Origin of the sequence: Streptomyces sp. CA-142005 (genome assembly GCF_050942335.1) — a bacterium.
In the GTDB taxonomy this organism is placed as follows: Bacteria; Actinomycetota; Actinomycetes; order Streptomycetales; family Streptomycetaceae; genus Streptomyces.
In genome coordinates, this window is sequence record NZ_CP192078.1 from 4,006,235 (window position 1) to 4,120,035 (window position 113,801).

The following is a 113,801-nucleotide window of genomic DNA, read 5'->3' on the forward strand; positions in this document are numbered from 1 at the left end:
TGCGGTCGTACTCCTCCTTGATGCGGGAGAGCAGGAACACGCCGTAGTCCATGGAGAGCCCGAAGGCCACGCAGAACATCAGCACGGGCAGGGTGGTCTCGATGGATCCGGAGCTGGTGAAGCCGAGCGCGCCGGAGAGGTGGCCGTCCTGGAAGACCCAGACCACGGCACCGAACATCGCGGTCAGGCTGAGGGCGTTGAGCACCACGGCCTGCACGGGTATCAGCACGCTTCCGGTGAGCAGGAAGACCAGGAGGAGCGTGACGACGGCGATGAACGCGGCGGCCCAGGGCAGGCGCTGGGCTATCGCGTGCTTGGTGTCGACGAGGACGGCGGCCGTGCCGGTCACCTTGGTGTCGAACGGCGTGTGCAGTGCGCGAATGTCGCCGACCAGGCGCTGGGCCGGGTCGTCGACGGCCTCGCCCTTCGGCTGCACGGTGAAGTAGGCGGCATCGCCCTCGATCAGCGGGCCGTCGACGCGGGCCACCTCGGGCAGGGCGGCCACCTGCTGCTTGTAGGAGGCGTACTGGGCGGCGCCGGCCCTGCCCTCGGCGAGGACCTCCAGACCGCCGCCGGGGCTGCCCGGGAAGCCCTCGCGAATGTGCTCCTGCACCACATGGGACTCGGCGGTCGAGGGCAGCTGGCGGTCGTCGGCGGTGCCGAACTTCACCCCGAGGAAGGGCAGTCCGAGGGTGACCAGGAGGACGGTGGTGCCCAGCGCGAAGAGCGGAGCCCTGCGCATCACCAGGCCGGCGGCTCGGGCCCAGGTGGTCCCGGTCGTTCCGGTGGCGGCCTCGGCGCGCTTCGGGTCGCGGCGTCGGCGGAACAGACGCCGTAGGTCCAGGGAGTTGACCCGGTGGCCGAGCAGGACCAGTGCGGCCGGGAGCAGGATCAGGGCGGCGGCCGCGGCGAGCAGGACCACGGCGATGCCCGCGTAGGCGAAGGACCGCAGGAAGTACTGCGGGAAGACCATCATGGCGGCCAGGGACACCGCCACCGTGAGGGCGGAGAACAGGACCGTGCGGCCGGCGGTGCGCAGGGTCGTGCCGACCGCCGTCGACGGGGTGGCGCCCGTGGACAGTTCCTCGCGGAAGCGGCGGACGATGAACAGGGCGTAGTCGATGGCCAGGCCGAGGCCGAGGGCCGTGGTGAGGTTGAGCGCGAAGACGGAGACGTCGGTGAAGGCCGTCAGACCGCGCAGGACGGCGTTGGTGCCGAGGATGGCGACGATGCCGATGCCGAGCGGCAGCAGCGCGGCGATGGCGCTGCCGAAGACCATCACCAGCAGCACCAGCGTGATCGGCAGGGCGATCATCTCGGCACGCGCCAGGTCCTCCTTGATGATCGTCTGCATCTCGTGCCGGACCGCGACGATACCGCCGAGCTTCACCTGGACCGGGCCGTGCGCGCCCCTGAAGTGCGGGGCGATGCGGTCGAGCGTCCTGCCCATCGCATTGTCGTCGCCGGTGATGCGGGCGGCGATCAGCGCCTCGTGGCCGTCCTTGGCGCGCAGGGCCGGTGATCCGCTCTGCCAGTAGGAGCCGACGCCGGTCACACCCTTCTCATCCGCCAGCCGGCCGGCCAGATCGCGGGCCTCGGCGGCGACCTGCGGATCGTCGACCGAGGCGCGGCCCGAGTCGACCAGGAGCAGCAGGTTCGGCTGGGAGTCGGGGAACTCGCGCTCCAGGGCCTTGGTGGCGTACGTCGACTCGGCGGCCGGGTCCTCCCAGCCGCCGCTGCCGAGCCGGTCCGCCACGCCGCTGCCCGCCAGCACGGCCAGGGCGGTGAGCACCAGGGCCACCAGGAGCGACAGGCGTGGGCGGGCGGTGACGAGGCGGGTGTAGCGGCCGGGTCGGCGCGGCGTCCGCTCGGGGGCCCCTTCCGGTGCACCCCCGGGCGCCCCCTCCGCCCGCGGCGGCGTGTTGACTTCGGTCATCTTGCGGTGTCCCCTTCACCGTGACCCATGTCTGTGCGGGCAGGCGGCATGGGTCGGTCATTGCCATAGACTGGCAAACACGAGAGATCGCTCGCGTTTCTCCAGAATGCGAGCGACCACTCGCGTTTGTCAATCACGTCCGGAGAGCTGGGGATCACGCGTGCCCGACAACCCGCAGACACAGAAGGAGCAGCCGCGCCGCCGGCAGGCCCGCGGGGAGCGCCGTATCGCCCAACTGCTCGAAGCCGCCGCGCGGGTCTTCTGCACCACCGGCTACACCGCCGCCAGCACCAACGCCATCGCCCGCGAGGCGGGCGTCTCGCCGGGCACGCTCTACCAGTTCTTCCCCAACAAGGAGGCGATCGCGATCGAGCTGGGCGACCGGCTCGTCCACGAGATGCGGGAGACCTACGGCGAGGCGCTGGCCCCCGTGGACCCCGCCACCCCGCTGGAGGAGGCCATCGGCTCGGCCATCGACCGGTTCATGGCCTTCAACACCGAGCACCCGGTCTTCTTCGCGCTGATGCACGGCCCCGACATCCCCGGCCGGATGGCCGAGACGCACGACCAGCTGCACACCACGCTCATCGGCCGGATCGAGGACCTGCTCGCCTCCCTCATGCCCGGCGCCACCCCGGCCGACGTCACCCGCACGGCGCACGTCTGCCTCGGCGTCTACAAGTCCGGCCTGGAACTGGTCCTCGCCCACGAGGGCCCCGAGCGCGCTGCCTACGTCCAGGAGATCAAGGACGTCCTGGTCCGCTACCTGCATCCGCTCGTGGGCGACCGCCTCGGCCGCGGCTGATCCGGGGCGCCCGGGCGTCGGCCATCCCCGTGCTCCCACCAGTCCACCCGGACTGCGGCCCCCGGCGCATCTGCCTAGAGTGCGGATAAATCGCCCAGCCGCTGTCCGAGGGGACCCCCGTGAGCCACTCCCCGCCTCCCGGCACGCCCAAGGCCCGCATTCCCGGCCCCCCACAGCCGCCACCGCCGTACCCTCGCATCGCCGCGGGCCTGTGGCGGCGCTGCCTGGGCGGGGGGCTCGCCCTGTGGGGGCTGACCGCATGGGTCACGTACGAGACGCGGCTCAGCATGCTGCTGCCGACGCTGATCCTGCTCGGCAGCTTTCTCGTACCGGTCGCCTTCGTGCTGTGGGCGTACGAGCGGCACGGCCGCGACCTGGGCGTCAGCGCGATCCTCGGGTGTTTCCTGGCCGGCGGGGCACTCGGCGTGCTCGGCACCTCGCTGACGCAGTCCTATCTGCAGCGCCCCTCGCCGGGGATGTTCGTCGAGGCCGACCTGATCGAGGAGGCCGCCAAGCTCGGGGCGCTGGTGTTCGCGCTGCGCCGGCAGCCGGCCGTCCGCGGGCTGCGCGCCGGGCTGGTGCTCGGCGCGGCGGTCGGCTTCGGCTTCGCCGCCCTGGAGAGCGCCGGGTACGCCTTCAACGCCGCCGCCTCCACCGAGGGCGTCGATCTGCGCGCCCTGCTGGAGACGGAGATCCCGCGCGGGCTGCTCGCGCCCTTCGGGCACGGACTGTGGACCGCGATCGCGGGCGGCGTACTGCTGTCCCGGCGCCGCCTGGACGGACGCGTCCGCATCTCCGCGCCGGTCGTGGGCACCTGCCTGGCCGTGTCCCTGCTGCACGCACTGTGGGACTCCACGCACGGCATCGCGCTCTGGGTGGTCGCCCGGCTGACCGGCATCGGACCGGAGACACGGTTGTTCGAACCGGGTTACCTCGTCCGGCCGAGCGCCGGGCAGCAGCACCTGTTCACACTGTTCTCGATCGGCGGGCTGACGCTGGTGGCCCTGGCCGGGATCGGCTGGGTGCGGTCACTGGCACGCCGGGACCCCTCTTGGTGAGTACCCCCTAGGGGTATAGTGTCGGGAGAGTGGGGTTCCCTCGCGGACCCCACCGGCCCCACACGCCTCGACGAGGAGTAACGACATGACCGCCCAAACCGACACCCCGGGCTCCGTCACCACCGTCTACAAGGTGACCGGCATGAGCTGTGGCCACTGCGAGGGCAGCGTCTCCGGCGAGATCTCGCAGCTCCCGGGCGTCAGCTCGGTGAAGGCCGTCGCGTCCACCGGCGAGGTGACCGTGGTCTCCGAGGCCCCGCTGGACGACGAGGCCGTGCGCGCCGCCGTCGACGAGGCCGGCTTCGAGCTGGCCGGCAGGGCCTGAACGTCCCTCCACTCCCCCGTTCCCCGACCGGGCCGTGCCGACCAGCTGATACTGGATCCGCACGGTCCGGTCCGATGCCTGGAGTCCGGACATGACCAGCACCACCGCAGAGACAGCCATAACCGCTGGCGAGACCGCCGCCGTGGAGCTGCTCATCGGCGGGATGACCTGCGCCTCCTGCGCCGCCCGGGTGGAGAGGAAGCTCAACCGGATGGAAGGCGTCAGCGCCACCGTCAACTTCGCCACCGAGAAGGCGAAGGTCACGTACGGCGCGGGCGTCGAGGTCGCCGACCTGATCGCCACCGTGGAGAAGACCGGCTACACCGCCGAGGAGCCCGCGCCGCCCGAGCCCGAACCCGGGACGGCGGCCCCTCGGCCCCCCGCGCAGGACCCCGAACTCGGTGCCCTGCGGCACCGCCTGCTCGTCTCCGCGCTGCTCGCCGCGCCCGTGGTGCTGCTCGCGATGGTCCCGGCGCTGCAGTTCGACAACTGGCAGTGGCTCTCCCTGACGCTCGCCGCGCCGGTCGTCGTCTGGGGCGGATGGCCCTTCCACCGGGCCGCCTGGACCAACCTCCGGCACGGCGCCGCCACCATGGACACCCTGGTCTCGGTCGGCACGCTGGCCGCGTTCGGCTGGTCGCTGTGGGCCCTGTTCTTCGGCGACGCGGGCATGCCCGGCATGCACGACGAGTTCCGCCTCACCGTCTCCCGGATGGACGGCGCCTCCACCCTCTACCTGGAGGTCGCCGCCGGAGTCGTCGCGCTGATCCTGTTCGGCCGCTATCTGGAGGCCCGCTCCAAGCGCCGCGCCGGCGCGGCGCTGCGGGCGCTGATGGAGCTGGGCGCCAAGGACGTGGCCGTACTGCGGGACGGCCGTGAGGTGCGGGTTCCGGCGGCGGACCTGGCCGTCGGCGACCGGTTCGTCGTACGGCCCGGCGAGAAGATCGCCACCGACGGCACGGTGGTCGAGGGCGTCTCCGCCGTCGACGCGTCCATGCTGACCGGCGAGTCGGTGCCGGTGGACGTCGGCCCCGGCGACCGGGTCACCGGCGCCACGGTCAACGCGGGCGGGCGGCTCGTCGTCGAGGCGACCCGGGTCGGCGCCGACACCCGGCTCGCCCGCATGGCGAAGCTGGTGGAGGACGCGCAGAACGGCAAGGCCGAGGTGCAGCGGCTCGCCGACCGCATCTCCGCGGTGTTCGTGCCCGCCGTCATCCTCATCGCGGTCGGCACCTTCGGCGCCTGGCTGGGCGTCACCGGGGACACGGTCGCGGCGTTCACCGCCGCCGTCGCCGTACTGATCATCGCCTGCCCCTGCGCGCTGGGCCTCGCCACGCCGACCGCGCTGATGGTCGGCACCGGGCGCGGCGCCCAGCTCGGCATCCTCATCAAGGGTCCCGAGGTACTGGAGTCCACCCGCCGCGTCGACACGGTCGTCCTCGACAAGACCGGCACCGTCACCACCGGCCGGATGACCCTCCAGGCGGTGCACGTCGCCGACGGCGAGGACGAGAAGGAGCTGCTGCGGCTCGCCGGCGCCCTGGAGCACGCCTCCGAGCACCCCGTCGCCCGCGCGATCGCCGCCGGCGCGGAGGAACGCGCCGGCGCACTGCCCCCGGTCGAGCACTTCGAGAACGTCCCCGGGCGGGGTGTGCGCGGGCGCGTGGACGGTCGCGAGGTCGCCGTGGGACGCCTGTACGACGAGCTGCCCCGGGAGCTGGTCCGCGCGGCACACCAGGCCGAGCAGGAGGGCCGTACGGCCGTCGTGGCCGGCTGGGACGGGCGGCCCCGCGGGGTCCTCGCCGTCGCCGACGCGATCAAGGAGACCAGCGCCGACGCGGTACGCGAGCTGCGCGCGCTGGGCCTGAGGCCGGTGCTGCTCACCGGGGACAACCGCACGGTCGCCGAGGCGGTCGCGAACAGCGTCGGCATCGACCCCGGGGACGTGTTCGCCGAGGTGCTCCCCGAGGACAAGGTGGACGTCGTACGACGGCTGCAGCGCGAGGGGCGGGCCGTGGCGATGGTCGGCGACGGCGTGAACGACGCGGCCGCGCTGGCCACCGCCGACCTGGGCCTCGCCATGGGCACCGGCACGGACGCGGCGATCGAGGCCGGCGACCTGACCCTCGTCCGCGGCGATCTGCGGGTCGCGGCCGACGCCATCCGGCTGTCCCGGCGGACGCTGGCCACCATCAAGGGGAACCTGGTGTGGGCCTTCGGCTACAACGTGGCCGCGCTGCCACTGGCCGCGGCCGGGCTGCTCAACCCGATGATCGCCGGTGCGGCGATGGCCTTCTCCTCCGTCTTCGTCGTGACCAACAGCCTGCGGCTGCGCCGCTTCCGCTGAAGTCCCGTGGGGTTACCGGCGGTTCGGGGTGACCGAAGTGAGAGACCCCCTGGAGTCCGGCGCGAGCCTCACATAAGCTCTTCACAAGGCTCGCGCATCTTCCTTACGCTTGGGCTCCGATCGTCGTATCGGGGCTCTTGCGCACCTTAGGGACATATGCAAGAGACGCAGATCACAGTGACGCGAACGTAACCATCGAAGGGGTTCGAAGGTCTAAGTTGGCGATGTCAGCACAGCGTCTTGGGGGGCGCTGACTGGCATCTGGGGATGTCTTGGGGGACTTCCTCAGAGATGCGTTGCCGGGGCACGTGCGCCGGGAAGCTTTGAGCGGCCCTCCCAGCGTGCGTTGTCCCGGCAGATCGCAGCGCGTCACTGGAGCAGGACGGGTTTTGCTCGTTCTGCTCGAAGACAGCGATTCAGGCGCTGTCCTCTCCGAGCGCCCGGCCGGATCCCGTGGGGGGAATCCGCACCGGGACATGGGAAGGCGCCCTGGTCGTCGGCCCGTGGGGGGACCGGCGTCTCAGGGCGCCTTCCGCTTTTCTTCGCTTGTCGGCACCGATTCAGGGCCCGCCGCCCGGGCAGGCCCTGTCACTCGGTGCGCTCAGCGCTCCTCGACCGGCACGAAGTCGCGCAGCTCCACGCCCGTGTAGATCTGGCGCGGGCGACCGATGCGGGAGCCCGGCTCCTTGATCATCTCGGTCCACTGGGCGATCCAGCCCGGCAGGCGGCCGAGGGCGAACAGGACCGTGAACATCTCGGTCGGGAAGCCCATGGCCCGGTAGATCAGACCGGTGTAGAAGTCGACGTTCGGGTACAGCTTGCGCTCGACGAAGTAGTCGTCGGACAGCGCGTGCTCCTCCAGCTTCAGGGCGATGTCGAGGAGCTCGTCCTCCTTGCCCAGCGCGGAGAGCACGTCGTGCGCGGCGGCCTTGATGATCTTGGCGCGCGGGTCGAAGTTCTTGTAGACCCGGTGGCCGAAGCCCATCAGACGGACGCCGTCCTCCTTGTTCTTCACCTTGCGGATGAAGGTGTCGACGTCGGAGCCGGAGTCGCGGATGCCCTCGAGCATCTCCAGCACGGACTGGTTGGCACCGCCGTGCAGCGGGCCCCACAGCGCGCTGATGCCGGCCGAGATCGACGCGAACATGTTGGCCTGCGAGGAACCGACCAGGCGGACCGTCGAGGTCGAGCAGTTCTGCTCGTGGTCGGCGTGCAGGATCAGCAGCTTGTCCAGCGCGGCGACGACGACCGGGTCCAGCTCGAACTCCTGCGCCGGGACCGAGAAGGTCATCCGCAGGAAGTTCTCGACGTAGCCGAGGTCGTTGCGCGGGTAGACGAACGGGTGGCCGATCGACTTCTTGTACGCGTACGCCGCGATCGTCGGCAGCTTCGCGAGCAGCCGGATCGTGGAGAGGTCGCGCTGCTTCTCGTCGAACGGGTTGTGGCTGTCCTGGTAGAAGGTGGACAGCGCCGACACGACCGAGGACAGCATGGCCATCGGGTGGGCGTCGCGCGGGAAGCCCTTGTAGAAGTTCTTGACGTCCTCGTGCAGCAGGGTGTGCCGCGTGATGTCGTTCTTGAACGTCGAGAGCTCGTCGACGGTGGGCAGCTCGCCGTTGATCAGCAGGTACGCCACCTCGAGGAAGGTGGAGCGCTCGGCCAGCTGCTCGATGGGGTAGCCGCGGTAGCGGAGGATGCCCGCCTCGCCGTCGAGGTAGGTGATGGCGGATTTATAGGCGGCCGTGTTGCCGTATCCGCTGTCCAGGGTCACCAGACCGGTCTGGGCGCGGAGCTTCCCGATGTCGAAGCCCTTGTCGCCGACGGTGCTGTCGACCACCGGGTAGGTGTACTCGCCGTCGCCGTACCGCAGTACTACAGAGTTGTCGCTCACGTCTTCCCTCACCGACGTAGTGCCTCATCTTCGAGGTGCCCTGACTGTCTCTACCATCCCCCATTTGGCTCAGGAGAGTGCACTCGGGGTCGACCATTGGGCCTATTGGCGGCACTCAGTGCCGCCAACCTGCTCATCCTGCCCCCTCCGCACGGCATCTGGAAGTGCTCTGTGACCTTCACGACTCGTTTGATCGATCATTTTTTGTGATCCCGTCCGGCACCCCCTGGTCAGGGGCGGTCAGCAGCCGCGAAGTCTGAAGTCCAGTGCCGTACAGCGCCGGCCCGCCGACACCGTGCGCACCGCCTGTCCGATCGCCTTGCGTGAACCGACGAGGACGACCAGTCGCTTCGCCCGTGTCACCGCCGTGTACAGCAGGTTCCGCTGGAGCATCATCCATGCCCCCGTGGTGACGGGGATCACCACCGCGGGATATTCACTTCCCTGCGAACGATGGATGGTGACCGCGTACGCGTGTGCCAGTTCGTCCAGTTCGTCGAATTCGTACGGAACCTCCTCGTCCTCGTCCGTCAGCACCGTGAGCCGCTGGTCGACCGGGTCGAGCGAGGTGACGACACCCACGGTGCCGTTGAAGACACCGTTCTTCCCTTTCTCGTAATTGTTGCGAATCTGGGTGACCTTGTCGCCGACGCGGAAGACCCGGCCGCCGAACCGCTTCTCGGGCAGGTCGGGCCGGCCGGGGGTGACGGCCTGCTGGAGCAGGCCGTTCAGCACGCCGGCACCGGCCGGGCCCCGGTGCATGGGGGCCAGAACCTGGACGTCCCGGCGCGGGTCGAGCCCGAACTTGGCCGGAATTCGACGGGCGGCCACGTCCACGGTGAGCCGGCCGGCCTCCTCCGTGTCGTCCTCGACGAAGAGGAAGAAGTCCTTCATCCCGTCGGTGAGCGGATGCTGCCCGGCGTTGATCCGGTGCGCGTTGGTGACGACACCGGACTGCTGGGCCTGCCGGAAGACCCGGGTGAGCCGGACGGCGGGAAGGGGGCTGCCGTCGGCGAGCAGGTCGCGGAGGACTTCGCCGGCGCCGACGCTGGGCAGCTGGTCCACGTCCCCGACGAAGAGCAGGTGCGCACCGGGTGGCACGGCCTTGACCAGCTTGTTGGCGAGCAGCAGGTCCAGCATGGAGGCCTCGTCGACGACCACGAGGTCCGCGTCGAGCGGCCGGTCCCGGTCGTAGGCGGCATCGCCGCCCGGCTTCAGCTCCAGCAGCCGGTGGACGGTGGAGGCCTCGGCACCGGTCAGCTCGGACAGCCGCTTGGCGGCCCGCCCGGTGGGGGCCGCGAGCAGCACCTTGGCGCGCTTGGCCCGGGCCAGCTCCACGATCGAGCGGACGGTGAAGGACTTGCCGCAGCCGGGACCGCCGGTGAGGACGGCGACCTTCTCGGTGAGCGCCAGCTTCACGGCGGCCTCCTGCTCCGGGGCGAGGTCGGCGCCGGTACGGCCTTTCAGCCAGTCGAGGGCCTTGCCCCAGTCGACGCTCCGGAAGCCGGGCATGCGGTCCTGGTCCGTGCGCAGGAGACGGAGGAGCTGGGCGGAGAGGGAGAGCTCCGCCCGGTGGAAGGGGACCAGATAGACGGCCGTGACGGGTTCGGAGTCGTCGCCGCCGTCGGGACCGGGGACCTTCTCCCGTACGACACCCGGGTCACCGCCGTCCTCCGTGGGTTCGGCCAGCTCGGCGAGGCACTCGATGACAAGCCCGGTGTCGACGGCGAGCAGCTTCACCGCGTCGGAGATCAGCCGCTCCTCCGGCAGGAAGCAGTGCCCCTGGTCGGCGGACTGGGACAGGGCGTACTGCAGCCCGGCCTTCACCCGCTCCGGGCTGTCGTGCGGGATGCCGACGGACTGGGCGATCTTGTCGGCGGTGAGGAAGCCGATGCCCCAGACGTCGGCGGCGAGGCGGTAGGGGTGGTTCTTGACGACGGAGATCGACGCGTCGCCGTACTTCTTGTAGATCCGCACGGCGATGGACGTGGACACCTCGACTGTCTGCAGGAAGAGCATGACCTCCTTGATCGCCTTCTGCTCCTCCCAGGCGTCGGCGATCTTCTTCGTCCGCTTCGGACCGAGACCGGGCACCTCGATGAGCCGCTTGGGCTCCTCCTCGATGATCCGGAGGGTGTCGAGCCCGAAGTGCTGGGTGATCCGGTCGGCGAAGACGGGTCCGATGCCCTTGACCAGGCCGGACCCGAGGTAACGCCGGATGCCCTGGACGGTGGCGGGCAGGACGGTCGTGTAGTTCTCGACGTGGAACTGCTTGCCGTACTGGGGGTGCGAGCCCCAGCGCCCCTCCATGCGCAGCGACTCCCCGACCTGGGCGCCGAGCAGCGCACCGACCACCGTGAGGAGGTCACCGCCGCCTCTTCCCGTGTCGACCCGGGCGACCGTGTAGCCGTTCTCCTCATTGGCGTACGTGATGCGTTCGAGCACGCCCTCCAGCGTCGCGAGCCGCCGTTCGCCCGTCTGGGTCCCCGCCTGTTGAGCCATGATCCGACGGTACCGGTGGGGTGTGACAGAGGGTGGGGGTGAGCGCCCCCGGACGGGCTGGACAGAGGTGGGCGGGGCGGGTTCGATGTGGGGCGTAGTGCGGTCGGCCAGGGGGGACTGTCGTGGGTGGTGCGGAGGACGGTGCCGTCGTGGACGGTGCACCACCACTCGTGCGGATCGTTGCCGCCGGGCTCGCGGAGGGCTTGACGGGGGTCCTGGTGGGGGCGGCCGCGGACGTGCTGGTCTTCACCGCCGTCGACGATCTGCGGCTCTCCGGCACCGCTGGGCGTGTGCAGATCGTCGGACTCGGCGTCCAGACACTGCTGTGGGCGGTCAACTTCCTGGTGGCGCGGCCACGTCAGCTGCGTGAGTTCGGCTCCGCTGTGGCGGTCCACGGCCTGTCGGCGCCGGGGCAGGCCGGGGAGCGGACACGGCAGCTGCGGCGGGGCTGTGTCCGTGTGGCGGTCTTCGTCATCCTGACGACCGCGTGCGGCGTCTTTCTGATCCACCTGCCCCTGTTCGGCCTGACCGTTCAGCTGATGCTGCTCCTCGGTCTCGTCCACACCTGGCGGACCGCTGTCTGGTGGGAGCGCCGGCACGGCGTCCATCTGTGGAAGCCCGCCCTGTCCGCCGTGGGGCGCGAGAAGTGGCGTGCCTCGCCGTACTACACGACGGCGGCGGTGGCCGGGGGCCGAGGACCGGCGGGCTTGTTCCGCATGGAGTGAGCACGGGCAAAGGTCCTGGCGCGATGGGCAGATGTGTTCCAACTGGCTTCGCCGGGGCCCCAGGTGGCCGCCTTCTCTCACTCAGGGCACGGAACGAAACTGCCGATCAGCGTCGGCCGCCGGGCCGGCCTCACGGTCACGATTGGGTTTCGGACAACCTTCAACCTCTTGCCTCCTCGCATGTAATCGTTTCCAATCCTTTCTGCGGCGTGGATGTAATCGTTTCCAAGACCGCACGGATCTCACGAGTCTCACGAGGAGGTGAGCCGGCGATGGCGAGTATCAAGGACGTCGCTGCCGCGGCCGGGGTCTCCGTCGCCACGGTCTCGCGCGTCCTGAACGCACACCCGTCGGTCAGCGCCGACGCGCGCACGCGCGTGCTGGCCGCCGTCGAGGCGCTCGGGTACCGGCCCAATGCCGTCGCCCGGTCCCTGCGCACCGACCAGACCCACACCCTCGGGCTCGTCATCAGTGACGTGCTCAATCCCTACTTCACCGAGCTGGCCCGTTCCGTGGAGGAAGAGGCCCGCGCGCTCGGGTACAGCGTGATCATCGGCAACGCCGACGAGCGGCCGGACCTTCAGGACCATCACGTGCGGAACCTGCTCGAGCGGCGGATCGACGGGCTGCTCGTCTCTCCCACCGACGGCGGCTCTCCGCTCATGCTCGACGCCGCCCGCTCCGGGACCCCGATGGTGTTCGTGGACCGCTGGATCCCGGGGGTCGACGTCCCCGTCGTACGGGCCGACGGACGGGGTGCCGTACGGGACCTGGTCGCGCATCTGTACGCGCTCGGGCACCGGCGGCTCGCGATCATCGCGGGGCCCGCCGCCACCACGACCGGCAGCGAGCGTGTCGAGGCCTTCCGGGAGGCGATGGGCGAGTACGGGCTTCCCCTTCCGGACGCCTACATAGGCCAGGGCGACTTCCAGGCCGAGAGCGGACGGCGGGTCACCGAGGGGTTCCTGGACCTCGCCCATCCGCCGGAGGTCGTCTTCGCCGCCGACAATCTCATGGCACTCGGTGCCCTGGACGCGGCACGCGCGCGTGGGCTGCGCGTTCCGGACGACATCGCGCTGGCCGCGTTCGACGACATCCCCTGGTTCGTGCACACCGATCCGCCCGTCACCGCGATCGCCCAGCCGACCGGTGAGCTGGGGCGGGCCGCCGTACGCGCCCTGGTCGACCGCATCGAGGGGCGCGCGGCCGCCTCCGTCACCCTCACCGCCCGGCTCGTGGTGCGCCGCTCGTGCGGCGCGCCCGGACCGGCTGTGCAACCCCCCACGCAGTCCCCCTCCCCAGTGCAAAGGAGCACGTCGTGAGCAACGCGGACGAGTTGCTGCGTATCGAGGGCATACGCAAGACCTTCCCCGGCGTGGTCGCGCTCGACGGCGTCGACTTCGATCTGCGCCGGGGCGAGGTCCATGTGCTGCTCGGTGAGAACGGCGCCGGCAAGAGCACGCTCATCAAGATGCTCTCCGGGGCCTACACGCCCGACGGCGGCCGTATTCACGTCGGTGGTCAGGAGGTGCGCATCCATGGCGCACAGGACGCCGAACGGCTCGGGATCGCCACCATTTACCAGGAGTTCAATCTCGTTCCCGATCTGACCGTCGCCGAGAACATCTTTCTCGGGCGGCAGCCGCGGCGCTTCGGGATGATCGACCGGAAGCGGATGGAGGCCGACGCCGAGGTGCTGCTCGCGCGCGTCGGCGTGAACGTCTCCCCCCGCGCGCGTGTGCGTGAACTCGGCATCGCAAGGCTGCAGATGGTCGAGATCGCCAAGGCGCTCAGCCTGGACGCGCGCGTGCTCATCATGGACGAGCCGACCGCCGTGCTCACCTCGGAGGAGGTGGAGAAGCTCTTCGGCATCGTGCGGTCGTTGCGTCGGGACGGCGTGGGGATCGTCTTCATCACGCATCATCTGGAGGAGATCGCCGCCCTGGGGGACCGGGTCACCGTCATCCGGGACGGGAAGAGCGTGGGCCAGGTTCCCGCCTCGACCCCCGAGGACGAGCTGGTGCGGCTCATGGTCGGGCGGTCCATCGAGCAGCAGTATCCGCGGCAACGGCCCGAGAAGGGTGCCGCCCTGCTCAGTGTCGAGGGGCTCACCCGTGACGGTGTCTTCCACGACGTCAGCTTCGAGGTGCACGCCGGCGAGGTCGTCGGGATCGCGGGGCTGGTGGGCGCGGGGCGCACCGAGGTGGTGCGGGCCGTGTTCGGGGCGGATCCGTACGACGGCGGGGTGGTGAAGGTCTCCGGCGCGGAGCTCAAACGGCATGACGTGAACGCCGCGATGGCCGCCGGGATCGGGCTCGTGCCGGAGGACCGCAAGGGGCAGGGGCTGGTGCTGGACGCCTCCGTCGAGGAGAACCTCGGGCTCGTGACCATGCGGTCCGCGACCCGGGCCGGGCTCGTCGACCGCAGGGCGCAGCATGTCGCCGCCGAGCGCATCGCCGGGCAGCTGGGCGTGCGGATGGCGGGGCTGGGGCAGCACGTGCGGACCCTGTCCGGCGGCAATCAGCAGAAGGTCGTCATCGGCAAGTGGCTGCTGGCCGACACCAAGGTGCTGATCCTCGACGAGCCGACGCGAGGCATCGACGTCGGCGCGAAGGTCGAGATCTACCAGCTCGTCAACGAACTCACCGCTCAGGGTGCCGCCGTGCTCATGATCTCCAGCGATCTGCCGGAGGTGCTCGGCATGAGCGACCGGGTGCTGGTGATGGCCCAGGGCCGGATCGCCGGTGAACTCGCGGCCGCCGAGGCCACCCAGGACGCCGTCATGGCGCTCGCCGTCTCCACTCCCACCATCCAGAAGGAGGCCACCCGTGGCCACTGACACGCTCAAGAGCCGCGCGGGCGCGAGTGGCGCCCCCGCCCCGGGGGCCTTGCGTCGGCTGCTCCTCGACAACGGCGCGCTCACCGCGCTGATCGTCCTCGTCGTCGCGCTGTCCGCGCTGTCCGGGGACTTCCTGACCACCGACAACCTGCTCAACATCGGCGTCCAGGCGGCCGTGACGGCCATCCTCGCCTTCGGTGTGACCTTCGTGATCGTCTCGGCGGGCATCGATCTGTCCGTCGGCTCCGTGGCCGCGCTGTCGGCGACCGTGCTGGCCTGGAGCGCCACGCGGCACGGGGTGCCGGTGGCGGTCGCGGTCCTGTTCGCCGTCGCCACGGGTGTCGTCGCGGGTCTGGTGAACGGTTTCCTCATCGCCTACGGCAAGCTGCCGCCGTTCATCGCGACGCTGGCCATGCTGTCGGTGGGCCGTGGTCTCGCCCTGGTGATCTCGCAGGGCTCCCCCATCGCCTTCCCGGACTCGGTCTCGCACCTCGGGGACACGCTCGGCGGATGGCTGCCGGTGCCGGTGCTGGTCATGGTCGTGATGGGGCTGATCGCCGCACTCGTGCTGGGGCGGACGTACATCGGCCGCTCGATGTACGCGATCGGCGGCAACGAGGAGGCCGCGCGGCTGTCCGGTCTTCGGGTGAAGAAGCAGAAGCTCGCCATCTACGCGCTGTCCGGCATCTTCGCGGCCGTCGCGGGCGTCGTGCTGGCCTCCCGGCTGTCCTCGGCGCAGCCGCAGGCCGCCGACGGCTACGAGCTGGACGCGATCGCGGCGGTCGTCATCGGCGGTGCCTCGCTCGCGGGCGGCACCGGCAAGGCGTCCGGCACGCTGATCGGCGCGCTGATCCTGGCGGTGCTCCGCAACGGCCTCAACCTGCTGAACGTCTCCGCGTTCTGGCAGCAGGTCGTGATCGGCGTCGTCATCGCGCTGGCGGTGCTGCTGGACACCATGCGCCGCAAGGCCGGGGCGACCCCGGTGGCGTCCGGTACGGGCGGGCCCAGGGGCAGGCAGGCGGCGACCTACGCCCTCGCGGCCGTCGTCACCGTGGCGATCGTCGGGGCGACCTCCTTCCTGCACGGCGGGTCCTCGTCCTCCACCACCCCGAAGATGGGCCTGTCGCTGTCCACCCTCAACAACCCGTTCTTCGTGCAGATCCGGGCCGGCGCCCAGGCCGAGGCGAAGAAGCTGGGCGTGGACCTGACCGTGACCGACGCCCAGAACGACGCCTCCCAGCAGGCCAACCAGCTGCAGAACTTCACCAGTTCCGGCCTGGGCGCGATCATCGTCAACCCGGTGGACTCGGACGCGGCGAGCAACTCGGTCAAGTCCGCCGACAAGGCGAGGATCCCGGTGATCGCCGTCGACCGGGGCGTCAACAAGGCCGCCGTGAACGCCCTGGTGGCGTCCGACAACGTGGCGGGCGGGGAACTGGCCGCGAAGACCGTCGCCGAGAAGCTCGGCGGCAAGGGCAGGATCGTGATCCTGCAGGGCCAGGCCGGCACGTCGGCGGCCCGGGAGCGCGCGCAGGGCTTCGCGCAGGGTCTGAAGGCCTACCCCGGCATCCGGGTGGTGGCCCAGCAGCCGGCCGACTTCGACCGCACCAAGGGCCTCGACGTGATGTCGAACCTGCTCCAGGCCCACCCCGACGTCCAGGGTGTCATCGCCGCCAACGACGAGATGGCCCTCGGCGCGATCAAGGCGCTCGGTTCCAAGGCCGGCAAGTCCGTCCAGGTCGTCGGTTTCGACGGCACCCCGGACGGGCTGACGGCGGTGAAGGACGGCACGCTGTACGCGTCGGTCGCCCAGCAGCCGACGCAGTTGGGGAAGATCGCCGTGGACAACGCGCTCAAGGCGGTCCAGGGCAAGAAGGTGGCGCCGACGGTGAAGGTACCGGTGAAGGTGGTCACGAAGGACAACGTGGCCGGTTTCAGCGGCTGACAACGGGTGAGGCCGGGCGGGCGGTCGTACACCATGGGGGCACCCGGCATGGGGCACCATGGGTGACGGCCGCCCGCCCGGGTCGTCTCTGGGAGTCATGGGGAGTCAACTGATGTACGACTACGACCTGTTGGTCGTGGGTTCGGCCAACGCCGACCTGGTGATCGACGTCGAGCGGCGGCCGGCCGCCGGCGAGACGGTGCTCGGCGGCGACCTGGCCGTCCACCCGGGCGGCAAGGGCGCCAACCAGGCGGTCGCCGCCGCCCGGCTCGGCGCGGGTACGGCCCTGCTGGCCCGGGTCGGCGACGACGGCCACGGCAGGCTGCTGCTGGACTCCCTGCACGAGGCCGGCGTCGACACGGTCGGCGTGCTGGTGGGCGGGGCGCCGACGGGAGTGGCGCTGATCACCGTGGACCCCTCCGGGGACAACAGCATCGTGGTGTCGCCCGGTGCCAACGCCCGCCTCACCCCCGCGGACATCCGGGCGGCGGTCAGCCTGTTCCTCGCCTCCCGGGTGGTGTCGGCGCAGCTGGAGATCCCGCTGGAGACGGTCGTGGAGGTCGTACGGAACCTGTCCCCGGACAGCCGTTTCGTGCTGAACCCGTCCCCGCCGCGCCCCCTGCCGACGGAGGTGCTCGCGGCCTGCGACCCGCTGATCGTCAACGAGCACGAGGCCCGGGTGATCCTCGGCGAGGCCTGTGTGAGCGAGGATCCGGCGGACTGGGCGCGGCTGCTGCTGGCCAAGGGTCCGCGCTCGGTGGTGGTGACGCTCGGCGCGCAGGGGGCGCTGGTGTGCGACTCCTCGGAGGTGACGCGGGTGGCGTCGGCGAAGGTGGACGCCGTGGACACGACGGGTGCCGGGGACGCGTTCACGGCGGCGCTGGCCTGGAAGCTGGGCACGGGCGCGGATCTGCCGCAGGCGGCGGCCTACGCGGCCCGGGTCGGCGCGGCGGCCGTGACGAAGCGGGGCGCGCAGGAGTCGTATCCGACGGCGGAGGAGGTCGAGGCGCTGTGAAGAAGGCGGGAATCCTCAACCGTCATCTGTCCGGTGCCCTCGCCGAGCTGGGGCACGGGGACGGGGTGCTGGTGTGTGACGCGGGCATGCCGATCCCGGACGGGCCGCGCGTGGTGGACCTGGCGTTCCGCGCCGGGGTGCCGTCGTTCGCGGAGGTGCTGGACGGTCTGCTGGCCGAGCTCGTGGTGGAGGGCGCCACGGCGGCCCAGGAGCTGCGCGGCCGCAACCGGGCCCTGCTGGAGGGCCACTTCCCGGGGCTCTCCCTGGTCCCGCACGAGCGCCTGAAGGAGCTGTCGGCGGGCGCACGGCTGGTCGTGCGCACGGGTGAGGCGCGGCCGTACGCGAATGTGCTGCTGCGCTGCGGCGTCTTCTTCTGAGGCCCGTACGCCTTCGAGGGGGCGGCCCCGGTCCGTCGACCGGGGCCGCCCCCTCGGCTTTCCCCTCCGTATCAGAACCCCGTGAATCCCCCCCGGGTCCCCTCCCGGGTTCTGATGACAGGTACGACACTCGGAGCCCGGAAAGGGTTGCACGCGTTCTCAAGATTTTTTGAGTACGTGTTCCACGAACCGCTCCGCCGTCTCCGCCAGCACCTCCCGGCCGTCCCGGGCCCACAGCCGCTCGTTGAAGAGCTCGACCTCGATCGGGCCGGTGTAGCCGGCGGCCTCCACGTGGCCCGTCCACTCGCGCATGTCGATCGCGCCGTCGCCGATCTGCCCCCGGCCGTTGAGGACGCCCTCGGGCAGCGGGGTGATCCAGTCGGCGAGTTGGAAGGTGTGGATACGGCCGCCCGCGCCCGCCCGGGCGATCTGTGCCGGGGCCTGGTCGTCCCACCAGATGTGGTAGGTGTCCACGGTCACCCCGACCTGGTGCGCGGGGAAGCGCTCGGCCAGGTCCAGGGCCTGGGCCAGCGTCGACACCACGCAGCGGTCGGCGGCGTACATGGGGTGCAGGGGCTCGATGGCCAGGCGGACCCCGTGGTCCTCGGCACGGGGCGCGAGGTCGGCGAGGGCGTCGGCGATGCGTTCGCGGGCCGCCCGCAGGTCCTTGCCGCCGGGCGGGAGGCCGCCGCACACCAGGACCAGGGTGTCGGTGCCGAGGGTGGCCGCCTCCTCGATCGCGCGCCGGTTGTCGTCCAGGGCACGGGACCGCTCTGCCGGGTCGGTCGCCGTGAGGAAGCCGCCCCGGCACAGGGTCGTCACCGTCAGGCCCGCCTCCCGGACCAGTTTCGCCGCCGCCTCGACGCCGTACTCCTGGACCGGCTCCCGCCACAGGCCCACCTGAGTGACGCCCGATCGGCCGCAGGCGTCCGCCAGTTCCGGCAGTGACAGCTGCCTCACCGTCATCTGGTTGATGCTGAACCGCGCCAGACCGGTCATGGGGTCACCCCGTACAGCGACAGCAGGTTCTTCATCCGTTCCTCGGCGAGCTTGGGGTCCGGGAACAGGCCGAGGGCGTCGGCGAGTTCGTAGGCGCGGGCCAGGTGCGGGAGGGAGCGGGCCGACTGGAGGCCGCCGACCATCGTGAAGTGGGACTGGTGGCCGGCGAGCCAGGCCAGGAGGACCACGCCGGTCTTGTAGAAGCGGGTCGGGGTCTGGAAGAGGTGGCGGGACAGCTCGACCGTGGGGTCCAGCAGGCTCCGGAAGCCTGCCGTGTCCCCCGTGTCCAGGACCCGTACCGCCTCGGCCGCCAGCGGGCCGAGCGGGTCGAAGATGCCGAGCAGGGCGTGGCTGAAGCCCTGGTCGTCGCCCGCGATCAGCTCGGGGTAGTTGAAGTCGTCGCCCGTGTAGCAGCGCACGCCGTGAGGCAGGCGGCGGCGGAGGTCGATCTCCCTGCGGGCGTCCAGCAGGGACACCTTGATGCCGTCCACCTTGTCCGGGTGCGCGGCGATGACCTCCAGGAACGTCTCCGTCGCGGCGTCCAGGTCGGCCGAGCCCCAGTAACCCTCCAGCGCCGGGTCGAACATCGGGCCCAGCCAGTGCAGGATCACCGGCTCGGCGGACTGGCGCAGGAGACGGCCGTAGATCTCCAGGTAGTCCTCGGGCCCGGACGACGCGGCCGCCAAGGCCCGCGACGCCATCAGGACCGGCTGGGCGCCCGACTCCTCGACGACCGCGAGCTGTTCCTCGTAGGCCGCGCGGATCTCCGCCAGGGAGCCGCCCGTGATCTGGTCGGTGCCGACCCCGCAGGCGATCCGGCCGCCCACACTGCGCGCCTCCGCCGCCGACCGGCGGATCAGCTCGGCCGCGCCCGCCCAGTCCAGGCCCATGCCGCGCTGGGCGGTGTCCATCGCCTCGGCGACGCCGAGTCCGTGGGACCACAGGTGGCGGCGGAAGGCGAGGGTGGCGTCCCAGTCGACGGCGGCGGGCGAGTCGGGGGACACGTCCGCGTACGGGTCGGCCACGACGTGCGCCGCCGAGAACACCGTACGGGAGGTGAAGGGGGTGCCCGGCGAGACGTGCAACGGCTCGGTGCGGGGCTCGTACGTCCGCAAGGAACCGTCCGCCGAGGGAAGTCGGATGGTCACAGCGCGATCTCCGGTACCTCGATCCGGCGGCCCTCGGCCGAGGACTTCAGGCCCAGCTCCGCGAGTTGGACGCCACGGGCGCCGGCCAGCAGGTCCCAGTGGTACGGCGCGTCGGCGTAGACGTGCTTGAGGAACAGCTCCCACTGGGCCTTGAAGCCGTTGTCGAAGTCCCCGTTGTCCGGGACCTCCTGCCACTGGTCGCGGAAGACCTCGGTGGCCGGGACGTCCGGGTTCCAGACCGGCTTGGGGGTCGCCGAGCGGTGCTGCGCCCGGCACTTCCTGAGTCCCGCCACCGCGGAGCCCTCGGTGCCGTCCACCTGGAACTCGACCAGTTCGTCGCGGTTGACGCGCACGGCCCAGGAGGAGTTGATCTGGGCGATCGCGCCGCCCTCCAGCTCGAAGATGCCGTAGGCCGCGTCGTCCGCCGTCGCGTCGTAGGGCTTGCCCTGTTCGTCCCAGCGCTGCGGGATGTGGGTGGTGGCGAGGGCCTGGACGGACCTCACGCGGCCGAACAGCTCGTGCAGGACGTATTCCCAGTGCGGGAACATGTCGACAACGATGCCACCGCCGTCCTCGGCGCGGTAGTTCCAGGAAGGGCGCTGGGCGGGCTGCCAGTCGCCCTCGAACACCCAGTAGCCGAACTCGCCCCGGACGGAGAGGATCCGGCCGAAGAAGCCGCCGTCGACGAGCCGCTTCAGCTTCACGAGGCCCGGCAGGAAGATCTTGTCCTGGACCACGCCGTGCCTGATGCCCCTGGCGTGGGCGAGGCGCGCCAGTTCGAGCGCGCCGTCCAGGCCGGTGGCCGTGGGCTTCTCGGTGTAGACGTGCTTTCCGGCGGCGATCGCCTTCTTGACGGCCTCCTCGCGGGCGGAGGTGACCTGGGAGTCGAAGTAGATGTCGACGCTGCCGTCCGCAAGGACCGCGTCCACGTCCGTGGAGACGTGGTCGAGGCCGTGGCGGTCGGCGATCGCGCGCAGGGCGTGCTCGCGGCGGCCCAGCAGGATCGGCTCGGGCCACAGCACGGTGCCGTCGCCGAGGTCGAGGCCGCCCTGGTCGCGCAGGGCGAGGATCGACCGCACGAGGTGCTGGCGGTAGCCCATGCGCCCGGTCACGCCGTTCATGGCGATTCGCACCGTCTTGCGTGTCACGTGAGTCCCCTCTGTCAACACAGGAAGCAAGCGCTTTCTATGGTGAGAAGCTAGCCTCTGGACCGTGGTCTGTACAAGACCGTGTCCCCTTCGAGTTGTTCGAGGGGGCGAACAACCGGGGGCCATGGCCTTAAGGTCTGCTCGACGGATTCTCGGAACCAGCGGCAGGACCTGGCTGTCTACGAGGGCGTACGACACGATGCGCGACCGGAGGACGACGACATGACGGTGACCCTGGCGGATGTGGCGGCCCGCGCCCAGGTCTCACCCGCGACGGTGTCGCGCGTGCTGAACGGCAACTACCCGGTGGCCGCCTCCACGCGCGAGCGGGTGCTGCGGGCGGTGGACGAGCTGGACTACGTCCTCAACGGCCCGGCGAGCGCCCTCGCCGCGGCCACCTCCGACCTGGTCGGCATCCTCGTCAACGACATCGCCGACCCCTTCTTCGGCATCATGGCGAGCGCGATACAGGCCGAGATCGGGGGCGTCGGGGGTGGCCGGGCGGGCGGTGAGCGGCTGGCGGTGGTCTGCAACACGGGCGGCTCGCCGGAGCGTGAGCTGACCTACCTGACACTGCTGCAGCGGCAGCGGGCGGCGGCCGTCGTGCTGACCGGCGGGGCCGTGGAGGACGCGCCGCACGCGGCGGCGGTCGCGGCGAAGCTGCGCAAGCTCGCCGAGGCCGGGACGCGGGTGGTGCTGTGCGGGCGGCCGCCGGCGCCCGACACCGAGGCCGTGGCGCTCACCTTCGACAACCGGGGCGGCGCACGCCGGCTCACCGAGCATCTGCTCGGCCTCGGCCACCGCCGCCTCGGCTACATCGCGGGCCCCGAGGAGCGCACGACGACCCGGCACCGGCTGGAGGGCCACCGGGAGGCGCTGGCCGCGGCAGGTGTGGCGGACGACCCACGCTGGACGGTGCACGGCCGCTACGACCGGCAGTCCGGGTACGAGGCGACGCTGGAGCTGCTGCGCCGTGATCCGTCGCTGACCGCCGTGGTCGCCGCGAACGACTCCGTCGCGCTCGGGGCGTGTGCGGCGCTGCGGGACTCCGGGCTGCGGATTCCGGACGACGTGTCGGTCGCCGGGTTCGACGATCTGCCGTTCAGTGTGGATGCGGTGCCCGCGCTGACGACGGTGCGGCTGCCGCTCGCGGAGGCGGGGGCCAGGGCCGGGCGCATCGCCATGGGGCGGGAAGAAGCGCCCCCCGGAGGCATCACGACCGTCCGGGGGGAGCTGATGGTGCGGGGGTCTTCGGGGGTGCCCCGGTCAGCCGGGAAGTGACCTTCCCAGCAGGGGCATCGGCGCCTCGCCCCTCTTGCGGTCCTGGTACCAGCGCTTGCCGGTGTCGTAGGCCCGGCGGGCCCTGCGGACGACGGGGATCTGGGTGGCGAGGTGGACCTGGTAGCGCCAGGGGGTCTGGTGGCCCTGGCGTACCGACATGGCGTAAGCGAAGGAGACCGGGTCGCGGTCCAGGTAGTCGTCCAGCTGCTCGAACCAGGCCATGCTGGAGCGCGCACCCGCCTGGGTGGGGTGCAGTTCGGCGCGGCGGTGCTGGTCGTACTCGCGCAGTGCCGTCCGCGGATCGGGGTAGCTCGCGAGGCTGTGGGCCAGCACGATCGCGTCGATCATCGCGAGCCGGGTCCCGGACCCGAGCGTGAAGTGGGTGGTGTGCGCGGCGTCGCCGGCCAGGACGACGTTGCCGTCGACCCAGGTCCGGTTGCTGATGTGCTGGAAGCGCTGCCACTTCGCCGGTTCGCCGCGTGATCTGCTGATCAGGGAGTGGCCGTCGAGCGCGCGGTGGAAGATCTTCTCCAGCAGGGGCATGGCGTCATCGGGTTCGAGCGTGTCGAGGCCGAGGCCCTTCCAGGTCTGCGGTGAGCACTCCACGATGCAGGTGCTGATCCCGTGGTACGACGGATAGGCGTGGAACCAGATCCAGCCGGCCGGGGTCTCCTCGAAGCAGAACACGAAGCTCTCGAACTGCCGGTCCGTGCCGAGCCAGATGTAGGGGTTGCGGCCAGTCTCCACCTGGGTGCCGAAGCGCTCGGCGCGGCTCTGCCGGATGCGGCTGCCCGCGCCGTCGGCGGCCACGATCAGGTCGGCCTCGGGCAGGTCGGCGGGATCGGCGAGCTTCTCCCCGTGCCGGACGTCGACGCCGAGTGCCTTCGCGCGCCGGGTGAGGACCTCCAGCAGGGCGGCGCGGCCCATGCTGTAGCCGTAGCCGCCGAAGTAGGCCGTGCCGTCGTGCCGGCTGCCGTGCAGACGGATCTCCTGGTCCTGCCACAGCACGGAACCCGCGCTCACCGCCCGTGCGCTCTCGGGGTCGTTGCGATGCAGGATGTCCAGCAGATCGCTCCAGTACACGACACCCCAGCCGTACGTCGCCTCCGGCGGGTCCCGCTCGATCACGGTGATCTCGTGACCGGCGTCCCGCAGCTTCGCGGAGATCGCGAAGTACAGCCCGGCCGGGCCTCCGCCCACGCAGACGATCCTCATCCGGTACCTCCGTTGTCACGGCCACACTGGAACATCACTTCGGTTACGTCCTTCGGCATATGGAACCGGGTGCCCGTGAGGTCGGGCACCCGGATCCACCCTTGGTTTGTCAGGGGGTGTCGGCTACTGCTGGCGCTCAGTCCCACCAGCCCCAGCCCCAGCCGCCGCCCCAGCCCCAGCCCCAGCCCCAGCCCCAGCCCCAGCCGCCGTGGCCCCAGCCCCAGCCGCCGTGGCCCCAGCCCCAGCCCCAGCCGCCGCCGCCCCAGCCCCAGCCCCAGCCCCAGCCACCGCCGTGGCTGTGGTACGTGGCGACCTGCGCGGGAGCGGACGCGGGAGCAGAGGAGGTGGCAGCCTGGGCCGCTCCGGCTCCGGCCGCGATGGCAAGGATCGGCGCCGAGCAGACCGCGATGGCCACTCTCTTCATCCGGGTGGTGTGTGCGCGCATGATGAGCCCCTCTCCGGAGGGTGTGGTTGACTTGCCGACCGGCCTCTACGGGCCGTCCGTTGCGCTCCCTTGCCTGCGCGTCGCTCGGAGCGCGCCCGCCGCCACGCGATAAGCGCTCTCGCGGCGGACCGCCACGTCCGTGATAAAACGGACATAAGTGGCGTTCTCCATCAAAGCTACGACGAGGTCGCGACGTAGTCAAAAGCAGGACTCCGTACCGCCCTAAAGAACAGGCAAAGGGAACGGACCCGGGTCCGGACAGCCAACGCCCGTGCACCCCAGCAGATTTGGTACGCCGCCGAGCCGAACCGTGGACGCGGGCGGGCGGTGAGCCTAGGCTCCGAGAGACAGCATCTCTGACTGAGTCAAACATCTGGGGGGCTGAGATGACCGTCCAGGACGTCCGCGCCTTCAACCGCTTCTATACGGGCGTCATCGGCGCCCTCGACTACGGCCGCCATCTCTACGCCCCGTACACCCTCACCGAATCCCGTGTGCTGTACGAACTCGCCCAGGTCCCGCACCTGGACGCGGTCGATCTGCGCACCCTGCTCGACCTGGACGCCGGGTATCTGAGCCGGATCCTGAACAAGTTCGGGGACGCCGGGCTCATCGAGCGCGGCCCCTCGCAGAGCGATCCGCGCCGGCGGCGGGTACGGCTCACCGCGCGGGGCCGGGAGGCCGCAGCCCTGCTCGACGAGCGGGCCCGGGAGACGGTCGGGGCCATGCTCGATACCGTGGCCCCGGCCGACCGGCCCCGGCTGGCCGAGGCCATGCGGACCATCCAGCAGGTCCTCGGCGAGGACGGGGACCGGTCCGAAGAGGTCGTGCTGCGCGAGCCGCGCCCCGGCGACCTCGGCTGGATCGTGCAGCGCAACGCGGCCCTGTACGCGGCCGAGTACGGCTGGAACGCCGACTACGAGGGGCTGGTCGCCCGGATCGTCGCCGACTTCGCGGAGGACCACGACCCGCATCTGGAACGGGTGTGGATCGCCGAGCGGGCAGGGCGCCCGGTGGGCTGTGTGATGTGCGTACGGGACGACGCACCCGGCACCGCGCGGCTGCGGCTGCTGCTGGTCGAGCCGGAGGCGCGCGGGCACGGCATCGGCGACCGGCTGGTGCGGGCCGTGATCGACTTCGCGCGCGGGGTCGGCTACCGCGACCTGGTGCTGTGGACCAACGACGTGCTCAGCGGCGCCCGCCGGATCTACCAGCGGCACGGCTTCGTTCTCGTCGCGGAGAAGCCGCACCGCTCCTTCGGCAAGGATCTCGTCGGCCAGGACTGGCGACTGGATCTGCACGAATCGGGCGAATGACGAGTAGGGTCCGGGCCATGAAGCTGGCGTTCTCCACTCTCGGTGTCCCCGGCCTGCCCGTCCCTGAGGTCCTGGCGCTCGCGACCGCGCACGGCTACCACGGCGTCGAACTGCGCGCCCACCCCGAGGAACCCGTCCATCCCGGCCTGACCACCGCCGAACGCGCCGCAACCGCGGCCCGTTTCAAGGAGGCCGGGGTCGAGGTCCTGGGCCTCGCCGGGTACGCGCGTGTCGCCGCGCCCGGTGACGACGCACCCGTACTGGCGGAGATCCGGGACCTCCTCCACCTCGCCCACGACCTGGGCGCACCCTACGTCCGGGTCTTCCCCGGCGCCGACCCCGACCACCCCCCGGCGGAGTCCGACGCCCTGGCCGCCCGGCGGCTCGGCACCGCGGCGGAGGACGCCGCCGCGCTGGGCGTGCGGATCCTGCTGGAGACGCATGACTCGCATCGCACCGGTGCCGACGTGATCCGGGTGCTGGGCCCGGTCGGGCACCGGCAGGTGGGTGCGCTGTGGGACGTCATGCACACCTGGCTGGGCGGGGAGCAGCCCGCCGACACCTATGCGGCGCTTGCTCCGCATCTGGGGTATGTGCAGGTCAAGGACATCGCGTCGGCGCAGGACACCACGCCGCTGCCGCTCGGCTCCGGGGTGCTTCCGCTCACCGAGTGCGTGGACGTCCTGTGCCGGCGCGGGTGGGACGGGTGGCTGTGCTGGGAGTACGAGAAGCGGTGGTACGAGTCGGCTGCGCCGCTTGCGGGGCTGTTGGGGGCGGGGCGGGAGCACTTGCTGCGCCTGCTGGGCGAGGCGGCGTAGGTTCACCCGTCAGACACAGCCCCGCGCCCCTGACGGGGTGCGCCCCGGCCCCCGGGTAAATCGCTGGCCCGGTCATCGGCGCCCGGTTACCCTCCCCCGGTGATTCAGCCGCTCATCGACGTACGACCCCTGCGCACCTCACCCCTCTTCCGGCGGCTGCTGGTCGGACGGACCGTGTCCACGCTCGGCGGGTTCATGACCATGGTGACGGTCATGTACCAGGTGTGGGACATGACCCGCAGCACGGCGTGGACCGGTGCGGTCGGGCTCGCGCAGGCGGTGCCGCTGGTGGTGTTCGGGCTGTTCGCGGGCGCCTGGGTGGACCGGGCGGACCGGCGGCGGATCTATCTCACGGCGACGGTGGGACAGGCGGCCTGCTCCGCGCTGCTGGCCGTGCAGGGCTTCACCGGGCACGTCCCGGTGGCGGCCGTCCTCGCCCTGGTCGCCGCGCAGGCGGCGTTCAGCGCACTCGGCGCCCCGGCGGCCGGGGTGTTCGTGCCGCGGCTGCTGCCGAAGGACCAGGTGGCCGCCGGTCTGGCCCTGAACCAGGTCACCGGCCAGTCGATGATGCTCCTCGGCCCGGCCCTGGCCGGTGTTCTGCTGGGCTGGCTGGGCATCGGCATCTGCTATCTGCTGGACGCCCTCAGCTTCGGCGTCAGCTTCTACGGCGCCTTCGGGCTGCCCGCGCTGCCGCCGCAGGGCGAGCCGTCGCGGGCGGGCCTGCACGGGGTGCTGGACGGGCTGCGGTTCCTGGCCGGGCACCGGGTGGTGCGGGGGGCGCTGATCACCGACCTCGCCGCGACCGTGCTGTGCTTCCCGGTGAGTGTGTTCCCGCTGGTCAACGCCGAGCGGTTCGGCGACGACCCGCGCACGCTCGGCCTGTTCCTGTCGGCCCTGGCGGTCGGCGGCGTCACGGCCACCGCGCTGTCGGGCGCGGTGACCCGGCTCGGCCGGCCGGGTACGGTCATGCTGGGCGCGGCGGCCGCATGGGGTGCCGCGCTGCTCCTCTTCGGGCTGACGACCAACCCGTGGCTGGGCCTCGCCCTGCTCGCCGTCGCGGGCGCCGGGGACGCCATCTCGGTCGTCTCCCGGTCCACGATCGTGCAGACCCGCACCCCGGACGCCCTGCTCGGCCGGGTCACGGCGGCCGAGCAGATCGTCAGCCAGGCGGGCCCCAGCCTCGGCAATGTGCGCGGCGGCCTGGTCGCCGGCTGGACCAGTGGCGCGACCTCGCTGATCACCGGCGGCCTGCTGTGTCTGCTGGCGGTGGCAACGGTCACCGCGACGACACCGGAACTGCGAAACGGGGCGCCCGGTACGGCCGACGAGGCCGCCGGGGCCCCCGGTACGGCCGACGGGGCCGCCGGGGCGCCGGGTACGGCCATCGAATCCCCCTGACACCTACGTGAGAGCTCGGACAGCCTCCCGACGGCCTCTCACACGGACCGCGCCGGGCGTGCCGTCAGCGGTGTGGTGCCGGTCAGACACCAGGCCAGGACCGCCGGCCAGGGGCCGTACCCGGCGTCGAGGTCGAGGTGGGCGGCGCCGGGGATGATGTCGGCGGGCAGGCCGAGCGGCTCGGCGTAGACGCTGTCCGCGCCCTCGGGACAGTACGGGTCGTCGGTGCCCGCGACCAGCCGGGCCGGGCCGGGAAGCGGGGCGTCGAGGGCGGGCGGGGCGAAGGCGGAGACCTCCGGGAAGGAGGCGAGGGTGGCCGGGGACGGTGGCGCGACGAGCAGCACCCGGTCCGCGTACCGCAGTTGCTTCAGGCCCCGGGCGGCGGCGTGCAGCCACAGCACGGCGGACAGGCTGTGGGCGACGACGACCCGCTCCCCCGAGCCGTCCAACTCCTCCAGGTGGCGGGCGAGTTCGCCGAGCCACGCCTCCAGGTCGGGGTCGTCCGCCTCGGGCAGCTGCGGATAGGTGACCCGGTGGCCCAGCCCGGTGAGGCGGTCGGCGAGCCAGTGCTGCCAGTGCCCCCCGGGGCGGTGGTTCTGCCAGCCGTGCAGGATGAGGTACGCGCGCGTCGTCATGCCGCCGATGATCTCCGAGCCCTCCCTCACGGTCCAGTCACCCGGGGCGGCGCCGGGGCAACTCCCCCTGGTGTGAGACCAGTTGCTCCGATAGCTTCCGGCGCACATGTGTCTCACAACAGTCACACAGGGGAGAGTGCGCATGCGCAAGGCGCTCAGATGGCTGCTCGCGCTCGCCGTGTTCATAGGCACGCTGAGCACGGCGGGCACGGCCACCGCCGCCCAGTCCGGTCCCACCGACATCAAGGACAGACTGCTCGCCATACCGGGCATGAGCCTGATCCAGGAGAAGCCGTACCCCGGCTACCGCTACTTCGTCCTGAACTACACCCAGCCGATCGACCACCGCCACCCCGACCGCGGCACCTTCCAGCAGCGCATCACCGTGCTGCACAAGGACACCAGCCGCCCGACGGTCTTCTACACCGGCGGCTACAACGTCTCCACGACGCCCTCGCGCCGCGAGCCCACCCAGATCGTGGACGGCAACCAGGTCTCCCTGGAGTACCGCTTCTTCACCCCGTCCCGCCCCGACCCGGCCGACTGGTCCAAGCTCGACATCTGGCAGGCGGCCGGCGACCAGCACCGCGTGTTCGAGGCCCTCAAGCCGATCTACGGCGGCCGCTGGATCGCCACCGGCGGCTCCAAGGGCGGTATGACGGCGACGTACTACGAGCGCTTCTACCCGCGTGACATGGACGGCGTCGTCGCCTACGTCGCCCCCAACGACGTCGTCAACAGCGAGGACTCGGCCTACGACCGCTTCTTCGCCGGCGTCGGCACCAAGGAGTGCCGGGACCGGCTGAACGCCGTCCAGCGGGAGGCGCTGGTGCGCCGGGAGCCGCTGGAGAAGCGGTACGCGCGGTACGCCGCCGACAACGGCTACACCTTCGACACCGTCGGCGGCCTGGACAAGGCGTACGAGGCGGTCGTCCTCGACTACGTCTGGGGCTTCTGGCAGTACAGCCTGCTGCAGGACTGCGACACCGTCCCGGCGCACGCGGCCACCGCGAGCGACGACGAGATCTGGAACTCGGTCGACACCATCTCCGGGTTCTCCGCCTACACCGACCAGGGACTCGAACCGTACACGCCGTACTACTACCAGGCGGGCACTCAGCTGGGCGCGCCGACCATCCACTTCCCGTACATCGAGCGGAAGTTGATCCGCTACGGCTACCAGCCGCCGCGCGACTTCGTGCCCCGTTCCATCCCGATGCGCTTCCAGCCGCAGGCGATGCGGGACGTGGACACATGGGTACGGCACCACGCCACGCACATGCTGTTCGTCTACGGCCAGAACGACCCGTGGGGCTCGGAGCGCTTCCGGCTCGGTACGGGCGCCCGTGACTCGTACGTCTTCACGGCCCCCGGCATGAACCACGGCGCGAACGTCGCGGGCCTGGTCCCCGACCAGAAGGCTCTCGCCACGGCTCGCATCCTGCAGTGGGCCGGGGTTTCCTCCGCCGACGTCGCCAAGGCCGCGCCGCTGGCCGCGTTCGACGCCAAGCTGGACGTGCGGGACCCCGAGCGCGAGCCCGCGCTGCGGCCGTAGGGGCGGTTCCCTCACAGCCGCCGCGCACAGCCCACCGGCCTGGTGCCGCCCAGCTGGACGTACAACGCCGTCGACGCCGGGCAGTCCGTGCGGTCGGGGACGGCCTGGGTGATGCGGTACTCGGGTTTTCGGCGGGCCGAGCCGTCGCAGGCGGTCTCGCGGACCTGGCCCTTGCCGGAGGCGTACACGCAGTCGCCGGGGATCGTGCGGGGGCCGCCCCCGCCCCCCGGGTCGCCGGGGTGCGGGGGCTCCAGGCCGCGCATGCAGGCGTAGCCCTGGGGGATCGCGCCGTCGCCGTCCTCGTCGGCGGCCGCGGACCGGGCGCTGATGTGCAGCACGAAGTCGGTCGTCGGCGGGCACAGGGGGCCGTCGGCGGTCGCGCCGTCGTAGCGGGCGACGACCCTGGCCGCCGCCCGCTCGCTCGCGCAGGGCACCTCGGTGAAGCTGGTCGTGCCGAAGGAACTGCACTCGCCGACGGCGAGGAACTCGGTGCCGTAGCCGCCGCTGGTGGCCGGGGTGGGGCGGGCGTCGCCGACGGGGGCGCCCGCCGTACCCCGGCAGCCGGACAGCAGCAGGGCGGCCGGCAGCAGGCAGGCGAGGCACGCGGCCCTCACGGCACCTTTCCCACGCATGGCACCCCCCTGACACCCCGGTCCAGCGTGGCCCTCGGCGGCGCGGCCACGCCAGACATCAGGGAGGGTTTCCCCCCGTTGGGGGTGGTGCGCCCGGTGTGTGGCGTACGGCTAGTACGTCAGCCCGTACCCGATCGGGTACAGCACCTGGGTGGGGTCGTCGGCCCGCTGCACCGGCACCGGCAGCTTGCCGCGCGGGGGCACGCCGCCGGCGATCACCCGTGCGGCGGCGCGCACTTCGACGTCCGTCCAGCCGTACGAGGCCAGGCAGGCCTTGACGGAGGGGAACTGGGCCACGTCGTAGGGGTTGCGGACGGCGAGGGCCGCCAGGGGCTTGCCCGTGGCCAGGAGCTGTTCCACCAGCGTGCGTTGGGCGCTGCCCGCCGTCACGTTGTAGGTCGCGACGACCACCGCGTCAGCGTCCCGCGCGGCCTTGACCGCCTGGGCGATGACCGCGGCGGAGGGTGCGGTGCCGGTGGACAGGGCCGTGGCCGTGAAGCCCAGCTCGGTGAGGGCGGCGGCCAGCACGCCGGTGGGCGGGCCGGTGGTGCCGGAGGGCGAGGCCGGGTCCGCGCCGACGACCAGCAGGCGGGGCTCGGTGCGGGGGGAGAAGGGGAGGGTGCCGTCCTCGTTGACCAGGAGGGTCGTGGTGCGTTCGGCGATCCGGTCGGCGGCGGCCAGGTGCGCCTCGGTGCCCACCGTGCCCTCGATGCTCGTCCGGCCGGCCCGGCGGTCGGCGAAGAGGCCGAGGCGGGCCTTCAGGCGCAGGATGCGCAGGATCGATTCGTCGAGGCGGGCCTCGGTCAGCTCGCCGTTCTGGACGGCCTTCAGTACGGCGTTCCAGGCCACGTCGAGGGACGGCGGGTTGAGCAGCTGGTCCACCCCGGCCTTCAGCGCGAGCACCGGCACCCGGTCGTCGCCGTACTTGGTGCGGACGCCCTCCATGCCGAGGGAGTCGGTGATCACGACCCCGTCGTAGCCGAGTTCGCCGCGCAGGATGCCGGTGAGGATCGGGTGGGAGAGGGTGGCCGGGTCGCCGGAGTCGTCCAGGGCCGGGAACTGGATGTGCGCGGTCATGATGGAGTCGATGCCCGCGGCGATCGCGGCCCGGAAGGGTACGGCGTCCAGCTTCTCCCACAACTCCCGGCTGTGCGTGATGACCGGGAAGCCGGTGTGGCTGTCGGTGGCGGTGTCGCCGTGACCGGGGAAGTGCTTGGCGGTCGCCGCGACCCGGGAGGCCTGATAGCCCGTCACCTCGGCGGCCACCAGCGCGGCGACCGCGTCCGGGTCGGCGCCGAAGGACCGTACGCCGATGACCGGGTTGGCCGGGTTGACGTTGACGTCGGCGTCCGGGGAGTAGTCCTGGTTGATGCCGATCGCGCGCAGCTCGGCGCCGGAGATCCGGCCGAGGGTGTGCGCGTCCGCGCGGGAGCGGCCGGCGCCGATCGCCATGGCGCCGGGGAAGAGGGTGGCGGGCTTGCCGACCCGGCAGACCGCGCCGTGCTCCTGGTCGGTGGCGATGAGCACCGGCAGGCCGCGCGGCTGGTCCAGGGAGGCCTTCTGGATGCCGTCGGAGAGGTCGGCGATCTGGTGCGGGTCGCGGGTGTTGTGGGCCCAGGCGAAGTAGATGATCCCGCCGACGCGGTACTTGGCGATCAGCTCGGCGGCCGTGCGGACGCCGATCTCGTTGAGGTTGGCGTCGATGTCGGCCTGGTCGGGGGCGGTGGCGGAGTGGCCGTAGACCCGCATCACGAAGAGCTGGCCGACCTTCTCCTCCAGCGTCATCCGGGAGATCAGGGCGCGCAGCCGGCGGTCGTCGCCGGGCGTGGCGGCGCGCGCGGCCGTCGGCACGGTCAGCGCGGCGGTGAGGCCCGCGGTCGCGGCGAGGACGGCGCGTCTGGAGGGTCTTGCGGTGTGTCCCGTGCTTGCCGTGCTTCCCGTGCTGGTGTCGGGCACGTGCGCTCCTTCCAGAGGAGTACCGCTGAAGGAAACTTCCGAGGAGTCACCAATATCCGGGAAGTTTCTTTCCGTCAAGGGACTGCACAGTAACCGCAGAAGGGGCCGCCACCGGCGCAGGGAGGGGGCGCGCCGATGGCGGCGGGCGGCCGGCCGTGCCGCGGCGAAGAGGGTGGGTCGGCGTTCGCGGCCAGTCGCGAAGGGCCGACACCACGGCACGGAACCCGTCCGGCAACCCGCGCGTTGGACGAGCCCGGCGCGCGCCGGGTTCCCCCGTCCGGCGGCACGTCCACCTCCTGGACGGTCATGACCGCAGTGCGGACGAACCAGCCATCATGCGGGCATGCCCGCAGTAGCCATCCCCGGTTCCAAGTCCATCACCGCCCGTGCCCTGTTCCTCGCGGCCGCCGCCGACGGCGTCAGCACGCTCCTGGGCCCCCTGAGCTCCGACGACACCGAGGGCTTCGCCGAGGGCCTGACCCGGCTCGGCTACCGGCTGGGCCGTACCGCGGAGGCCTGGCAGGTGGACGGCCGCCCGCAGGGACCGGCGCTCGCCGAGGCCAGGGTCCACTGCCGTGACGGTGCCACCACCGCCCGCTTCCTGCCCGTCCTGGCCGCCGCCGGACACGGCACCTTCCGCTTCGACGCCTCCCCGCAGATGCGCCGCCGTCCCCTCGGCCCGCTCACTCGCGCCCTGCGCGACCTCGGCGTCGACCTGCGGCACGAGGAGGCCGAGGGGCACCATCCGCTCACCGTCCGGGCGGCCGGTGTCGAGGGCGGCGAGGTCCTGCTGGACGCCGGCCAGTCCTCCCAGTACCTGACCGCGCTGCTCCTGCTGGGCCCGCTGACCCGCAAGGGCCTCAGGATCCGGGTGACCGACCTGGTCTCGGCGCCGTACGTGGAGATCACGCTCGCGATGATGCGGGCGTTCGGCGTGGAGGTGGTGCGGGACGGCGAGGTGTACGACGTCCCGGCCGGCGGCTACCGCGCCACCACCTACGCCATCGAGCCGGACGCCTCCACCGCGAGCTACTTCTTCGCCGCGGCCGCCGTCACGCCGGGCCGCGAGGTGACCGTGCCGGGCCTCGGCACCGGCGCGCTCCAGGGCGATCTGCGCTTCGTGGAGGTGCTGCGGCGGATGGGCGCCGAGGTGGAGATCGCGGCGGACCGGACGACCGTGCGCGGCACGGGAGTCCTGCGCGGTCTCACCGTGAACATGCGGGACGTCTCCGACACCATGCCGACGCTCGCCGCGATCGCGCCGTTCGCCTCCGGCCCGGTCCGCATCGAGGACGTGGCGAACACACGGGTGAAGGAGTGCGACCGTCTGGAGGCCTGCGCGGACAATCTGCGCAGGCTCGGTGTGCCGGTGGCGACCGGCCTCGACTGGATCGAGATCCGGCCCGGCACGCCCGCCCCCGGCACCGGGGTCAGGACCTTCGGGGACCACCGCATCGTGATGTCCTTCGCGGTGACCGGCCTGCGCACCCCCGGCCTGTCGTACGACGATCCCGGCTGCGTCCGCAAGACGTTCCCGGGGTTCCACGAGGCGTTCGCGAGGCTCCCGGAAGCGGGCTGACCGCGCGGGCCGTCAGCACAGGATCCACCCCGAGCTGACCGACCCCCGGGGCCCCACCGCGCCCTTGATCCACACGCAGCGGTGGCCGGCGTGGACCGTCACCGGCCCCGCGTGGTGCCGGTAGACGCCCTTGTCGACGACCGGGCGGTTGCCGCGGGCCTGGACGCTGACGGACATCGTCCGGGCGGATCCGGGGTGCCGCGCGACGGTGATGGCGCACACGTACCCGTCGTGCTTGTAGACGTGGGTGACCCCGCTGCTGAACGGCAGGGTCCGCACCTCGTGCCCGGCACAGCCGCCGACCGTGCCCGCCTGGGCGGTGCCGGACGTCACCAGGGCGAGCGCCCCGCTCGCCGCCAACACGGCCGCACCGAGCGCCAGGCGCCGGCGTATCCCACCACTGTCCACTTCGATCCTCCCCGTACCACGGTCGCGCTCCCCCGGCTTCCGTACTGATGTACGGACGCACGGCGTATGCCGGATGGTTGCACGGCCGTCAGCGACGCACGTCGAGGGGGCGCCGCAAGAGGCCGACGGGCCGTCAGCGGGACGCGGTGACCGGCTCCTCCGGCTCCGGGCGGCCGACGAAGGTGCGCCACAGTTCGGCGTACCGGCCGTCGCGGGCGAGGAGTTCGTCGTGGGTGCCGTCCTCCGCGACCCGGCCGTGGTCCATCACCACCACCCGGTCCGCGCGGGCGGCCGTGGTCAGCCGGTGGGCGACCACCAGCGTCGTACGCCGCCCCGCCAGACGGTCGGTGGCCTGGTTGACCTGGGCTTCCGTGGCCAGGTCCAGCGCGGCCGTGGCCTCGTCGAGGAGCAGGATGTCCGGGTCGACCAGTTCGGCGCGGGCGAGCGCGATCAGCTGGCGCTGGCCGGCCGACAGGTTGCGGCCGCGTTCGGCGACCTCGTGCAGATAGCCGCCCTCCAGCGTGGCGATCATCTCGTGCGCGCCGACCGCCCGCGCCGCCGCCTCCACCTCGGCGTCGGTGGCGTCCGGGCGGCCGTAGGCGATGGCGTCCCGGACCGTGCCGGGGAACAGGTACGCCTCCTGCGGGACGACTCCCAGCCGGTGCCGGTACGAGGTCAGGTCAAGGGCGCGCAGATCCGTGCCGTCGACCGTGACCCGCCCCGCGGTGGGGTCGTAGAACCGCGCGACCAGCTTGACCAGGGTCGACTTGCCGGCGCCCGTCTCGCCGACGAAGGCCACCGTCTGCCCGGCCGGGATCGTCAACTCGATGCCGGCGAGCGCCTCCTCGTCGTCGCCGTAGGCGAAGTGCACGCCCTCGAAGGCGATGTCCCCGCGCAGGGACAGCACCTCCCGCGGCTCGTCCGCCGACTTCGTGGACGTCGGCTCGCGCAGCAGCTCCTGGATGCGGCCCAGGGAGACGGTGGCCTGTTGGTAGCCGTCGAAGACCTGGGACAGCTGCTGGACCGGCGCGAAGAACAGGTCGATGTAGAGGAGGTAGGCGACCAGGGCGCCGGTCGTCAGGGTGGCCGCCTGAACCCGGCCCGCGCCCGCGATCAGCACCGAGGCCGCCGCGACCGCCGACAGGAGCTGCACGAACGGGAAGTACACGGAGATCAGCCACTGGCCGCGGATGCGGGCGCGCCGGTAGCTGTCGCTGCGCTCGGCGAACCGCCGCCCGCCGTCCCGCTCGCGCCGGAAGGCCTGCACGATCCGCAGCCCGGCGACCGACTCCTGCAGATCGGCGTTGACCACCGAGACGCGCTCGCGGGCGAGTTCGTACGCCTTCACGCTCGCCCGGCGGAAGAAGAAGGTCGCGACGATCAGCGGGGGCAGCGTCGCGAAGACCACCAGGGCGAGCTGGAGGTCGATCACCAGCAGGGCGACCATGATGCCGAAGAAGGTGACGACCGAGACGAACGCCGTGACGAGACCCGTCTGCAGGAACGTCGACAGGGCATCGACGTCGGTCGTCATCCGGGTCATGATCCGGCCGGTCAGCTCGCGCTCGTAGTAGTCGAGCCCGAGCCGCTGGAGCTGGGCGAAGATCTTCAGCCGCAGCGCGTACAGCACCCGCTCGCCGGTACGGCCCGTCATCCGGGTCTCGCCGATCTGCGCGGCCCACTGGACGAGGACGGTGAGCAGGGCCAGCAGGGACGCGGACCAGATGGCTCCGATGGCCATCTTCGTCACGCCCGAGTCGATGCCGTGCCGGATCAGCACCGGCAGCAGCAGACCCGCGCCCGCGTCCACGGCGACCAGCAGCAGGCTGAGCAGCAGCGGCGGGCCGAAGCCGCGCAGCAGGCGGCGCAGGCCGTAGGAGTCCTCCGGCAGGACCGCCCGGGCCTCGTCGATGCCGGGGGTGTCGGTGGCCGGGGGCAGCGCCTCCACCTGGGCGAGGAGTTCCGGGGTGGCCGGGGTGCCGGAGAGTGCCTGGTCCTTCGGTTCCCGGTCGCCCGTCCACAGCCTGGGGGTCACGCCCCGCTCGGCGTCGAACTCGGCGTCCAGCTCCTCGCGGACGGAGGTGTCCTCCTGGGGCAGGGCGGGCTCGGCGTGGCCCGGGGAGACTCCGCCCAGCTCGTCCGGGTCGGTGAGCAGCCGGCGGTAGAGGGCGGACCGCTCCTGGAGTTCCTCGTGGGTGCCGACGTCGGCGAGCCGGCCGCCGTCCAGGACGGCGATGCGGTCGGCGAGGTTGAGGGTGGAGCGGCGGTGCGCGATGAGCAGGGTGGTACGGCCCTCCATCACGTGCTTGAGGGCCTCGTGGATCTCGTGTTCCACGCGGGCGTCGACGGCGGAGGTGGCGTCGTCGAGGACGAGCAGCCGCGGGTCGGTCAGCAGGGCGCGGGCGAGCGCGACGCGCTGGCGCTGGCCGCCGGAGAGGGTCAGGCCCTGCTCGCCGACCTTGGTGTCGTAGCCCGCGGGCAGCGCGGTGATGAAACGGTCCGCCTGGGCGGCGCGGGCGGCGGCCTCGATCTCCTCCTGGGTGGCGTCCGGCCGGCCGTAGGCGATGTTGTTGCGCACGGTGTCGGAGAAGAGGAAGGAGTCCTCGGGGACGAGCCCGATCGCGGCGCGCAGGCTGTCCAGGGTGAGCTCGCGGACGTCGTGGCCGCCGATCAGGACCGCGCCGTGGGTGACGTCGTAGAAACGCGGCAGCAGCAGGGAGAGGGTGGACTTGCCGGAGCCGGAGGAGCCGACGACGGCGAGGGTCTCACCGGGCCGGATCTCGAAGCTCAGCCCGTCCAGCACCTGGGATCCGCTGTCGTACCCGAAGGAGACGTCGTCGAACTCGACGGTCGCGGGCGCATCGGCGGGCAGCTCCTTGCCGCCGTCCCGCATGGTCGGCTCGGTGTCGATCAGCTCCAGGACGCGCTCGGTGCCGGCGCGGGCCTGCTGGCCGACGGTGAGGACCACCGCGAGCATGCGGACGGGGCCGACCAGCTGGGCGAGGTAGCTGGAGAAGGCGACGAAGGTGCCGAGCGTGATGTGCCCGCGGACGGCCAGCCAGCCGCCGAGGGCCAGCATGGCGACCTGTCCGAGGGCGGGTACGGCCTGGAGGGCGGGCGTGAACCTGCTGTTCAGCCGGATCGTGCGCAGCCGCCCGGCGAAGAGCCTGCGCCCGACCTCCCTGAGCTTGCCGGTCTCCTGCTCCTCCTGCCCGAAGCCCTTCACCACGCGTACGCCGCTGACGGCGCCGTCGACCACGCCCGCAACAGCGGCGGCCTGCGCCTGGGCGTACCAGGTGGCGGGGTGGAGCTTGCTGCGGCTGCGCTTGGCGATCCAGCCCAGCGCGGGCGCCACGGCGAGGGCGACCAGGGTCAGCGGCAGCGACAGCCACGCCATGATCACCAGGGAGATCACGAAGAGCAGGACGTTCCCGATGGTCATCGGGAGCATGAAGAGCAGGCCCTGGATCAGCTGCAGGTCGCTGGTGGCGCGGCCGACGACCTGTCCCGTGGACAGCTCGTCCTGGCGGCGGCCGTCGAGGCGGGTGATCGTGCCGTACATCCCGGTCCGCAGGTCGTGCTGGACGTCGAGGGCGAGACGGCCGCCGTAGTAGCGGCGGATGTAGGTCGAGGCGTAGACGAGCAGGGCCGCGCCGATCAGGGCGCCGGCCCAGGGGGCCATGGACCGGGTGTGGTTCCCGATCACGTCGTCGATGATCACCTTGGTGATCAGCGGGACGACGGCCATGACGGCCATGCCGGCCAGGGAGGAGCCGAGGGCGAGGACGACGTCCTTCGGATACCGCCAGGCGTACGCCGCCAGGCGTCGTGCCCATCCCCGCTGCGCTGCCACGCCGGTGCCTTCCTGTCGACCTGCTCTACCGGAAGGCACCAACGCGCACGGGGGCGGATTTCATCCCGCTGCAACAGAGCGAGGGCGGGATCAGACGCGTACCCGCAGGTAATAGAACCTGGTCGTCTGGGCCGGGTTCTGGTTGTCGTCGCTGACCAGGAGGACCTTCAGGCGGCCCTCGTGGTCACGGCCGGTGATCGTCATGCCCTCGATGTTGTCCAGCAGGGGATTCGGCTGGGGCTGCTTGGCCGTGGCGCCCAGGGACGGACAGGCGGCGATGTCCGCCAGCAGCGTCTTCTTGATCAGGTGGACGGAAGGCTGTCCCGTCAGGTTCTCGACACCGCGGGTGTCGGTCGCGTGGCGAAGGTCGGCCAGGTAGAGGCGGACGGTGTTGCCGACGCCGGAGGTGAAGCCGCGTTCCAGGACGAGGAGGCGGCCGTCGGGCGTGGCCCGGACCTCGGGGACGCCGAGGCCGGCGTCGGTGCGGTAGGCGTACTGGGCCGAGAGACGGAAGTGGCCGCCCTTCGTGCGCTGCCAGGTCTGGAAGCGGATGGTCCCCGTCGAGTCGCCCGAGATCGCGCCCTCCATGGAGGCCAGCAGCGTGTGGCCGCCGGGCAGCAGGGTCAGTCCCTCGAAGGTCTGGTTGGCGGTGGCGCGGCCGGCCGGGGAGACCAGCAGGGAGGAGGGGACCGGGAGCCGGTCGAGGATCTCGCCGTCGGCCGAGTAGCGGCGGACGGACGGCTCGCTCTCGGAGCTGATCAGCCGGGTTCCGTCCCGGTCTACGACCAGGCCCTCGGAATCGAGGTCGGCGCCCTGCTCGTCGGCGAGGTGGACGGCGGACCTCGGCTGGAGGGTCTGCGGGTCCAGGGTGAACAGGGAGGAACGGTCCTCCAGCGTGACCGGCGAGCCGTCCCGGTCCACCGCGAGGGCGGAGAAGTTGCCGACGAAGGTGCCGTGGTACGTCGTCTTGTCGAGCGCGTCGGAGAAGCGGTCGATGGACACCGACGGCGAACAGGCGTCGCGGCTCGCAAAGTCGGCACTGGCGGGCCCGGCGGCGGCCAGGGAGGTGGCCGCCGCCAGGCCGGCGGTCAGGGTGGCGAGTACGGTTCTCAGGCGCATGCCCGTCACCGTAGGGTGGGCGGGTGTCCCGCGGGAGACCGCCTCGTGAACCACCTTGGGAATCGCCTGGTGAACCGCCTTGTGCGGCGTCAGCCCTGCGGCGGCACCGCGACGAACGCCTCGGTGGGCCGGCTGGTCGGCGTGTAGACCTGGGTGGTCGACGTGGTCGGCACGATGTCCCTGTGGATGACCTTGGCGACGTTCTGGATGGTGGTGACGCCGTAGTCCATGGTGCTGTTGTCCTGCGTCAGCACCGAGATCATGTAGTCGTGGCCGGCGCCGTTGAAGGTGCCGAGGCTGTGCACCCGCCAGCCGTGCGTCGCGCGCTGCAGCCAGCCGTTCTTGACGTGCACGGAGACCGTGGACGGCGCACCGGCCGGGGTGCCCCAGCGCTGCGAGGAGATGACCTGGCCCATCAGCTTCAGGATGTACGCGCGGGAGTTGTCGCTCAGCACGCTGTTCTTGGCCGTGATGAGCTTGAGCAGCTTCTGCTCGTCGGTGACGTTCTCCTGGGTCAGACCCCAGTAGCCGTTCGCACCCGGCACGGTCCTCGTCATCCCGGCGGCGGCGAGGAAGCCCTTGATCTTGGTGAGACCGAGCTGCTTCCACAGGGCGGTCGTGGCGTCGTTGTCCGACTTGGTGATCATGGCCTTGGTGAGCGTGACCTCACGGTCGGTCAGATAGCGGTTGTGCTTCTTGGCGTCCCACAGCAGCGTGGCGAGCACGGTGACCTTGACGGTGCTGGCCGAGTCGTAGGAGCTGGTGGCGCGCAGGGTGCAGGTGGTGCTGGTGCTGCGGTCGTACAGGCCGATCGCGACCGTGCCCTTGCGAGTGGCCAGGGCGGCCGTGATGTCCTTCTGCAGTTTGGCGGCGAGGCCCGCCTTGGCGGACGTGCAGCTGACGGTGGGCGTGGCCGCGGCGGCCGGGGTGGCGGCAACCACGGTGGGTATCAGCACGCCGGCGCCGAGCGCTGCCGTCAGCACTCTGGCGCGTCGGGTCATGCGGTGGGTCATGGGAAGGTCCCCCTGGGAACGTGGAGTGGCGCACGCCTGCGCCTGTTGGGTTGACTCGCCGAAGCGGCCGGAAGTTGTACGCATGTTCCCAGGCGGCGCGTTCCGACAGCTCCCCGGAGGGCAATGATTTATCCATGCCGGGACAGAGGGAAAGTCAACTCAGGCAGTCGGGGCGGCTGTTCGCGGCGCTGGCCGTGCTTCGCCTCGCCGCGGGGGCGGACGACAAACTGCGCACACTGGACGGTCCGGACACGAAGACCCACCCGCGGGGCCGTATAGGCGAGGCGAAAGGGGACTTGTACGCCCTCCTCGTGAAGGCTCGCGTCAACAACGGCGGCAAGAACTGGGAGGCGGCAGCCGCGGCATTCCGGTCGATACCGGACTTCCTGGAGAAGGGAAACGTGCCACACGGCGGATTGAGCCCCGCGGCGTTCGCCGAGTTCAAGGCCGGCTACGACGCTCAGATCGGCGCATTCCGGGACAAGTTCTCCCAGCTGCTGTCGTGAGCCGTGCCGGGCTGCCCATACCCGGCTCTCACCGACCCACAGCTTCCCCCCAGGTGCACCACAGCCCGCGCCCATCGCCGGTCTGCATGGTGCACTGGTGACATCTGCCACCGATCCCCTTCCCCACCCGCCGACCGCGACCACGGCCGCGCCCCCCGGTCCGCCGGCCCCGGACGCCGTACCGCCGGACCGCGCCCCCCGCTGGTCGCTGCCCGCGCTGCTCGCGATCGAGCTGCTGGCGGCCGTGCTCTACACCTGGAACCTCTCGGGCGCCGGCCTCAACAGCTTCTACAGCGCGGCCGTCTACAGCGGCACACAGAACTGGAAGGCGTGGTTCTTCGGCTCGCTCGACGCCGGGAACTTCCTCACCGTCGACAAACCGCCGTTCGCCGACATGGTCATGAGCCTGTCGTGCCGGATCTTCGGCTTCGGCACCTGGCAGATGATGCTGCCGGAGGTCGTGGCCGGGCTCGCCACGATCTGGATCCTGCACTCCTGCGTGAAGCGGACGTTCGGGCACCCGGCGGCTGCGGTGGCCGCACTGGTCCTCGCACTGACCCCGATCACGGTCGCCATCAACCGGGACAACAACCCCGACACGATCCTCGTCCTGCTGATGGTCGCAGGGGCGGCGCCGGCCCTGCGCGCGGTGACGAACGGCCGCCTGCTGCCCCTGCTCGGCTCGGCGGTGTGCTTCGGCCTGGCCTTCAACACCAAAATGCTGGCGGGCTACATCGCACTCCCCGCCGTCTTCGCGGTCTACCTGCTCGCGGCGCGCCCGAAGCTCGTACGGCGGATCGTGAACCTGCTGCTCGCCGGCGTGGTCCTGGCGCTCTCCAGCTTCTGGTGGGCGGTCGCCGTGTCCCTCGTCCCCGCCTCCGAACGGCCGTACATCGGCGGTTCGACGGACGGCACGGCCTGGAACCTGATCACGGGCTACAACGGCCTCGGCCGGATCTTCGGCGGCGACCCTTTGGCGCACTGCCCTATCGACGCCACGGCGCGGATTGGCAGATCCATTCCACCCCGGCTCCCCCTCCCAAACCCCCCACCTGCCCATTCACCCGACACCGCCGGAACAAACCTGCCAATCCCCGCACCACACCCTCCCCTTCCCCCTCACCGACGGGACGCACGCATCCGCCCCAGGGCCCGGCACCGCCCGGGCCCACTGCCCTCCGGGCCGCTCGCTCGCTTCTCCCCCGTGCTGGAGCGAGGTGGGTCAAGGGTGGCCCGGAGGGCCATCGGCGAAGCCGGCGCGCAGCGCCCTTGACGCACCTCGCGGAAGCACGACACTGGCCCGAGAAGCGAGCGGCCCAACAGCCGCTCCTCACCCCGCGACGAACAACTCCCCCCTCCCCTCCCCTCCCCTCCCCCCGCCTCGGCAAGGCGGACGCCGAGTGCCTGCCCTGACTAACCCAGGTGCGTCGGCGCGAACATCCGCAGCACCGCCGGGAGGACGACGACCGACGGTCCCGGTGCCGCCAGGGCCTTCGCGAGGTCCTCCTCCAGGGTCTCCGGGGTCGTACGGACGCCGGGCACGCCGAAGGACTCGGCCAGGGCCACGTAGTCCGGGCGCGTCAGCTCCGTCGCCGTCGCCTGGCCGAAGGCGTCCGTCATGTACTCGCGGAGGATGCCGTAGCCGCCGTCGTCGACGATCAGCCAGGTGACCGCCAGGTCGTACTGCCTCGCCGTGGCGAGTTCCGCGATCGAGTAGAGCGCGCCGCCGTCGCCCGACACCGCCAGGACCGGGCGCGAGGGATCCGCCGCCGCCGCGCCCAGCGCCGCCGGGAAGCCGTAGCCGAGGCCGCCGGCGCCCTGTGCGGAGTGCATGAGGTTCGTGCCCCGGGGGTCGAAGGCCGACCACGCCCAGTACGCCAGGATCGTCATGTCCCAGAAGGACGGGGAACCGGCGGGGAGGGCGCGCCGGACGGACCCCAGCGCCTCCTGCTCCAGGGCGAGTTCCTGGCCCGCGATACGGGACGCCACCTTCTCCAGCAGTTGCCGTACCCGCTCCGGAGCCGACTCGTCGGTGCGCTCCTCCACCGTCTCCAGCAGCGCCTGCAGGGCCAGGCGGGCGTCGGCGTGGATGCCCAGCGCCGGGTGGTTGGACTCCAGCTTGCCGAGGTCGGCCTCGATCTGGACGACTCGGCCGCGGGGCTTGAACGTGTGGTAGTTGGAGGAGAGTTCACCCAGGCCGGAGCCGACCACCAGCAGGACGTCCGCGTCCTCCAGGAAGTCCGTCGTGTACCGGTCCTCCAGCCAGGACTGCATCGACAGCGGATGCTCCCACGGGAACGCGCCCTTGCCGCCGAAGGTCGTCACCACGGGCGCCTGAAGCCTCTCGGCCAGCGCCCTCAGCTTTCCCGACGCGTCCGACCGTACGACCCCGCCGCCCGCGATGATCGCCGGGCGGGACGCATGGGACAGCAAGTCGGCGGCCACCGCCGTGAGTTCGGGGCGCGGGGCCAGGGCCTCGGGGGTCGCGTCCGGTGCCGTCACCACCGGCAGCGTGGTCGGAGCGAGCAGGACGTCCTGGGGGATCTCCACCCACACCGGGCCGTGCGGTGCCGTGAGCGCCGACTTCCAGGCCGCCGCGATCGCGGACGGGATCTGGGACTGGGTGCGGACCGTGTGGACGGACTTGACCACGCCCCGGAAGGAGGCCGCCTGGTCGGGGAGTTCGTGCAGATAGCCGTGGCGGCCGCCGCCCAGGCCCGCCGTCGGGATCTGGCTGCTGATCGCCAGCACGGGAGCCGAGGCCGCGGCCGCCTCCTGCAGCGCGGCCAGCGACGTCAGCGCGCCCGGGCCCGTCGAGAGCAGCAGGGGCGCCGCCTCGCCGGTGATCCGGCCGTACGCGTCCGCCGCGAAGCCCGCGTTGTTCTCCACCCGCAGGCCCACATAGCGAAGGGCGGACCTGCGCAGGGCGTCGAACATGCCGAGGGCGTGCTGGCCGGGCAGGCCGAAGACCGTCGTCGCGCCGAGCCCGGCCAGCGTTTCCACGACCAGGTCTCCGCCGTTGCGGCCGGGAGGGGGATTCAGCGCGGCCGCCGTCTGCTGAGCGGTCGGGCGGAGTACCAGGTCGTGGTCGTGAGTCACTTCGCTTCCGAGTCCTTCCGGGCCGCCGCGATCTGGCGGCTCATGATGGTGGTCAGTTCGTAGGCCGTGTGCGAGGCCGCGACCGAGGTGATCTCGGCGTGGTCGTAGGCCGGCGCGACCTCCACCACGTCCGCCGAGACCAGGTTGCAGGACGCCAGGCCGCGCAGGATCTCCAGCAGCTCGCGGGAGGTCATGCCGCCCGCCTCCGGCGTGCCCGTGCCGGGCGCGTGGGCCGGGTCCAGGCAGTCGATGTCGATGGAGATGTACAGCGGGCGGTCGCCGATGCGCTGGCGCAGCTGGTCGGCCACCTCGTCGGCGCCCCGGCGGTAGATGTCGGCCGACGTGACGATGCCGAAGCCCATCTTCTCGTCGTCGGTGAGGTCCTGCTTGCCGTACAGCGGCCCGCGGGTGCCCACGTGCGACAGCGCCGAGGTGTCGAGGATGCCCTCCTCCACCGCGCGCCGGAAGGGAGTTCCGTGCGTGTACTCGGCTCCGAAGTAGGTGTCCCAGGTATCCAGGTGGGCGTCGAAGTGCAGCAGGGCGACCGGGCCGTGCTTCTTCGCCACCGAGCGCAGGAGCGGCAGGGCGATGGTGTGGTCGCCGCCCAGGGTCATCAGGCGGGCGCCGGTGCCGAGCAGTTCGTCCGCCGCGGCCTCGACGGTCTCGACGGCCTCGTTGATGTTGAACGGGTTCACGGCGATGTCGCCGCCGTCCGCCACCTGCGCCAGGGCGAAGGGGGAGGCGTCCTGCGCGGGGTTGTACGGGCGCAGCAGCCGGGACGCCTCGCGGATGGCGTTGCCGCCGAAGCGGGCGCCCGGCCGGTACGAGACGCCGGAGTCGAACGGCACGCCCACCACGGCGACGTCGGCGGTGCCGACCTCGTCCAGGCGGGGCAGCCGGGCGAAGGTCGCGGGGCCGGCGTACCGCGGGATGCGGGAGGAGTCGACGGGGCCGCGGGGCGTCTCGTTGCTGCTCATGGTCAAATGCCTTCTTTCTTGCGCTTCGTCGCGCATGTACTGCTTTCCCTACGACTCTACTGGTGAGCCGGGACCGGTTCGGACGCGAGTTCGGAGCCTCGGCCGGCGAGGCGTTCGCGCCAGGTGGCGAGGACGGTCTCGTCGGTGGGCCTGGTCGCCAGGGAGACGACGACGTAGGCGGCGAGCGAGGCGAGCAGGCCGTAGTAGACGGGCTCGTTGGCGAGGATGCCGTAGCCCGCCATCAGGCCGATCACCGCCAGGCCGCCGACGACGACCGAGGCCAGCGCGCCCTGCACCGTGCCGCGCTTCCACAGCAGGCCGCCGAGGATCGGCACGAGCAGTCCGCCGACGAGGAGGTTGTAGGCGACCGTGAGCGCCTCGACCACGTTGTTCAGGGCGATCGCGGTGCCGATCACCGCCACACCCATGATCAGGATGAACAGGCGGTTGCCGCCGACCTCGTCGTGGTCCTCGGACGGCCGCTTGGCCATACCGCGCAACCGCGACCAGATGTCGTTGTTGGCGACGGTGGCGCAGGCGATCAGCGCGCCGGAGGAGGTGGACATGACGGCGGCGAGGGCGGCGGCGAGGACCAGGCCGCGCACGCCGACGGGGAGTTCGTCCTTGACGATGGTGGCGAAGGCGTCGTCGGGGCTGCCGAGCTTGGGGTAGAGCACCTTGGCGGCCGTGCCGATCACCGCGCCGGCCAGGGCGTAGGCCAGACAGTAGGTTCCGGCCACCGTGCCGCCCCACTTGGCGGTCTTGTCGCTGCGGGCGGTGAACACGCGCTGCCAGATGTCCTGGCCGATCAGCATGCCGAACGTGTAGATCAGGACATAGGTGAAGATCGTCTCGCCGCCGATGCCCAGCGGGTCGAAGTACGAGGTCGGCAGCTTGGCCTTCATCTCGCTGAAGCCGCCCGCCTTGACCACGGCGATGGGCAGGAGCAGGAGCAGCACGCCGATGGTCTTCACCACGAACTGGACCATGTCGGTCAGCGTGATGGACCACATGCCGCCGAGGGTGGAGTAGGCGACGACGATCGAGCCGCCGAGGATGATCGCGACGGTCCGGTTCATGTCGAACAGGACATCGAAGATCGTGGCGTAGGCGATGGTCGAGGTGACGGCCAGCATGAGGGTGTACGCCCACATGACCACGCCGGAGATGACCCCCGCCCGGCCGCCGTAGCGCAGGTCCAGCATCTCGGAGACGGTGTAGACCTTCAGGCGGGCGATGCGGGCGGAGAAGAACACGGACAGGGCGAGCAGGCCGAGGCCGATGGTGAACACCATCCACGCGCCCGACAGTCCGTACTGGTATCCCAGTCCCACGCCGCCGATGGTGGAGGCGCCGCCGAGGACGATCGCCGCCATGGTGCCGGAGTACATGGCCGGGCCCAGGCGGCGGCCCGCCACCAGGAACTCGCTCTTGGACTTGGCGCGGCGCATGCCCCACCAGCCCATCGCCAGCATGCCGGCTAGATAGACGACGATCACTGTGTAGTCGACGGCCATGGGGCCCTCCTTCGCGCACATTCCGGTGGCGTGTCGTGCAGGTGCAGTGGGGACGAGCCGGCAACAGATCGCGGGGACATCCGCCCGTACCCGCGGCCGCCGGTCTGACTTGACACTAGGTGGCCGGAAAGCGACTGCGAAGTGTACGTTTCATCCATATGGACGGGGCGGGATGGAGGTAACGCACACCATGGCGGAGACGACTGCCCCGGTGGCCCCAGCGGTCCCACCGACCCCACCGGTGCCGCTCTCGGCCCTGCTGGCCCGGGAGGACCTGGCCCTGCGCCAGATCGCGGGCCCGTCCGATCCGCCGGTCGTGATCCACTGGGCGCACACCTCGGAGATGGCCGACCCGTACCCGTATCTGCTGGGCGGCGAGCTGCTGCTCACGGCCGGGGTGCACATCCCGGAGGCGGCGGGTTCAGGCACCTACTTTGACGCCTATGTGTCCCGAATCGTCGAGGCGGGCGGCGCGGCCCTCGGCTTCGGCCTGGCCCCGGTGCACGACACGGTCCCGCGCGCCCTGGTGGCGGCCTGCGACCACTACGGCCTCCCTCTTCTGGAGGTCCCGCCGCAGACGACCTTCTCCGGGGTGGCCCGCGCGGTGTGGCAGCTGATGGCCCAGGCCCGCCTGGCCGAACTCCGCCGGGTCACGGAGGCCCAGCAGAGCCTGGCCGCGGCGGCCTCCCGCCCGGATCCGGTGCGTTCGGTGCTGCGCCAGCTGGCCCAGCGCCTGGCCGGGCACGCGGTCCTGCACGGCCCCGACGGCACCGCGATCGCGGCGGCGGGCCGGGAGCCGGTGCAGGGGGTGAGGGGGGCGCTCGCGGAGCTCTCGGGCGTGGTGCGGCCGAGGGGGCGTACGGCACCCAGGGCCACCTCCGCCACCGACACCGTCGGTGAGACCCACCTGGCCGTCTACGCCCTCGGCGCCGGCGAAGGGTTCGTGCTCGGTGTGGCCACCCCCCGGCGCGACCCCGGCGACCACACCATCGCCTCCGTCGCCGCGGTACTGCTGTCCCTGCTGACCGGTGAGCACCACAGCGGCACCGGCGCCGCCCGTTCCTCCGCGCTCGTACGGCTGCTGCTGGGCTCCCCGCCCGAGGAGGTCGCCCCGCTGCTCGGCACCGGAGAGTGGCTGGTCGTGCACGCGCGGCCGGAGGCCCAGCTGCCCGACGCCGTCGCGGCCTCCGCGCTCGGTGCCGCGCTGGGCTCGCCGCTGGTCGACCTCGGGCACGACGTCGTACGGGTGCTGGTGCCGGGCGGGCGGGCGCCGGAGCCGCAGGCGGGGTGGACGCTCGGGGTGAGCGCCGCCGTGGAGCCGCGGGAGTGGGCGGCCGCCGACGCGCAGGCGGCCCGCGCCCTGGCCCGGGCCCGCGCCACCCGCACCCCGCTGGTCCGGCACGGCGCCCGGCCGGGCCTGGGCGATCTGGTGCCGCGCGCGGACGCCGAGGCACACGCCCGCGCGCTCCTCGCACCCCTCGCCGGCCGGCCCGAACTCGCCGAGACCCTGCGCAACTGGCTGGCGCTGCACGGGAGTTGGGACCGTACGGCGGTGGCGTTGGACGTGCACCGCAACACCGTGCGGCAGCGCATCGGCCGCTGCGCCGCGCTGTTGGACACCGACCTGGACGATCCGGACGTGCGCATGGAGCTGTGGTTCGCGCTGCGGCAGAGCTGACCGGGCGTGCGTGAGTCACGTCCCAGCGGGCGGTATGCCGAGGACGGCCGTGGCGCGCTGCCTCACAATGGAGGCATGCCGATACCCGGGACACCCAGCCGCGCCCAGCTCGTCGACCACCTGGTGAGGACCCGTATCGCGGGGGACGTCGCCACGCCCCGCGAGAACAACCTCTCCCACTACCGTCAGCTCGCCAACGGTGTCCGCAACTTCTGGCTCGGACTGGAACTGGGCGACCGCTGGACGGACGAGCAGGACGTGCTCGCCGTGATGGCCGAGAGAGTCGGCGTCAACGACGACCCCGAGTACCGGTACGGGCAGGACACGATCGACCCCGAGCTGACCGTGGACGCGCTGGAGCGGATGGCGGCGCGGCTGCGCAAGGCGGCGGAGGACCGGCAGCGGGTGCTGTTCGCGACGGGCCACCCGGGCGGCCTGCTGGACGTGCACCGGGCCACGGCCGCCGCGCTGCGGACCGCCGGCTGCGAGATCGTGGTCATCCCGGACGGGCTGCAGACGGACGAGGGGTACGTGATGCAGTTCGCGGACGTCGCGGTGCTGGAGCACGGGGCGACGCTGTGGCACACCCACTCCGGGGAGCCGATGCGGGCCGTTCTGACGGGACTTGAGCGCGAGGGGCGCCGGCTGCCGGACCTCGTCGTCGCCGACCACGGGTGGGCCGGATACGCGGGTCAGCACGGTATCGACTCCGTCGGTTACGCCGACTGCAACGACCCGGCGCTGTTCCTCGCCGAGTCCGAGGGCACCCTCCAGGTCGCCGTACCGCTCGACGACCATGTGGTGAGCCCGCGTCACTACGACCCGATGACGGCGTATCTCCTTGCGGAGGCGGGACTTTCCTGACCCCACGGCCCACTGACGCCGGCCCCGGAACGGCACTGTGCGGCCCCGCGAACGGAGCCGCACAGTGTGAGCGAGAGGGGCGCCGGATGACTACCAGCCCCAGCCGCCCCAGCCGCCGCCCCAGCCTCCGCCCCAGCCGCCCCAGCCCCAGCCCCAGCCGCGGCCGCCCCAGCCCCAGCCGCCCCAGCCGCCCCAGCCGCCCCGGCAGTGGTGGCCGCGGCCGCCCCAGCCGCCCCAGCCGCCCCAGCCGCCCCAGCCGCCTCGGCCCTGAGCGATGGAGGTCTGCACGTGGGTGACGGAGGTCTGGTGTGCGGGGGCCGCCGAGGCGGTGCCCGCCGTGCCGATCGCGGCTCCGCCGGCCATCAGCAGGCCTGTTGCGGACATCGCGACGTAACGCCTAATGCGCTGAACTCGCATGGGAATTGCCCTTCTGTTGCCATCGTCTCCCGCAACTCCGTGGGGAGACGGGGTGGATGGGCGGCGCCGTGTTCACTGAGGGGAAGGCACGGCGCGCTCTTCAGGTGTCACCGCAGGAGACTGGACACACGTACGTCACTGCCGACATCTGCCGTTCCGGGTGATCCGGAAACCGCCGGCCGGTTACGCCGTGTACTGCGGCTCTCACTCATCGAGATTAATGCCCCACCGGTCACTCGGCACTTCGAGCACCGTCAGCCACGCGGAACGCGGACCACGCCCTCCTGGATGACGGTGATCGCGAGTCGTCCGTCCTGCGTGTAGATACGGGCCTGGCCGAGGCCCCGGCCGCCGTGCGCGGACGGCGACTCCTGGTCGTACAGCAGCCATTCGTCGGCGCGGAAGGGACGGTGGAACCACATCGCGTGGTCCAGGGAGGCGCCCACGACGTCACCGACCGCCCAGCCCCCGCGGCCGTGCGCGAGCAGCACGGAGTCGAGGAGGGTCATGTCGGAGACGTAGGTGGCGAGGACGACGTGCAGCAACGGGTCGTCGTCCAGCTTGCCGTTGGTGCGGAACCACACCTGCGAGTGCGGCTCGCGCGGCGTGCCGAACTGCCCGTACGGCGGCTCGTCCACGTACCTGAGGTCGATCGCCTCGCGGGCCTCGAGGAACCTCTCGACGACCTCGGGGGCGAGGTGGTCGTAGCCGCGCAGCCGTTCCTGCGAGGTGGGCAGCGTCGCCGGGTCGGCCGAGGCGGGCATGGGCGCCTGGTGCTCCAGGCCCTCCTCGTACGTCTGGAAGGACGCCGAGAGATGGAAGATCGGCTTGCCGTGCTGGACGGCGACCACGCGGCGGGTGGTGAAGGACCGGCCGTCGCGGATGCGGTCGACGGTGTAGACGATCGGCGCGCCGGGGTCGCCGGGGCGCAGGAAGTACGCGTGCAGCGAATGGGCGGTCCGGTCCGCGGGGACCGTGCGCCCCGCGGCGACCAGCGCCTGCGCCGCGACCTGCCCGCCGAAGACGCGGGGTACGACGGCGGAGCGGGACTGGCCGCGGAAGATGTTCTCCTCGATCTGCTCCAGGTCGAGCAGATCGAGGAGATCCTGAAGTGCCTGGCTCATGGCATCTAGTTGTACAGGCCAGTGATTGCGGTGGTGACAGGTCCGTCTTACAGGCCCATGTCCTTCGCGATGATCGTCTTCATGATCTCGCTGGTGCCGCCGTAGATGCGGTTGACGCGGTTGTCCGCGTACAGGCGGGCGATCGGGTACTCGTTCATGTAGCCGTAGCCGCCGTGCAGTTGGAGGCAGCGGTCGATGACGCGGTGGGCGACCTCGGTGCAGAACAGCTTGGCGGAGGCGGCCTCGGCGGGGGTCAGCTCGCCGGCGTCCAGGGCCTCGGTGGCGCGGTCGGCGACGGCCTCGGCGGCGTCCACCTCGGCCTGGCAGGCGGCCAGTTCGAACTTGGTGTTCTGGAAGTGGGCGACCGGCTTGCCGAAGACGGTGCGCTCCTGCACGTACTGCTTGGCGAACCGGACGGCGGCCTTGGCCTGCGCGTAGGCGCCGAAGGCGATGCCCCAGCGCTCGGAGGCCAGGTTGTGGCCGAGGTAGTAGAAGCCCTTGTTCTCCTCGCCGAGCAGGTCCTCGACCGGCACCTTGACGTCGACGAAGGCGAGCTCGGCGGTGTCGGAGGTCTTCAGGCCCAGCTTGTCCAGCTTGCGGCCGACGGAGTAACCCTCGGACTTGGTGTCCACGGCGAACAGGGAGATGCCGTGGCGGCGGTCCTCGGCGGTCGGCGCGGAGGTGCGGGCGCAGACGATGACGCGGTCGGCGTGGACGCCACCGGTGATGAAGGTCTTGGCGCCGTTGAGGACGTAGTGCGTGCCGTCCTCGCTCAGCTTGGCGGTGGACTTCATGCCCGCGAGGTCGGAACCGGTGCCCGGCTCCGTCATCGCGATGGCCCACATCTCCTCGCCGGTGACGAACTTCGGCAGGTAGCGCTTCTTCTGCTCGTCGGTGGCGAGCATCTTGATGTACGGCAGGGCGAGCAGCACGTGCACGCCGGAGCCACCGAACTGGACACCCGCGCGGGCGGTCTCCTCGTAGAGGACGGCCTCGAACTTGTGGCTGTCCATGCCCGCGCCACCGAACTCCTCGGGCACGTTGATGCCGAAGATGCCCAGCTCACCGAGCTTGTAGTAGAAGTCGCGCGGCGCCTGGCCGGCGGCGAACCACTCGTCGTAGACCGGGACGACCTCGGCCTCGATGAAGGCGCGCAGGGTCTCCCGGAACGCCTCGTGATCCTCGTTGAACACCGTACGGCGCACGCCGCCCACCTCCAGGTACCTGTCTAAGCGCTTGCTCAGACTCGAAGATACCGGCGAGTACGGCGACGCGTCCAGGGTGAGCTTGACCACGACCCGGGCCCGAGTCCCCGAAGATGTACGGCTCCCGTGTGGGCGTAGCGGCCCTTGACCGGGTCGGAGTGGACCTCGACGGTGCGCCGCGTCGACGGCGAACCCCTGCTCGCCGAGGAGGACCTCGGGGATCACGACGGCGTCCGGCCGACGCATACGGCCCATCGCCGGATACTCGATCTCAGGGCCGTTCACGCGGACGCAGCCCGGATGAGTGGCGCGGGCCTGCCGGTCTTCGCGTACTCCACACCCGGAGGGCAGTGAGCAGCCGCAGGCTACCGCGTCACCCCTCCCCCGCCGCCTCGAACGCCCCCCGCGCCATCCGGTGCAGCAGTGCCGCGGTGGCCCCCCGGCCCGGCAAGGTGCCCGCGCGCCCCAGGTGGGGGGTGGAGTTCAGCAGGCCGAAGACCGAGTGGACGGCCGAGCGGGCCGACGGCTCGGACAGCGCCGGGTACACCTCCCGTACGACCTCCACCCACAGCTCGACGTACTGCCGCTGGAGCTGGCGCACCAGCTTGCGGTCGCTGTCGCGGAGGCGGTCCAGCTCGCGGTCGTGCAGGGTGATGAGGGGACGGTCGTCCAGCGCGAAGTCGATGTGGCCCTCGATCAGGGAGTCCAGGACGGCGGCGGGCCGGGTGTCCCCGTCGGTCTCCGCCAGGCGGCGCTTCGCGCCCGTCAGCAGCTGGCCGCTGATGCCGACCAGCAGCTCGGCGAGCATCGCGTCCTTGCCCGGGAAGTGCCGGTAGAGGCCGGGGCCGCTGATACCCACGGCGGCGCCTATCTCGTCGACGCCGACGCCGTGGAAGCCGCGCTCGGCGAAGAGCCGGGCGGCCTCCTTGAGGATCTGCTCGCGGCGGGTCGGGGCGTCGGTTCTGGTGACCATGCAGGCAATTCTAGACAGGGAGGTTAGCGGTCGTTAACCTGAAGGAAATGGTTAACGCTCATTAACAGCGGATCACAGGTTCGATCACCGGGTGAGGGGACCGCAGGATGCAGGAGGCACCGGAGCTGACGAGCGCGGCAGATCCCGCGTCGGAGGCCTGGCGGGCCAATGAACAGGCTCATCTCGCGCTCGTGGAGGAGCTGCGCGGCAAGCTGGCCGCCGCGGCCCTGGGCGGCGGCGAGAAGGCACGGGCCCGGCACACCGCGCGGGGCAAGCTGCTGCCCAGGGACCGGGTGGACACGCTGCTCGACCCGGGGTCGCCGTTCCTGGAACTGGCACCGCTCGCGGCCGACGGGATGTACGACGGGCAGGCCCCGGCCGCCGGGGTGATCGCCGGGATCGGGCGGGTCAGCGGGCGCGAGTGCGTGATCGTCGCCAACGACGCCACGGTGAAGGGTGGGACGTACTACCCGATGACCGTGAAGAAGCACCTGCGCGCCCAGGAGATCGCCCTCGACAACCGCCTCCCGTGCGTCTATCTCGTGGACTCCGGCGGCGCCTTCCTGCCCATGCAGGACGAGGTCTTCCCCGACCGGGACCACTTCGGGCGGATCTTCTACAACCAGGCCCGGATGTCCGGCGCGGGGATCCCGCAGATCGCCGCCGTGCTCGGCTCCTGCACGGCCGGCGGCGCGTACGTCCCGGCCATGAGCGACGAGGCGGTGATCGTCCGCAACCAGGGGACGATCTTCCTCGGCGGGCCGCCCCTGGTGAAGGCCGCCACCGGCGAGGTCGTCACGGCGGAGGAGCTGGGCGGCGGCGAGGTCCACTCCCGGATCTCCGGCGTCACCGACCACCTCGCCGAGGACGACGCGCACGCCCTCAGGATCGTGCGGAACATCGTCGCCACCCTCCCGGCCCGGCAGTCCCTGCCCTGGGAGGTCCAGCCGGCCGTGGAGCCGAAGGTCGACCCGTACGGACTGTACGGCGCCGTCCCGGTCGACTCCCGTACCCCCTACGACGTACGCGAGATCATCGCCCGCATCACCGACGGCTCGCGTTTCGCCGAGTTCAAGAGCGAGTTCGGGCAGACCCTGGTCACCGGCTTCGCCCGGATCCACGGCCACCCGGTCGGGATCGTCGCCAACAACGGCATCCTCTTCTCGGAGTCCGCCCAGAAGGGCGCCCACTTCATCGAGCTGTGCGACCAGCGCGGGATCCCGCTGGTGTTCCTGCAGAACATCTCCGGGTTCATGGTCGGCAAGGACTACGAGGCGGGCGGTATCGCCAAGCACGGCGCCAAGATGGTGACGGCCGTCGCCTGCACGCGCGTGCCCAAGCTGACCGTCGTCGTCGGCGGGTCGTACGGCGCGGGCAACTACTCGATGTGCGGCCGGGCCTACTCCCCGCGCTTTTTGTGGATGTGGCCCAACGCCAAGATCTCCGTCATGGGCGGCGAGCAGGCCGCCAGCGTCCTCGCCACCGTCAAGCGCGACCAGCTGGAGGCCCGGGGAGAGGCCTGGCCCGCCGAGGACGAGGACGCCTTCAAGGCGCCGATCCGCGCGCAGTACGAGCGCCAGGGCAACGCCTACTACGCCACCGCCCGCCTCTGGGACGACGGCGTGATCGACCCGCTTCAGACCCGCCAGGTGCTCGGACTCGCCCTGACGGCCTGCGCCCACGCGCCTCTGGGAGACCCCCAGTTCGGCGTCTTCCGGATGTGAGGAGGGGAACCGTGTTCGACACAGTGCTGGTCGCCAACCGGGGCGAGATCGCCGTACGCGTCATCCGTACGCTCCGCTCGCTGGGCGTGCGCTCGGTGGCGGTCTTCTCCGACGCCGACGCCGACGCGCGGCACGTCCGGGAGGCCGACACGGCGGTACGGATCGGCCCGGCACCGGCCGCCGAGAGCTATCTGTCCGTCGACCGCCTGCTGGACGCCGCCGCCCGCACCGGCGCGCAGGCCGTCCACCCCGGCTACGGCTTCCTCGCCGAGAACGCCGGCTTCGCGCGGGCGTGCGAGGAGGCGGGGCTCGTGTTCATCGGGCCGCCGGCGGACGCCATCGCGCTCATGGGCGACAAGATCCGCGCCAAGGAGACCGTGCAGGCGGCCGGGGTGCCGGTGGTGCCCGGCGGCCGTGACCCCGAACTGGCCGAGGCGGCCCGCGCGCTGGGCGCGCCCGTGCTGCTCAAGCCCTCCGCCGGCGGTGGCGGCAAGGGCATGCGGCTGGTGCGGGACATGACCGTGCTGGAGGAGGAGATCGCCGCCGCCCGGCGCGAGGCCCGCGCCTCCTTCGGCGACGACACCCTGCTGGTGGAGCGGTGGATCGACCGGCCCCGGCACATCGAGATCCAGGTGCTGGCCGACGGCCACGGGAACGTCGTGCACCTCGGTGAGCGCGAGTGCTCGCTGCAGCGGCGGCACCAGAAGATCATCGAGGAGGCGCCGAGCGTGCTCCTCGACGAGGCCACGCGCGCGGCGATGGGCGAGGCGGCCGTGCAGGCGGCCCGCAGTTGCGGGTACCGGGGCGCGGGCACGGTGGAGTTCATCGTGCCGGGCGGCGACCCGTCCTCGTACCACTTCATGGAGATGAACACCCGCCTGCAGGTGGAGCACCCGGTCACGGAGCTGATCACCGGCCTGGACCTGGTGGAGTGGCAGCTGCGGGTCGCGGCCGGGGAGAGGCTGGGCTTCACGCAGGACGACGTGACGCTGACCGGGCACGCGGTCGAGGCCCGGATCTGCGCGGAAGACCCGGCGCGCGGCTTCCTGCCCTCCGGCGGCACCGTCCTGCTGCTGAACGAGCCGCAGGGCGACGGCGTCCGCACCGACTCCGGGCTCGTCGAGGGCACCGAGGTGGGCAGCCTGTACGACCCGATGCTGTCCAAGGTGATCGTCCACGGCCCCGACCGGGAGACCGCGCTCAGGAAACTGCGGTCGGCGCTGGCGGAGACGGTCACGCTGGGCGTGCAGACCAACGCGGGCTTCCTGCGCAGGCTGCTGGCCCACCCGGCGGTCGTGGCGGGGGACCTGGACACCGGGCTGGTGGAGCGCGTGGTGGACGAGCTGGTCACCACGGAGGTGCCGGAGGAGGTGTACGAGGCGGCCGCGGCCGTACGCGCGAAGGCGCTGGAGCCCCGTGCGGACGGCTGGGTCGACCCCTTCTCGGTGCCGAACGGCTGGCGGCTCGGCGGCACCCCGAAGCCGCCCGCCTTCCACCTCCGGGTGCAGGACCCGGTGACGTACACCCCGCGCGGCAGCGCCACCGTCACCGGCGCCACGGTCTGCGTCACCCTCGACGGCGTCCGGCACACCTTCCACCGGGCCGGTGACTGGATCGGCCGCGACGGCGACGCCTGGCAGGTGCGGGACCACGACCCGGTGGCCGCGTCCCTCAGCCGGTCCGCGCACGCCGGCGCCGACTCCCTCACCGCGCCGATGCCCGGCACGGTGACCGTGGTCAAGGTGGCCGTCGGCGACGAGGTGGCCGCCGGGCAGAGCCTGCTGGTGGTGGAGGCGATGAAGATGGAGCACGTCATCTCCGCCCCGCACGCCGGCACGGTCGCCGAGCTGGACGTGGCCCCGGGCTCGACGGTCGCGATGGACCAGGTGCTGGCCGTGATCGCACCGCACGAGGAGGTGGCGTAAGTGACCGCCGAGCAGCTGCCCATGGTCGTGCCGGCTTCCGGTCTGCCCGCGCGGGTGCGGATCCACGAGGTCGGCGCGCGTGACGGCCTGCAGAACGAGAAGCGGACCGTACCGACCGAGATCAAGGCGGAGTTCATCCGCCGGCTCGCGGACGCGGGCCTGACGACGATCGAGGCGACGAGCTTCGTGCACCCCAAGTGGGTGCCCCAACTGGCCGACGCCGAGCAGCTGTTCCCGCTGCTCGGCGGGCTCGACGGAGTCGGGCTGCCGGTGCTCGTGCCCAACCAGCGCGGCCTGGACCGGGCGCTGGCGCTCGGCGCCGACCGGGTCGCCGTGTTCGCCAGCGCCACCGAGTCCTTCGCGAAGGCCAACCTCAACCGCACGCTGGACGAGTCGCTGGCCGTGTTCGAGCCGGTGGTGCGGCAGGCCAAGGACCGGGGCGTGCATGTGCGCGGCTATGTGTCCATGTGCTTCGGCGACCCGTGGGAGGGTGCCGTCCCGCTGCATCAGGTGGCCCGCGTCTGCACGGCCCTGCGGGACATGGGCTGCGACGAGCTGAGCCTGGGCGACACGATCGGCGTCGCCACCCCGGGTCATGTGCTCGAACTGCTCTCCCTGCTCAACGAGAAGGGCGTGCCGACCGACGTGATCGGCGTGCACTTCCACGACACCTACGGCCAGGCGCTCGCCAACACCCTGGCGGCCCTCCAGCACGGCGTCACCACCGTGGACGCCTCGGCCGGCGGGCTCGGCGGCTGCCCGTACGCGAAGTCCGCCACCGGCAACCTCGCCACCGAGGACCTCGTCTGGATGCTGCACGGACTCGGCATCGAGACCGGGGTCGACCTCGGCCGTCTGACCGCCACGAGCGTGTGGATGGCCGCCCATCTGGACCGGCCCAGCCCGTCCCGTACCGTCCGCGCTCTCTCCCACAAGGACCAGTGATCAGCATGGACCACCGTCTCAGCCCCGAGCTGGAGGAACTCCGCCGTACGGTGGAGGAGTTCGCGCACGACGTCGTGGCGCCGAAGATCGGCGACTTCTACGAGCGGCACGAGTTCCCGTACGAGATCGTCCGCGAGATGGGACGTATGGGCCTGTTCGGGCTGCCGTTCCCGGAGGAGTACGGCGGCATGGGCGGCGACTATCTGGCGCTCGGCATCGCCCTGGAGGAACTGGCCCGGGTGGACTCGTCGGTGGCGATCACCCTGGAGGCCGGGGTCTCGCTCGGCGCCATGCCCCTGCACCTGTTCGGCACCGAGGAGCAGAAGCGCGAGTGGCTGCCCCGCCTGTGCTCGGGCGAGATGCTCGGCGCGTTCGGCCTGACCGAGCCGGACGGCGGCAGCGACGCGGGCGCCACGCGTACGACGGCCCGCCTCGACCCCGACACGAACGAATGGGTGATCAACGGCTCCAAGTGCTTCATCACCAACTCCGGTACGGACATCACGGGCCTGGTGACGGTGACCGCCGTGACCGGCCGCAAGCCGGACGGCAAGCCGCAGATCTCGGCGATCATCGTCCCGTCCGGCACCCCGGGCTTCACGGTGGCGGCGCCCTACTCGAAGGTCGGCTGGAACGCCTCCGACACCCGCGAGTTGTCGTTCGCCGATGTCCGGGTCCCCGCCGCCAACCTGCTCGGCGAGGAGGGCCGCGGCTACGCCCAGTTCCTGCGCATCCTGGACGAGGGCCGTATCGCCATCGCGGCGCTCGCCACCGGCCTGGCCCAGGGCTGTGTGGACGAGTCGGTGAAGTACGCCAAGGAGCGCCACGCCTTCGGCCGGCCCATCGGCGCCAACCAGGCCATCCAGTTCAAGATCGCCGACATGGAGATGAAGGCGCACACGGCCCGCCTGGCCTGGCGCGACGCGGCCTCCCGGCTGGTGGCGGGCGAGCCCTTCAAGAAGGAGGCGGCCCTGGCCAAGCTGTACTCCTCCACCGTCGCCGTCGACAACGCCCGTGACGCCACCCAGATCCACGGCGGCTACGGCTTCATGAACGAGTACCCGGTGGCCCGCATGTGGCGCGACTCCAAGATCCTGGAGATCGGCGAGGGCACGAGCGAGGTCCAGCGGATGCTGATCGCCCGGGAGCTGGGCCTGGTGAGCTGAGCTCCGGCTGATCGTACGGTCCGGCCCCGCGCGGTGCACCGCAGCGCGGGGCCGGCGCATCTCTTCCCCGTGGCTCAGCGGGCCGCGCGCAGCTCGGCGTACAGCTCCGGTCCCGTCCAGGTGCGCGGCGTGGACTCCGCCTCGTGCACCAGGGCGAGGAGACGCGCGTTCACGGGGGCGCCGCGTCCGTGGGCCGTGGCGAGGGCGACGATCTCGCCCTGCAGCGAGTCGACCTCGGTGGGCCGGCCGCGCTGCAGGTCCTCCCACATCGAGGAGCGGGCGTGGGCGTCGATCCGCAGGGACGCCGCCGCCACCCGGCGGAAGAGGGCGTCGGGCAGCTCCAGTACGTACGGGGTGAGGCCGGGCGCGGTGGGGCCGAGGCGGGCGGGGCTGACCCCGGCGGCGCGGTAGGCGGCGAGGGCCTCGCGCTGGCACAGGGCGAGGCAGCGCCGGTACGCCCGCCGGCCGAGCTGGTCGCGCAGCGGCAGCCCGGACAGGGCGTTGATCGCGTTGTTGAGGTTCATCAGCAGCTTGGCGTGCTGCACCTCGGACATGTCGGTACGGGCCTCGATGGCCAGGCCCGCCTCACGGAAGGCGGCGAAGAGCCTGTCGTCGGGCTCGGTCATCAGCCTGCCCGGCATGCCCTGGTGCACGGTGCCGGGCTCGGACTGCACCACGTTGTAGGGCACCATCCCGGCCAGCACGGTGTGCCCGGGGAGCGCGGCGCGCAGGGTGGCGGGGTTGTGCAGCCCGTTCTGGAAGCTGACCACCACCGCGCCGGGGGCGAGTGGGGCGGCGAGCTCCTTGGCGGCGGCCTCGGTGCCGGCGGTCTTCACGGTGACCAGCACATAGTCCGCGCCGACCGCGGCTTCCGAGCCGGTGGCGAGGGTGAGCTGGTCCGGCGTCAGGTGGACGGGCGGCCTGACGGAGGTGCTGAGCGTGAGCCCCCGCTCGCGCAGCACGTCCATGGCGGCGGACCGGCCGATGAACGCCACGTCGTACCCGGCGGCGACGAGATGGCCGCCGAGATGGCAGCCGATACTGCCGGCGCCGAGGACGGCGAAGCGGGGCTTGGGCATGGGTGACTCCTGGGCTGGGGCGGTCCCGTACGGAACAAGGAGCGCAGACTCCCCCTGGACAACAAGGAAGGTTAGGCTAACCTACCTTCGAACCTGTCCGGCGGGCGCTCCGCCCCGTTCGAAAGCAGTCATACCCATGCCCCACGCCCGTGCCACCCACCTCACTCGCCGCGGCCTCCTCGCCGCCGGCGGCGCCGTCGGACTCGGTGCCGCGCTCGCCGCCTGCGGGGACGACAAGGGCAAGGACAGTGGCTTTGGCGGCGGGGCGAGGGCCGCCGGGTCCGGACCCTGGTCCTTCGAGGACGACCGCGGTACGACCGTGAGGCTCGACAAGGCCCCCGCGAACATCGTCGCCTTCACCGGCGTCGGCGCCGCGCTCCACGACTACGGCATCCAGGTCAAGGGTGTCTTCGGTCCGACGACGACCAAGGACGGCAAGGCCGATGTCCAGGCCGGCGACATGGACGTCAGCAAGGTGACGGTTCTCGGCAACACCTGGGGCCAGTTCAGCGTCGAGAAGTACGCCTCCCTCGCGCCGGACGTGCTGATCACGACGATGTTCGACGGGGCGGGCACACTCTGGTACGTCCCCGAGGAGTCGGAGAAGAAGATCGCCCAGCTGGCCCCCAGCATCGGCATCTCCGTCTACGACCGCCGGCTCACCCGGCCGCTGCAGCGCATGTGGGAGCTGGCCGAGTCGCTGGGCGCGGACATGAAGGCCGCGAAGGTGGCCGACGCCAAGAAGCGGTTCGAGGCCGCGGCCGCCCGGCTGCGCGCCGCCGCCAAGGCCAAGCCCGGCATCAAGGTGATGGCCGGCAGCGCGAGCGACCAGCTGTTCTACGTCTCCGGCAGCAACCTCTCCATCGACCTCGAGTACTTCAAGGCCCTCGGCGTGAACCTCGTCGAGCCGCCGGAGAGCGCGAAGAAGCAGGGCGGCGGCTGGTACGAGTCGCTGAGCTGGGAAAACGTCGACAAGTACCAAGCCGACATCATCATGATGGACGACCGCTCGTCGGCGATCCAGCCGGCCGACATCACCAAGCCGACATGGAAGAAGCTGCCCGCGGTGAAGGCGGGTCAGGTCATCGCCCGGTCGCCCGAGCCGATTCTGTCGTACGACAAGTGCGTGCCGCTGCTGACGAATCTGGCGGAGGCCCTGGAGAAGGCCAAGAAGGTCAGCCAGTCAACCTGACGTCATTTCAGGAGCCCTTATGACGACGGCCGTAGCCGCCCCGTTCCGATTCTTCTCTCTGCAGGTCGTACGGACGAGGCGGCTGGGGCCGTCTCTCGTCCGCGTCACCTTCGGCGGGAGCGATCTGCACGCGTTCCACTCCGACGGGCGCGACCAGTCCCTCTCGCTGTTCCTCCCGCACCCGGGCCAGCCGGAGCCCGTCGTGCCCCTGGACCTGGGGGACGGCTGGTGGCAGGCCTGGCGCGAACTGCCCGACGGTGTACGGGCGGTGATGCGTTCGTACACGCTGCGGTCCCTGCGCCGGGACGCCGAGGGCCGCACGGCCGAGATCGACATCGACTTCGCACTGCACGGCGTCGAGCCCGGCGCGGCCACCCCGGCCGGCCCCGCCTCCCGCTGGGCCTCCCGAGCCACCCCCGGCGACCGGGTGCTGCTGCTCGGCCCGGCGGTCGCCGACAACCGCGCCATCCGCTTCCGCCCGCCCGGGGACACCGACCTGGTCGTCCTGTGGGGCGACGAGACCGCCGTACCGGCCGCGACCGCCATCCTCGAATCCCTCCCGGCCGGCACCCGCGTCCGGGCCTGGCTGGAGGTGCCGCACGCCGGTGACATCCAGGACGTGCACACGGAGGCGGACGCGGAGATCACGTGGCTCGTACGGCACGACGCCTCCCCCATGGCCGTCGACGCCGTACGGGCCGCCCGACTGCCCCGCGCCGAGCGGCCGTACGTGTGGATGGCCGGCGAGTCGGGCCGGGTGAAGGCGCTGCGGCGGCACTTCGTCGGCGAGCGCGGGGTCGACCGGCGGCGGGTGACCTTCGTCGGGTACTGGCGGCAGGGGATGACCGAGGAACAGCTGCGGGCCGCGGAGTAACTCCCGCGCGCGGGTAACTCCCTTGCGCGTGACGCCGATCACGGGCGAGGCATGTCTTGATCCAAGAAAGTTAGGTTAGGCTAACCTAAATTGAGAACGGCTTTCCGTTCGAACCCCCGCACGGACTGTCCCCTCGGAGGACCCCCACATGCGCTCGCACCTGCTCAATGGCCTCACCGCGGAGCACTACCGCAGCTCCGTGACCGAAGGAGTCGAGCGGGTGGCGGCCAGACTCGCCACCACCGACCGTCCGTTCACCGGCGTCACCGTCGACGCCCTCTCCCCCCGGATCGACGCCATCGACCTCGACCGCCCGCTCGGCGACACCGCGGCCGTCCTGGACGAGCTGGAGGAGGTCTACCTCCGCGACGCCGTCTACTTCCACCACCCCCGCTACCTCGCCCACCTCAACTGCCCGGTCGTCATCCCGGCGGTGCTCGGCGAGGCCGTGCTCTCCGCCGTCAACTCCTCCCTCGACACCTGGGACCAGTCGGCCGGCGGCACCCTGATCGAGCGCAAGCTCATCGACTGGACGGCCGCCCGGATCGGCCTCGGCCCCGCCGCCGACGGCGTGTTCACCTCCGGCGGCACCCAGTCCAACCTGCAGGCGCTGCTGCTGGCGAGGGAGGAGGCGAAGACGGACTCCGTGGCCAGGCTGCGGATCTTCGCCTCCGAGGTCAGCCACTTCAGCGTGAAGAAGTCCGCCAGACTGCTGGGCCTCGGCCAGGAGGCGGTCGTCCCCGTCACCGTCGACCACGACAAGCGGATGCAGACCGTCGCCCTCGCCCACGAGCTGGAGCGCTGCCGGCGCGACGGCCTCGTCCCCATGGCCGTCGTCGCCACCGCCGGCACCACCGACTTCGGCTCCATCGACCCGCTCCCGGAGATCGCCGAGCTGTGCGCCCAGTACGGCGTGTGGCTGCACGTCGACGCGGCCTACGGCTGCGGACTGCTCGCCTCCCTCAAGCGCCGGGACCGCCTCACGGGCATCGAACGCGCCGACTCCGTCACGGTCGACTACCACAAGTCCTTCTTCCAGCCGGTGAGTTCGTCCGCCGTGCTGGTCCGGGACGCGGCCACCCTGCGCCACGCCACCTACCACGCGGAGTACCTCAACCCGCGCCGCATGGTGCGGGAACGCATCCCCAACCAGGTGGACAAGTCCCTGCAGACGACCCGGCGCTTCGACGCCCTCAAGCTCTGGATGACCCTGCGGGTGATGGGCGCCGACGGCATCGGGCAGCTCTTCGACGAGGTCTGCGACCTGGCCCACGAGGGCTGGCGGCTGCTCGCCGCCGACCCCCGCTTCGACGTCGTCGTCGAACCCACGCTGTCGACCCTGGTCTTCCGCTACATCCCGGCGGCCGTCACCGACCCGGCCGAGATCGACCGCGCCAACCTCCACGCCCGCAAGGCCCTGTTCGCCTCCGGTGACGCCGTGGTCGCGGGCACCAAGGCCGGCGGCCGCCACTACCTGAAGTTCACCCTGCTCAACCCCGAGACACGGGCGGCCGACATCGCCGCCGTCCTCGACCTGATCGCCGGCCACGCCGAGCAGTACCTGGGAGAGTTCCTTGACCGCGCGTCCTGAAGCCGGCCGGACCCACGACTTCGTGGGGATCGGACTCGGCCCCTTCAACCTCGGCCTCGCCTGCCTCACCGAACCCATCACCGGCCTGAACGGGGTCTTCCTGGACTCCAAGCCCGACTTCGAGTGGCACGCCGGGATGTTCCTGGACGGCGCCCATCTCCAGACCCCGTTCATGTCGGACCTGGTCACCCTCGCCGACCCGACCTCGCCGTACTCCTTCCTCAACTACCTGAAGGAGAAGGGCAGACTGTACTCGTTCTACATCCGCGAGAACTTCTATCCGCTGCGGGTCGAGTACGACGACTACTGCCGCTGGGCGGCGGGCAAACTCGGCAGCGTCCGCTTCGGCACGACGGTCACCGAGGTGACGTACGAGGACGAGCTGTACGTCGTCCGCACTGAGTCCGGTGAAACGTTCCGCGCCCCGCACCTGGTCCTGGGCACGGGGACGACCCCCCACATCCCGCGGGCCTGCCAGGGTCTGGCCGGCGACTTCCTGCACACCTCCCAGTACATGCGGCGCAAGGCGGAGCTGCAGGCGAAGAAGTCCGTCACGATCGTCGGCAGCGGCCAGAGCGCCGCCGAGATCTACCACGAACTGCTCGCCGAGATCGACGTCCACGGCTACCAGCTCAACTGGGTCACCCGCTCGCCGCGGTTCTTCCCGCTGGAGTACACCAAGCTGACTCTGGAGATGACCTCCCCCGACTACATCGACTACTTCCGGGCGCTGCCCGAGGAGACCCGCTACCGGCTGGAGAAGCAGCAGAAGGGCCTGTTCAAGGGCATCAACTCGGATCTGATCGACTCCATCTTCGATCTGCTCTACCAGAAGGACGTCGAGAGCGGCGACCGCCCGGTCCCCACCCGCCTCCTCACCAACTCCACGCTCGTCCGGGCCGGTTACGAGGACGGCGCCTACACCCTCGGCTTCCACCAGGACGAGCAGGACAAGGACTTCGAGATCCGCACCGAGGGCCTGCTGCTGGCCACCGGCTACCACTACGAGCCCCCGGCCTTCCTCGCCCCGATCCGCGACCGCCTGCTCTTCGACGGCCACGGCCGCTTCGACGTCGCCCGCAACTACGCCATCGACGTCACCGGCCGCGGCGTCTTCCTGCAGAACGCGGGCGTCCACACCCACAGCGTCACCAGCCCCGACCTGGGCATGGGCGCGTACCGCAACGCGTACATCATCCGGGAGCTGCTCGGCACCGAGCACTACCCGGTCGAGAAGACCATCGCGTTCCAGGAGTTCGCCGTATGACCTTCACTTTCCGCAGTGTCGACCCGCCGAAGGACGGCGAGCTCCTGCACTCCTGGGTGACTCATCCCAAGGCGTCCTTCTGGATGATGCAGGACGCGAAGCCGGAGGACGTCGAGCGGGCCTACAGGCAGATCGCGGCGGACGCACACCACCACGCATACCTCGGGCTGCGCGACGGGGAGCCGGTCTTCCTGATGGAGAAGTACGACCCCGCGCACCGGGAGCTGGTCGGCCTGTACGAGCCCCGGCCGGGGGACGTCGGCATGCACTTCCTGGTCGCACCGACCGACACGCCCGTGCACGGGTTCACCCGGGCCGTGATCACCGCCGTGATGGCCCATCTCTTCGAGGACGCCGCGGTGCGGCGGGTCGTGGTCGAACCGGACGTGGGCAACAAGGCCGTGCACGCCCTGAACGAGGCGGTCGGGTTCGTGCCCGAGCGGGAGATCCGGAAGCCGGAGAAGCGGGCCCTGCTGAGCTTCTGCACGCGCGAGCGGTTCGCCGCCGCGACGGGGGTGGCCGTATGAGCCTCGCCGACGCCGTGGCCCACCTCTCCCCCGAGCGCTGGGCGACCGCCAACCGCCTGCTCGTCCGCAAGGCGCTCGCGGAGTTCGCGCACGAGCGCCTGATCGCACCCGAGGCCGGCGACGACGGCCGGTACGCCGTCCGCAGCGACGACGGCCTCACCACGTACCGCTTCCTGGCCGTCCGCCGCGCCCTCGACCACTGGCAGATCGACCCCGATTCGATCACCCGCCACCGCGACGGGTGCGCGCTCCCTTTGTCCGCCCTGGACTTCTGCATCGAGCTGAGGAAGTCCCTGGGCCTGAGCGACGAGATCCTGCCGGTCTACCTGGAGGAGATCTCCTCCACCCTGTCCGGCACCTGCTACAAGCTGACCAAGCCCCGCATCACCTCGGCGGAGCTGGCCGGCAGCGGCTTCCAGGCCATCGAGACCGGGATGACCGAGGGGCACCCCTGCTTCGTCGCGAACAACGGACGGCTCGGGTTCGGCATCCACGAGTACCTGGCGTACGCCCCGGAGACCGCGAGCCCCGTCCGGCTGGTGTGGCTGGCCGCGCACCGCTCGCGGGCCGCGTTCACGGCGGGCGCCGGGATCGAGTACGAGTCCTTCCTGCGCGAGGAGCTGGGCGAGCCGACGCTGGCCCGCTTCCGCAGCACCCTCACCGGCCGGGGCCTGGACCCCGACGACTACCTCCTCATCCCGGTCCACCCCTGGCAGTGGTGGAACAAGCTCTCCGTGACCTTCGCCGCCGAGGTGGCCCGCGGGCATCTGGTCTGCCTCGGCGAGGGCGACGACGCGTACCTGGCCCAGCAGTCCATACGCACCTTCTTCAACACCTCCCACCCGGAGAAGCACTATGTGAAGACGGCCCTGTCCGTCCTCAACATGGGCTTCATGCGGGGACTCTCGGCCGCCTACATGGAGGCGACCCCGGCGATCAACGACTGGCTGGCCCGGCTGATCGAGAACGACCCGGTGCTGAGGTCGACGGGTCTGACGATCATCCGGGAGCGGGCGGCGGTCGGCTACCGGCACCTGGAGTACGAGCGGGCCACCGACCGCCACTCGCCGTACCGCAAGATGCTGGCCGCGCTGTGGCGGGAGAGCCCGGTGCCCTCGCTGCGGGACGGCGAGTCGCTCGCGACCATGGCCTCGCTGCTGCACGTGGACCACACCGGCGCCTCCTTCGCGGGCGCGCTGATCGAACGGTCGGGACTCACCCCGACGGAGTGGCTACGGCGCTACCTCCGCGCCTACTACACCCCGCTCCTGCACAGCTTCTACGCCTACGACCTGGTGTTCATGCCGCACGGCGAGAACGTGATCCTGGTACTGAAGGACGGGGCCGTGCAGCGGGCGGTGTACAAGGACATCGCCGAGGAGATCGCGGTGATGGACCCGGACGCCGTCCTGCCGCCCGAGGTCGCGCGCATCCGCGTCGACGTGCCCGGGGACAGGAAGCTCCTGTCGATCTTCACGGACGTCTTCGACTGCTTCTTCCGCTTCCTCGCCGCCCAGCTCGCCGCCGAGGGGATCCTCGAGGAGGACGCCTTCTGGCGCACGGTCGCGCAGATCACCCGTGAGTACCAGGACACGAGGCCGGAACTGGCCGACGCGTTCCGGCGGTACGACATCTTCGCCCCGGAGTTCGCCCTGTCCTGCCTGAACCGGCTCCAGCTGCGCGACAACCGGCAGATGGTGGACCTCTCCGATCCCTCCGGCGCGCTCCAGCTCGCCGGCATGCTGACGAACCCGATCGCCGGCCTCTGACGGCTCACGAACGGACGGGCGCCCCGGAGTACGGTCCTCCGGGGCGACTTATAAATCCCAGGATGTCCGATTTAGCCCAATTCTCCGTAACGTCTATTCATTTCCACATTTAAGCCATTGAGTCGTTTAACCTGGGACACGTGACCCAATTCACTTACGAAGCCCCCTAGGACTTCGAGCGGCCCTTAACTTCCGGTTATTTCGGGGCTCCGACAGGGCCCGGCACGGAAGTGCAACTAGCCCGGTTAGTAAAGGGGGCAATTGCCGATTTATTCCCGGCGGATTAAGAATGTTCCCGCCGCAGCGCACCGCTAAACGAAATGCAGTGCTGTTTTGCCGAAGGGAATCGGCAACTGCGGGTGATCCAATTCTCGGAAAAGGACCGCTCCATGCCCCGTCATGCCCGCAAGACCACCTCCCGGTCCCGCCGATTCCTCGCCGGCGGCGCCGTCACCGTCGGCACGTTCGCCCTGGCCTGCACGGCCGCGGGCACCGCTCAGGCCGCTGCCGCCACGACCACCGGCAAGACCGCCTACACCGTCAAGGCCGGCGACCATCTGACGTCGATCGCCCGAGCCCTCCACGTACCGGGCGGCTGGCAGGCCATCGCGTCGGCCAACCACCTCACCAGCCCCTACATCATCCGGACGGGCCAGGTCCTGACCCTGCCCGCCGGGTCGGCCCCGGCCAAGACGGTCTCGACCAAGACGGTCTCGACCAAGGCGGCCTCGACCAAGGCGACCTCGACCAAGGCGACCTCGACCAAGGCGACCTCCACGGGCAAGACCTACACCAACAACCTGGACGGCTGGATCAAGCACTCCCTGGCGGTCATGGCCGAGCACAAGATCCCGGGGACCTACAACGGCATCTACCGCAACATCATGCGTGAGTCCTCCGGCAACCCGAAGGCCATCAACCTCTGGGACTCCAACGCCGTCAAGGGCACCCCGTCCAAGGGCCTGCTGCAGGTGATCCAGCCGACGTTCGACACCTACCACGTGCCGGGCACCTCGTTCGACATCTACGACCCGGTCGCCAACATCACCGCCGCCTGCAACTACGCGTACCACCGCTACGGCTCGATCGACAACGTCAACAGCGCCTACTGACAGGAAATTTCCCAACGGTCCGACATGCAATTCGGGTGGCAGTCACAGTTGCCCCCGAATTGCGTCGGCAAATGATCTAGGGAAGTCCTGCCGGCCTACCAGTGGTCGACACACCGACGGGCACCCCGGAGCACGGTCCTCCGGGGTGCCCGTCTGTGTTCGGTCAGCTCTTGGGCCAGGGCACCTGCGGTGAGCGGTAGTAGCTCATGCCGAGGGCGTCCCACCGGGGGGCCTGGGCGGCCAGGCGGAGCTTGTAGGTGTTCCAGTTGTGGGTGGCCGCCGGGGACCAGGCCAGTTCGGCCGCGCCCGGAAGGCGTGGGAAGGCCATGTACTCGATGTCGGCCGACGTCTTCAGGGTCTCCGACCACAGCGGGGCCTCCACGCCCCGGATGGCCGAAGCCGGGGCGCCGGGGAGGTAGGTGCCGGGGTTCCAGTCGTACGAGCGCTGGACCTCGACGTAACCGGCCCACTTCGTGCCCAGCCTGGTGCTGCTGGTGTACTTCATGTCGAGGTAGAGACGGTCCGCCGGGGACAGGATCAGGCCGGTGCCGTTCTGGGCGGCCGCGGCGACCTGGGCCTTCTCGGTGGCGCTGGTGCCGTCCAGGCCCCAGTACTGGGCGAGGGCGCCCTTGGCCGGGTGGGCGCCGGTGAGCTGGTGCCAGCCGATGACGGTCTTGCCGTACTCGGCGACGATCGGCTGCACGCGGTCCATGAACTTCACGTAGTCGGTGTGGCTGGTGGAGTGCGCCTCGTCGCCTCCTATGTGGAGGTAGCGGCCGGGGGTGAGGGCCGCCAGCTCCCGGATGACGTCGTCCGCGAAGTCGTAGGTGACCTCCTTGGGCACGCACAGCGAGCTGAAGCCGACCTGCGTGCCGGTGTACAGCGGGGGTGCCACGCCGTCGCAGTTGAGCTGGGCGTAGGAGGCGAGGGCCGCGTTGGTGTGGCCGGGCATGTCGATCTCGGGGACGACCTCCAGATAGCGGGAGGCGGCGTAGGAGACGATGTCGCGGTACTCGGCCTTGGTGTAGTAGCCGCCCTTGCCGCCGCCGACCTCGGTGGAGCCGCCGTAGGTGGCGAGGCGCGGCCAGGAGTCGATGGCGATGCGCCAGCCCTGGTCGTCGCTGAGGTGCAGATGCAGCTCGTTGATCTTGTACATCGCCAGCTGGTCGATGTACCGCTTGACCTGCGCGACGGTGAAGAAGTGCCGGGAGACGTCCAGCATGGCGCCCCGGTAGGAGTAGCGGGGGCCGTCCTCGATGGTGCCGCCGGCGATCTGCCAGGGGCCGGGCTGGGCGGTCTTCTTCTCGACGGCGGCCGGGAGGAGCTGACGCAGGGTCTGGACACCGTGGAAGAGGCCCGCGGGGGCACTCGCGGTGATGGTGACGCCGGCCGGGTCGCTGTGCAGCCGGTAGCCCTCGGCGCCGAAGTCCCCCTGGGCCAGGTGGAGTCGGATGCCTTTGGCGCCCTGGTCGGTGCTGACCGGCAGTCGATAGCCGGTCGAGGGCCGCAGGATGCCGGCGAGGTACGTGCCGATGCGACGGACCTCGGCGGAGTCGTCGACGTGGACGCCGGTCGCCCAGGTGATGCGGTACGGGTGCCCGCCGGGCGTGACCGAGGCGGGCGCCGGGACCACCCGGTCCAGCGGTGTCGGGACGGCGGCCTGCGCCTTGGGGGCCGCGCCGAGGGAGAAGCCCCCGGCTGCCGCCAGAAGCACCAGTGAACCGAGGATGCGGGTCGTTCGGGGAGTCGTGCTGTGGTTCCGTCTCACATGCGCTCCCTTCAGAAGTGGTCGAGACCACTCTCCCGCAGATCCGGTGAAACAATCCCCCCATGGCGGAAATCATCCAGAAGGACGGCACCTGGGCCTTCGACGGCGATGCCCTGCGGCTCACCCCGGGGCGGGACAAGAACGTGAGCCTGCTCCGCCGCGAGCTGGGCGAACTCGCCGTACCGCTGGGGGCGTTGGCCGGTGTCTCCTTCGAGCAGGGGAGGAGGTCGGGGCGGCTCAGGCTGCGGCTGCGCGACGGCGCCGATCCGCTGACGCAGGCCACCGGCGGCCGGCTCGGCGAGCCGAACGACCCGTACCAGCTGACGGTGGAGTCCGACCGGTACGGCGTCGCCGAGTACTTCGCCGACGAGGTGCGCAACGCCCTGCTGCTGGACGGGGTTTCACCGGACCCGGTCGACAGGTACCTGCTGCCGGGGCCGTCGCTGCCGGTTTCCGCCTCCGCCGGGGACGGCACGGCGAGCTTCGACGGGGAGCGGGTGCGGCTGGAGTGGAACTGGAAGACGGAGGACGCCAAGTCCTCCGGCGGCCCCCGCACCATCCCCCTCGCGGACGTCGTCGGCGTGGAGTGGCAGCCGGCGGCCGGTCTGGAGAACGGCCATCTGCGCTTCCTGGTGCGCGGCGCCCCGGTGACGGCCCCGCCCAAGTACGACCCGAACGCGGTCGAGCTGTGGGGGTTCAAGAAGGATCCGCTGATGGCCCTGGTGGCCGCCGCCGTACAGGCGCGGCTGCCGCATCCCGCGGCCACCGCCGAGGGGGACGCCGTACCCCGCGAGCCGGTGCGGCTCGCCAAGGAGCCGGCCGCGGAGAACGACCACGACGCCCTGCTGCGGCGCCTGCGCGAGCTGGGTGAGCTGCACCGCGGCGGGGTGCTGACCGACGAGGAGTTCGCCCTGGCCAAGCAGGCGGTCCTCAAGCGCATGTGAGAGCCCGTGTGAGGACCGCCCGTTGCCCGGCGCGGGAGTTACTTGGCCGTGCGGGACACGGTGAAGTGGTCGATGCGGTCGCCGGTCTCGGCGATGCCCGACACCTTCAGCGTGGTCTGGCGGCCCTTCGGCGCGGGGCAGACGTCCACGCGCAGGAAGGAGTAGTTCAGGTAACGGACCCGGGACCAGGTGACGGTCTCGTTGACCTTGCCGTCCTTGGTGTTGATGAAGGACGCCACCGAGTCGACCTCGTGCTCGTTGCCCTCGTAGGAGTCCGGGGCGCTGAACGCGTACAGGCTGCGGCCCGCCGCGCCGGCGGTGACGTAGACCACGCCCTCGGTCTCGGGGTAGGCGGTGCCGCCGATCGGGAGCTTCTTGGTGACGGCGCCGGCCTTGATGACGTCGGTGCGCTCGTACTGGTGGTTGTGGCCGTTGATGACCAGGTCCACCTGGTACTTCTCGAACAGCGGCACCCACTCCTGGCGCACACCCCCCTCCGAGGCGTGCGCCGTGGAGGTGCAGTACGCGCAGTGGTGGAAGAACACGATGATGAAGTCGATGTCCTTCGACGCCCGGTACGTCTTCAGCTGGGCCTCGAACCACTTGGTCTGGGTTCCGCCGGAGATGCCCAGGTTCGCCGGGATCTCGAAGGAGACGTCGTTCGGGTCCAGCGAGATGACCGCGGTGTTGCCGTGGACGAAGGAGTACACACCCGGCAGGTTCTTGGCGTCCGGGCCGTTGTCCGGGAGGGTCCAGCGGGCCTCCTCGCCGCCGTAGCCGTTGGGCGAGTACCAGGCCTCCATGTCGTGGTTGCCGTAACTGACCATCCACGGGATCTGCTTGGCGACCGACTCGGTCTGGTACAGGAACTGGTCCCAGGTGCGCGAGTCGAAGCCCGTGTCGGTGGCCTTGCCCTGGCCGGCCGGGTCGCCGTAGGCGATGTCGCCGGCGTGCAGGTGGAAGGCGGGGTTCTGGCCGAGGATCAGGGCGTTGTTGGCCAGGCCGTGGTAGCCGACGCCCTCGTCGCCGAAGGCGGTGAAGGTGAACGGCGCCTTGTGGGCGGGGGCGGTGGTGAAGGTGCCCAGGGTGCCCGCGAGGTGCGGCTCGGCCGGGTCGAAGCCGTCGTGGCCGACGCCGTAGTAGTAGGTCCTGCCGGGGCGCAGGTGGGTGAGCTTGGCGTGCAGGTAGTACTGCGTGTGGTCGCCGCTCGCGCCGACGCCGGCCGGGGTGTAGAGGGTGCGCACCTCGGCCTCGATCTTGCGGGAGAGGTCCCAGGGCTGGGCGCCGATGCGGATGAACGGCTTCTTCACGGCGACCGGGACCTGCCAGGAGACGGTCATCTCCGTGCGCGGGTCGTTGCCGTAGGCGAGGTGGCGGCCGAAGGGGGCGACGAGCGCGCCGTCGACCGTCTCGGTGGCGGGGGTGGTGGCCTGCGTGGGCACGGCCGCCTGGGCGGTGGCGCCCGGCACGAACGCGCCACCGGCGACGGCGCCGAGCGTCACGGCTCCGCCTCTGATCATGGTGCGCCGGGAGAATCTGGCGCGCAGGTACTCGTGCTGCTCGGCCATGCTCATGCGCTCGGCCAGCTTGTCCGGTACTCCCATACGAGGAATGTCCATGGCGTCCGAAACTCGTGGGTCCGGGCAACGAGACGCAAGACACAGAATGGACAGCCTGCGAACAGAGGTTCAACAGCCCCGCCCCAGCCCTCTGCCCGAAATCGGGCACGTTTCTTGCGAAACCGGCCGCGGTACTCCAGGATCTACGGGTGCACGACGAACTTGTTGATCATCTGACGCGGTCCACGCCCCTGAGCCGGGGCGAGGCGCTGCGGGTGATTCAGGACGTGCTCGCCTTTTTCGACGAGACGACCCAGGATTTCGTCCGTCGCCGCCACCGCGAGCTGCAGGCCCAGGGCCTGGTGAACGCGGAGATCTTCGAACGGATCGAGGCGGATCTGAAATACCGGGCGGTGGCGCCGCCGGAGCTGACGCTCAGGCAGCTGCGCCGCATCGTCTACGGCTGAGAACCGGCCGCGGACCACGGGCCGAGGGATACAGGACACCTATATATGTGCGGAATTGTCGGATACATCGGGAAGCGTGACGTCGCCCCTCTCCTCCTGGAGGGCCTGCAGCGGCTGGAGTACCGCGGCTACGACTCCGCGGGCATCGTCGTCACCTCCCCGAAGGCGCCCGGCCTGAAGATGGTCAAGGCCAAGGGCCGGGTGCGCGACCTGGAGGCCAAGGTCCCGGCGCGCTTCAAGGGCACCACCGGCATCGCCCACACCCGCTGGGCCACCCACGGCGCCCCCTCCGACATCAACGCCCACCCGCACATGTCGGCCGACAACAAGGTCGCCGTCGTGCACAACGGCATCATCGACAACGCCGCCGACCTGCGCCGCAAGCTGGAGGCGGACGGTGTCGAGTTCCTCTCCGAGACCGACACCGAGGTCCTCACCCACCTCATCGCCCGCTCCACCGCCGAGAAGCTGGAGGACAAGGTCCGCCAGGCGGTCCGGGTGATCGAGGGCACCTACGGCATCGCGGTGCTGCACGCCGACTTCCCCGACCGCATCGTGGTGGCCCGCAACGGCTCCCCGGTCGTCCTCGGCATCGGCGAGAAGGAGATGTTCGTCGCATCCGACATCGCCGCCCTGGTCACCCACACCCGCCAGATAGTGACCCTGGACGACGGCGAGATGGCCACCCTCAAGGCCGACGACTTCCGCACCTACACCACCGAGGGCACGCGTACGACGGCCGAGCCCACGACCGTGGAGTGGGAGGCCGAGTCGTACGACATGGGCGGCCACGACACCTACATGCACAAGGAGATCTTCGAGCAGGCCGACGCCGTGGACCGCGTGCTGCGCGGCCGCATCGACGACCGCTTCTCCACCGTGCACCTCGGCGGCCTCAACCTGGACGCCCGCGAGGCCCGGCAGATCCGCCGCGTGAAGATCCTCGGCTGCGGCACCTCGTACCACGCGGGCATGATCGGCGCCCAGATGATCGAGGAGCTGGCCCGTATCCCCGCGGATGCCGAGCCGGCCTCCGAGTTCCGCTACCGCAACGCGGTCGTCGACCCCGACACCCTGTACGTGGCCGTCTCCCAGTCCGGTGAGACGTACGACGTGCTCGCCGCGGTCCAGGAGCTGAAGCGCAAGGGCGCCCGGGTCTTCGGCGTCGTCAACGTCGTCGGCTCGGCGATCGCCCGCGAGGCGGACGCCGGCATCTACGTGCACGCCGGCCCCGAGGTCTGCGTGGTGTCGACCAAGTGCTTCACCAACATGACGGTCGCCTTCGCGCTGCTCGCCCTGCACCTGGGCCGCACCCGTGACCTCTCGGTCCGCGACGGCAAGCGGATCATCGAGGGCCTGCGCAGGCTGCCGGACCAGATCACCGAGATCCTCAAGCAGGAGGAGAAGGTCAAGGAGCTGGCCGAGCTGTACGCCGACGCCCGCTCGATGCTGTTCATCGGCCGCGTGCGGGGCTACCCGGTGGCCCGCGAGGCCTCCCTGAAGCTCAAGGAGGTCTCCTACATCCACGCCGAGGCCTACCCCGCCTCCGAGCTGAAGCACGGCCCGCTGGCCCTGATCGAGCCGGCCCTGCCCACGGTCGCGATCGTCCCCGACGACGACCTGCTGGAGAAGAACCGCGCAGCCCTGGAGGAGATCAAGGCCCGCAGCGGCAAGATCCTCGCGGTGGCCCACCAGCACCAGGAGAAGGCCGACCAGACGATCGTCGTCCCGAAGAACGAGGACGAACTCGACCCGATCCTGATGGGCATCCCGCTGCAACTCCTGGCGTACCACACGGCGAAGGCCCTCGGCCGGGACATAGACAAGCCGAGGAACCTCGCGAAGTCGGTCACGGTGGAGTAAGTCCGCGACGACAGAACGGACCCCCACGTGTGCCACCAAACACGTGGGGGTCCCTTCAGTGCTGCTCGAAATCAGCCGGCGGCCGTCACCCCCCGGCCCGCAGCACGACCCGGAAGCGCCGTCGGCCAGTGGGCCAGCGCGGCCGTCGCGGCGTACCAGGCCACCGCACCGGACACGGCGGCCACCCAGCCACCGACCTTGGTCAGGGACGAACTGTCGGCGAAGGCCGCGACAGCCAGCACCAGCATCGCCAGGAACAGCAGCCCGTGCATGACCTGACCGAGGCTGTCCCCGCCCGCGAGGGTCAGGGTGAGCGCCACCAGGGCGAAGAGGAGCAGGAAGAGTCCGGCCGCGTTGGCCGAGGAGTGACCGGCGACGGCCCAGGTGAACCACAGCGCGCCGAGGGCCACGAATCCCGTACCGGAGGCGCTGTCACCGCCACGGAAGGCCAGCAGACCGACGAGGAACAGGGCAACTCCGCCCACATAGTGGGCCACTGAGACGGCGTCGGACGCTGCCACGCCGTCGATGACACCGGTGGTACCGAGCCCGAACGCCAACAGGGTGATACCCAGGGCGAGTCGGCCGACCACGGTGGTGCTTCCGCTTCCCGCAGAGACTTCGTTGTCCACGGCGGGCTCCCTTCATGCTGTGCTGTTGCGCGGTGACCGGTATATGCCCTTCACAAGGGCACAAACCACCTCTACGCGCGAGTAGTTTCGCGCTGCACAAGGGAGTTGAAAGGCTCAGGGGATGACGATCACGGGCCGCTGCGCCCGCTTGGCGAGCCGCCCGGCGACGGAGCCGAAGATACGGCCGACGATGCCGTGCGTGGAGCCGACGACGATCGCGTCGGCCTCGTACTCCCGGCCCACCTCTTCGAGTTCGTGGCAGATGTCGCCGCCCCGCTCGACGAGGATCCACGGCACCTCGGCCAGATAGTCCGCGCACGCCAGCTCCAGACCGAGGACCTCGGTGCGGTGGTCCGGCACGTCGACGAAGACGGGTGGCTCGCAGCCGGCCCACACGGTGGTCGGCAGCCGGTTGGCGACATGGACGATGATCAGACCCGAGTGGGAGCGGTGGGCCATGCCGATGGCGTAGGCGAGGGCACGCTCACTGGAGGTGGAGCCGTCGAAGCCGACGACGACTCCGTGCCGGAAGGCTGGGTCGCAGATGGGGCGTGGCTCTTCCGCCGCCAGGGGATCGGCCGCCGTGGGGTCGGCGACCGGCCGCTTGCGGTCCGCGGGTTCGAAGAATTCGTGACCGGCCATGGCTGTCTCGGCGTTGTGATCCTTTATGGGTGGGACGACAGTGTGCGGCGGAGCTGTGTCCGGGAAACATCTTCCCAACCCCATACCCCCAAGGGTACGGCGGCACGCCTCCCGAGCCCAGATCCCGCGCACGCTCCGTAAGCGGTCCCCCGACGTCCGGAGGGGTTCACCGGAGCATGCACGAGCGGCGCCCGTAACGCAATGGTTGCTGCCCCGTACAGGCGGCTTGCACAGGATCAACAGACGTACGACCGGTGACCGAGCGGTCGAACGGGCGTTGAACGGGATGAGCCACCGCCACAGGGAGTACGAGTCATGCCCGGTCGCCGATCCACCCCCGCGCCGCCGCCCGCGCCGGACACCGTGCGCGATGTGATCCGCTGGGCCGCCTTCAGCTGCGTCGTCGTCCCCGTGGTCCTGCTCTGCTACGGCACCTCGCCGGCCGGCGCGGCGGGCGCCGGCCTGGGCCTGGCCGCCGTCACGGCCGTGTGCCACGTCCTGCTGCGCCGGTCGGAGCGGTGTGCCGGGCGGTACGGGTGTGACGACGAGGGTTTCGGGGAGCAAAGAGGCGGACGTCACACCCGTCGACAGACACCGGTCGACTGACCTGTTTCCGTACCCCCGAACGTTTCTTTTCAGCCAACTTCTGAATGTCGCCGCAGAGGGGCCCCAACCACCCTCCAACCCCCGTTCGACCTGCACGGAAAGGGTCCACGGGCGGCTGTGCACCCTACGCGGTTTGGCCACTGCGACAAGGCGCACTTCCCTGCACGGCCCGCGAGTGCAACGCTTCGTGATCGAATGCTTCACGCCAAGTTGTCATGTCGACAATTCGGGCGTGTGGAACTGGTCACCGTGAGACCGCGGGACCCAGTAGATTCGATCTTGACTGTCTTACGGCGGGGGACTCGTGCAGGACCGAGGGGAAACGTGCAGGAGCGACACAACCGAGGAGCCGCGACCACCAAGGGGGGCTTAGCAGGATGAGCCACGACTCCACTGCCGCGCCGGATGCCGCGGCCCGGAAACTCTCCGGGCGACGCCGCAAGGAGATCGTCGCGGTGCTGCTGTTCAGCGGCGGCCCCATCTTCGAGAGTTCCATACCGCTGTCGGTGTTCGGGATCGACCGCCAGGACGCCGGCGTGCCGCGCTACCGACTGCTGGTGTGCGCCGGCGAGGAGGGCCCGCTGCGGACCACAGGGGGCCTGGAACTCAGCGCACCGCATGGACTGGAGGCGATCTCCCGCGCCGGGACGGTCGTCGTGCCGGCCTGGCGGTCGATCACCGCGCCGCCACCGGAGGAGGCACTCGACGCGCTGCGCCGGGCGCACGAGGAGGGTGCCCGCATAGTCGGGCTGTGCACCGGCGCCTTCGTCCTCGCGGCGGCGGGCCTGCTGGACGGCCGCCCGGCGACGACCCACTGGATGTACGCGCCGACGCTGGCCAAGCGCTATCCGTCGGTGCACGTCGATCCACGAGAGCTCTTCGTGGACGACGGCGACGTCCTGACATCGGCGGGGACGGCGGCCGGAATCGATCTCTGTCTCCACATCGTGCGGACGGACCACGGCAACGAGGCGGCCGGCGCGCTGGCCCGCCGTCTGGTGGTCCCGCCGCGCCGCAGCGGCGGTCAGGAGCGCTACCTCGATCGGTCTTTACCGGAGGAGATCGGCGCCGACCCGCTCGCCGAGGTCGTCGCCTGGGCGCTGGAACACCTCCACGAGCAGTTCGACGTGGAGACCCTGGCGGCACGCGCCTACATGAGCCGCCGTACGTTCGACCGCCGGTTCCGCTCGCTGACGGGCAGCGCGCCGCTGCAGTGGCTGATCACACAGCGTGTGCTGCAGGCCCAGCGCCTGCTGGAGACGTCGGACTACTCCGTGGACGAGGTGGCGGGCCGCTGCGGCTTCCGCTCCCCCGTCGCGCTGCGCGGGCACTTCCGCCGCCAGCTCGGCTCGTCCCCCGCCGCCTACCGGGCCGCCTACCGGGCCCGCAGGCCGCAGGGCGAGAGGCCGGCCGACACGGAGCCGCCGCTGCCGCCGTCCGGCCACCCGGGCCCGGCCACGGGCCTCGCGGGCCCGGGACCGATGGGCCACGCGCCCGTGCTGCACCCGGACCGGGACAACGGGGTGCCGATGCAGAGCCGCCGCACGGCGGCCGGCGTGGTGGGCCTGCTGCCGGGGCCGCGGAACGGTAGCTGAGAACGCGGAGCGGTAGCTGGGAAAAAGGGGGTGAGTACCTGCTCGCCCCCTTTTTCCGCCGGGGCCGGCGGTGGCCGGCATCAGCACGGGGAGCCACAAAAGCTCAGGTCCGCTTTAGGGTGGACGCATGAACGATCGCATGGTGTGGATCGACTGCGAGATGACCGGCCTCTCGCTGTCCGACGACGCGCTCATCGAGGTGGCCGCCCTCGTCACCGACTCCGAGCTGAACGTACTCGGCGAGGGGGTGGACATCGTCATCCGCCCGCCGGACCAGGCGCTGGAGACGATGCCGGAGGTGGTGCGTCAGATGCACACCGCGTCCGGGCTGCTCGCCGAGCTCCCGAACGGCACGACCCTCCAGGACGCCGAGGAGCGGGTCCTCGCCTATGTGAAGGAGTACGTGAAGGAGCCCGGCAAGGCCCCGCTGTGCGGCAACTCCGTCGGCACCGACCGCGGCTTCCTGCTGCGGGACATGCCGACCCTGGAGGACTACCTCCACTACCGGATCGTCGACGTGTCCTCCATCAAGGAACTGGCCCGCCGCTGGTATCCGAGGGCGTACTTCAACAGCCCGGAGAAGAACGGCAACCACCGGGCCCTCGCCGACATCCGCGAGTCGATCGCCGAGCTGCGCTACTACCGCGAGGCCGTCTTCGTCCCGCAGCCCGGCCCGGACTCCGACACCGCGAAGGCGATCGCCGCCAAGCACGTCCTGCCCGCGCAGTAGTCCCCCCGGTGGTACGGCTCGAAGTGCGCCGCGCGAAAACGTGTGCGCGAGCACCCCTTCGGACCCTGTAGACTTCTTCTCGGCCGGTCGGGGAAACGACGAGTTCAACCGCCGGTCGTGGTGGGTGTAGCTCAGCTGGTAGAGCACCTGGTTGTGGTCCAGGATGTCGCGGGTTCGAGTCCCGTCACTCACCCTCACCGATCAGCCGGTGACTTTGTCGCGAGACGAGTCACCGGCTGATTCTTTTGCGCCGTGCCGGGCTAGCCGCGCAGCGGCACCTCCACCACCGGCAGCGCCGGTACGAACGCCACGGCACACACCCCGGCGGCCGCCACGAAGATGTGCCGTGCGCCACTGCGCTGCGGTAGGCCCCCGTCGCCATGGCCGGCACCGCCCGGGTGAACAGCGAGCCGAAGACGGCCGCGCCCATGGAGCCGCCGAGGGTGCGGAACAGATTCGTCGCCGTCATGGCCGCCCCCCCATCCGCGTGCCACGCCGACCGTGGCGTGCCGACGCCGTTCCCGTGACCGAGAGGCGCACCGGTCCCCCCTCCGGCCTCGTCCCACCCCGGTCCGCGCCGTCCCCGCTCCGGCCCCGAACCGGCCCGCGCCCATCCGCGTTCGGGCCCCCGCCCCGGCCCCGCACGCCCGCTCCGCCTTCGCCTCCGCCCCGGTGCGGACCAGAGTCGACCGCCCTTACGCGGCCGTATCCAGACCGATGCCGATACCTGCGATGTCGCCCGGCCCCGACCACGTCACGACGACGCCCGCCCCACCAGCTCCGTCGGCAGTACCGCGTGCCGCCGCTCCAGCCCCCGGGAAACAGGTGGGCGGCGGTCGGCGATCTCCGTGAGGAGGAGGTCGATCATGGCGCGGCCCATCTCCTCGATGGGCTGGCGGACGCTGGTCAGCGGCGGGTCCATGTGGCGGGCGATGGCGGAGTCGTCGTAGCCGACGAGGGCCACGTCGTCCGGGATACGGCGGCCCGCCTCGCGCAGCACCTGCCGGGCGCCGGCCGCCATCACGTCCGAGCCGGCGAACACCGCGTCCAGGTCGGGGCGGCGGTCGAGGAGCAGGGACATGGCCCGGCGACCGCCCTCCTCGGTGAAGTCCCCTGGTTCGACGAGGAGTTCGTCCACCTCCCGGCCCGCGTCGCGCAGGGCGTCGCGGTAGCCGTCGACGCGGCGCTGGGCGCCGTAGACGTCGAGGCGGCCGGTGATGTGCGCGATGCGGGTGCGGCCGCGGGAGAGCAGGTGCTCCACGGCCGAGCGGGCGCCGCCGTAGTTGTCCGAGTCCACCGAGGTGAGCGTCTCGCCGGCCGAGCGGGGGCCGCTGATCACGGCCGGGATCTCCAGCTGGGCCAGCAGATCGGGCAGGGGGTCGTCGGCGTGGACCGAGACCAGCAGGACGCCGTCCACCCGGTGCGCCGCCAGGTACTGGGCGAGGCGCCGGCGCTCGCGGTCGCTGCCCGCGAAGATCAGCAGCAACTGCATCTCGGTGTCGGAGAGTTCGGAGCCGACTCCGCGCAGCATGTCGGAGAAGTACGGCTCCGCGAAGAAGCGGGTCTCCGGCTCGGGCACGACCAGCGCGATGGCGTCGGTGCGGTTGGCGGCGAGGGCGCGGGCGGCGGGGTTGGGGACATAGCCGAGCTCGGCGACCGCCGCCTCCACCGCGGCGCGGGTGGCGTCGCTGACCCTGGGCGAGCCGTTGATCACCCGCGACACCGTGCCCCGGCCGACCCCGGCCCGGGCGGCGACCTCCTCGAGCGTGGGCCGCCCCCCGCCGCGGCTCCGCGCTCCGTGGCTTGCCATGAGCTCCGCCTTTCTCGCCGCGTCCTCTGTGCTGGCCGAATGTAACAGCACCGTTCGCCGCAGTGGCCGTCGTGGGGGCCGCCGCCCCCGGACCCCGGCTCATCGGCCGTCGGCCCCACCCTCGCACGCCGGACCGGCTGGATACCGCCTGCCGGCGCCCTCGGCTTTATCCAGTTAACGCTCAGGTAACTGAACGCAGTTACCGCTGTCCGTTCCCTTGACACCCCGCCGCCGACCGGCGACTCTTCAACACATCACCCGTGGGAGCGCTCCCACACTACCTGGTACCTACACATCCCGCACGTTCCCCGCCCGAGCCGCAGCGAGTACGAACGGGCCCAATTCATGCAGTTGGCCGGGGGGTCGGCACGTCAGGCAACAGGAGGACGCAATGCGCACGAGCATCCGCCGGTCCCAGCGGTTGATGGCCCTCGCGGCCGTCGCCGCGTTGACCACGGGGCTTCTGGCAGGCTGCGCCAAGGACTCGGACGACAGCTCGTCGGACGGTTCCGGCGGTGGCGGAAACGGCAGTGGCAAAGGCAAGATCACGCTGACCATCGGCACCTTCGGCGTCTTCGGCTACAAGCAGGCCGGCCTCTACGACGAGTACATGAAGCTGCACCCGGACATCAACATCAAGGAGAACGTCACCACCCGCACCGACGTCTACTGGCCGAAGGTACTCACCCGGCTCCAGGCCGGCTCCGGCACCGACGACATCCAGGCCATCGAGGTCGGCAACATCACCGAGGCCGTGCAGACGCAGGCGGCCAAGTTCGTCGATCTCGGCAAGGAGGTCGACAAGTCCCAGTGGCTGGACTGGAAGAACGCCCAGGCCACCACCAAGGACGGCAAGCTCATCGGGCTCGGGACCGACATCGGGCCGATGGCCATCTGCTACCGCAAGGACCTGTTCCAGAAGGCGGGCCTGCCCACCGACCGCGCCAAGCTCGCCGACATGTGGAAGGGCGACTGGGCCAAGTACGTCGACGTCGGCAAGCAGTACATGCAGAAGGCGCCCAAGGGCACCAAGTTCGTGGACTCCGCGGCCTCCGTCTACAACGCGGCCCTCGGCGGCGGTGACGAGCGGTACTACGACAAGGACGGCAACGTCGTCTGGGACAAGTCCGACGGCGTGAAGAAGGCCTGGGACGTCGCCATGGACGTCGCCACCAGCAACATGTCGGCGAAGCTGAAGCAGTTCGACCCGACCTGGGACCAGGGCTACGCCAACGGCACCTTCGCCACCGTCGCCTGCCCGGCGTGGATGATCGGCTACATCGAGCAGAAGTCCGGTGACTCCGGCAAGGGCAAGTGGGACGTGGCGGCGGCGCCCACCGCGGCCAACTGGGGCGGTTCCTTCCTCGGCGTGCCGACCGCGACCAAGCACCAGAAGGAGGCCGTCGCCCTGGCCAAGTGGCTGACAGCGCCCGAGCAGCAGGCCAAGGTCTTCGCCAAGCAGGCGAGCTTCCCGTCGACCCCGTCGGCGTACGCGAGCCTGAAGCCGGCCGCGGACACCACGGCGTACTTCTCGAACGCGCCGATCACCCAGATCTTCGCCGACTCGGCCAAGACCATCCCGGTCCAGTACTTCGGCATCAAGGACCAGCCGATCAACTCCGCGATCACCGACATCGGCATCCTCCAGGTCGAGCAGAAGGGCAAGTCGGCGTCCCAGGGCTGGGACGCGGCGTCCAAGGAGATCAAGGACGTGCTCGGCCAGTGACCAGCCCCAAGCAGGCTCTCGCGCACCCCGCGTCGAGCGCCGACGCCGCGCCCGGCACTCCGCCGGGCGCGGCGCGGGGCGCTCACGGTCGCGGTACGCCGGCGGGCGCCGACTCCTGGCGCAGCCGGCTGTACCGCTGGGACATGAAGGCGTCGCCGTACGCGTTCGTGTCCCCGTTCTTCGTCCTGTTCGGGGCGTTCACGCTGGTCCCGCTGCTCTACACGGCCTGGTACTCGCTGCACGACGTGCAGCTGTCGTCCCTCGACCACCAGACCTGGGCGGGCCTGGACAACTACAAGAACCTGTGGTCCTCGGACTTCTTCTGGAACGCCCTGAAGAACACCCTGACCATCGGTGTCATCTCCACCGTGCCGCAGCTGCTCGCCGCGCTCGGCCTCGCCCACCTGCTGAACTACCGGCTGCGCGGCTCGACCGTGTGGCGGGTCGTGATGCTGACCCCGTACGCAACCTCGGTGGCGGCCGCGACGCTGGTGTTCACGCTGCTGTACTCGTGGGACGGCGGCATGGTCAACTGGATCCTGCACTTCGTCGGGGTGGATCCGATCAACTGGCGTGAGTCCGACTGGGGTTCGCAGTTCGCGGTGTCGACGATCGTGATCTGGCGCTGGACCGGCTACAACGCGCTGATCTACCTCGCGGCGATGCAGGCGATCCCGACGGATCTGTACGAGTCGGCGGCGATAGACGGGGCCAACCGCTGGCAGCAGTTCCGGCATGTGACGATCCCGCAGCTGCGGCCGACGATCCTGTTCACCATCGTCGTCTCCACCATCGGCGCGACCCAGCTCTTCGGTGAGGTCCTGCTGTTCGGCGGGGTCAGCGGGTCCAAGGGCGGCTCCGAGCACCAGTACCAGACGCTCGGCCTGTACATGTACGACCAGGGCTGGATCATCGGCAACCTCGGCAAGGCGTCAGCGATCGCCTGGTCTATGTTCCTGATCCTGCTGATCGTCGCCGCGGTCAATCTGCTGCTCACCCGACGGCTGAGGAAGTCCCAATGACGACGAGTGAACTGACCCTGCCCGTGACGAAGGCCCCGAAGGCCGGGCGGCGCCGGGTGATGGGCGCGGGCAAGCAGCTGCACGCGGGCCCGGTGACGTACGTCGTGCTCACCGTCTTCGCGCTGGTCTCCCTCGCCCCGCTGGTGTGGACGGCGATCGCCGCGTCCCGCACCGACCGGCGGCTGGCCGAGACCCCGCCGCCGCTGTGGTTCGGCGGCAACCTGTTCACGAACCTGCAGACCGCCTGGGACCAGGCGGGGCTCGGCACCGCGATGTTCAACTCGGTGATCGTGGCGGGCACGATCACGGTGAGCACGGTGCTGTTCTCCACCCTGGCCGGCTTCGCCTTCGCCAAGCTGCGGTTCCGCTTCTCCAGCCTGCTGCTCCTGCTGACCATCGGCACGATGATGATCCCCCCGCAGCTGGCCGTCGTACCGCTGTACCTGTGGATGTCGGACCTCGGCTGGTCCAACCAGCTGCAGACGGTGATCCTGCCGAGTCTCGTCACCGCCTTCGGCACCTTCTTCATGCGGCAGTACCTGGTGCAGGCGCTGCCGACGGAGCTGATCGAGGCCGCCCGGGTGGACGGGGCGAGCAGCATCCGGATCGTCTGGCACGTGGTCTTCCCGGCGGCGCGGCCGGCCATGGCCGTCCTCGGCCTGCTGACGTTCGTGTTCGCCTGGAACGACTTCCTGTGGCCGATCATCGCCCTGAACCAGCAGAACCCGACCGTGCAGGTGGCCCTGAACTCGCTCGGCACCGGGTACGTCCCGGACCAGGCCGTGATCATGGCGGGCGCGCTGCTGGGCACGCTGCCGCTGCTGATCGCGTTCGTCCTGTTCGGCAAGCAGATCGTGGGCGGGATCATGCAGGGCGCGATCAAGGGCTGACGTCTCCCTCGCAGGGGCCGGGCCACCGCCGTCCCGGCCCCCTTCTCCCCTCCCCCTCCGACCACCCCCGGTCTCCTACGACCCCAATGGGAGCGCTTCCATGCCTCAACCCGTTACGTCCGTGACCTTTCCTCCCGCCTTCCTCTGGGGCGCCGCGACCTCGGCGTACCAGATCGAGGGGGCGGTGCGGGAGGACGGCCGCACCCCCTCGATCTGGGACACCTTCAGCCATACGCCGGGCAAGACGGCCGGCGGTGAGACCGGTGACATCGCCGTCGACCACTACCACCGCTACCGCGACGACGTGGCGCTGATGGCGGAGCTGGGCCTGACCGCGTACCGCTTCTCGGTCTCCTGGTCCCGGGTGCAGCCCACCGGCCGGGGCCCCGCGGTCCAGCGCGGCCTGGACTTCTACCGCCGCCTGGTCGACGAGCTGCTGGCGAAGGGCATCAAACCGGCGCTCACCCTCTACCACTGGGACCTGCCGCAGGAGTTGGAGGACGCGGGCGGGTGGCCGCAGCGGGACACCGCGCTCCGGTTCGCCGAGTACGCGGGCCTGGTCGGCGAGGCGCTGGGCGACCGGGTGGAGCAGTGGATCACCCTCAACGAGCCCTGGTGCAGCGCCTTCCTCGGCTACGGCTCCGGTGTGCACGCCCCCGGCCGCACCGACCCGGCGGCCTCGCTGCGCGCCGCCCACCACCTCAACCTGGCGCACGGTCTCGCGGCTTCCGCCCTGCGCTCGGTGATGCCGGCCCGCAACGAGATCGCGATCAGTCTCAACTCCTCTGTGGTACGGCCGCTTTCGCAGGACCCGGCCGACCTGGACGCGGCCCGCCGGATCGACGACCTGGCCAACGGGATCTTCCACGGCCCGATGCTGCACGGGGCGTACCCCTCGTCGCTGCTGGAGGCGACGGCCTCGGTCACCGACTGGTCGTACGTCCTCGACGGCGACATGCGCGCGATCAACGTCCCGCTGGACGCGCTGGGCCTGAACTACTACACCCCGGCCCTGGTGTCCGCCGCGTCCGGCGAGACCAAGGGCCCGCGGGCGGACGGCCACGGCGCCAGCGACCACTCCCCCTGGCCGGGCGCCGACGACGTGCTCTTCCACCAGACGCCGGGCGAGCGCACGGAGATGGGCTGGACGATCGATCCGACGGGCCTGTACGACCTGCTTCTGCGGTACACGCGCGAGGCGCCTGGTCTGCCGCTGTACGTCACGGAGAACGGCGCCGCCTACGACGACAAGCCCGACCCCGACGGCCGCGTCCACGACCCCGAGCGGATCGCCTACCTGCACGGCCACCTGTCCGAGGTCCGCCGCGCGATCACCGATGGCGCCGATGTCCGCGGCTACTACCTGTGGTCCCTGATGGACAACTTCGAGTGGGCATACGGCTACGGGAAGCGGTTCGGCGCGGTGTACGTGGACTACGCGACGCTGAAGCGGACGCCGAAGTCGAGCGCGCTGTGGTACGGGGAGGCGGCTCGGACGGGGACGCTGCCGGGGGTGGAACCGGCGGCCTGACAGCCAGGCGCGGCCCGCCGTGGGGGGGCGGGCCGCGCCTCGGACGGGGGCTACGCAGTGGCGGAGGCGGCGGCTGTCACGTCCCCGCGAACAGTTCCTCGCCGCTCGTGACGGTGAGCGCCCGGTCGAACCAGACGCCCAGGGCGTCCAGGTCCTCGCAGCACATGACGCGATCCCGGTCGGCTCCGGAGATCTCGATGCCTCGCACCTCGAGGATGCGGAGAATGTCCTCGGCACGGGCCTTGGCACGGCCTTCGGTACGCCCCTCGACACGGCCCTTGGCACGACCTTCGGCATGCCCCTCGGCCAGACCCTTGGCAAGGCCCTCGTTGATGGCTTCCTCGACGATGGTGCCGCTGCTGGGGAAACGGGGAGTGTACGTGGCCATGAGTCGCCTCCACGGTGCACGGGCCGCGGTGTCGCCCAGGCCGATTTCGGTGAATTCCGCCCAGCGCTTCGCGGTCTCTCCGCCGGTGTCGGCCACCGCCTCCGCCAGCGCGTCCAGTATCGCAGGCAGGTCCGGATCCTTGGCGTGGGCGAGCGCGGAGAAGACGGCGAGGGCGAGGTCCTCCGCCGCCTCGCCCGGGTCGGTGACCGCGGGCACGTTGCCCGGACCCAGGACGAGAGGGAGGACCGCGATGCTGGTGCGGCCGGGCAGGCCGACGCGGACGGGTTCCGCCGCCCAGGTCGCGGTCGCCTTGTCCCGGCAGACCACCAGCAGGACCGGAGGCAGCTGGTACTTGGCGTACAGGTGCGTCAAGTAGGAGGTCCAGCTGCCCGGCTTGTCCGGGTCCGGCTTGCCCTGGGCCTCCACGGCAAGCAGGAAACCGCCGTCCTCGGCCGTCTCGACCCGTAACAGCGTGTCCACACGGCGCGCCAGCGGTCTGATCTCGGTGAGATCCGTGTCCATGAGCTGGATCGCCGTGGGCTCGGGGAAGGGGATGCCCGCCCTGGGGAGGGCCCGGGTGAAGAGCCCCGGGTCCTCCCGGAAGATCTGGTGCATCGCCTCGTGCGCCGAACTGACCATGCGACGGAACGTAGGCGTTGGCCTATGCCGAGCGCAGTCCTGGTGTCAGCGCACGGTCCGCAGGGTCAGTTGAAGGCGCCGAACGCCTTCGAGAAGGCGAACTTGTCCTGGACGATCGAGCTGCAGGTGGGGTCGGCGGAGTTCTTCGCGCCGCCTGCGCACTGCTTGTCGCGGGCGGCGGACCACATCGACAGGCCGCCGAGGCCCTTGGACTTGGCGAAGTTCACCAGCTGGGTGGCGTCGTCCACCTTGAAGATCTCGGAGGAGACGTCGTTGACGCCGATCATCGGGGTGACCGCGACCGTCTTCCACGCGCCGGAGTCGGACAGGCCGAGGACGCTCTTGACCTGGGCCTGGGTGGCCGTGGCGGCCTGCTGGGCGTAGTCGCCCATGTCGCCGTTGTACGAGGCGCCGTAGTCCATCGCCATGATGTTGACGGTGGAGATCTTCACGCCGTTGGACTTGGCGTTGGAGAGGAGGTTCACGCCGTCCTGGGTCAGGCCCTCCGGCATCACCGGGAGGGTGAAGGAGACGTCCAGGTCGGGGTGCTGGGCCTGGAGCTTGGCGATGGCCTGGGCGCGGCGGGTGTTGGCCGCGGTGTTGGGCAGCGCGCCGCCCTCGACGTCGAAGTCGACCTTGGTCAGCTTGAACGCGTCGACCGCCTTGCCGTACGCCGCCGCCAGCGCGTCCGCCGAGGAGCAGGTGGTGGCCAGTTCGGAGCCGGAGGCACCGCCGAAGGAGACCCGGACGTCACCGCCCTTGGCGCGCAGGGAGCCGATCTGCGCGGCGACGGCGTCGCTGGTCAGGTCGGTCACACCGCCCCACTTGGGGGTGCAGCCGCCGCCGTCGGTGAGGAACGCGAGGTTGTAGTTCTTCACGCCGGTCGCGTCGGCCGCGCCGATCAGGTCGAAGGCCGGGTAGAGGGAGGTGTCGACGTACGGGGCGAAGCCGGCGGAGGCGGTGGTGCCGCTGCCGGTGGTCCGGGAGGCGGTCGGGGTCGGGGTGGCCGTCTTGGTCGGGGTGGGCGTGGCGGTCTTGGTCGGGGTCGCCGTCGGGGTCGGGGCCTGGGTGGGGCGGCCGCTCGGCTCCGGCGTGGCGCCGGTGTCCGCGGAGCACTGGGAGTTGTCGATACGACAGCCGGTCGGGTCGCCCTTGCCGTCGACCACGAAGCCGACCGTCACCGACTTCCCGCGGGCGAGGCCATCGGTGTCCCACTTCGCGGGCTTCACGGTGACATGCGAACCGCTGACGCTGGACTCGCCGTTCCACAGCGAGCTGAGCTTGGCGCCCGCCGGGAGGTCGAACTCCAGGGTCCAGGTCTTCTCGGTCTGGCCGCTGTTGTTGGTGACGACGTACTGCGCGGTGTAGCCGGTCGACCAGTCGCTGGTCTTGGTGTACGCGGCGTTCACACCGGCCGCGTTGGCGGTTCCGGTGAGCAGGATGGCGCCGCCGCCGACCACGGCCGCGGCCACCAGACCGCCGATCGCCTTGTTCCTGCCACTGATCCTGCGCCGGTGCGTGGTCATGCGCGTGCCTGCCTTCGCTGTTCACGGGGGTGAGGTGCGGCAGCACGCTAGCGATCCGGAATCGGGCAAACCGCTCGATCGGGGCGGTGGTCGCAGACCTTAGGGTTCGCTTAAGGATGGGATCGGGGACGATTAATGGTCGAGACCAGTCGCGACCGGTTTGCGCGACCGGTGTCTTCGCACCCGGTGCCCCCGGCCGGCCGGCTTGCGCCCGTCCAGCTGGAACCAGATCCGCACCTCGGTGCCGCCCAGCACGGAGGAGCCGATCCGGACGTCCCCGCCGGTCGACTCGGCGAGCCGGCGCACGATGTCGAGGCCGAGGCCGGTCGAGCCGGCGGTCCCCGAGCCGCGGCCCCGGGCCATCGCCGCGTCCGGGTCGGGTATGCCGGGGCCCGCGTCGGAGACCAGCACGATCACCGCGTCCTCGCCGTTGTGCACGTCGACCGCGAAGGCCGTGCCCTCGGCCGTGTGCCGGAACACATTGCCGAGCAGGGCGTCGAGCGCGGCGGCCAGATCGGCGCGGGCCACGGGTATGCGCACCGGCCGCTCGACACCGGCCACCCGCCACTTACGGCCCTCGTCCTCGGCGAGCGCGGACCAGAACTCCATGCGCTCACGCACCACTTCGGCCGCGTCGCACCCGGTGCCGGGGCCGGGTGCGGCCGTCTGCGGCTTGGCCTCCCGGGCCGTACGGATGATGGTGTCGACCTCGCCCTCCAGCTGGGCGACGGCGGCCCGGGTCTGCTCGGCGGCCGGTCCGCCGCCCAGGGACGCGGCGTTGAGCCGCAGCACGGTCAGTGGCGTGCGCAGCCGGTGCGAGAGGTCGGCCGCCAGCTCTCTTTCGTTCGCGAGGAGTTGGACGACCTGGTCGGCCATGGAGTTGAAGGCGACCGCGGCGAGGCGGAGTTCGGTGGGCCCGTCCTCCGGCACCCGGGCGCCCAGCTTGCCCTCGCCCAGTTCGTGCGCGCCCCGGACCAGCCGCTGGGCGGGGCGCACCATGCGCACCCCGAGCCGGTCGGCGACGGCGACGGAGCCGACGATCAGCGCGAGGCCGACGGCCGCGAGCACCGCCCAGGCCGTGCCGACGCCGTTGGTCACCTCGGACTCGGGGACGTACACCTCGACGACCGCGATGTCGCCGGAGCCGAGCGCGACCGGCTGGAGCAGGGTCGATCCACCGGCGACGGACGTGGTGGAGGCCCGGCCCAGTTTCCGTACGGCCTGGATGTCGCGGTCGGCGGCGCGCTGCCGGCCGAGGTCCAGCGCGGACCGGCCGCCGCCGGCGGGCAGGTGCACGGCCATCCCGGAGTCGGCGCCGGCCGAGGCCACGACCCGCTCCAGTTTGTCCCGGTCGGTGGTGATGGACAGCGCGGGCGCGACGGCGGCGGCCTCCCGCTCGGCGTTGGAGAACGCCCGGTCGCGGGCCATCTCCTTGACGACCAGGCCGAGCGGGACCGCGAAGGCGACCACGACCATCGTGGTGACCGCCAGGCAGACCTTGACCAGGGCCCACCTCATCGCACCGGCTCCCCGTGCGGAGTCGGTTCCGTGGGGGGCTCGAGCTTCACACCGACGCCCCGGAGCGTGTGCAGATAGCGGGGCCGGGCGGCCGTCTCCCCCAATTTGCGGCGCAGCCAGGACAGATGGACGTCGATGGTCTGGTCGTCGCCGTAGGACTGCTGCCAGACCTCGGCGAGGAGTTCGCGGCGCGGGACGACCACCCCCGGACGGCCGGCCAGGAAGGCGAGCAGGTCGAACTCCCGGCGGGTCAGGTCGAGGCGGACGCCGTCCAGTTCCGCCTGGCGGCGCAGCGGGTCGACGGTCAGGCCGCCGACCCGCAGGACGCTGGACGGCGGGGCCTCGCCGCCCCCCGGCCGGGCCCGGCGCAGCACGGCCGCGATCCGCGCGGAGAGGTGCTCGACGGAGAACGGCTTGGTCAGGTAGTCGTCCGCGCCGGCGTTGAGCAGCCGGACGATCTCCGTCTCGTCGTCCCGCGCGGTGGCGATGATCACGGGCACGTCCGTGATGCCGCGCAGCATCTTCAGGGCCTCGGAGCCGTCCAGGTCCGGCAGTCCGAGGTCCAGGATGACCACGTCGAAGCGGAAATGGGCGACCTCGCGCAGCGCCTCCAGTGCCGTACCGACGCTGCGCACGGTGTGCGCGGCCTCGGTCAGGTGCCGGATGAGCGCCGAGCGTACGAACTGGTCGTCCTCGACCACGAGCACACTTGCCATGCGCCGCACCGTACGCCATGCGGCCCGCACCGGGCGGGCGCCTGTGGACAACTCGGGGCATGTGCGCGCGGCGGTCCCCCTGGGGCAGTATGGCCCGCGATGCGCAGAGGACTCGTACACGTACTGGCGTGGCTGCTCGCGACGGGAGCGGCGGTCACGCTGTCGTGGTGGGGTGTGCACACGGTGATGGCCGGGACGGCGTACGACCCGCCGCGCGCGCTGCCGATCACGGCCGCCGACGCGACGGCCCAGGGCTCGAAGTCCCTGAACTCGCCGACGCACCGGCCCTCCCCGTCCACCGGCCCGTCCACCGGCCCGTCGACCAGGCCGCCGGCCCCGACTCCCACCCCGAAGCGGACACCGGGCCCCTCCCCCACGGCCTCCTCGTCGCCGTCCGCGTCCGGCCGGGTCAAGTCGTACGACACCGAGGGCGGCCGGGCCGTGTTCGACCTGGGCCCGTCCAGTGCCACGCTCGTCTCGGCGACGCCGGGGACCGGCTGGTCGATGCAGGTGTGGAAGACCGAGACCTGGATCCGGGTGGAGTTCAGCAGGGGCACGGACCGGGTGTCGGTGATGTGCACCTGGCACGACGGGCCGCCCCACGTGGACATCGGGAACTACTGAGCCCCGGGCCCGGGAAGAGCCGGGTCAGCGGAACACCGACGGCGGCGGCGCCGGGGAGGCCGCGGCCGCGGTGTCCGTCACGGGGGCCGCGCCGCCCGTGAAGTCTCTGAGCGGCTTGCCGTGTTCGACCCGGCCCGGGTGCGGGTCGGAGGCGGCGCGGCGGGTGAGTTCGGGCAGCGGGAGCGGGGCGTCGGAGGCGACCAGGACGGCGTTGCCGAAGCGCTTGCCGCGCAGCACGGCCGGGTCGGCGATCAGCGCGAGTTCGGTGAACCGGGCGGCGGCGGTGGCGATCTGGCCGCGCAGATGGGCGAGCGGCGGGCCGTCGGCGAGGTTGGCGGCGTAGACCCCGGACGGTTTCAGGGCGCGGCGGACCTCGTCCAGGAACTCGACGGAGGTGAGGTGGGCCGGGGTGCGGGCGCCGCTGAAGACGTCCGCGATGACCAGGTCCGCCCAGCCGTCCGGCACCTTGGCGAGGCCGGCGCGGGCGTCCACCGAGCGCACCCGGATCCGGGCGTTCGGATCCAACGGCAGTTCCCGGCGGACCAGTTGGACGAGGCTCGCGTCCCGCTCGACGACCTGCTGGGTGGACCGGGGCCGGGTGGCGGCGGTGTAGCGGGCGAGGGTGAAGGCGCCGCCGCCGAGGTGCACGACGTGTACGGGCTTGCCGGGCGGGGCGACGAGGTCGATGACGTGGCCGAGGCGGCGCTGGTACTCGAAGGAGAGGTACGCGGGGTCGTCCAGGTCGACGTGCGACTGGGGCGCGCCGTCGATCAGCAGCGTCCAGGCGCGGCCTCGGTCGGGGTCGGGCACGAGCTGTGCGAGCCCGCCGTCGACCGCCTCCACGACGGCTTCCTCGGCCGCCGACCTGCGCCGTGCATTCCTGGACCTGCCCATCCGACCATCTTCGCAGCCCGTCGGGGCGCTCGCCGCATCGGCGGCGGTCGGCTCGGGCGGCGGCCCCGGGCCGCCTCACTGGCAGCCGTCGACCGCCTTGATCATCCGGGCCGCCTCCCCGAGGGCCCGGCGCAGTATCACCGGGTCGGTGGCGAGGTCGGCCTCGCCGGGCGGCAGCAGCCAGTCGGAGCCCTCCACCGGCGGCTCGGGGTTCAGTCTGAGTCCGCGCCCGTCGGTCTTCGTGCAGGTGCTGCCCGGCACGTCCCAGCCGGCCGCCGTGCCCGCCGGAACCAGGAAGCCGAGGGTGGCGCAGCCGTCGTCGTGCAGCACCGGACCCACCGCCTCGCCGGCGCCGCGCCGCAGGATGTCGACCGCCTCGAAGCCCTGCCGGGCCGGTACCGTCACGAGGTCGCAGGCCGACGCACCCCCCTCGGCCGACGACGGCGACGGACAAGGTTCGTTGCTCTGGCTGGACTCCCTGGTCTCCATGCCGGCCTCCACACACAGCCCTGTTGCGGTCCGTGAAGTCCAACGCGCGAGCGCGTCAACGGCTACGGCCCAAGTGCGCCGCAAAGGATGGCACTTCATGGCAGATCGTGGATGAGATATCCGGTTTGTAGCTAAACACAGCGTGGCTGGTCGTTCACAGCAGGTACGTTCATGCCCGCCGGAACCAGGGCGTCACTCGGACAGCTCGTCCCGAACCCGCCCCGGGCACCGGCATGGTTCGACGGTTCGCACGAGAGGACCCGGCCATGGCGTCGTCAACCGAGACCTCGTCACAGCCCGAACGGCCTGCACGGCCGAACCTCGCCTTCCGGCGACTGCGCGGCAGGCGTTCACCCGCCGAGTTCGCGGCGCTCGTACGACGCGCCGCGCGCGAGATCGGTGAACGGGTGAGCTGTGACGCGCGTTACGTCGGAAGGGTCGAGGCGGGCGAGATCCGCTGCCCGAACTACGCCTACGAACGGGTGTTCCTGCATATGTTCCCCGGCCGCACGCTCACCGACCTCGGCTTCTCGCCGCGTTCGGCCGTACGCGGCCGCGCGGCGCGTACGGCGGCGGAGGCGCCCGGGGGACCCGGTGCCGCGCCGGCGCCCGGTGAGTCGCGGGGGACTGTCGGACCGTATGACACGCAGGACCCGTGCGGCGCGCCAGAGCCGTACGCGAAAGGCCATCTGAACCACGAGGAGAGCGACGTGCTGCGTCGCGCATTCATGACCGGCGGTGGGGCCACGGTGGCCGCCGCCACGCTGAGCCCGCTGGGGCTCACCACGGACGCCGCGGCCGCGGTCCGGACCGCTCGCCGGCCCGGGACCCCGGAGGCGCTCGCCCTGGAGGAGGCCGTCCGCCGGATCCGGCTGCTCGACGACCGGCACGGCGCGGACGGCCTCTACCGGCGTGCGGCGGCGCCCTTGCGCGCGGCCTACGCGCTGCTGGACGCCGGCGCGACCCGGCAGACGACCGCCGAACGGCTGCACTCGGGCACCGGTGAACTCGCCATCTCCGTGGGCTGGCTGGCGCACGACTCCGGCCGCTTCGACGACGCCCGCTCGCACTACGCGGAGGCGCTGGCCACGGCCCGGATGACCGGGGACCCGGCGCTGGAGGCGCACGCCTTCTGCAACACCGCGTTCCTGGCGCGGGACACCGGCCGCCCTCGCGAGGCGGTGCGCGCGGCGCAGGCGGCCCAGCGCGCGGCCGCTCCGCTGGGTTCGGCGCGCCTGATGTCCCTGCTCGCGCTGCGCGAAGCCGGCGGCTGGGCGGGGCTCGCCGACCGCACCGGCTGTGAGCAGGCGCTCGTCCGGGCCCAGGCCCTCTTCGCCCGGGGCCGCTCGGACGCCGACCCGGAGTGGATGAGCTTCTACGGAGAGGCCGAACTGGAGGGTCTGGAGGCGCAGTGCTGGTCGGCGCTGGGCGACTGGCGGCGGGCGTCCCGGCACGCGTATCGCGCGGCCGAGCTGCAGGACCCTCACTTCACCCGGAACATCGCGCTGTACACCGCCGAGTTGGCCGACGACCTCGCCCGTGAGGGACGGCCGGACGAGGCCGCGGCCGCGGGCCTGCGCGTGCTGTCGCTTCTGGACCAGGTTCAGTCCTCCCGCATCCAGAGCATGCTGGCCGGTACGGCGCGGGTGCTGCTGCCGCACCGGCGGGCGTCGGGGGTGTCGGAGTTCCTGGACCGGCACGCCTCCATGCCGAGGGCGGGGAGGGCCTGAAGGACGGGGAGGGCCTGAAGGCCGTCAGAGCGCCAGGTGCCCCAGGTCGTTCCAGCTCTCGATCGCCGGCTCCCCGTACGCCCAGCCCAGCACCGACAGCGAGGTCGGGTTGAGGCGGATCCGCGCGGCGAAGTCCAGCGGCAGGCCCAGCCAGCGGGCGCCTATGGAGCGGAGGATGTGGCCGTGGGCGAAGACCATGACGTCCCGGTCGGCCGACCGGGCCCAGGCCACCACCTCGTCCGCGCGCGCGGTCACGTCGGCGACGCCCTCCCCCTCCGGCACCCCGTCCCGCCAGATCAGCCACCCCGGCCGCACCGCCTGTATCTCGGCCGGCGTCATGCCCTCGTAGGCGCCGTAGTCCCACTCCACGAGCGTGTCCCAGACGGTGGCCCGGTCACCGAAACCGGCCAGTTCGCACGTCTCACGCGCGCGTGCCAGCGGGCTGGTGCGCACCTCCACCCCCGGCAGTCCGTCCAGCGGGGCCCGGTGCAGTCGCTCGCCGAGCAGCTTGGCTCCCCGCCGGCCCTCCTCCAGCAGCGGCACGTCGGTCCTGCCGGTGTGCTTGCCGGACAGTGACCACTCCGTCTGTCCGTGCCGGGCCAGCAGGATGCGCGGTGCCATGGGAGACCTTTCCGGAAGCGGGACGCCACGGGGACGCCGCGAGAACGAGAAGAGACGACTTCTCCATCATCGCGCACCCCTCGTCGGGGCAACCCGAGGGGCGATCTCGGCGTCTTTGTGGGCCGGAGCGCCCTCATGGGCGGGATACGGACACCGTAAAGTGGCACGGCCGCCCTCCGGGCGGCGCCGCACAGCAGAAGGGGGAGGGCGATCGGATGCCGCAGACCGAGACACCGGGCACCGGGGTGCTCCCGCGTACCCGGCTGCGCTGGTGGACCGAGCTGCCCCTGATCCTCCTCGTCTACGGCTGCTACTCGGCCGGCCGCCTCCTCGCCCGCGGTGACGTCTCCTCCGCGGTCGACCACGGCCTGGCGATCCTGCGCATCGAGAAGGCCCTGAGCCTCAACGCCGAGCACCCGCTCAACCGGCTGTTCACGCGCGAGCCCTGGCTCGGGGTGCCGGCCGACTTCTGGTACGCCTCGCTGCACTACCTGGTCACGCCCGCCGTCCTCGTCTGGCTGTTCCGGACCCGCGCCGAGCACTACCGGCGGGCCCGCACCTGGCTGATGGCGTCCACGTTCATCGGCCTGATCGGCTTCACCCTGCTGCCCACCTGCCCGCCCCGGCTGCTGTCCGCCGGCCACGGCTTCGTGGACACGATGGCCCACTACAGCTCGTACGGCTGGTGGGGCGGCGAGGCGAGCGCGCCGCGCGGCATGGGCGGGATGACCAACCAGTACGCGGCCATGCCGAGCCTGCACGTCGGCTGGGCGCTGTGGTGCGGAGTGATGCTGTGGCGGTACGGCGGCACGCGCGTGGCGAAGATCCTCGGTGTCCTGTATCCGCTGGGCACCGCGCTCGTGGTCATGGGCACCGCCAACCACTACTTCCTCGACGCGGTCGCGGGCATCGCCGTGATGGGCGTCGGCCTCCTGCTCGCACCGCGCGTCACACGGGCCGCGGACCTGGTCCGCACCCGCCTGTTCCCGCGCCCCACACCGGTCACGGAGGGCACGGGCTCCCCGATTGTCAGTGCCGGATGCCAGACTTCCGCGGGTGAGCGAATTCCACGGCAGCGCGAGTCGCGGCTCGACGCCGGGGCCGAACCGGACGCCTCCCCCAGCGACGCGGGAGAAGGGGCTCCGGCAACGGCTCGCTGAGCTGCGCGGTCCCGACGTACCGGCCAAGGCCCTGGACGCGCGCGCCCTCGCGGCGCTCGCCGCGAACCCCGGGTGCGCGCGGCGGGCGATCCTGGACGGCGCCGGGGTGGACAAGGCGCGGCTGGCGAGCGCGCTGGGCGCGCCGTCCGGGTTCGGGCAGTCGCAGTTCGCGCTGACCCGCGGGAACGCGTTCGAGGCGAAGGTGAAGGCGGACGGCGGCGCGGAGCTGCTGCGGCTGGCGCACGCCCGCCTCGACCCGGGCGCCGAACCGCCCGAGGGCGCCGCCGTGCCCGACCTGACGGCCCACGGCCCCGAGGGGCGTACGGCCCGTACCTCGCTGGCGCTGCGCGAGGCCACGCAGGCGGGCGGCTGGGCCCTGCTGGACCACCCGATGCTCGCCCTGGACGTGGCCGGCTCGCTCGCCTTCCTGGAGCCGGACGCGGTGGTGGTGCACCCGGACGGCAGCTGGTCCGTGGTGGAGATCAAGTCCTTCCCGATGCTGGACGGCTCGGCGGACCCGGCGAAGGTCGGCGCGGCGGCCCGGCAGGCGGCGGTGTACGTGCTGGCCCTGGAGGACGTCGCCGCGCGGCTGGACCCCGCCCCTGTCGTACGGCACCGGATCCTGCTCGTGTGCCCGAAGGACTTCTCCAACCTGCCCGCGGCCTGCGCCGTCGACGTCCGCAAGCAGCGCGCGGTCACCGCCCGCCAGCTGACCCGGCTCACCCGGATCGAGGAGATCGCCGAGACCCTGCCCGAGGGCACGTGCTTCGCGCCCGACCGGGGTGCCGAGGAGCTCACGGCGGCCGTGGCGGCGGTCCCGGCGACGTACGCGCCCGAGTGCCTGTCCGCGTGCGAACTGGCCTTCCACTGCCGGGAACGCTCCCGTGAGGAGGGTGCCGTCACCCGTCTGGGCCGGCCGTTGCGCGCGGAACTGGGCGGTCTGACCACGGTCGAGGACGTCCTCGCGGCGGCCCGAGGCGAGCAGGGCGACCCGGACGATCCGGCGGTCGCGGCCCTGCGCCGGGCGGCCGCCCTGCGCGCGGAGGCGCTGGCGAGCGCGCAGGCACGGGGGGACACGGCGTCGGCGCACGCGGCCCACCGGGAGGTCGCCCCGTGTCCCTGATCGCCACCCTCGCCCGGCTGGAGGCCGTCAACAGCGGCCGGGCCCAGCCCGCCGCGACCGTCCGGCACCGCCATCTGTCGACGCGCCCGCTGGTGTTCGTGCCGCTCACCACCGCCGGTGAGGCGGGCGCCCCGCTCGGCGCGCTGGTCGGCACCGACCGGGACGCGCCGCGCCTGCTGGTCGTGGCGCAGCCACGCGACCGCGATCTGCGCTTCTCCTTCCTCGCCGACCTGGCCGATGTCGTCCTGCCGTACATCGACTCCTACGCCGAGTCCGTGGAGGCGGCCGAGCGCACCGAGACCGACCCGGAGACCGGCAAGCGGGTCAAGGTCGAGGTGGAGCTGTGCGCGGACGCTCCCCAGCTGATCGTGCCGAGCCGCGCCGGCCTGGACTTCGTACGGCTCCTCGGCCGCTCGATGCGCTTCCGCCGGACCGCCGAGCAGGACCCGGAGACCCCCTACCCGGCGCCGCCCCGGGTGCCGCTGCTCGGGCGCTGGCTCACCCACTACGGCGAGCGGTCCCGCGTCCCCGGCTCCTCCCTGCTGCTCGCCCTGACCGATGTGCTGTCCCGGCACTGGGCGACCGGCCAGTCCGGCCTGGAGGACCAGCACCTGGGCGCGCTGCTCGCCTGGATCGACCCTCCGGAGGGCACCTCCGGCGCCGAGGCCGCGCGCCGGGCCGAACTCGCCAGGGACGCCGCCGGCCAGTTGCTGTGCGCGCCGGCCGGACCCGCCACCGACCCGGCGTTCGACAACAAGCTGCTGGCCCCCGCGATCGAGCGCTACGACCGCGCGCGCACCGCACTCGCCGCCGCCGAGGACGCCCTGGCCGCCGACGACCGGCTGGCCGCGCTCACCGCGGCCGAGCGGGAGATCCGCGACCTGGTGGAAAGCCGCACCCGGCCCACCTGGGACGCGGTGTGGCGGGGCCTGGACCTGCTGCGGGCGCTGCCCGAGGGCGCGCATGTGGAGGAGCGCTGGACCCGGGACCGCTGGTCCTTCACCGGGCACCGCGACCGGGTGCTGGCGGGAGAGCCCCCGCAGCCGCGCCGGGACGACGCGGTGACGGCGGCGAACAAGCTGGCCACGCGCGAGCGCGAGCAGGCCCGTCTGGAGGCGCAGGAGGCGCTGGACGACCCGCTGGTGATGGCGGGGCGGCGGCTGGCCGGGGAGGCGTTCGCGGGCGAGGTGACCGATGTCGTCATGGCGTACAGCGAGGGCAAGCGGCCGAGCCCGCGCCCGCTGGTGACGGTCCGCACGGACGACCGGCCGCATCTGGCCGAGCGGGCCAAGGCGTACCGCTCGCTGGGCGGCAAGCCGCAGTCGGCGGAGTTCGTCGGACACGAGGGCCCTGCGGAGGGGGGACTCCTCGTCCTGCGCATCCTGGACAAGATGGGCCGCGGCAAGGAGCCGGAGCCCGGTTCGGTGCCGGAGAAGGGCGACCGGATCTGCTTCACCCTCTTCGAGCACGAGCAGCGCGGCGGCGCGAAGCTGCCCGACCCGGAGGAGACCCCGTGGACCCACGGCGGCCCGCCGGGTGAGGCCGTCCGGGAGGCGGCCGACCCCATCACCGAGGAGGACGTCCTGTGACGACGGTCGACTTCGACCCCGGAGCCGCTGCCGCCGGCGCCACCGACGCCATCCTCCACGACACCCTGCGCGGCACCGAGCGCGGTGTGGTCGTGGACTCCCCGCCCGGCGCCGGCAAGTCGACGCTCGTGGTCCGCGCGGCGCTGGAACTGGCCGAGGCGGGCCGCCCGCTGATGGTGGTGGCGCAGACGAACGCCCAGGTGGACGATCTCGTCGTCCGGCTCGCCGAGAAGAACCCGGACCTGCCGGTCGGCCGCCTGCACAGCAGCGACACCGACCCCTACGACAAGGCGCTGGACGACCTGCCGCAGGTCCGCACGTCGGCGAAGGCGGCCGATCTGAACGGCCTGCCGGTGGTCCTGTCCACGGCCGCGAAGTGGGCGCACGTCAAGGTGGACGAGCCCTGGCGGCACGCGATCGTGGACGAGGCGTACCAGATGCGCTCGGACTCCCTGCTGGCCGTGGCGGGCCTGTTCGAGCGGGCGCTGTTCGTCGGCGACCCCGGGCAGCTGGACCCGTTCGCGATCGTCGGCAGCGAGCAGTGGGCGGGCCTGTCGTACGACCCCTCGGCCTCCGCCGTGACCACCCTGCTGGCGCACAACCCGGGCCTGCCCCAGCACCGCCTGCCGGTCTCCTGGCGCCTGCCCGCGTCGGCCGCGCCCCTGGTGTCCGAGGCGTTCTACCCGTACACCCCCTTCCGCAGCGGCACCGGCCACGGCGACCGCCGCCTCGCCTTCGCCGTCCCCTCCGACGGCTCCGGACCGGACCAGGTGATCGACGAGGCGGCGGAATCCGGCTGGGGCCTGCTGGAACTGCCCGCCCGGCACACCCCGCGCACGGACCCGGAGGCGGTGCGGGCGGTGGCGAGGGTCGTGCGCCGGCTGCTGGACAGAGGAGGCGCGGCGGTCTCCGAGCGCTCGGACGATCCCGCGCCCCTCACGGCCGGCCGCATCGCCGTCGGCACGGCGCACCGCGACCAGGCCGCGGCGGTGCGCACGGCGCTCGCCGAGCTGGGCGTGGCCGACGTCACGGTGGACACCGCGAACCGTCTCCAGGGCCGGGAGTACGACGTTACGGTCGTCCTGCACCCGCTCTCCGGCCGCCCCGACGCCACCGCCTTCCACCTGGAGACAGGCCGTCTGTGCGTCCTGGCCTCCCGGCACCGGCACGCATGCATCGTGGTCTGCCGCGCGGGCGTCGGCGACCTGCTGGACGACTACCCGTCCACGGAACCGGTCCAGCTGGGCACGCTGGTGAAGTTCCCGGACGGCTGGGAGGCGAACCACGCGGTGCTGGCGCATCTGGCGGAACACCGGGTGAGCTGGCGACCATGACCGGATCATCGGATTCCGGTCCCCCGCGAGAACCGGCCGTGACGGCCTCTTGCGAGGGCGCGGGACAATGGACGGTGGCCCCCTGAAGGCGGTGCCCAGCGAAGCGTACGAGGAGGAGACAGGACATGGCGGAGCCCACGCCGCGTCGTAACGAACCGCGGCTACGCCCCGCGCCTCTGATCTTCGAGCCCGCGGAGGCGGCCGGCGATCCCGAGCACTTCTTCGACCTGGAGTCGATCGAGGATCCGCGGGCGCTGCTGGCCCGGGCGACGGAGCTGACCCAGGCGTTCCGCGCGGCGGCCGACCGGGCCGTGGAGTTCCAGGCCATCGCGGCGGCCCAGCTCGCCGACCCGCGCCGGTTCGACCGGCTGACCCCGGGGGACATCGCCGAGCGGGCGGAGTGGACCGAGGACTACGCGAAGAAGATGGTCGAGTTCGGCCGGGACCTGATGCGGGGCAACGCCGAGGGACGGGCATACCCCGATCCCGTGTGACCCGGCGGCCCCGCGCCTGCGGCCGCGTCAGCCCGAACCCTCCGAGTAACCCACATGGCATATGCCAGGCGGGCAAGATACTCCTCCCCCACCCTCTCTGTCCCGGTTTTCGGCAACTCAGAAGAACGGGCTGCTCACGCCCGGTACACCTGGGTGGCATGAGCAGCACACCGAACGTCACCCGAGTCACCCCCGACGGCGTCACCTGGCTCGCCTCGGCGGGCACGCACCCGCGGAGCACGCTGGCCCTCTGGGAGGAGCGCCCGGACGCCCCGGTCGTCCTGCCCTGCGGCACCGTCTTCGATGTGGTGAGCGCCCCGGCGATCTTCGGCCGCCGGATGCTGGACCGGCTGTGGGACGACGGCCCGGGCTCGGGCCCGGTCGCGGTGTTCCGCGGCCGCGTGCTGCTGTTCGCCGCGCCGGGCACCGCCCAGCGGCTGCCCTCGCTGCTGGCGTGGGAGGAGTGGGGCTCGAACCGCACGGAGGCGGTGCCGCCGCTGCTGTGCCACGGCACGGGCGACGCGGTGACCGTCCCGGCGCCGGCCGCCGGCGACACCGCCGGCGAGTCCCGCTGGCTGGTCGCCCCGGACACCCGTCACCCCTGGCTGCCGGGGCCTGAGGTCGTCCTCTGGGCGGCCGTGCGGGCGGCCCGCGCGGCGGTGCGGATATCGATTTTTCCTCCCGCCGACCAGGGTGCTAAGGTCTACGACGTCAGCAGGCGCCGCTAGCTCAGTTGGTTAGAGCAGCTGACTCTTAATCAGCGGGTCCGGGGTTCGAGTCCCTGGCGGCGCACGATGGCGATGGCGAGGCATGTCCGCACACAGCGCGGAGCGCCTCGCCATCGTTGTTTTTGCGCGGCTGCGCCGCGCGCTGTGGGGGCTTCGCCACCCACACCCCCATCGGGTCGGTCCAGTGACCGCAGGCCGGGAGCGCATCGGCCCAGTGACCGCGGGCCCGGAAGATCAGCCGGTGACGGCCGGCGTGATACTGACCGTCCACGCCCCCGACGCCGTCCTCCCCTCCACCTCCACCCGGACGCCCTCCCCGGGCACGGTGAAGCTCTCGCCGAGGGCGACCGGGGCGTCGGCGAGGGGTGGGTAGACCGAGTTCTCCCAGCAGGCCTCGGTGTGCGGGTGGGCGTCGGCGACCGCCACCGGGCCGCCGCCGGACGCCGCTCCGCTGCTGATCCGGTACACCAGGACACCCTGCCGGCAGGTGGCCCGGTCGTTGCCGGCCGCATCGCGCGCCTCGAAGCCCAGGGCGCTGTCGGGTCCGGTGCGCACGATCGCCAGCTTCACCCCGTGCCCGAGGCCGAAAGACGGGGTGCCCGCCGCGCCCTGCACCGGGACGCCGGGGCCGGCCTCCAGCGGCTCCAGGGTCAGCCGGGTCGGCCGCGCGCCGCGCACGCACACCACCTGACGCGGCTCCAGCCAGCCCAGCTTCCACTTGTGCCAGGCCAACAGGTCCGGCGCCAGCCCGAACTGGCTGCCCATCAGGTCCCAGTCGCCGACGTGGGTGTCCCAGTCGCCCTTGCCGTCGGCCGGGCGGCGGTAGAGGTCGGGCAGGTCGAACATATGGCCGGTCTCGTGGGCGAGGACCAGGTGGTCCGGTGGGTGCTTCTCGAAGACCGTGACGACCCGGCGGACGTCGGTGCCGTCCACATGGACGGGCGTGTCGAGGTTCACGACCTTCGTGGCGTCCGAGTCGACGCCGGGCGCGTCCGGGTCGGCGACGAAGTACACGACCTGGTAGCGGGAGAAGTCGACCTCCTTGTCGGCCACGGCGAACGCGTCCCGGAGATAGGCGGCCCGGTCGTCCATGTCCCAGTCCCGCCTTATCGCGTACGCCGTGGACGGCCGGGGCATCCGCAGCCAGTGCCCCAGCGGGTGCGGGCGGAGGGTGAGCCTGCCGTAGGAGGCCTGCTGGTAGTAGCGGCTGGTGGCGGGGAAGTGGTCGGCGGTCAGCTCGGCCGGGCTGGTGCGCGGGGTGGCGTCCGGGAAGGAGAGGAACACCATCACGGCGTCCACCGTGCCGATCGGGCGGGGGTAGGCGGTGTTCCAGGTGTCCACCCCCTCGGAGTGGTGGGCGTCGGTCCGGTGCAGGGCGCACGCGGCCGTGGAGAAGGGCTCGGCGGACGACCTGCCGCCGAGGATCGACGTCGCGGCGAGCGCCGACAGCGTGGTGCACACGGCGGCGGTGCTGCGCAGCTTGTGCACGGGCTGACCTCCGGACGCGGTTCGCGGGACCCGCATCCAGATTGCTGGTATTTGTAGTGCTATGCCCTGTTCGTCTGCACCACAAGGGTGAGTGCGCCTTCGGGTGCGCCGGTGCGCTCCGGCGCCCGACACCCCGGAACACTCACGGAACGTCACAACTGGTCGGGGGCCCCAAGAACCCGTCCAGGTGCGGGCAGAAACGATCTGTCAGAAACTGTGCTCCGTCCGGGACACTGGAGAGTGGCTGGAAGGGCCCGGGGCCAGCCTCTATGATCGGCACACTTTCCGGCACGGACATCGATCGAGTGCACTGCGGGAGCGAGCGGTGAGCGGAACGTCCGAAGGGCCGACGCCCGCGGCAGACCTCGACCGGTCAGCCGTCACAGACAGTGATCACATTACCTATCAGCGTGTCTTCGCGGCCGCCCCGCTCGCCATGGCCGTCGTGGACCGCGCCGGACTCGTCGCCGACGCCAACGCGGCCTTCGGCGAGCTGCTCGGCACCGACCCGGACACGCTCACCGGACGGGTCGCCGCCGACCTCGTCGACCTGGCCTCCGACGCCCGCAGCTGGCACGCCTACCGCGAGGTCCTGCGCGGCCGGCAGGCGAAGCTGCGCTGCACCCGCCGGCTGAAACACCCCGAGGGCCACTCGGTGTGGGTGCAGGTCACCATCGCCCCGCTGGCCGGTGGCGAACCCGGTGTGCTGCTCTCGGTCGCCGACATCAGCGCCCGCCGCGAACTCCAGGCGCGGCTGCGGCACTTGCAGATGCACGACCCGGTGACCCGGCTGCCCAACCGCACGCTGTTCTTCGAGCGGCTCACGGCCGCGCTGGAGGCGGAGTCGTACGAGCAGAGCGGCACCGGCCGGATCGGCCTGTGCTATCTGGACCTCGACGGCTTCAAGGCGGTCAACGACACCCTCGGCCATCGCGTCGGCGACCGGCTGCTCGCGGCCGTCGCCGAGCGCCTGACCCGGGTGGCCGACGAGGCCGGCTACGCCCGCGCGGTGACCCCGCTGGTGGCCCGGCTCGGCGGCGACGAGTTCGCGCTGCTCGTGGAGGACTCCACCGGCACCGAACAGCTCGCCGACCTCGCCGAGTCGGCGCTCAAGGCCCTGGAGGAACCCTTCGACCTGGCGGGCCAGCGCCTGTCGCTGACGGCCTCCATCGGCGTCGTGGAACGCCATGCCGCCGGTACGACCGCGACCGGCCTGATGCAGGCGGCCGACACGACGTTGTACTGGGCGAAGGCCGACGGCAAGGCCCGCTGGACGCTGTTCGATCCCGAGCGCAACGCGCACCTGATGACCCGGCAGGCCCTGTCCTCCACCCTGCGACCCGCCATCGAACGCGGCGAATTCGCCCTGGAGTACCAGCCGTTGGTCGGCATGGAGGACGGACGCCTGTCCGGGGTCGAGGCGCTGATCCGCTGGAATCATCCTCAGTTCGGCACACTGACGCCGAATCGGTTCATCGGACTGGCCGAGGAGGACGGCTCGATCGTGCAGCTCGGCCGCTGGGCGCTCGCCACCGCCTGCCGCCAGGCCCGCCGCTGGCAGCTGGACCACCCCGAGGAGCCGCCCATCTTCGTCAGCGTCAACGTGGCCGTACGGCAGGTGTGGGACTCCGACCTGGTCTCCGACGTGGCCGAGATCCTCGCCGAGACCGGACTCGCCCCGCATCTGCTCCAGCTGGAGCTGACCGAGTCGGCGGTGATGGGCTCGGCCGGCCGGCCGCTGCAGGCCCTGCAGGCGCTCAGCGACATGGGCGTCCGCATCGCCATCGACGACTTCGGCACCGGCTACTCCAACCTCGCCTACCTCAGCCGGCTGCCGGTCTCGACCCTCAAACTCGACGGTTCCTTCGTGCGCGGCTTCCAGTACGAGGCCGACAAGGACCCGGCGATCGCCCCCAACCCGGCCGACGAGGTCATCGTCGAGGCGATGATCCAGCTCGCCCACCGGCTCGGCATCACCGTCACCGCCGAGTGCGTGGAGACCTCGGCCCAGGCCACCCGGCTGCGCCGCATCGGCTGCGACACCGGCCAGGGCTGGCTGTACTCCCGTCCGGTGCCGCCGGATCGTATCTCCGAACTCCTCGGCGAGCAGACCTACGCGGTCGGCAAGCCGTAGGCGTCTGCGATCAACTCGTAGGAGCGCAGACGGAGTTCGCCGCGGTGGGCGTGGGAGACGAGCATCAGCTCGTCGGCCCCGGTGCGCTTGTGCAGGTCGTCCAGGCCGGAGCGGACCTCGTCGGCGGTGCCGTGCACGATGTTGGACGTCCAGGAGGTGATGAACTCCTCCTCCATGGGGCTGAACTCGTGCGTCTCGGCCTCGTCCGGGTCGGGGAAGAGGCCGGGCCGGCCGGTGCGCAGCCGGAGCATGTTCAGGGCCATCGCCCGGGTCTGGCGGCGGGCCTCGCGCGCGTCGTCGGTGGCGAGGGTGGAGACGCCGATCAGGGCGTAGGGCTCGTCGAGGACCGCGGAGGGGCGGAAGGTCTGCCGGTACAGGTCCAGCGCCGGGATGGTGTTCTGCGCGGAGAAGTGGTGCGCGAAGGCGAACGGCAGGCCCAGCATTCCGGCGAGGCGGGCGCTGAAGCCGGAGGAGCCGAGCAGCCAGACCGGCGGGCGGTGCGGGGACTGGACGCCACCCGGGGTGCTGCCCTGCACCGGGCCGGGGATCGCGTGGATCCGGCGGTAGGGGTGCCCGTCGGGGAAGTCGTCGTCCAGGAAGCGGAGGAGTTCCGCGAGCTGCTGCGGGAAGTCGTCGGCGCCCTCGTCGAGGGTGTCGGTGCGGCGCAGGGCCGCGGCCGTGGCGCCGTCCGTGCCGGGGGCCCGCCCGAGGCCGAGGTCGACGCGGCCCGGCGCCAGCGCCTCCAGCGTGCCGAACTGCTCGGCGATCACCAGCGGGGCGTGGTTGGGCAGCATGACGCCGCCCGAGCCGAGCCGGATGCGCTCGGTGTGGGCGGCGAGGTGGGCGAGGATCACGGCGGGCGAGGAGGAGGCGACACCGGGCATGGAGTGGTGCTCGGCGACCCAGTACCGGTGGAAGCCGCGGGCCTCGGCGAACCGGGACAGCGCCACGCTGGTGCGCAGGGCGTCGGAGGCGGTGCTGCCCGCGCCGACGGTCACCAGGTCCAGTACGGACAGGGGGACGGGGGCGGTCCCGTGCGTGGTGCCCCGGATCTCGTCCGTGCCCCGGATCTCGTCTGCCTCGTCTGCCGACACGGTGTGGCCTCCTGTTCGTGGCGTGGGCTGTCCTGGCCCACTAACAGGAGGCAGTCTCCGCTTATTCCCGTACGCCTATGTCCGCACCTGGACCAGGGGCTCCCGGGTGAACAGCGACCCCAGTGCCGGCGCGTTCACCCGGCGGTCGGCGAGCCTCAGCCCCTCCCACACCGTCACCTGGTTGGCCGTGAGCACCGGCTTGGACAGCGCCTTCTCCAGCAGGGACAGATGGGCGGCCGTGTGCAGGGCCGTGTCCGGGAGCAGTACCGCGTCCGCGTCCGGGACGTCGGCCGCCCGGGCCAGCGTCAGCACGTCCTCCTCGCCCCATGTGCCGACCTCCGCCGCCGTGACGATCCCCGAGGACCGCATCCCGGTCACCTCCAGGCCGCCGGCCCGCAGGAAGTCCGCGAAGAGCGCGGCGATGTCCTCCGGGTAGGTGGCGCCGACCGCGACCCGCCGTACCCCGAGCTCCCGGGCCGCGTGCACGAAGGCGAAGGACGTCGAGGACGCGGGCATCCCGGCCAGCCGGGCGAGCGTGCGCACCTGGTCCTGGGCGCCCTCCCAGCCGTGCACGAAGCCGCCGCTGGTGCACGCCCACACCACCGTCTCCGCCCCGCTCAGCCGCAGGGTCTCCATCCCCGCGCCGAGCCGCTCGGCGGAGCCCATCTCGCGCAGCGCCGCCACCCGGTGCGCGTCCTCGCCGATGTCGGTGTGGACCAGGTCCACCCGGATGTCGCTGCCCAGGAGCTGCTCGATGCGCGGATAGTCGTCCTCGGCGGAGTGGCCCGGGTAGAGGAATCCGAGTGCGGTCATGTCCAGCCTTCCTGCGTCTCTTCCGGCGTCTCTTCCGGCAGTGCGGGGGGCCAGGCACGGGCCGACTCGTCCAGCAGCGCCTGATAGGGCCCCACGGCTCGGGTACCCAGCCGGCGCAGAGCAGCCCACATCGTGACCTGGTTGGCAGAGAGCACGGGGATGCGCAGTTCGGCCTCCAGCTGAGGGATCACGTCGTACGTCGGAAGGTTGGTGCAGGAGATGAACAGCCCGTCGGCCGTGCCGGGGCGCACCGCCTGCCGGGCCATGGCGACGACGTCCCGGTAGGGCACCTGCCAGATGTGCCGGGTCAGGCCCATGAACGCGCACCCGGTGACCTCGACGCCGGCCTCGGCGACGAAGTCCTCCAGCGCCCGGGTCACGGACACGGTGTACGGCGTGACCAGCGCGACGCGTCGTATCCGCAGCTCGACCAGTGCCTCCAGCAGCGCGCCCGAGGTGGTCACGGAGGGCGGCGCGCCCGCGAGGCTCATCGCCGCGCACATCGCCCGCTCCCCGGCGGCCCCGCCGACGAAGCTGCCGGAGGCGCAGGCGTAGGCGACGACCTCGGGCGCTACGGCGGTCAGCGCGCGCACGGCGTCGCCGAGGGTCTCGTGCTCGCTGACCAGCCGGGCGAGGTCCAGGCTCACCTCGACCGGCACGAACGGGGTCCGGGTCAGATGGAGCGACACCTCGTCGGGGACCCAGCGCCACAGCTCGCGGTCCAGGGCGAAGTCGAAGGGGGCCACGACTCCCACACCGCGCTGGGGGCGGGGGCCGCCGAGAAAGGAGACGTCCATCGCTGGCACCGGCCTCACGCTGGGAGACGAGTGGGCAACGCATCGCGAATGCGCCCGTGTTGACGAAGGTAGGTTCGGGTGCGAGCGTGGTCAATCCGCGCACAGTCCGCGCATGTCAGCACGCATGATCCGCGCACGTCGGACGCTCGGAGCCGCCCCGTATGACGACCCTGCCGACCCTCCTGGTGCTGGACGCCGACCCGCCACCGCGGCTCGGCCGGCTGACCGGGCGCGCCCGGATCGTGCACACGGACGCCGCGCACCTGGCCGAGCGGCTGCCGCAGGCGGACGTGCTCCTGGTCTGGGACTTCGCCTCGCACGCGGTCCGCGAGGCCTGGCCCGGGGAGGGCCCCCGCCCGCGCTGGGTGCACACGGCGAGCGCGGGCGTGGACCATCTGATGGGCCCGGAGCTGGCCGCGTCCGACACGGTGGTCACCAACGCCCGCGGGATCTTCGACCAGCCGATCGCCGAGTACGTGGCGGCCCTGGTGCTGGCGGTCGCCAAGGACCTGCCGCGCACCCTGGAGCTCCAGCGGGAGCGGACCTGGCGGCACCGGGAGGGCCGGCGGGTGGCGGGCACGCGCGCGTGCGTGGTCGGCTCGGGCCCGATCGGCCGGGCGATCGTACGCGCCCTGAAGGCCCTCGGCGTGACGACGGCCCTGGTCGGGCGGGTGCCGCGGACCGGCATCCACGGACCGGCCGACCTGGACCGGCTGATCTCCCGCGCGGACTGGGTGATCGCGGCGGCGCCGCTCACCGAGGAGACGTACGGCATGTTCGACCGCCACCGCTTCGGCGTGATGCAGCCCTCGGCGTTCTTCGTCAACGTCGGCCGGGGTCAGCTCGTCGACGAGGACGCCCTCGCCCACGCCCTGACCCGGCGCTGGATCGCCGGTGCCGCACTGGACGTGTTCACCACCGAGCCGCTCCCCGCGGACAGCCCCCTGTGGGACCTGCCCGGCCTGCTGGTCTCCCCGCACATGAGCGGGGACACGGTGGGCTGGCGGGACGAACTGAGCGCGCAGTTCGTGGAGTTGTACGAGCGGTGGGCGGCGGGCAGATCACTGGTCAACGTGGTCGACAAGAAGCGCGGATACGTCCCAGGCCACTGACCGCCCGGACCTCTTGGAGGGTGCATGCAGCTCACCGACCTCACCGCGGTACAGCTCCTCGACGGTTACCGCAAGGGCGAGTTCAGCCCCGTGGAGGCGACCGGACAGGCCCTGGAACGGGCGCGCCGCATCCAGCCGGAGGTGAACGCCTTCGTACGCCTCACCGAGGAGGACGCGCTCGCCCGGGCCCGTCAGTCGCAGGAGCGCTGGCGCCGCGGTGAGCCGGCCGGGCTGCTCGACGGGGTGCCGGTGACGGTGAAGGACATCCTGCTGCTGCGCGGCCACCCGACCCTGCGCGGCTCCAGGACGATCTCCGAACAGGGCGAATGGGACGAGGACGCCCCCTCGGTGGCCCGGCTCCGCGAGCACGGCGCGGTGTTCCTGGGCAAGACGACGACCCCCGAGTTCGGCTGGAAGGGCGTGACGGACTCCCCGCTGTCCGGGATCACCCGCAATCCGCACGACCACTCCCGCACCGCCGGCGGCTCCAGCGGGGGCAGCGCGGCGGCCGTGGCACTCGGCGCGGGCCCGCTGTCGCTGGGCACGGACGGCGGGGGCAGCATCCGTATCCCGGCCGCGTTCTGCGGGATCTTCGGGCTGAAGCCCACGTACGGCAGGGTGCCCCTGTATCCGGCGAGCGCGTTCGGCACACTGTCCCACGCGGGCCCGATGACCCGGGACGCGGCCGACGCGGCGCTGCTGCTGGACGTCATCGGCGCCCCGGACCCGCGCGACTGGTCGGGCCTGCCGCCCGCGCCGGGCTCCTTCACGGAGGCGCTCAGGGGCGGCGTGCACGGCCTGCGGGTGGCGTACTCCCCGACCCTCGGCGGCCAGGTCGCGGTCCGGCCGGCGGTCGCGGCGGCGGTACGGCGGACGGTGGCCCTTCTGGCCGACCTCGGCGCGTACGTGGAGGAGACCGACCCGGACTTCAGCGACCCGGTGGAGGCCTTCCACACCCTGTGGTTCAGCGGCGCGGCCCGGGTCACCGAGCGGTTCTCCCCGCGCAAACGGCAGCTGCTGGACCCCGGTCTGCGGGAGATCTGCGTGCGGGGCGCGCGCTACAGCGCGCTGGACTATCTCGCCGCGGTCGACGTCCGCATGGACCTCGGCCGGCGCATGGGCCGCTTCCACGAGCGCTACGACCTGCTGGTCACCCCGACCCTGCCGCTGACGGCGTTCGAGGCGGGCGTGGAGGTGCCCAGGGGCTCGGCCCACCACCGCTGGACGGGCTGGACGCCCTTCACCTACCCGTTCAACCTCACCCAGCAGCCCGCGGCGACCGTCCCGGTGGGCACGGACGCGGAGGGCCTCCCGGTGGGCATGCAACTCGTCGCCGCCCGCCACCGCGACGACCTGGTCCTGCGCGCCGCGCACGCGCTGTACGAGGCCGGGGTGGTGCCGGCCCCGGCGGTCGCCGCCGTCCGGGCGCCCGGCGCGTGAAGCCCGAGCCGCTCACGCCCGCCGGAACGCCAGCGTCTCCCCCGCCGCGCCGCTGCGCCACAGGTCGTTGCACGCCTCGGCCATCGTCTCCAGCCCCTCCACCACCTGGCCCCACACGATCCCCGGTACCCAGCCCACGTCACCGTTGAGGAGCAGGTTGTTGCGCTCGTAGAACAGGGCCAGGTCGACCACCGTGGTGCCGGGGCGGACCTCGCGGTCGTAGCCGTAGGCCCTGGTGCCCAGTTCGGTGCCGGCGAAGGAGAAGTAACAGAGGTCGCCGGGAATCGGGGTGACCGTCGGGTTCTCCAGTGGGGGTTCCGTGGAGGCGAAGGGCGGGAAAAGGGCGTAGATCTCGTTGCGCGCGTATTTCGCGTGATAGACGTCACTCGCCAGCGGGAGCGCGTCCCATACCGCCGCGCAGGTCAGGGGCGCGCGGTCGGCCAGCAGTCGTGCCGTGCAGTGCACGTCCCGCTTCCGGAGCGAGACGGTGACGAATCGATCGGCCATGAAAACAAGGGTGCATAGCCCGGATGCGCTTGGGTAGCCGCGCCGCCATGGCTCCACCACTTGGGAACGACGTACACACATTCCGGTCGGAAACAAGACACGTCCGACACACCCGGCGTTCGGTGCTCGGTGGCCTCGCCGCCCTCGGTGTGCTCGGCGCGGCGGGCTGCTCCCGGGTGGCCGCGGCGTCGGACAAGGAGGGCGGAGACCTGCTCGACCGGCTCCGCGCGCAGGGCGTCGTACGGCTCGGGATCGCCGGTGAGATCCCCTTCGGCTACATCGACAAGGACGGGCAACTCACCGGTGAGGCGCCCGAGCTGGCCAAGGTGATCTTCAGGCGGCTCGGGGTCGACCGGGTCCAGCCGGTGCCCACCGAGTTCGGCTCGCTGATCCCGGGGCTCAACTCGCAGCAGTTCGACGTCGTGGCGGCCGGGATGTACGTCAACCCGGACCGCTGCGAGCAGGTGATCTTCGCCGATCCCGACTACCAGATGCTGGATTCGTTCATCGTGCGGAAGGGCAATCCGCTGGGGTTGCACTCCTACAGGGACGTCGTCGCGAAGAAGGCCAAGTTCGCCACCGGCACCGGATACGCGGAGATCCAGTACGCGGTCGAGGCCGGGTACAAGCAGAGCGACATCCTGATCGTCCCGGACCAGGTGGCCGGGCTGAACGCCGTCGAGGCGGGCCGTGTCGACGTCTTCGCCGGTACGGCGCTCACCACCCGCGAGGTCGTGAAGAAGTCCGCCAAGACCGAGGCGACCCGGCCCTTCGCGCCGCTGGTCAAGGGCAAACCGCACGTCGACGGCGGCGCGTTCGCGTTCCGCCCGACCGAGACGAAGCTGCGCGACGCCTTCAACGTGGAGCTGCGCAAGCTGAAGAAGAGTGGGGAGTTGTTCCGGATCCTTCGGCCCTTCGGGTTCACGAAGGCCGAGATGACCGACCTCACCGCGAAGGAGCTGTGCGGCGGATGACCTCGGGACTGTGGGAACTGGTACTGAAGGGCGTCTGGACCACCGTCCAGCTGCTGGTGTTCAGCGCGCTGCTGGCCGCCGCGGTGTCCTTCGTCGTCGGCATCGCGCGGACGCACCGGCTGTGGATCGTGCGGTTCGTCGCCGGCTTCTACACCGAGGTGTTCCGCGGCACCTCGGCGCTGGTGATGATCTTCTGGGTGTTCTTCGTGCTGCCGGTCGCCTTCGGCTGGCAGCTGGTGCCGATGTGGGCGGGCACGCTGGCACTCGGGCTGACCTACGGCGCGTACGGCTCGGAGATCGTGCGCGGCGCGCTGCAGTCGGTCGATCCGGCGCAGCAGGAGGGCGGCATAGCGCTCAGCTTCACCCCGGCCCAGCGGCTGCGGCTGATCCTGCTGCCGCAGGCGGTGCCGGAGATGATCCCGCCCTTCTGCAATCTGCTGGTCGAGCTGCTCAAGGGCACCGCGCTGGTGTCGGTGATGGGCATGGGCGATCTGACGTTCAGCGCGAATCTGGTCCGGCTGGCGCTGCAGCAGAGCGCGGAGATCTACACCTATGTGCTGCTGATCTACTTCGTGATCGCCTTCCTGATCACGCGGCTGATGCGGGGCCTGGAGAAGCGGCTGAAGGCCGGGATCGGCAAGGACGCCGGGACGTTCTCGGCGGCGCGTGAGCTGAAGCGGGCGCAGACGACCGGAGTAGGGGGGCGCGTCGCATGAAGTGGGACTGGAACGCCGTCAGCGAGTTCATGCCGCACTTCTGGGACGGGCTGCGGGTCACCCTGGAGGCCCTGGCCCTCGGTTCGCTGCTGTCCTTCAGCCTGGGCCTGGTGTGGGCGCTGCTGATGCGGACGCCGAGCCGGTGGGTGCGCTGGCCGGTCGGGGTGGTCACGGAGTTCGTGCGCAACACCCCGCTGCTGGTCCAGCTGTTCTTCCTGTTCTACGTGCTGCCCGAGTGGAACGTGACCTTCTCCGCGCTGACCACCGGTGTCTTCGCGATCGGCCTGCACTACTCGACGTACACCATGCAGGTCTACCGCGCCGGTATCGAGGCGGTGCCCCCCGGCCAGTGGGAGGCGGCGACCGCGCTGAACCTACCGCGACGGCGGACCTGGACCGCGGTGATCCTGCCGCAGGCCATCCGCCGCGTGGTCCCCGCGCTCGGCAACTACGTGATCTCCATGCTCAAGGACACGCCGATGCTGATGGTGATCACCGTGCTGGAGATGCTCGGCCAGGCCCGGCTCTTCTCCCAGCAGCACTTCCAGTTCACCGAGCCGGTCACCGTGATCGGTGTGGCCTTCATCCTCATCTCCTATCTGGCCTCCCTTCTCCTGCGAGCTCTGGAGCGACGCCTTGTCCGTTGAGACCCGTCCGCAGCCCTCCGCCACCGACGCCCAGCCCACCGAGCTGATCCGCCTGCAGAACGTCACCAAGCGGTTCGGCGCCAACACCGTGCTCGACCGGCTGGACTTCTCCGTCGACGCCGGCCGGCACGTGACCCTGATCGGCCCGTCCGGATCCGGCAAGACGACGATCCTCAGGCTCCTGATGACCCTCACCAAGCCCGACGAGGGCACGATCACCGTCGACGGGGAGCAGCTGTTCCCGGCGCCGGAGAAGCAGGTCCGCGAGGTCCGCAAGAAGATCGGCATGGTCTTCCAGCAGTTCAACCTGTTCCCGAACATGAGCGTGCTGCGGAACATCACCGAGGCGCCGGTGCAGGTCCTCGGGATGTCCAAGGACGAGGCCGAGGAGCGCGCCCGGGAGCTGCTGGAGCTGGTGGGGCTGACCGACAAGTGCGACGCGAAGCCGACCCGGCTCTCCGGCGGTCAGCAGCAGCGGGTGGCGATCGCCCGGGCGCTGGCGATGCGGCCGCAGGTGCTGCTGCTGGACGAGGTGACCTCCGCGCTCGACCCGGAGCTGGTCGCGGGCGTCCTCGACGTGCTCAGGGACATCGCGCGCACCACCGACATCACCATGCTCTGCGTGACCCACGAGATGGGTTTCGCCCGCGACATCTCCGACCGGGTGCTGATGTTCGACGGCGGCCGGGTGATCGAATCGGGCTCCCCGGAGCAGATCTTCAACGAGCCGGAGCAGGACCGCACCCGGGAATTCCTCAGCGCCGTCCTGTGACTACGGCGCGTGGATCCGGAAGACACCGAGGTCCAACCGCTGGGTCATGACTTTGGCATATGCCAGGGGGTCTGCGCCGCAGTTGGGAGGGGTCGGGCGGGTGCAAGAATCTCGCCAACCCCCTCTCCCCGGACC

General features: G+C 71.5%; 95 protein-coding genes, 2 tRNA genes and 1 pseudogene (1 of these 98 cut by a window edge). 58 read left to right on the forward strand and 40 right to left on the reverse strand.

Going from position 1 to position 113,801, the window contains the following annotated elements; all coding sequences use genetic code 11:
* Positions 1–1,936 carry the 5' portion of an MMPL family transporter gene (locus ACQPXS_RS18865; protein WP_433450517.1) on the reverse strand. 362 nt of this gene lie to the left of the window's left edge, so the window shows 1,936 of its 2,298 coding nt (coding positions 1–1,936); the start codon lies at positions 1,934–1,936; its stop codon lies beyond the left edge, outside the window.
* A gap of 160 nt (positions 1,937–2,096) precedes the next feature.
* Here ACQPXS_RS18865 and ACQPXS_RS18870 point away from each other — a divergent pair, with 160 nt between their 5' ends.
* From ACQPXS_RS18870 to ACQPXS_RS18885, 4 genes are all read left to right on the forward strand, one after another.
* Positions 2,097–2,741 carry a TetR/AcrR family transcriptional regulator gene (locus tag ACQPXS_RS18870; RefSeq protein ID WP_351808474.1) on the forward strand — a complete coding sequence of 215 codons (645 nt, stop codon included), beginning with the start codon at positions 2,097–2,099 and terminating at the stop codon, positions 2,739–2,741.
* Positions 2,742–2,860: 119 nt separating this feature from the next.
* Positions 2,861–3,799, forward strand: coding sequence for a PrsW family intramembrane metalloprotease (locus ACQPXS_RS18875; protein ID WP_433450519.1), 939 nt, complete (start codon positions 2,861–2,863; stop codon positions 3,797–3,799).
* 85 nt (positions 3,800–3,884) lie between these two features.
* Positions 3,885–4,124, forward strand: a complete 240-nt coding sequence (locus tag ACQPXS_RS18880; protein WP_351808480.1) for a heavy-metal-associated domain-containing protein — start codon at positions 3,885–3,887, stop codon at positions 4,122–4,124.
* 91 nt (positions 4,125–4,215) lie between these two features.
* On the forward strand, positions 4,216–6,471 hold the full coding sequence (locus tag ACQPXS_RS18885) for a heavy metal translocating P-type ATPase (RefSeq protein WP_433450520.1): 2,256 nt from the start codon (positions 4,216–4,218) through the stop codon (positions 6,469–6,471).
* 601 nt (positions 6,472–7,072) lie between these two features.
* Here the strand turns inward: ACQPXS_RS18885 and ACQPXS_RS18890 are convergent.
* On the reverse strand, positions 7,073–8,362 hold the full coding sequence (locus tag ACQPXS_RS18890) for a citrate synthase (RefSeq protein ID WP_356312487.1): 1,290 nt from the start codon (positions 8,360–8,362) through the stop codon (positions 7,073–7,075).
* A gap of 240 nt (positions 8,363–8,602) precedes the next feature.
* Complete coding sequence (gene recD2, locus ACQPXS_RS18895; RefSeq protein WP_351808487.1) at positions 8,603–10,864, reverse strand: SF1B family DNA helicase RecD2; 2,262 nt, start codon at positions 10,862–10,864, stop codon at positions 8,603–8,605.
* Between the two features lie 122 nt (positions 10,865–10,986).
* On the opposite strand from recD2, the gene ACQPXS_RS18900 reads away from it, so the two are divergent.
* The 6 genes from ACQPXS_RS18900 to rbsD all read left to right on the forward strand — a co-directional run bounded on the left by ACQPXS_RS18900 (position 10,987) and on the right by rbsD (position 17,765).
* Complete coding sequence (locus tag ACQPXS_RS18900) at positions 10,987–11,589, forward strand: hypothetical protein (protein ID WP_433450522.1); 603 nt, start codon at positions 10,987–10,989, stop codon at positions 11,587–11,589.
* A 272-nt stretch (positions 11,590–11,861) separates the two neighbouring features.
* Positions 11,862–12,911, forward strand: a complete 1,050-nt coding sequence (locus tag ACQPXS_RS18905) for a LacI family DNA-binding transcriptional regulator (protein WP_433450524.1) — start codon at positions 11,862–11,864, stop codon at positions 12,909–12,911.
* Positions 12,908–14,428 (forward strand): sugar ABC transporter ATP-binding protein, encoded by a 1,521-nt coding sequence (locus ACQPXS_RS18910; RefSeq protein WP_356312479.1) that lies wholly within the window; start codon positions 12,908–12,910, stop codon positions 14,426–14,428. Before ACQPXS_RS18905 ends, ACQPXS_RS18910 begins: the two co-directional genes overlap by 4 nt.
* Positions 14,418–16,373 carry an ABC transporter permease/substrate-binding protein gene (locus tag ACQPXS_RS18915; protein ID WP_433450525.1) on the forward strand — a complete coding sequence of 652 codons (1,956 nt, stop codon included), beginning with the start codon at positions 14,418–14,420 and terminating at the stop codon, positions 16,371–16,373. The genes ACQPXS_RS18910 and ACQPXS_RS18915 overlap by 11 nt, the downstream gene beginning before the upstream one ends.
* Positions 16,374–16,485: 112 nt before the next feature.
* Entirely contained in the window at positions 16,486–17,388 is a 903-nt protein-coding gene (locus ACQPXS_RS18920) for a ribokinase (RefSeq protein ID WP_351808769.1), read from the forward strand.
* A complete protein-coding gene (gene rbsD, locus ACQPXS_RS18925) occupies positions 17,385–17,765 on the forward strand; it encodes a D-ribose pyranase (protein WP_351808502.1) in 381 nt (126 codons plus the stop codon). Before ACQPXS_RS18920 ends, rbsD begins: the two co-directional genes overlap by 4 nt.
* 159 nt (positions 17,766–17,924) lie before the next feature.
* Here the strand turns inward: rbsD and ACQPXS_RS18930 are convergent, their stop codons facing one another.
* Genes ACQPXS_RS18930 through ACQPXS_RS18940 form a run of 3 tightly spaced genes read right to left on the reverse strand, consistent with a single transcriptional unit; the run spans position 17,925 to position 21,060 of the window.
* Positions 17,925–18,764: a sugar phosphate isomerase/epimerase family protein gene (locus tag ACQPXS_RS18930; protein ID WP_433450527.1), complete on the reverse strand. Its 840-nt coding sequence runs from the start codon at positions 18,762–18,764 to the stop codon at positions 17,925–17,927.
* Positions 18,761–19,912, reverse strand: a complete 1,152-nt coding sequence (locus ACQPXS_RS18935; RefSeq protein ID WP_433450529.1) for a dihydrodipicolinate synthase family protein — start codon at positions 19,910–19,912, stop codon at positions 18,761–18,763. Before ACQPXS_RS18935 ends, ACQPXS_RS18930 begins: the two co-directional genes overlap by 4 nt.
* On the reverse strand, positions 19,909–21,060 hold the full coding sequence (locus tag ACQPXS_RS18940) for a Gfo/Idh/MocA family protein (protein ID WP_433450530.1): 1,152 nt from the start codon (positions 21,058–21,060) through the stop codon (positions 19,909–19,911). Before ACQPXS_RS18940 ends, ACQPXS_RS18935 begins: the two co-directional genes overlap by 4 nt.
* Before the next feature lie 222 nt (positions 21,061–21,282).
* Between ACQPXS_RS18940 and ACQPXS_RS18945 the strand changes: the two genes are divergently transcribed.
* Complete coding sequence (locus tag ACQPXS_RS18945; protein WP_433450532.1) at positions 21,283–22,341, forward strand: LacI family DNA-binding transcriptional regulator; 1,059 nt, start codon at positions 21,283–21,285, stop codon at positions 22,339–22,341.
* Here the strand turns inward: ACQPXS_RS18945 and ACQPXS_RS18950 are convergent.
* Positions 22,327–23,556 (reverse strand): FAD-dependent monooxygenase, encoded by a 1,230-nt coding sequence (locus tag ACQPXS_RS18950; protein WP_433450534.1) that lies wholly within the window; start codon positions 23,554–23,556, stop codon positions 22,327–22,329. The genes ACQPXS_RS18945 and ACQPXS_RS18950 overlap by 15 nt on opposite strands.
* 136 nt (positions 23,557–23,692) lie before the next feature.
* Positions 23,693–24,001 (reverse strand): hypothetical protein, encoded by a 309-nt coding sequence (locus ACQPXS_RS18955; protein ID WP_433450535.1) that lies wholly within the window; start codon positions 23,999–24,001, stop codon positions 23,693–23,695.
* 386 nt (positions 24,002–24,387) lie between these two features.
* Between ACQPXS_RS18955 and ACQPXS_RS18960 the strand changes: the two genes are divergently transcribed.
* From ACQPXS_RS18960 to ACQPXS_RS18970, 3 genes are all read left to right on the forward strand, one after another.
* Complete coding sequence (locus ACQPXS_RS18960; protein ID WP_433450537.1) at positions 24,388–25,317, forward strand: bifunctional helix-turn-helix transcriptional regulator/GNAT family N-acetyltransferase; 930 nt, start codon at positions 24,388–24,390, stop codon at positions 25,315–25,317.
* A gap of 17 nt (positions 25,318–25,334) precedes the next feature.
* The gene (locus ACQPXS_RS18965) at positions 25,335–26,135 is read left to right on the forward strand and encodes a sugar phosphate isomerase/epimerase family protein (RefSeq protein WP_365323458.1); all 801 of its coding nucleotides are present in this window, start codon (positions 25,335–25,337) and stop codon (positions 26,133–26,135) included.
* A gap of 99 nt (positions 26,136–26,234) precedes the next feature.
* Positions 26,235–27,533, forward strand: a complete 1,299-nt coding sequence (locus ACQPXS_RS18970) for an MFS transporter (protein WP_433450539.1) — start codon at positions 26,235–26,237, stop codon at positions 27,531–27,533.
* 38 nt (positions 27,534–27,571) lie between these two features.
* Here ACQPXS_RS18970 and ACQPXS_RS18975 read toward each other — a convergent pair whose 3' ends face one another.
* Entirely contained in the window at positions 27,572–28,168 is a 597-nt protein-coding gene (locus tag ACQPXS_RS18975) for an RBBP9/YdeN family alpha/beta hydrolase (protein ID WP_433450540.1), read from the reverse strand.
* 142 nt (positions 28,169–28,310) lie between these two features.
* On the opposite strand from ACQPXS_RS18975, the gene ACQPXS_RS18980 reads away from it, so the two are divergent.
* Positions 28,311–29,723: a S28 family serine protease gene (locus tag ACQPXS_RS18980; RefSeq protein WP_433450541.1), complete on the forward strand. Its 1,413-nt coding sequence runs from the start codon at positions 28,311–28,313 to the stop codon at positions 29,721–29,723.
* Between the two features lie 11 nt (positions 29,724–29,734).
* Here ACQPXS_RS18980 and ACQPXS_RS18985 read toward each other — a convergent pair whose 3' ends face one another.
* Together ACQPXS_RS18985 and ACQPXS_RS18990 are read right to left on the reverse strand one after the other, a co-directional pair.
* Positions 29,735–30,355: a hypothetical protein gene (locus ACQPXS_RS18985; RefSeq protein ID WP_433450543.1), complete on the reverse strand. Its 621-nt coding sequence runs from the start codon at positions 30,353–30,355 to the stop codon at positions 29,735–29,737.
* Positions 30,356–30,466: 111 nt separating this feature from the next.
* Complete coding sequence (locus ACQPXS_RS18990; protein ID WP_433450545.1) at positions 30,467–32,311, reverse strand: glycoside hydrolase family 3 protein; 1,845 nt, start codon at positions 32,309–32,311, stop codon at positions 30,467–30,469.
* A 343-nt stretch (positions 32,312–32,654) separates the two neighbouring features.
* On the opposite strand from ACQPXS_RS18990, the gene aroA reads away from it, so the two are divergent.
* On the forward strand, positions 32,655–33,890 hold the full coding sequence (gene aroA / locus ACQPXS_RS18995) for a 3-phosphoshikimate 1-carboxyvinyltransferase (RefSeq protein ID WP_433450546.1): 1,236 nt from the start codon (positions 32,655–32,657) through the stop codon (positions 33,888–33,890).
* A 12-nt stretch (positions 33,891–33,902) separates the two neighbouring features.
* On the opposite strand, the gene ACQPXS_RS19000 is transcribed toward aroA, so the two are convergent.
* The 4 genes from ACQPXS_RS19000 to ACQPXS_RS19015 form a co-directional block, all read right to left on the reverse strand.
* Positions 33,903–34,298: a hypothetical protein gene (locus tag ACQPXS_RS19000; protein ID WP_351808544.1), complete on the reverse strand. Its 396-nt coding sequence runs from the start codon at positions 34,296–34,298 to the stop codon at positions 33,903–33,905.
* A 133-nt stretch (positions 34,299–34,431) separates the two neighbouring features.
* Positions 34,432–38,151: an ABC transporter ATP-binding protein gene (locus ACQPXS_RS19005; protein ID WP_433450547.1), complete on the reverse strand. Its 3,720-nt coding sequence runs from the start codon at positions 38,149–38,151 to the stop codon at positions 34,432–34,434.
* Positions 38,152–38,241: 90 nt separating this feature from the next.
* Complete coding sequence (locus ACQPXS_RS19010; protein WP_433450549.1) at positions 38,242–39,270, reverse strand: esterase-like activity of phytase family protein; 1,029 nt, start codon at positions 39,268–39,270, stop codon at positions 38,242–38,244.
* Between the two features lie 89 nt (positions 39,271–39,359).
* Positions 39,360–40,283: a serine hydrolase gene (locus ACQPXS_RS19015; protein ID WP_433450550.1), complete on the reverse strand. Its 924-nt coding sequence runs from the start codon at positions 40,281–40,283 to the stop codon at positions 39,360–39,362.
* A gap of 134 nt (positions 40,284–40,417) precedes the next feature.
* Here ACQPXS_RS19015 and ACQPXS_RS19020 point away from each other — a divergent pair, with 134 nt between their 5' ends.
* Complete coding sequence (locus ACQPXS_RS19020) at positions 40,418–40,789, forward strand: hypothetical protein (protein ID WP_433450551.1); 372 nt, start codon at positions 40,418–40,420, stop codon at positions 40,787–40,789.
* A gap of 97 nt (positions 40,790–40,886) precedes the next feature.
* Positions 40,887–41,759: pseudogene (locus ACQPXS_RS19025) on the forward strand (glycosyltransferase family 39 protein); the annotation flags it as partial.
* Between the two features lie 443 nt (positions 41,760–42,202).
* On the opposite strand, the gene ACQPXS_RS19030 reads toward ACQPXS_RS19025, so the two are convergent.
* From ACQPXS_RS19030 to ACQPXS_RS19040, 3 genes are read right to left on the reverse strand one after another with little or no spacing between them, the layout of a single operon-like run.
* Entirely contained in the window at positions 42,203–43,888 is a 1,686-nt protein-coding gene (locus tag ACQPXS_RS19030) for a thiamine pyrophosphate-binding protein (RefSeq protein WP_433450553.1), read from the reverse strand.
* Positions 43,885–44,865 carry an agmatinase gene (speB, locus tag ACQPXS_RS19035; protein ID WP_351808565.1) on the reverse strand — a complete coding sequence of 327 codons (981 nt, stop codon included), beginning with the start codon at positions 44,863–44,865 and terminating at the stop codon, positions 43,885–43,887. Before speB ends, ACQPXS_RS19030 begins: the two co-directional genes overlap by 4 nt.
* 56 nt (positions 44,866–44,921) lie before the next feature.
* Positions 44,922–46,382, reverse strand: a complete 1,461-nt coding sequence (locus ACQPXS_RS19040; RefSeq protein ID WP_433450555.1) for a sodium:solute symporter — start codon at positions 46,380–46,382, stop codon at positions 44,922–44,924.
* A gap of 172 nt (positions 46,383–46,554) precedes the next feature.
* On the opposite strand from ACQPXS_RS19040, the gene ACQPXS_RS19045 reads away from it, so the two are divergent.
* Both ACQPXS_RS19045 and ACQPXS_RS19050 read left to right on the forward strand, forming a co-directional pair.
* The gene (locus tag ACQPXS_RS19045) at positions 46,555–48,060 is read left to right on the forward strand and encodes a PucR family transcriptional regulator ligand-binding domain-containing protein (protein WP_433450556.1); all 1,506 of its coding nucleotides are present in this window, start codon (positions 46,555–46,557) and stop codon (positions 48,058–48,060) included.
* Positions 48,061–48,135: 75 nt separating this feature from the next.
* Positions 48,136–48,924, forward strand: a complete 789-nt coding sequence (locus ACQPXS_RS19050) for a phosphatase (protein WP_433450558.1) — start codon at positions 48,136–48,138, stop codon at positions 48,922–48,924.
* A gap of 90 nt (positions 48,925–49,014) precedes the next feature.
* Here the strand turns inward: ACQPXS_RS19050 and ACQPXS_RS19055 are convergent, their stop codons facing one another.
* The 4 genes from ACQPXS_RS19055 to ACQPXS_RS19070 form a co-directional block, all read right to left on the reverse strand.
* Complete coding sequence (locus ACQPXS_RS19055; RefSeq protein ID WP_433450560.1) at positions 49,015–49,308, reverse strand: hypothetical protein; 294 nt, start codon at positions 49,306–49,308, stop codon at positions 49,015–49,017.
* A gap of 287 nt (positions 49,309–49,595) precedes the next feature.
* Positions 49,596–50,465: an acyl-CoA thioesterase II gene (gene tesB / locus ACQPXS_RS19060; protein WP_351808580.1), complete on the reverse strand. Its 870-nt coding sequence runs from the start codon at positions 50,463–50,465 to the stop codon at positions 49,596–49,598.
* 47 nt (positions 50,466–50,512) lie between these two features.
* Entirely contained in the window at positions 50,513–51,670 is a 1,158-nt protein-coding gene (locus ACQPXS_RS19065) for an acyl-CoA dehydrogenase family protein (protein ID WP_433450561.1), read from the reverse strand.
* Between the two features lie 373 nt (positions 51,671–52,043).
* A complete protein-coding gene (locus ACQPXS_RS19070; protein ID WP_351808586.1) occupies positions 52,044–52,643 on the reverse strand; it encodes an SACE_7040 family transcriptional regulator in 600 nt (199 codons plus the stop codon).
* Positions 52,644–52,750: 107 nt separating this feature from the next.
* Between ACQPXS_RS19070 and ACQPXS_RS19075 the strand changes: the two genes are divergently transcribed.
* From ACQPXS_RS19075 to ACQPXS_RS19090, 4 genes are read left to right on the forward strand one after another with little or no spacing between them, the layout of a single operon-like run.
* Positions 52,751–54,367, forward strand: a complete 1,617-nt coding sequence (locus tag ACQPXS_RS19075; protein WP_433450562.1) for a carboxyl transferase domain-containing protein — start codon at positions 52,751–52,753, stop codon at positions 54,365–54,367.
* Between the two features lie 11 nt (positions 54,368–54,378).
* On the forward strand, positions 54,379–56,292 hold the full coding sequence (locus ACQPXS_RS19080) for a biotin carboxylase N-terminal domain-containing protein (RefSeq protein WP_433450564.1): 1,914 nt from the start codon (positions 54,379–54,381) through the stop codon (positions 56,290–56,292).
* A gap of 21 nt (positions 56,293–56,313) precedes the next feature.
* A complete protein-coding gene (locus ACQPXS_RS19085; protein ID WP_390681320.1) occupies positions 56,314–57,237 on the forward strand; it encodes a hydroxymethylglutaryl-CoA lyase in 924 nt (307 codons plus the stop codon).
* Between the two features lie 5 nt (positions 57,238–57,242).
* A complete protein-coding gene (locus ACQPXS_RS19090) occupies positions 57,243–58,403 on the forward strand; it encodes an acyl-CoA dehydrogenase family protein (protein ID WP_365323416.1) in 1,161 nt (386 codons plus the stop codon).
* Positions 58,404–58,477: 74 nt separating this feature from the next.
* Here the strand turns inward: ACQPXS_RS19090 and ACQPXS_RS19095 are convergent, their stop codons facing one another.
* Complete coding sequence (locus ACQPXS_RS19095) at positions 58,478–59,482, reverse strand: 2-dehydropantoate 2-reductase (protein ID WP_433450566.1); 1,005 nt, start codon at positions 59,480–59,482, stop codon at positions 58,478–58,480.
* 136 nt (positions 59,483–59,618) lie between these two features.
* On the opposite strand from ACQPXS_RS19095, the gene ACQPXS_RS19100 reads away from it, so the two are divergent.
* The 7 genes from ACQPXS_RS19100 (at position 59,619) to ACQPXS_RS19130 (ending at position 67,814) form a co-directional block, all read left to right on the forward strand.
* The gene (locus tag ACQPXS_RS19100; protein ID WP_433450567.1) at positions 59,619–60,674 is read left to right on the forward strand and encodes an ABC transporter substrate-binding protein; all 1,056 of its coding nucleotides are present in this window, start codon (positions 59,619–59,621) and stop codon (positions 60,672–60,674) included.
* Positions 60,675–60,693: 19 nt separating this feature from the next.
* Complete coding sequence (locus ACQPXS_RS19105) at positions 60,694–61,548, forward strand: siderophore-interacting protein (RefSeq protein WP_433450568.1); 855 nt, start codon at positions 60,694–60,696, stop codon at positions 61,546–61,548.
* Between the two features lie 148 nt (positions 61,549–61,696).
* Positions 61,697–63,139 carry a lysine decarboxylase DesA gene (gene desA, locus ACQPXS_RS19110; RefSeq protein WP_433450569.1) on the forward strand — a complete coding sequence of 481 codons (1,443 nt, stop codon included), beginning with the start codon at positions 61,697–61,699 and terminating at the stop codon, positions 63,137–63,139.
* Positions 63,123–64,406 (forward strand): lysine N(6)-hydroxylase/L-ornithine N(5)-oxygenase family protein, encoded by a 1,284-nt coding sequence (locus tag ACQPXS_RS19115; RefSeq protein ID WP_433450571.1) that lies wholly within the window; start codon positions 63,123–63,125, stop codon positions 64,404–64,406. Before desA ends, ACQPXS_RS19115 begins: the two co-directional genes overlap by 17 nt.
* Positions 64,403–64,933, forward strand: a complete 531-nt coding sequence (locus ACQPXS_RS19120) for a GNAT family N-acetyltransferase (RefSeq protein ID WP_433450573.1) — start codon at positions 64,403–64,405, stop codon at positions 64,931–64,933. Before ACQPXS_RS19115 ends, ACQPXS_RS19120 begins: the two co-directional genes overlap by 4 nt.
* Positions 64,930–66,702, forward strand: a complete 1,773-nt coding sequence (locus tag ACQPXS_RS19125; protein ID WP_433450575.1) for an IucA/IucC family protein — start codon at positions 64,930–64,932, stop codon at positions 66,700–66,702. Before ACQPXS_RS19120 ends, ACQPXS_RS19125 begins: the two co-directional genes overlap by 4 nt.
* Positions 66,703–67,091: 389 nt before the next feature.
* Entirely contained in the window at positions 67,092–67,814 is a 723-nt protein-coding gene (locus ACQPXS_RS19130; protein WP_433450576.1) for a transglycosylase SLT domain-containing protein, read from the forward strand.
* A 163-nt stretch (positions 67,815–67,977) separates the two neighbouring features.
* On the opposite strand, the gene ACQPXS_RS19135 is transcribed toward ACQPXS_RS19130, so the two are convergent.
* Positions 67,978–69,582 carry a beta-N-acetylhexosaminidase gene (locus ACQPXS_RS19135; protein ID WP_433450577.1) on the reverse strand — a complete coding sequence of 535 codons (1,605 nt, stop codon included), beginning with the start codon at positions 69,580–69,582 and terminating at the stop codon, positions 67,978–67,980.
* A 62-nt stretch (positions 69,583–69,644) separates the two neighbouring features.
* Between ACQPXS_RS19135 and ACQPXS_RS19140 the strand changes: the two genes are divergently transcribed.
* Positions 69,645–70,526 (forward strand): DUF4429 domain-containing protein, encoded by an 882-nt coding sequence (locus ACQPXS_RS19140; protein ID WP_433450579.1) that lies wholly within the window; start codon positions 69,645–69,647, stop codon positions 70,524–70,526.
* A gap of 38 nt (positions 70,527–70,564) precedes the next feature.
* On the opposite strand, the gene ACQPXS_RS19145 is transcribed toward ACQPXS_RS19140, so the two are convergent.
* Positions 70,565–72,130 carry a fibronectin type III domain-containing protein gene (locus ACQPXS_RS19145; RefSeq protein WP_433450581.1) on the reverse strand — a complete coding sequence of 522 codons (1,566 nt, stop codon included), beginning with the start codon at positions 72,128–72,130 and terminating at the stop codon, positions 70,565–70,567.
* 164 nt (positions 72,131–72,294) lie between these two features.
* Here ACQPXS_RS19145 and ACQPXS_RS19150 point away from each other — a divergent pair, with 164 nt between their 5' ends.
* Together ACQPXS_RS19150 and glmS are read left to right on the forward strand one after the other, a co-directional pair.
* Positions 72,295–72,552 carry a hypothetical protein gene (locus tag ACQPXS_RS19150; protein ID WP_351808632.1) on the forward strand — a complete coding sequence of 86 codons (258 nt, stop codon included), beginning with the start codon at positions 72,295–72,297 and terminating at the stop codon, positions 72,550–72,552.
* 45 nt (positions 72,553–72,597) lie between these two features.
* Positions 72,598–74,415, forward strand: a complete 1,818-nt coding sequence (gene glmS, locus ACQPXS_RS19155; protein WP_433450582.1) for a glutamine--fructose-6-phosphate transaminase (isomerizing) — start codon at positions 72,598–72,600, stop codon at positions 74,413–74,415.
* A 71-nt stretch (positions 74,416–74,486) separates the two neighbouring features.
* Here glmS and ACQPXS_RS19160 read toward each other — a convergent pair whose 3' ends face one another.
* Both ACQPXS_RS19160 and ACQPXS_RS19165 read right to left on the reverse strand, forming a co-directional pair.
* The gene (locus tag ACQPXS_RS19160; RefSeq protein WP_351808638.1) at positions 74,487–75,047 is read right to left on the reverse strand and encodes a GPR1/FUN34/YaaH family transporter; all 561 of its coding nucleotides are present in this window, start codon (positions 75,045–75,047) and stop codon (positions 74,487–74,489) included.
* Positions 75,048–75,161: 114 nt separating this feature from the next.
* Positions 75,162–75,689 (reverse strand): universal stress protein, encoded by a 528-nt coding sequence (locus ACQPXS_RS19165; protein ID WP_351808640.1) that lies wholly within the window; start codon positions 75,687–75,689, stop codon positions 75,162–75,164.
* A gap of 315 nt (positions 75,690–76,004) precedes the next feature.
* Between ACQPXS_RS19165 and ACQPXS_RS19170 the strand changes: the two genes are divergently transcribed.
* The 4 genes from ACQPXS_RS19170 to ACQPXS_RS19185 all read left to right on the forward strand — a co-directional run bounded on the left by ACQPXS_RS19170 (position 76,005) and on the right by ACQPXS_RS19185 (position 78,813).
* Complete coding sequence (locus ACQPXS_RS19170) at positions 76,005–76,295, forward strand: hypothetical protein (RefSeq protein ID WP_433450584.1); 291 nt, start codon at positions 76,005–76,007, stop codon at positions 76,293–76,295.
* A 377-nt stretch (positions 76,296–76,672) separates the two neighbouring features.
* Positions 76,673–77,890, forward strand: a complete 1,218-nt coding sequence (locus ACQPXS_RS19175; protein ID WP_433450585.1) for a helix-turn-helix domain-containing protein — start codon at positions 76,673–76,675, stop codon at positions 77,888–77,890.
* Positions 77,891–78,017: 127 nt separating this feature from the next.
* Positions 78,018–78,620, forward strand: coding sequence for an oligoribonuclease (orn, locus tag ACQPXS_RS19180; protein WP_351207348.1), 603 nt, complete (start codon positions 78,018–78,020; stop codon positions 78,618–78,620).
* Positions 78,621–78,740: 120 nt separating this feature from the next.
* A tRNA-His gene (locus ACQPXS_RS19185) sits at positions 78,741–78,813 on the forward strand.
* Positions 78,814–79,374: 561 nt separating this feature from the next.
* On the opposite strand, the gene ACQPXS_RS19190 is transcribed toward ACQPXS_RS19185, so the two are convergent.
* Positions 79,375–80,430 carry a LacI family DNA-binding transcriptional regulator gene (locus tag ACQPXS_RS19190; RefSeq protein ID WP_433450586.1) on the reverse strand — a complete coding sequence of 352 codons (1,056 nt, stop codon included), beginning with the start codon at positions 80,428–80,430 and terminating at the stop codon, positions 79,375–79,377.
* A gap of 391 nt (positions 80,431–80,821) precedes the next feature.
* On the opposite strand from ACQPXS_RS19190, the gene ACQPXS_RS19195 reads away from it, so the two are divergent.
* The 4 genes from ACQPXS_RS19195 to ACQPXS_RS19210 all read left to right on the forward strand — a co-directional run bounded on the left by ACQPXS_RS19195 (position 80,822) and on the right by ACQPXS_RS19210 (position 85,599).
* The gene (locus tag ACQPXS_RS19195; protein ID WP_433450588.1) at positions 80,822–82,156 is read left to right on the forward strand and encodes an ABC transporter substrate-binding protein; all 1,335 of its coding nucleotides are present in this window, start codon (positions 80,822–80,824) and stop codon (positions 82,154–82,156) included.
* The gene (locus ACQPXS_RS19200; protein WP_365323381.1) at positions 82,153–83,178 is read left to right on the forward strand and encodes a carbohydrate ABC transporter permease; all 1,026 of its coding nucleotides are present in this window, start codon (positions 82,153–82,155) and stop codon (positions 83,176–83,178) included. Before ACQPXS_RS19195 ends, ACQPXS_RS19200 begins: the two co-directional genes overlap by 4 nt.
* Positions 83,175–84,068 (forward strand): carbohydrate ABC transporter permease, encoded by an 894-nt coding sequence (locus tag ACQPXS_RS19205; RefSeq protein WP_356309570.1) that lies wholly within the window; start codon positions 83,175–83,177, stop codon positions 84,066–84,068. The genes ACQPXS_RS19200 and ACQPXS_RS19205 overlap by 4 nt, the downstream gene beginning before the upstream one ends.
* A 100-nt stretch (positions 84,069–84,168) precedes the next feature.
* Positions 84,169–85,599: a GH1 family beta-glucosidase gene (locus ACQPXS_RS19210; protein ID WP_351808667.1), complete on the forward strand. Its 1,431-nt coding sequence runs from the start codon at positions 84,169–84,171 to the stop codon at positions 85,597–85,599.
* A gap of 76 nt (positions 85,600–85,675) precedes the next feature.
* On the opposite strand, the gene ACQPXS_RS19215 is transcribed toward ACQPXS_RS19210, so the two are convergent.
* The 4 genes from ACQPXS_RS19215 to ACQPXS_RS19230 all read right to left on the reverse strand — a co-directional run bounded on the left by ACQPXS_RS19215 (position 85,676) and on the right by ACQPXS_RS19230 (position 90,386).
* Entirely contained in the window at positions 85,676–86,626 is a 951-nt protein-coding gene (locus ACQPXS_RS19215; RefSeq protein ID WP_433450591.1) for a hypothetical protein, read from the reverse strand.
* A 65-nt stretch (positions 86,627–86,691) separates the two neighbouring features.
* Positions 86,692–88,152 (reverse strand): glycoside hydrolase family 18 protein, encoded by a 1,461-nt coding sequence (locus ACQPXS_RS19220; protein ID WP_433450593.1) that lies wholly within the window; start codon positions 88,150–88,152, stop codon positions 86,692–86,694.
* 132 nt (positions 88,153–88,284) lie between these two features.
* Positions 88,285–89,670 carry a sensor histidine kinase gene (locus ACQPXS_RS19225; RefSeq protein WP_433450594.1) on the reverse strand — a complete coding sequence of 462 codons (1,386 nt, stop codon included), beginning with the start codon at positions 89,668–89,670 and terminating at the stop codon, positions 88,285–88,287.
* The gene (locus tag ACQPXS_RS19230; protein WP_365323369.1) at positions 89,667–90,386 is read right to left on the reverse strand and encodes a response regulator transcription factor; all 720 of its coding nucleotides are present in this window, start codon (positions 90,384–90,386) and stop codon (positions 89,667–89,669) included. Before ACQPXS_RS19230 ends, ACQPXS_RS19225 begins: the two co-directional genes overlap by 4 nt.
* 99 nt (positions 90,387–90,485) lie before the next feature.
* Between ACQPXS_RS19230 and ACQPXS_RS19235 the strand changes: the two genes are divergently transcribed.
* The gene (locus ACQPXS_RS19235; protein WP_433450596.1) at positions 90,486–91,010 is read left to right on the forward strand and encodes a hypothetical protein; all 525 of its coding nucleotides are present in this window, start codon (positions 90,486–90,488) and stop codon (positions 91,008–91,010) included.
* Between the two features lie 24 nt (positions 91,011–91,034).
* Here the strand turns inward: ACQPXS_RS19235 and ACQPXS_RS19240 are convergent, their stop codons facing one another.
* Both ACQPXS_RS19240 and ACQPXS_RS19245 read right to left on the reverse strand, forming a co-directional pair.
* Complete coding sequence (locus tag ACQPXS_RS19240) at positions 91,035–91,904, reverse strand: spermidine synthase (RefSeq protein ID WP_433450598.1); 870 nt, start codon at positions 91,902–91,904, stop codon at positions 91,035–91,037.
* A 75-nt stretch (positions 91,905–91,979) separates the two neighbouring features.
* The gene (locus ACQPXS_RS19245; RefSeq protein ID WP_433450599.1) at positions 91,980–92,393 is read right to left on the reverse strand and encodes a hypothetical protein; all 414 of its coding nucleotides are present in this window, start codon (positions 92,391–92,393) and stop codon (positions 91,980–91,982) included.
* Between the two features lie 266 nt (positions 92,394–92,659).
* On the opposite strand from ACQPXS_RS19245, the gene ACQPXS_RS19250 reads away from it, so the two are divergent.
* The gene (locus tag ACQPXS_RS19250) at positions 92,660–94,123 is read left to right on the forward strand and encodes a hypothetical protein (RefSeq protein ID WP_433450601.1); all 1,464 of its coding nucleotides are present in this window, start codon (positions 92,660–92,662) and stop codon (positions 94,121–94,123) included.
* Positions 94,124–94,147: 24 nt separating this feature from the next.
* Here ACQPXS_RS19250 and ACQPXS_RS19255 read toward each other — a convergent pair whose 3' ends face one another.
* Positions 94,148–94,744 carry a histidine phosphatase family protein gene (locus ACQPXS_RS19255; RefSeq protein ID WP_433450603.1) on the reverse strand — a complete coding sequence of 199 codons (597 nt, stop codon included), beginning with the start codon at positions 94,742–94,744 and terminating at the stop codon, positions 94,148–94,150.
* A gap of 215 nt (positions 94,745–94,959) precedes the next feature.
* Between ACQPXS_RS19255 and ACQPXS_RS19260 the strand changes: the two genes are divergently transcribed.
* The 7 genes from ACQPXS_RS19260 to ACQPXS_RS19290 all read left to right on the forward strand — a co-directional run bounded on the left by ACQPXS_RS19260 (position 94,960) and on the right by ACQPXS_RS19290 (position 101,236).
* On the forward strand, positions 94,960–95,904 hold the full coding sequence (locus ACQPXS_RS19260; protein WP_433450605.1) for a phosphatase PAP2 family protein: 945 nt from the start codon (positions 94,960–94,962) through the stop codon (positions 95,902–95,904).
* Positions 95,801–97,027 (forward strand): hypothetical protein, encoded by a 1,227-nt coding sequence (locus ACQPXS_RS19265; protein ID WP_433450607.1) that lies wholly within the window; start codon positions 95,801–95,803, stop codon positions 97,025–97,027. The genes ACQPXS_RS19260 and ACQPXS_RS19265 overlap by 104 nt, the downstream gene beginning before the upstream one ends.
* Positions 97,018–98,616: a hypothetical protein gene (locus ACQPXS_RS19270; protein WP_433450608.1), complete on the forward strand. Its 1,599-nt coding sequence runs from the start codon at positions 97,018–97,020 to the stop codon at positions 98,614–98,616. The genes ACQPXS_RS19265 and ACQPXS_RS19270 overlap by 10 nt, the downstream gene beginning before the upstream one ends.
* Positions 98,613–99,950 (forward strand): AAA domain-containing protein, encoded by a 1,338-nt coding sequence (locus tag ACQPXS_RS19275; RefSeq protein ID WP_433450609.1) that lies wholly within the window; start codon positions 98,613–98,615, stop codon positions 99,948–99,950. Before ACQPXS_RS19270 ends, ACQPXS_RS19275 begins: the two co-directional genes overlap by 4 nt.
* A gap of 125 nt (positions 99,951–100,075) precedes the next feature.
* Positions 100,076–100,444 carry a hypothetical protein gene (locus ACQPXS_RS19280; protein WP_351808705.1) on the forward strand — a complete coding sequence of 123 codons (369 nt, stop codon included), beginning with the start codon at positions 100,076–100,078 and terminating at the stop codon, positions 100,442–100,444.
* Positions 100,445–100,602: 158 nt separating this feature from the next.
* Entirely contained in the window at positions 100,603–101,172 is a 570-nt protein-coding gene (locus tag ACQPXS_RS19285) for a bifunctional DNA primase/polymerase (protein ID WP_433450611.1), read from the forward strand.
* Positions 101,163–101,236 (forward strand) — tRNA-Lys (locus tag ACQPXS_RS19290). Before ACQPXS_RS19285 ends, ACQPXS_RS19290 begins: the two co-directional genes overlap by 10 nt.
* 170 nt (positions 101,237–101,406) lie before the next feature.
* Here the strand turns inward: ACQPXS_RS19290 and ACQPXS_RS19295 are convergent.
* Positions 101,407–102,696, reverse strand: a complete 1,290-nt coding sequence (locus ACQPXS_RS19295) for a M6 family metalloprotease domain-containing protein (RefSeq protein ID WP_433450613.1) — start codon at positions 102,694–102,696, stop codon at positions 101,407–101,409.
* 289 nt (positions 102,697–102,985) lie between these two features.
* Between ACQPXS_RS19295 and ACQPXS_RS19300 the strand changes: the two genes are divergently transcribed.
* Positions 102,986–104,794 carry a putative bifunctional diguanylate cyclase/phosphodiesterase gene (locus ACQPXS_RS19300; protein WP_433450614.1) on the forward strand — a complete coding sequence of 603 codons (1,809 nt, stop codon included), beginning with the start codon at positions 102,986–102,988 and terminating at the stop codon, positions 104,792–104,794.
* Here ACQPXS_RS19300 and ACQPXS_RS19305 read toward each other — a convergent pair.
* The 3 genes from ACQPXS_RS19305 to ACQPXS_RS19315 form a co-directional block, all read right to left on the reverse strand.
* The gene (locus ACQPXS_RS19305; protein WP_433450615.1) at positions 104,773–105,888 is read right to left on the reverse strand and encodes an LLM class flavin-dependent oxidoreductase; all 1,116 of its coding nucleotides are present in this window, start codon (positions 105,886–105,888) and stop codon (positions 104,773–104,775) included. The genes ACQPXS_RS19300 and ACQPXS_RS19305 overlap by 22 nt on opposite strands.
* A 75-nt stretch (positions 105,889–105,963) precedes the next feature.
* Positions 105,964–106,701, reverse strand: a complete 738-nt coding sequence (locus tag ACQPXS_RS19310; RefSeq protein WP_365323347.1) for a maleate cis-trans isomerase family protein — start codon at positions 106,699–106,701, stop codon at positions 105,964–105,966.
* Positions 106,698–107,498: a maleate cis-trans isomerase family protein gene (locus tag ACQPXS_RS19315; protein ID WP_433455862.1), complete on the reverse strand. Its 801-nt coding sequence runs from the start codon at positions 107,496–107,498 to the stop codon at positions 106,698–106,700. The genes ACQPXS_RS19310 and ACQPXS_RS19315 overlap by 4 nt, the downstream gene beginning before the upstream one ends.
* A gap of 161 nt (positions 107,499–107,659) precedes the next feature.
* On the opposite strand from ACQPXS_RS19315, the gene ACQPXS_RS19320 reads away from it, so the two are divergent.
* Together ACQPXS_RS19320 and ACQPXS_RS19325 are read left to right on the forward strand one after the other, a co-directional pair.
* Entirely contained in the window at positions 107,660–108,610 is a 951-nt protein-coding gene (locus ACQPXS_RS19320) for a D-2-hydroxyacid dehydrogenase (protein WP_433450616.1), read from the forward strand.
* A 24-nt stretch (positions 108,611–108,634) separates the two neighbouring features.
* Complete coding sequence (locus ACQPXS_RS19325) at positions 108,635–110,050, forward strand: amidase (protein ID WP_433450618.1); 1,416 nt, start codon at positions 108,635–108,637, stop codon at positions 110,048–110,050.
* Between the two features lie 12 nt (positions 110,051–110,062).
* Here ACQPXS_RS19325 and ACQPXS_RS19330 read toward each other — a convergent pair whose 3' ends face one another.
* Positions 110,063–110,557 (reverse strand): DUF3830 family protein, encoded by a 495-nt coding sequence (locus ACQPXS_RS19330; protein ID WP_433450619.1) that lies wholly within the window; start codon positions 110,555–110,557, stop codon positions 110,063–110,065.
* 47 nt (positions 110,558–110,604) lie between these two features.
* Between ACQPXS_RS19330 and ehuB the strand changes: the two genes are divergently transcribed.
* Genes ehuB through ehuA form a run of 4 tightly spaced genes read left to right on the forward strand, consistent with a single transcriptional unit; the run spans position 110,605 to position 113,666 of the window.
* Positions 110,605–111,531, forward strand: coding sequence for an ectoine/hydroxyectoine ABC transporter substrate-binding protein EhuB (gene ehuB / locus ACQPXS_RS19335; protein WP_433450621.1), 927 nt, complete (start codon positions 110,605–110,607; stop codon positions 111,529–111,531).
* Positions 111,528–112,247: an ectoine/hydroxyectoine ABC transporter permease subunit EhuC gene (ehuC, locus tag ACQPXS_RS19340; RefSeq protein WP_365323339.1), complete on the forward strand. Its 720-nt coding sequence runs from the start codon at positions 111,528–111,530 to the stop codon at positions 112,245–112,247. The genes ehuB and ehuC overlap by 4 nt, the downstream gene beginning before the upstream one ends.
* Positions 112,244–112,894: an ectoine/hydroxyectoine ABC transporter permease subunit EhuD gene (gene ehuD / locus ACQPXS_RS19345; RefSeq protein WP_351808740.1), complete on the forward strand. Its 651-nt coding sequence runs from the start codon at positions 112,244–112,246 to the stop codon at positions 112,892–112,894. Before ehuC ends, ehuD begins: the two co-directional genes overlap by 4 nt.
* Positions 112,884–113,666 carry an ectoine/hydroxyectoine ABC transporter ATP-binding protein EhuA gene (ehuA, locus tag ACQPXS_RS19350; RefSeq protein ID WP_433450623.1) on the forward strand — a complete coding sequence of 261 codons (783 nt, stop codon included), beginning with the start codon at positions 112,884–112,886 and terminating at the stop codon, positions 113,664–113,666. The genes ehuD and ehuA overlap by 11 nt, the downstream gene beginning before the upstream one ends.
* The last annotated feature ends 135 nt before the right edge of the window (positions 113,667–113,801 follow it).

Excerpts from the sequence above, each read along its gene's own strand:
- ACQPXS_RS19175 (WP_433450585.1), top strand. The coding sequence starts at position 76,673 with ATGAGCCACGACTCCACTGCCGCGCCGGATGCCGCGGCCCGGAAACTC.
- orn (WP_351207348.1), top strand. The coding sequence starts at position 78,018 with ATGAACGATCGCATGGTGTGGATCGACTGCGAGATGACCGGCCTCTCG.
- ehuC (WP_365323339.1), top strand. The coding sequence starts at position 111,528 with ATGACCTCGGGACTGTGGGAACTGGTACTGAAGGGCGTCTGGACCACC.
- ACQPXS_RS19015 (WP_433450550.1), bottom strand. The coding sequence starts at position 40,283 with ATGACCCACCGCATGACCCGACGCGCCAGAGTGCTGACGGCAGCGCTC.
- tesB (WP_351808580.1), bottom strand. The coding sequence starts at position 50,465 with ATGAGCCAGGCACTTCAGGATCTCCTCGATCTGCTCGACCTGGAGCAG.
- ACQPXS_RS19105 (WP_433450568.1), top strand. The coding sequence starts at position 60,694 with ATGACGACGGCCGTAGCCGCCCCGTTCCGATTCTTCTCTCTGCAGGTC.
- ACQPXS_RS18920 (WP_351808769.1), top strand. The coding sequence starts at position 16,486 with ATGTACGACTACGACCTGTTGGTCGTGGGTTCGGCCAACGCCGACCTG.
- ACQPXS_RS19145 (WP_433450581.1), bottom strand. The coding sequence starts at position 72,130 with ATGGGAGTACCGGACAAGCTGGCCGAGCGCATGAGCATGGCCGAGCAG.
- ehuB (WP_433450621.1), top strand. The coding sequence starts at position 110,605 with ATGGCTCCACCACTTGGGAACGACGTACACACATTCCGGTCGGAAACA.
- ACQPXS_RS19020 (WP_433450551.1), top strand. The coding sequence starts at position 40,418 with ATGCCGGGACAGAGGGAAAGTCAACTCAGGCAGTCGGGGCGGCTGTTC.
- ACQPXS_RS19210 (WP_351808667.1), top strand. The coding sequence starts at position 84,169 with ATGCCTCAACCCGTTACGTCCGTGACCTTTCCTCCCGCCTTCCTCTGG.
- ACQPXS_RS19255 (WP_433450603.1), bottom strand. The coding sequence starts at position 94,744 with ATGGCACCGCGCATCCTGCTGGCCCGGCACGGACAGACGGAGTGGTCA.
- ACQPXS_RS19260 (WP_433450605.1), top strand. The coding sequence starts at position 94,960 with ATGCCGCAGACCGAGACACCGGGCACCGGGGTGCTCCCGCGTACCCGG.
- ACQPXS_RS19220 (WP_433450593.1), bottom strand. The coding sequence starts at position 88,152 with ATGACCACGCACCGGCGCAGGATCAGTGGCAGGAACAAGGCGATCGGC.
- ACQPXS_RS19190 (WP_433450586.1), bottom strand. The coding sequence starts at position 80,430 with ATGGCAAGCCACGGAGCGCGGAGCCGCGGCGGGGGGCGGCCCACGCTC.
- ACQPXS_RS19235 (WP_433450596.1), top strand. The coding sequence starts at position 90,486 with ATGCGCAGAGGACTCGTACACGTACTGGCGTGGCTGCTCGCGACGGGA.
- ACQPXS_RS19215 (WP_433450591.1), bottom strand. The coding sequence starts at position 86,626 with ATGGTCAGTTCGGCGCACGAGGCGATGCACCAGATCTTCCGGGAGGAC.
- ACQPXS_RS18905 (WP_433450524.1), top strand. The coding sequence starts at position 11,862 with ATGGCGAGTATCAAGGACGTCGCTGCCGCGGCCGGGGTCTCCGTCGCC.
- ACQPXS_RS19010 (WP_433450549.1), bottom strand. The coding sequence starts at position 39,270 with ATGCGCCTGAGAACCGTACTCGCCACCCTGACCGCCGGCCTGGCGGCG.
- ACQPXS_RS19240 (WP_433450598.1), bottom strand. The coding sequence starts at position 91,904 with ATGGGCAGGTCCAGGAATGCACGGCGCAGGTCGGCGGCCGAGGAAGCC.
- ACQPXS_RS18980 (WP_433450541.1), top strand. The coding sequence starts at position 28,311 with ATGCGCAAGGCGCTCAGATGGCTGCTCGCGCTCGCCGTGTTCATAGGC.
- ACQPXS_RS19225 (WP_433450594.1), bottom strand. The coding sequence starts at position 89,670 with ATGAGGTGGGCCCTGGTCAAGGTCTGCCTGGCGGTCACCACGATGGTC.
- ACQPXS_RS19040 (WP_433450555.1), bottom strand. The coding sequence starts at position 46,382 with ATGGCCGTCGACTACACAGTGATCGTCGTCTATCTAGCCGGCATGCTG.
- ACQPXS_RS18975 (WP_433450540.1), bottom strand. The coding sequence starts at position 28,168 with ATGACGACGCGCGCGTACCTCATCCTGCACGGCTGGCAGAACCACCGC.
- ehuD (WP_351808740.1), top strand. The coding sequence starts at position 112,244 with ATGAAGTGGGACTGGAACGCCGTCAGCGAGTTCATGCCGCACTTCTGG.
- ACQPXS_RS19120 (WP_433450573.1), top strand. The coding sequence starts at position 64,403 with ATGACCTTCACTTTCCGCAGTGTCGACCCGCCGAAGGACGGCGAGCTC.
- ACQPXS_RS19075 (WP_433450562.1), top strand. The coding sequence starts at position 52,751 with ATGCAGGAGGCACCGGAGCTGACGAGCGCGGCAGATCCCGCGTCGGAG.
- ACQPXS_RS19050 (WP_433450558.1), top strand. The coding sequence starts at position 48,136 with ATGCCGATACCCGGGACACCCAGCCGCGCCCAGCTCGTCGACCACCTG.
- ACQPXS_RS19140 (WP_433450579.1), top strand. The coding sequence starts at position 69,645 with ATGGCGGAAATCATCCAGAAGGACGGCACCTGGGCCTTCGACGGCGAT.
- ACQPXS_RS19230 (WP_365323369.1), bottom strand. The coding sequence starts at position 90,386 with ATGGCAAGTGTGCTCGTGGTCGAGGACGACCAGTTCGTACGCTCGGCG.
- ACQPXS_RS18955 (WP_433450535.1), bottom strand. The coding sequence starts at position 24,001 with ATGCGCGCACACACCACCCGGATGAAGAGAGTGGCCATCGCGGTCTGC.
- ACQPXS_RS19165 (WP_351808640.1), bottom strand. The coding sequence starts at position 75,689 with ATGGCCGGTCACGAATTCTTCGAACCCGCGGACCGCAAGCGGCCGGTC.
- desA (WP_433450569.1), top strand. The coding sequence starts at position 61,697 with ATGCGCTCGCACCTGCTCAATGGCCTCACCGCGGAGCACTACCGCAGC.
- ACQPXS_RS19245 (WP_433450599.1), bottom strand. The coding sequence starts at position 92,393 with ATGGAGACCAGGGAGTCCAGCCAGAGCAACGAACCTTGTCCGTCGCCG.
- ACQPXS_RS19285 (WP_433450611.1), top strand. The coding sequence starts at position 100,603 with ATGAGCAGCACACCGAACGTCACCCGAGTCACCCCCGACGGCGTCACC.
- ACQPXS_RS19330 (WP_433450619.1), bottom strand. The coding sequence starts at position 110,557 with ATGGCCGATCGATTCGTCACCGTCTCGCTCCGGAAGCGGGACGTGCAC.
- ACQPXS_RS19055 (WP_433450560.1), bottom strand. The coding sequence starts at position 49,308 with ATGTCCGCAACAGGCCTGCTGATGGCCGGCGGAGCCGCGATCGGCACG.
- ACQPXS_RS18880 (WP_351808480.1), top strand. The coding sequence starts at position 3,885 with ATGACCGCCCAAACCGACACCCCGGGCTCCGTCACCACCGTCTACAAG.
- ACQPXS_RS19280 (WP_351808705.1), top strand. The coding sequence starts at position 100,076 with ATGGCGGAGCCCACGCCGCGTCGTAACGAACCGCGGCTACGCCCCGCG.
- ACQPXS_RS19325 (WP_433450618.1), top strand. The coding sequence starts at position 108,635 with ATGCAGCTCACCGACCTCACCGCGGTACAGCTCCTCGACGGTTACCGC.
- ACQPXS_RS18965 (WP_365323458.1), top strand. The coding sequence starts at position 25,335 with ATGAAGCTGGCGTTCTCCACTCTCGGTGTCCCCGGCCTGCCCGTCCCT.
- ACQPXS_RS19250 (WP_433450601.1), top strand. The coding sequence starts at position 92,660 with ATGGCGTCGTCAACCGAGACCTCGTCACAGCCCGAACGGCCTGCACGG.
- ACQPXS_RS19195 (WP_433450588.1), top strand. The coding sequence starts at position 80,822 with ATGCGCACGAGCATCCGCCGGTCCCAGCGGTTGATGGCCCTCGCGGCC.
- ACQPXS_RS19315 (WP_433455862.1), bottom strand. The coding sequence starts at position 107,498 with ATGGACGTCTCCTTTCTCGGCGGCCCCCGCCCCCAGCGCGGTGTGGGA.
- recD2 (WP_351808487.1), bottom strand. The coding sequence starts at position 10,864 with ATGGCTCAACAGGCGGGGACCCAGACGGGCGAACGGCGGCTCGCGACG.
- ACQPXS_RS19125 (WP_433450575.1), top strand. The coding sequence starts at position 64,930 with ATGAGCCTCGCCGACGCCGTGGCCCACCTCTCCCCCGAGCGCTGGGCG.
- ACQPXS_RS18930 (WP_433450527.1), bottom strand. The coding sequence starts at position 18,764 with ATGACCGGTCTGGCGCGGTTCAGCATCAACCAGATGACGGTGAGGCAG.
- ACQPXS_RS19205 (WP_356309570.1), top strand. The coding sequence starts at position 83,175 with ATGACGACGAGTGAACTGACCCTGCCCGTGACGAAGGCCCCGAAGGCC.
- ACQPXS_RS19320 (WP_433450616.1), top strand. The coding sequence starts at position 107,660 with ATGACGACCCTGCCGACCCTCCTGGTGCTGGACGCCGACCCGCCACCG.
- ACQPXS_RS19085 (WP_390681320.1), top strand. The coding sequence starts at position 56,314 with ATGGTCGTGCCGGCTTCCGGTCTGCCCGCGCGGGTGCGGATCCACGAG.
- ACQPXS_RS19090 (WP_365323416.1), top strand. The coding sequence starts at position 57,243 with ATGGACCACCGTCTCAGCCCCGAGCTGGAGGAACTCCGCCGTACGGTG.
- glmS (WP_433450582.1), top strand. The coding sequence starts at position 72,598 with ATGTGCGGAATTGTCGGATACATCGGGAAGCGTGACGTCGCCCCTCTC.
- speB (WP_351808565.1), bottom strand. The coding sequence starts at position 44,865 with ATGAGCAGCAACGAGACGCCCCGCGGCCCCGTCGACTCCTCCCGCATC.
- ACQPXS_RS18950 (WP_433450534.1), bottom strand. The coding sequence starts at position 23,556 with ATGAGGATCGTCTGCGTGGGCGGAGGCCCGGCCGGGCTGTACTTCGCG.
- ACQPXS_RS19310 (WP_365323347.1), bottom strand. The coding sequence starts at position 106,701 with ATGACCGCACTCGGATTCCTCTACCCGGGCCACTCCGCCGAGGACGAC.
- ACQPXS_RS19070 (WP_351808586.1), bottom strand. The coding sequence starts at position 52,643 with ATGGTCACCAGAACCGACGCCCCGACCCGCCGCGAGCAGATCCTCAAG.
- ACQPXS_RS18885 (WP_433450520.1), top strand. The coding sequence starts at position 4,216 with ATGACCAGCACCACCGCAGAGACAGCCATAACCGCTGGCGAGACCGCC.
- ACQPXS_RS19170 (WP_433450584.1), top strand. The coding sequence starts at position 76,005 with ATGCCCGGTCGCCGATCCACCCCCGCGCCGCCGCCCGCGCCGGACACC.
- ACQPXS_RS19130 (WP_433450576.1), top strand. The coding sequence starts at position 67,092 with ATGCCCCGTCATGCCCGCAAGACCACCTCCCGGTCCCGCCGATTCCTC.
- ACQPXS_RS18985 (WP_433450543.1), bottom strand. The coding sequence starts at position 30,355 with ATGCGTGGGAAAGGTGCCGTGAGGGCCGCGTGCCTCGCCTGCCTGCTG.
- ACQPXS_RS19100 (WP_433450567.1), top strand. The coding sequence starts at position 59,619 with ATGCCCCACGCCCGTGCCACCCACCTCACTCGCCGCGGCCTCCTCGCC.
- ACQPXS_RS18960 (WP_433450537.1), top strand. The coding sequence starts at position 24,388 with ATGACCGTCCAGGACGTCCGCGCCTTCAACCGCTTCTATACGGGCGTC.
- ACQPXS_RS19295 (WP_433450613.1), bottom strand. The coding sequence starts at position 102,696 with ATGCGGGTCCCGCGAACCGCGTCCGGAGGTCAGCCCGTGCACAAGCTG.
- ACQPXS_RS18945 (WP_433450532.1), top strand. The coding sequence starts at position 21,283 with ATGACGGTGACCCTGGCGGATGTGGCGGCCCGCGCCCAGGTCTCACCC.
- ACQPXS_RS19045 (WP_433450556.1), top strand. The coding sequence starts at position 46,555 with ATGGAGGTAACGCACACCATGGCGGAGACGACTGCCCCGGTGGCCCCA.
- aroA (WP_433450546.1), top strand. The coding sequence starts at position 32,655 with ATGCCCGCAGTAGCCATCCCCGGTTCCAAGTCCATCACCGCCCGTGCC.
- ACQPXS_RS19095 (WP_433450566.1), bottom strand. The coding sequence starts at position 59,482 with ATGCCCAAGCCCCGCTTCGCCGTCCTCGGCGCCGGCAGTATCGGCTGC.